The following is a 110,872-nucleotide window of genomic DNA, read 5'->3' as shown; positions in this document are numbered from 1 at the left end:
CAGCAGCAGGGCGCTGTAGATGCCTTGGCCCTGGACCAACACGTTGACCTGGTTGAACAGCGCACCACGATTAACCTTCTGCTGGATGACAAGCAGGCGCGGGTCGTCGATCGTGGCTAACTGGGCCAGCGTGTCGTCCGTTGAGCCGTTGTCGGAGACGATGACCTCAATCTCGTCACTGTGCGATTCCAGCACCCGACGCACTAACGGCAGCGTCGACCCAGCTCGGTTGTAGGTGGGGATGCAGAAGCTCAGCAGCGGCTGTGGAGTACGAATTTCTTCTTTCATCGATGCAGGATCAATTCGCCAGATCCCCCTCCCGATCTTCGGGGCAGGTAGTGTCCTGGAACTCAGTTCTCGCGGGCTCCCATCCGGCCGGCCGGCGATAGTTCCGATAGGCCTGCATCACTTCGCGTGGACGATAGGAACGCTCACCGATGTTGGCGCGCAGTGCCTTGCCGGCTCGCTCGCTGACTCGCGAGATTAGTTCCTTGACACGGATGGGCTTTCCGGAGCCCAGTCCCCGTACCATGACCCCTTGGGAGGGGTCCCAGCCTTGGACCTCACGGATCGCGGAAACAATGCCTGCGCAGGCGTCGTCTACGTGCACCAGGTCGATCTCCTGTTCTCCCGGCGTCGTGCCGATTTCCTCGCCACGCGCGCAGGCGTCCTGCAGAATCTTCAGCAACTTGCGTCGGCTGTCGTCCTCGCCGTAGGTGTCGAACATGATCAGCTGGAGGATCTTCAGGCCGCGCAGCGCGTAGTGGGTAAGCAGGTCCTGGCCGGCCTGCTTCGAGGCAGCGTAGAGGTTGAAGGGGCGGAAGACGTTGGAGTCCGCAAATTGCCAGGACGTGCCAAAGACAACCAGCGTCGAGTTGGGGGAGTGCTCCAGCATCTGCTCCGCAACCAGGCAGGGCAGGACGCAATTTGAGGCTATCAGTGCCTGGATGGCCGTGGCATCGTCGCCCATCGCTTGCGAGGCCCCCGGGATCAGGACGACGTCTGGCGAGAACTGTCGCATGTCTTCGAGTACGGTTGCCTGCCAGTTCGCGGGGTTGGCATCGTCATAGGCCGGCGCCTTCCGCACGACGCCGTCCTTCTCGAGCCACGCCGACACGTGGCGGCCCAGGAACCCATTTCCACCAATCACATAACTCTTCATGGTTTATCGGAGTTGGTTGATGACGTCCTGCAGGGACGGCCAGCTCTGGTCTTTCTCCGTGACGACGGGCTGTGAGAGGCCGAAGTCAACGCCGAGCGTGTCCCAACGCACACCGCGTTCGTCGCCCGGTGAATAGGGCTGCGGGCTCATGCTGATGAACGTCGTCTGGTCTTCTAGGACGATGACACCATGTGCGAACGAACCGGGGATCAGAAGCGCGGCCCTACCTCCACCGACCATTTCCTCCACGTGCACCTTGCCAAGATCGCCGTCCGGCCGCAGGTCGATGCTGATATCTAGCATCCGGCCGGTGATGCAATACACCAGCTTGTCTTGGGCCTTTCCACCCAATTGATAGTGCATGCCGCGGATGACGCCCTTGTCACTGCGGCTCAAGTAGATCTCTTCGATGTTCGGGAGAAGATCCTGGAAGGTTTCACGGCGGTAGATTTTGAGCAGATCTCCTCGGAAATCGACGAACGGCGTGAAGCCAATTTTCTTGATCCCCCCAAGATCGCTCACTGAGCTTTTCACTTTGTCATCCAATTCTTGTCAGAGATCTGTATGAAGCAGCGACGAAAGCCTTTTGCTTGGGTCGCACAGTGAATATCAGAAGCCAATGCCGAAGAATTCCTCAAGCTTCTCCGCGATGTAATCCAGCTGTTCCCGGCCCAGAGCTGGGAACGTACCCAGCCAGAAGGTCTGGTTCATTACGACGTCGGTGTTGGCCAGGTCGCCGCTGATCCGGAAGTTCCGACCGGCCATGTAGGGCTGCTTGGTCAGGTTCCCTGCGAACAGCAGGCGCGTGCCGATCTTGTTTTCTTCCAGAAAATTGATCAGGTCAGCCCGTTTCACGCCGGCGCTGTCCTTCACGATCAGCGGGAAACCGAACCACGACGGTTCGCTCTTCGGCGTGGCTTCCGGCAGGTGCAGGAATTGCTCGACGCTGGCGAGACGGCTCTTCAGATAGGCGAAATTGGCGCGGCGCTTGGCGATGAACTCCTCAAGGCGGTCCATCTGCGCCAGCGCGCAGGCGGCCTGCATGTCGGATATCTTCAGGTTGTAGCCCAGGTGGCTGTAGGTGTACTTGTGGTCGTAGCCATCGGGCAGGTCACCACCCAACTCTTTTTTGCTCCAGCAGAAGCGCTTGTTGCAGGTGTTGTCCTTGCCGGGGGGGCAGTAGCAGTCTCGGCCCCAGTCGCGGAAGGATTCCGCGATCAGCTTCAGCTCGGCGTTGTTGGTGAACACCGCGCCGCCTTCACCCATCGTGATGTGGTGGGCGGGGTAGAAGCTCAGCGTGGCGATGTCACCGAACGTGCCAACGAGCTGGCCGTTGTAGGTGGCTCCCAGGGCATCGCAGCAGTCTTCCACCAGCCACAGCTTGTGCTTCTTGCACAGGGCGGTCACCACGTCCAAGTTGAACGGGTTGCCCAGGCTGTGGGCCAGCATGATGGCTTTGGTCTTGGGGGTGATGGCCGCCTCGATCTTGCTGGCGTCGATGTTGTGCGTGGCCAGGTCGACGTCGACAAACACTGGTACCGCGCCAAACTGCACGATGGGGTTTACGGTTGTCGGGAAACCGGCGGCCACGCCGATCACCTCGTCGCCCGGCTTGATGGCTCGCTCACCCAGTTTCGGACTGGTCAGCGTGGAGAACGCCACCAAGTTTGCCGACGAACCGGAGTTCACCGTGATCAGGTACTTCACGCCGAGAAACTGTGCCAGACGCTGCTCGAACATGGCGTTGAAGCGACCGGTGGTCAGCCAGCCGTCCAGCGAGGCGTCGACCATCATCTTCAATTCGTTCGCACCAATGACCTTGCCGGACACCGGCACGGCGGTCTGGCCGGGCACGAAGGGCTTGGGCGCGTATGCAATGTCGGCATACTGCTGCACCAGCTCGCTGATCTGGCTGCGCAGTTGGTCCAGCTGCGGTTGGAAGTTCACGGGGGTGGCGCTCATACGGTCGCTTGGTATTGGGAGATTTGGTTCAGGCAGAGGGCCCGCATGTCCTGGCCAGCCAGCCAAGCCTGATGCCATTCGGTGATGCGGGTTAGCGCGGTCTCCAGCGACCAACGCGGGGCCCACTGCAGACGCTGGCGCGCCTTGGAGATGTCCAACTTCAGGAAGTTGGCCTCATGGGGATGCTCGCCTGGCTGCAAGGTCCAGGAAGCACCGTTTCCCCAGCTGGCGCACAGGTGCTCGACGATCCATTGGACGGGACGGGCATCCTCATCCCGGGGGCCGAAGTTCCAGCCCTCCGCAGCGGTCTGGCCTTGGGTGTACAGCTGCTCGGCCAACAGCAGATAGCCTGAGAGCGGTTCCAACACGTGTTGCCACGGGCGGATCGCATGAGGATTGCGGATCAGCACGGGCTCTTGCGCCTGCAGGGCGCGCAGGATGTCGGGAACCAGGCGGTCAAGCGCCCAGTCGCCGCCACCGATGACGTTGCCGGCACGGGCCGTGGCCATGGCGATACCCGCATCCTTCAGAAAGGACTTGCGATAGGCTGAGCTGACCAGTTCCGCGCAACCCTTGCTGTTGGAATAGGGATCGTGGCCGCCCATCGGCTCGTCTTCACGATAGCCCCAGACCCACTCGCGATTTTCGTAGCACTTGTCGGTGGTGATGTTGACGATGGCCTTGACGGAGCCTGCGTGGCGCGCGGCTTCCAAGACATGCACCGTGCCCATCACATTGGTGGCATATGTCTCGACAGGCTGTTGATAGGACAGACGCACCAGAGGCTGCGCCGCCATGTGGATGACGATTTCCGGCTGGAATTCGCTGACCAGGGCTTGCACGGCGGCAAGGTCACGGATGTCTGCGATGCAGTGATCCATCCCCGCTGCGACGTGTGCGACCTCAAACAGCGAAGGCTCTGTCGGCGGGGGCAGGGCCACACCTCGCAGGGATGCGCCCATGGATTGAAGCCACAGGCTAAGCCAACTGCCCTTGAAGCCCGTGTGGCCTGTGAGCAGGACGCGTTTGCCTTGCCAGAAGTCAGAGCTGATCTTGGCGGTGCTCATTTCCAGCTCTTCCAGGGGGCTTTGTCGGAAGCCCAGAGCTCTTCCAGATAGATCTTGTCGCGCAATGTGTCCATTGGCTGCCAGAAGCCCTGATGCTCATACGCCATCAACTCGCCGTCCGCGGCCAGGCGCTGCAGCGGCTGCTGTTCCCAGATGGTGGCGTCACCATCCAGATAGCCCAACACCTTGGGCGAGAGCACGAAAAAACCGCCGTTGATCATGGCACCATCGCCTTTGGGCTTTTCCTGGAAGCTCAACACCCGTCCTTGCTGAAGCTCAAGCGCACCAAACCGACCTGGGGGGAACGTGGCGGTTACTGTGGCTGCTTTGCCGTGCCGCTTGTGGAAGGCAATGGTGGCGCCGATGTCGACGTCGCTGACGCCATCGCCATAGGTGAAGCAGAACGCTTCTTCATCCCGGATGTAGTCGGCCACACGGCGCAGTCGGCCACCGGTCATCGAGTTTTCGCCAGTGTCCACCAAGGTGACCGTCCACGGCTCGGCACGCTTTTGATGGACTTCCATTTGGTTGTTTCGCATGTCAAACGTGATGTCCGACATGTGAAGAAAATAGTTGGCAAAATATTCCTTGATGACATAGCCCTTGTAGCCACAGCAGATGACAAAGTCATTGACGCCGTGCTGAGAATACATCTTCAGGATATGCCACAAGATTGGCTTTCCGCCGATTTCGACCATTGGCTTGGGGCGTACAGAAGTTTCCTCGCTAAGTCTGGTGCCCAGGCCACCGGCCAGAATCACTGCTTTCACTGAAATCTCCTAAATAAATTCAAAAATCAAGCTGCGGCCGAAGTCGATGCGACAAACGCATCTGAGTGGAATTGGCCGGGGGCCAATCCGGCCGTAAGCAACTGGGAGCGGGCGGAGGCAATCATGGCTTCGGACCCGCAGGCATAAACATGAAAATTCTCCAAGATTGGACGTTCATTCAATAGTATGTCCTGCACGTGGCCACGTGCACCCGCCCAAGTCGATTCACCTCGTGACAAGACGGGGATAAATCGGACATTTTGAAATTGGTTCGGTGTCCAATACAAATCTCTTTCGTGCCGACCGCCCCAATAGACGCTGACGCTGCGAGGTTGAGCTTCAGTCTGTAGTGTTGACAACCCCTCCAGAATAGCCTTTATGGGCGCGATTCCTGTTCCGGTGGCCAAGAAAACCAAGTCTTTGTCGGCTTGCCCACGCACAAAGAACGTGCCCAGCGGGCCACGAAGCCGTAACAGATCATTGACCTTGGCCGTGTGGAACCAATACTGGCTCATCGCGCCGCCGTTCACTTCCCGGATGTGCAATTCGATCGATCGATCAGCGCGAGGCGCATTGGCAATCGAATAGCTGCGGCGCAGACCTTCCGGTCCAATGATATCGATGTACTGTCCAGGCAGAAAATCAACCGTGGCTGTGGGCGGTAGACGAAGCGTCACCCGCATGACGTCTTGGGCCAACGGGCTCAATGACAGGATTCGGCACGGCAATGTCCTTGCCTCTGGCAGGGAAATATCGCCCAGGTCTGCAATATCCAATTGCACGGGCCCAAGCGCCTGACGAATACAGGTCAGAACGTACCCCTGCTGGTGTTCCGCCTCGGTCAGTCCAGTTTCAGTTTGCTGCGCAACAGTCTCTCCCGTGATGACTCTTCCCTTGCAGGAACTGCAGCGACCTGTGCGGCAACTGTAATTGAAGACGATGCCTTGTCGCTGGGCCGCGTCCAGCAAGGTTTCATCTCCTTGGGCCCAAAAGGTACGCCCATCAGGCAGGGTGACAGGATAAGCTTCAATGTTCACGGGCTTGGCTTGAGATATGTCTTCGGACGGCTGCGATTGGAGCTGAGAGCATCAACCTTTTCTCGGACTGATCCAGGCGGGCGTCTGGAACCGGACAATGCGCCAGTACAGCCACAAATAAACCAGGAAGAAGGCGAACAGAGAAATAACCAACGCTGTCGTATGGTCCCACCACAGGGCTACGGGAAGAACTGCCAGCGAGTTGAGGGCCCACAGGTAGGGCGAGGTCATGGAATTTCTGTGGATTTGGGTGGCCGTGTTTCTTCCCCGCTGGGCCCAGCGCATTTGGCGGCGATAGATCAGGGTGTGCAAATGCACCCCGTCTGGCTGGCTGACGGGACGGCCTTGCAGTACTTTGCGGCGGTACATCGTGAAGACCGTTTCGAACACCGGGTACGCCACCAGGACCAGCGGCGCAAAGGGAGAAACTGATGGATTGCGGGCCACCAGCAGCAAGCCAAATTCCGCCAACAGGAAGCCCAACAGGTAGGCACCACCATCGCCCAGGAAGATCAGGCCCTGCGGGTAGTTCCAGATGAAAAAGCCCAGCGTAGCACCCAAGGTGGCCAGCGCCATGGAGGCAAGCAACACGTCGTTGACTTGCAGGGCTACGTAGCACAGCGCAGCCAGCATCAGGGCCACAGACATTGAGGCCAGGCCGTTCAAGCCGTCGATCAGGTTCACGGCGTTGACGAGGCCAGCCACGTAGAACACCGTGAGGAACACCGCCAACGGAAACCACGCTGTGATGGCCCAGTCCAGAAAGCCCATGCTGGTGCGAACCAGAACAGCGTTCAGCAGCCAGATGGCCAGCAGGCCGGATACCACGGCGCCGAACAGACGCCGACGTGGGGAAACAGCCTTGGTGAAGTCCTCCACCAGTCCCAAGCCAAAGGCGGGTAGCGCACACAGCAGGAGCAGAAGTGCTTGCTGCAGCACGGACGTTTCGGTGCGCAGCAAGGGGAGAACGCCCGCCAACAGTCCGCAGGCAATGCTCAGGCCACCGATGCGCGGCACGATCTTGGCGTGCATCTTTTGGGGGCCGCTGAGGTCAGCATCGGCCGACCACCGCTTGTGCCACCCTGCCGACACCACAATGGCGAATGAAGCCAACGCAGCTGCGGCGAATGACAGCGCAAGTATCCAGATCATGTCTATGTTTGCTCCGTGCTCAGAGGGGCGTTGGGATGTTCCACTGCCCTTGGCCGTCAAGTCGGAGTTTTAGTCTCGGAGCGGCTAAGAAGAAGCAATCGTGATGCCGCGATGATCAGGGCGATCAGTGCCGCCCCCATGATGAACAGCCTGCGGGAAGGTTTTGATTTCTGTTCAGCTGGCTTGGCCACGTCCACGACTTGAATCAGTGCACCTTCGCGGCTTTCGTCCACACGGGCCATTTCGTATTGTTTGGCCATCAGGTCAAACAGAGTCTCTTGATACTTGAATTCACGGTACTTGGAAACGTAATCCGCACCTTTGCTCTCCGGGGCTTCATTGCGCTCAAGCTCGGAGAGCTTGGACCGTAGGGCGCCGACCACGGCGTTTTGCTGTCGCACCTCGGGAGCTCCATCTGCAAGGGAATTGCGCAGAGCCTGGGACTTGACTTCAGCTGCGGACAGTTCTGCGCGCAGGCGGGCGTAATCGTCTGCGGCCGCCCTGGGCTCGGTCTTGAGGGCGCCCATGCTGAACCCGCTGTCCTGCAAGGCTAATTGCGCGGCCACCAGGCGGGACTTGGTGTCCTGCATCTGCTTTTCAAAGAACACACGGCGCTGCTGGGCTTCCGACACCGCGAGATGACCGGTCATGTAGCGCAGTTCTTCGACGTATCGGTTGGCCATGTCGGCGGCACGCTTGGGGTCGTGATCCTCCACCGCAACGCTGATCAGGCCGTCTTTCTTCCCCGCGGTGATCTTCGAACTGGCCGCCAGCTTCTTGCGCGCATCCTGGCGGTATTTCGCCTCGTAGAGTTCCATCAGCTTGAACCGATCGATCATCCGATCCGCCACCGTGACGCTTTGCATCAGGGCGATGTATTGTTCGGCTGGACTCTTCACGGCAGAGCCACCGGCCAGACCGGCCAATGCTCCCAGCGAGGCCAAAGCACTGGCTGCGCTGCTTTGCTGCTGCTGCGGGGGCAGGAAGGTGGTAGTAGACGTGAAGGAAGGCTTCACCAAGTAGCTGCCAGCGTAGCCGATGCCGCCGGCCACCAGTGCCACGGCCAGCAGTTGCTTCCAATGCTGAAAGAGCGGTTGAACCAGCGCCCGCAGGTCCAGCCCGTCGTCTTCATCTTCGGAATAGGGGGGGGCGGAGGTCGTGTTCGTATTCATGCTCACAGCCCCAGCGCAGCGATACCGGCCAGACCCAAGCCCAGCTGATAGATGATCTGAGTCCAGTCCTTCGCGTCCTGCACGCCCGTGGTCTTGTTCAGCTCCTCGGGTACGAACAGGGTGTCGCCCGGCAACGCCGCCAAGCTGCGGAAGTCGGAGGCGCCGTTGCTGAAAGTGCCCGAGAGCTGATGGGCGCTGACCACCGTGCCATTGGCTCGCACCACGAACATGCTGCCCGGGTCGGCCCCCTTGGTGGGGCCGCCAGCTTGCTTCAGGTAGTCGTTGAGGGTGCGGTTGTCATTGAAGATGAAGCTGCCAGTGTTGAAGACGCTGCCGAACACCCCGACCGAGGTGCCGCGGGCCGGGATGGTGATGCGGTCGCTGTCTTCCAGCACCATGTCGGGCAAGGTGTTCGTGTCGGGCGTGAGCGGCAGAACGACGCGGCCGGTGGGACGAACCTGGCGCAGCCGTTCCAGCAGTCGGTTGTTGGCGTTTTCGGACGCTGACAGCGAACTGGCCTCTTCTGCGGAGGAGACACGCCGGCTGGCGGTCGACTTGGCGGTCTCGGTTTCGAGATCGCGCAAGGCGCGGTCGAAGTTCTGCTGCTGAACCTGCCGCACGCTTTCACGGGTGAATTCAGTGCCGAACAGGAAGGCCTTGGGGGTGAGTCCACCGGCGGCATTGAGCGCGTCGGCCAGCGTGGCACCGGGGGCCAGAACGTAGTCGCCGGGGCGAGCCACTTCACCATCGATGTGCACGCGCTTGGCCTGCCGGTCCTTGGGCAACACAGAGGCCAGGGTGCTGGCCACCTGAATCACATCGCCAGCGGCCAAAGGGGTCTTGGTGCCCTGGGCCTGTGCGATGTTCACCTGCTGCACGCGCACGCCGGACTTGTCGGTCAGATGCTCAATCGACACACTGCTGCGGTCGGCCACGGCGTTGAAGCCGCCGCCCATGGCCAGCAGGTCGCCCAGGTTCTCACCGGTCTTGAGTTCGTAGACGGCGGGCTGGTTTACCGCGCCGATCAGGCCCACCTGGGTGCCGACAGGGGCGATGTGGATCACGTCGTCCGGCTGGACGATCTCATCGGCAGCCCGATCGCCGTGCAACAGCAGGTCATACAGATCGAAATGGCTGACCACCTGCTTGCCCCGGCGCAGGGTGATGTCGCGGAAGCTGCCGGCAGCAGAGGGGCCACCGGCCTTCATCAGGACGTGCAGAACGGACGACAGGGCGCTCACGTTCACGCTGCCCGGCCGCAACGCGAAACCGGTCACGAACACGCGGATCGAGCGCAGCCGCCCCACCGAAGCCGACACCTGGAAGTTGCGGAAGGTCTGTCCCACCTGTCGGGTGATGACACTGTTGAGCTCGCTTTGTCGAACGCCGCCCACCTGCACGGCGCCCACGCGGGGGATGGCAATGCGGCCGTTGCGGTCCACGGTGAGATGCAGGTCCGCATCGGCGGAGCCCCAGATGGTCACCGCCACCTCGTCGCCGGGCTTCACGATGTAGTCAGACGGGGCCTGGGGCAAGGGGTCCAGGCCCATGCTGGCTCCCCAGGCGGGATCCGTGATCAGGTCAGCGCCGAAGCGCCGCACAGGCTTGACGGCGACGAGGGGCATTTCTCCCGATTTGGTGACGCTGAGGCGTGCTCCCAGGTCCTGGACATAGCGCTCGAATTCATTGGGAACGTAAGAGGGAGTCTGTTGGTTCTGGAACGCGGAATCCTGCCGGTTCGAGCCCGACGTGTTGGCCTGGTTCTGGTACCCCGCATTGCTCCGCAGCCGCGTACTGCTTTCGGAGGTGTTGGCGTCTGGGATATTCGTGCTGTTGACGCCAGCGCCGGTGTTCAGCGCGTTATCGACGGCCACCGGGGTGGCTGCGGACTGTGCCCAGCCAGTCTGCTGCGCCAACATGCACACGACTGCGCCGATCAGGTGAAGACGAAGGGAAGACCACTGCTTTCGACGAGCGCTGTTGGGCATTGGTGAGGCGTTATGCGAGATAACCAGGTGCGGAAAGATCCCAAGATTCTAGCTGCGGCCTCTGGGGCAATCCGGGGCGCCGAAAGGGGCGGCGCACGTCAATGATGCGGAACGGTGATAATCAGAGGCAATGCAAGAAGAACTCGCCCCTGTCCGTTTCGACACACTCCCCCTCGACCCCAAGCTCCTGCGAGCCGTGGCCGACCAAGGCTACGCCTCCATGACGCCCATCCAGGCCAAGGCCATTCCGGTGGTGCTGAGCGGTCAGGATGTGATGGGGGCGGCGCAGACGGGCACCGGCAAGACGGCTGCCTTTTCGATTCCACTGCTGCAGAAGATGTTGCGGCACGAAAACCCCAGCATGTCCCCGGCACGGCACCCGGTGCGCGCGGTGGTGTTGGCACCCACCCGTGAGCTGGCGGATCAGGTCGCCCAGAACGTCAAGGCCTATGCCAAACACACCAAGCTGCGTGTGGCGGTGGTGTTCGGCGGGGTGGACATGAAGCCCCAGACGGCCGAGTTGAAGGCCGGTGTGGAGGTGCTGATCGCCACCCCGGGCCGCCTGCTGGACCACATCGAGGCCAAGAATTGCGTGCTCAATCAGGTGGAGTACGTGGTGCTGGATGAGGCGGACCGGATGCTGGACATCGGCTTCCTGCCGGATCTGCAGCGCATCCTCAGCCATCTGCCCCAGACCAATCGGCAGACCTTGCTGTTCTCCGCCACCTTCTCGCCCGAGATCAAGCGGCTGGCCGGCAGCTACCTGCACGATCCGGTGCTGGTGGAGGTGGCCCGCCCCAATGCCACCGCTTCGACGGTGGAGCAGCGCTTCTTCAGCGTGTCCGATGACGACAAGCGGCGCACCATCCTCAAGCTGCTGCGCGACCGCGACATCAAGCAGTCGATCGTGTTCGTCAACTCGAAGCTGGGAGCTGCGCGTCTGGCCCGCTCCTTCGAGCGCGATGGTCTGCGCACGGCGGCACTGCACGGCGACAAGTCGCAAGACGAGCGTCTGAAGTCGCTGGCAGCCTTCAAGGCCGGTGAGGTCGACTTGCTGGTGGCAACCGACGTGGCCGCCCGTGGCTTGGACATCGCCGACCTGCCGGCGGTGTTCAATTTCGACGTGCCATTCAATGCGGAGGACTATGTGCACCGCATTGGTCGCACCGGCCGGGCGGGGGCCTCGGGAATCGCGATGACCCTGGTCACACGCGAGGACAGCCGCCTGATCGCCGACATCGAGAAGCTGATCAAGAAGAAGATCGACCTGGAGGCGGTCGAGCTGGACGATGAGCGTCCGCGGCGAGCCCCCCAGCCGCGCGAGGAGTGGGCGGGTGGCGAGCGGGCAGAGGTGGCGCCAGCGCCACGGCGCAGCGAACCGCGGGCGCCCAAGGATCCCTTCTTTGACCGTCCCTACGAAGCCAGTGAGCGTGCCGAGCCGGCGGCCTGGGAGCGGGCGGTGCCCGTCAAGCCGGCGCCCTCGGCCGCTCGCGCGTTGCCCAACATCCGCTCGAAGCGCAAGGTGGCGGCCCTGCTGGGTGGCGGTCCCAAGGCCTGAACAGGCCGGTGTCCGTGCTGGCGGCGGGGCCGGTGCTCGGCGTTCAGCTGGCGAGCCAGAGAAACACGGCGGGCAGGCGGTCCGGCATCGTGGGCAGTGGGTGGCGCCGCCAATCGGCAATGCGTCGGGTCAGGCAGAAGCCGCCTGGGGATGTCAGTCCGCAGGCCACGCTGAGCCGGGTGTCGGGTTGCAGCAGATGAACCAGGGCTTCAAGCAAGGCCTGGTTGCGATAGGCTGTCTCGATCACCAGCTGGGTCTGCCCCTCGCGGCGTGAGCGTTGCTCCAGTTCCCGCACGCGTTGCGCGCGTTCGCTGGCGCTCTGAGGCAGGTAGCCCTCGAAGGCAAAGCGTTGGCCATTCAGACCACTGGCGGCCAGGGCCAGTGTCAGTGAGCTGGCGCCCGCCAGGGGCTCCACGGTGACGCCGGCTTCATGTGCGGCCTGTACCAGGGCAGCCCCCGGGTCGGCCACCGCGGGCAGGCCGGCATCCGACAGCAGGCCCAGATCCTGTCCCGCCAAGGCGGGGGCCAGCAACTCGCGCCACGCCGAGGCGGGGATCTGGCTGCCGGCCTCGCCCTTGCGGGGGCGGGGCAATTCTGTGATCTGAAGTGATTGCAGTGGCTGGGCCAGCGGCACCAGGGCATCGACGCGCTTGAGAAGCGCACGGGCGGTCTTGGCATTCTCGACCACCCAGTGGTTCAGGCGGGCAGCCCGTGCTATGGCGGCGTGGCTCAACACATCGGTCAGCGGGGACGGTTCGGTGCCCAGGTCCAGCGCGTTGGGGACCAGCACCAGCCGTCCGGTCGTTGGGGCATCGCTCATCGGGCCCCCAGCAGTGGATCCAGGCCGGCGGCCCTCAGCAACTCGCAGGTGCGGATCAGGGGCAGGCCGATCAAGGCGGTGGGATCGTCGGACTCAATGGCCGACAGCAGGGCGATGCCCAGGGTCTCGCACTTGGCGCTGCCGGCGCAGTCGTAGGGCTGCTCCAGTTGCAGGTAGTGCTCGATCTCGGCATCCGTCAGTGCCCGGAAGCGCACCTGCACGGGCGCCAGTCGAACTTCGGCGAACCGGGTGGCCGGGCGGACCACGGCCACCGCGGTTTGGAAAACGATGTCGCGGCCGCTCATGCGTCGCAACTGGGCCACGGCGCGCGCATGGTTGCCGGGCTTGCCCACGGGTTCGCCGCCGACATCGGCCACCTGGTCCGAGCCGATCACCACGGCACCGGGGTGCAAGGCGGCCACGGCCTGGGCCTTGGCCAGGGCCAGCCGCTGGGCCAGTGCGGCCGGCGTCTCGCCCGCCAGAGGGGTTTCATCCACCTGGGGGGAAACGCAGCGGAAGGGCAGTCGCAGCCGCTCCAGCAGTTCGCGCCGGTAACGCGACGTGGAGCCCAGGATGAGGTGGGGCGTGTTCTCGGTCAGCATCGCGCCATTGTCCCATCGGCATGGCGGCGCCCCGTTACACTGCCGCCATGACGACGACACAGGATCCGCGCAAGCTCGACATGGCGCGCCTGGCCAGCCAGGGCCAGGTTCTGGAGGGACGGTGGCCGCTGGCGGTCCTGCCTCGGCTGGCAGAGATGCACCTGCCCAGCCAGCCAGCGGCCGAGGTGCACTGGCGGGCCCAGGGCGAACTGCGTCCTGTGCTGGGTGGGGAGGCCGAGATCTGGCTGCACCTGCAGGCCGAGGGGGCGGTTGCGATGAGTTGCCAGCGCTGCCTGGCCCCCGTGACGGTGCCGCTGGAGGTGGACCGTTGGATCCGTTTCGTGCGTGGGGAGCATCAGGCGGCCGAGCTGGATGCCGACAGCGAGGACGATGTGTTGGCCTTGCCCCGCTGGCTGGATCTGGCGGAACTGGTCGAGGATGAGCTGCTGTTGGTGCTGCCCATCGTGCCGCGTCACGAGGTCTGTCCGACGTCCCTGCCGCAGGCGGTGGGGGAGGAAGTGATGGAAGAGGGGCGGGCCAATCCATTCGCAGTGCTGGCGGGCATGAAGCGACCGTCGTCGCGGTGACGGCTCTGTTGGAGCCTCGCTTGGCATCTGCTATACTTTCTGGCTTTCCGCATTCCAGCTGCCACATTGGCGCGTTGCGGGGTGGGTGCTGACTCCTGGTGGAGGGCGCTCTTACCCCGTCGGACAAACGTTCCGGATGCGGGCCAGTTACACCGGGGCCTTTGTGGTCCCATTCGCCGGGACCCCGGCGTCCCAGGAGAATTCCATGGCCGTTCAGCAAAACAAGAAGTCGCCTTCCAAGCGTGGCATGCACCGTTCGCACAATGCCCTGACCCAGCCGGGCACGGCGGTCGAGGCGACCACGGGTGAAGTGCATCTGCGTCACCACATCAGCCCGACCGGTTTCTACCGTGGTCGCAAGGTGCTGAAGACCAAGGCGGAAGCCTGATCTCGCGAAGTGAATGGGCCGGCTTGCGCCGGCCTGCAGCTTCAGTGCGGACGTCACGCTGTGAATCGGGCCGCCTGGCCTGAATACCTTGTCCGAAACCGCATCTTTCCTGACGCCTCTCAGTCGCGTGCGCATCGCCGTGGACTGCATGGGGGGCGATCACGGCCCTTCTGTCATCCTGCCGGCCTGCCAGGCCTTCTTGGCTTCCCACCCGGAGGCCGAGTTGCTGTTGGTCGGCACCGCGGAGGCGTTGGCTGCCACCACGGGCTGGTCGCGCTGTCAGCGCATCACCGCCAGCGAAGTGGTGGCCATGGACGATCCTGTCGACGTGGCGCTGCGCCGCAAGAAGGACTCCTCCATGCGGGTGGCCATTTCGCAGTTGAAGCCTGACGAAGCGGGTGGGGTGCAAGCTGACGCCTGCGTGTCGGCCGGCAACACCGGGGCCTTGATGGCCGTGGCGCGCTACGTGCTCAAGACCCTGGAAGGCATCGACCGCCCGGCCATCGCTTCGGTGCTGCCCAACGAGCGGGGTGAATTCACCACCATGCTCGACCTGGGGGCCAATGTCGACTGCTCGCCGGAGCACCTGCTGCAGTTCGCCATCATGGGCTCGGCCCTGGTGGCGGCGGTGGAAGGACGGGCCAACCCCAGCGTGGGCCTGCTCAACATCGGCTCCGAGGTGATCAAGGGCAGCGATGTGATCAAGCGCGCCGGCGACCTGCTGCGCTCCGCAGCGGCCGACGGCCACCTGAACTACCACGGCAACGTCGAAGGCAACGACATCTTCGAGGGTACGACCCATGTCGTGGTCTGCGATGGGTTCGTGGGCAATGTGGCGCTGAAGACCACCGAAGGCCTGGCGCACGCGCTGTCCCAGTTCATCCGTGAGGAATTCACTCGGACCTGGTGGACCAAGCTGGCGGCCCTGGTGGCCCTGCCGGTTCTCAAGCGCTTCCGGGCCCGGGTCGATCCGCGGGGCTACAACGGCGCCGCGTTGCTTGGTCTGCGCGGTTTGGTCTTCAAGAGCCACGGCGCGGCCGATGCCTATGCCTTTGAGCGTGCGCTCTCGCGCGCCCATGATGCGGCCCGCAACCGGTTGCTCGACCAGGTGCGGGGCCGTATTGTTCACACCCTGCGGTCCATGCCCGCGCAGCCGACGGTGCCCGATGGGGTGCCTTCCGCGGGCTGAACTTCTTCTGCATCCATGACACTGCCGCGTTACACCCGCATCACTGGCACGGGCAGCAAACTGCCCGAGCGTCGCGTCAGCAATGACGAGCTGGCAGCCGAACTGGCCGCCCGTGGCCTGGAGACCTCGGACGCCTGGATCGCCGATCGAACGGGCATTCGCGCGCGCCATTTTGCGGCACCCGAGGTGAGCTCCAGCGATCTGGGAGCCGAGGCGGCCCGTCAGGCCATCGCGGCGGCGGGCGTTCAGCCGGCCGACATCGATCTGATCATCGTGGCCACGTCCACGCCCGACATGGTGTTCCCATCCACGGCCTGCATCGTGCAGCGCAAGCTGGGGATCACCCAGGGCGCGGCCTTCGATCTGCAGGCGGTGTGCGCAGGGTTCATCTACGGCCTGAGTGTGGCCGATGCGATGATCCGCAGCGGTGCCGCCCACCGGGCCCTGGTGATCGGCGCCGAGGTGTTCTCCCGCATCTTGAATTTCAACGACCGGACCACCTGCGTGTTGTTCGGCGATGGCGCCGGTGCCGTGGTGCTGGAGGCCTCGGACGAGCCGGGCATCCTCGCCACGCGCCTGCATGCCGATGGGCGTCACGTCGAGGTGCTGTGCACGCCGGGGACGGTCTCTGGCGGGCAGGTGATTGGTTCGCCCTTGCTGCACATGGATGGCCAGGCGGTGTTCAAGCTGGCCGTGCACGCGCTCGATCATGTGGCGCGTGAGGTGCTGGAGGCCGCCGGCCGACAGGCCGAAGACGTGGACTGGCTGATTCCTCACCAGGCCAACCTGCGCATCATGCAGGGCACCGCGCGCAAACTGAAGCTGCCGATGGACCGCATGATCGTGACCGTGGACGAACACGGCAACACGTCGGCCGCATCGATTCCCCTGGCGTTGGACGTGGCCGTGCGCAGCGGCAAGGTCCAGCGGGGCGACACCCTCATGTTAGAAGGGGTGGGGGGCGGGTTCACCTGGGGGGCGGCGCTGATCGACTACTGAGTCGCATCGGCCCGGCTTCACAACAGAGCTGTAACAAGCCATGACCAAATTCGCAGTCGTTTTTCCGGGACAGGGCTCCCAGTCGGTGGGCATGTTGGATGCCTGGGGTGATCACCCCGAGGTGGCGCGTACCCTGGATGAGTCCAGCAACGTGCTGGACCGGGACCTGCGCTCCCTGATCCACGAAGGGCCGAAGGAGCAGCTGGACCTGACCACGAACACCCAGGTGGTGATGCTGGTGGCGGGACTGGCCTGCTACCGCGTCTGGTTGGCCGAGACCGGCCTCACGCCGGTCGCGATGGCCGGCCATTCGCTGGGCGAATACACCGCGCTGGTGGCGGCTGGTGGCCTGACCCTGGCCGACGCGCTGCCGCTGGTGCAGTTGCGCGCCCAGGCCATGCAGGATGCCGTGCCCGTCGGTGCCGGTGCCATGGCGGCCATCCTGGGGCTGGAGTCCCAGGTGGTGCGTGCAGGCTGCGCGGAGGCCGCCCAGTCCACGGGTGAGGTGGTCGAGGCCGTGAACTTCAACGATCCCAAGCAGACCGTGATCGCGGGGACCAAGGCGGGCGTCGAGGCAGCCTGCGCCACGCTCAAGGGCATGGGGGCCAAGCGTGCGCTGCCCCTGCCGGTGTCGGCGCCGTTCCACTGCAGCCTGATGAAGCCGGCGGCCGAGGCGCTGAAGACACGTCTGGCCACGACGGCTTTCGCCGAACCGGCGATCCCGGTGATCAACAACATCGATGTCCAGGTCGACAAGACCGCTGACTACATCCGCGACACGCTGTACCGTCAGGCCTTCGGTCCGGTGCGCTGGGTGGAAGTGGTTCGCGCCCTGCGCGCCCGGGGTGTCACCCATGTGCTGGAATGCGGCCCGGGCAAGGCCCTGTCGGGCATGGTGACCCGCATCGATTCGGAGCTGGTGACCGGCAATGTGTCGGATCCGGCCTCCTTGGCCAAAACGAAGGAACTGCTGGCATGAGCGAGACGACCGCCCAGATCGCCCTGGTGACCGGGGCCACCCGCGGCATCGGCCGTGCGATCGCCCTGGCCCTGGCCCAGCGCGGCTACCGTGTGATTGGCACGGCCACCTCCGAGGCGGGGGCGCAAGGCATTCGGGAGGCACTGTCGGCCTTTGCGGGCTGCGATGGCCTGTGCCTGAACGTCAACGACGCCGCCGGTGTGGAGTCGGCCGTGGAGCAGATCGTCAAGACCCATGGCGGGCTGCATGTGCTGGTCAACAACGCCGGCATCACCCGCGACCAGCTGGCCATGCGCATGAAGGACGAGGACTGGGATGCGGTGCTGGACACCAACCTCAAGGCCGTGTTCCGCGTCAGCCGTGCCGCCATCCGGCCGATGATGAAGCAGCGTTTCGGCCGCATCATCAGCATCACGTCGGTGGTCGGCGCTTCGGGCAACCCGGGGCAGGCCAACTATGCGGCCGCCAAGGCCGGGGTGGCGGGCATGTCCCGTGCACTGGCGCGTGAACTGGGTAGCCGCAACATCACGGTCAACTGCGTCGCGCCGGGCTTCATCGCCACCGACATGACCGAGGTGCTGCCGGAAGCGCAGAAGGCGGCGCTGATGCAGCAAATCCCCCTGCAACGTCTTGGAAAACCCGAGGAAATCGCCCATGCTGTGGCCTTCCTCGCGTCCGCCGAGGCGGGTTACATCACTGGAACAGAGCTGCACGTCAACGGCGGCATGTTCATGAACTGAATCCCCACACCGGAGCGCTGGGTCTGCCAGCGTAGAATCCGGCCGTTTTACGCAATCCCTCCTGGAGGAGTCATGAGCGATATCGAAGCACGCGTCAAGAAGATCATTGCCGAGCAACTGGGCGTTCCCGAAGCCGACGTCACCAACGAGAAGGCCTTTGTGGCCGACCTGGGTGCCGACTCCCTGGACACGGTGGAGCTGGTGATGGCCCTCGAAGACGAGTTCGGCATCGAGATCCCTGACGAGGAAGCCGAGAAGATCACGACCGTGCAGCTGGCGATCGACTACGCCAAGGCCCACGCCAAGGCCTGATCGGCCTTGGGTTGTTTCCTGATCCGATCTCACGCATGACCCGTCGACGCGTTGTCATCACCGGCCTGGGGCTCATCAGCCCGGTCGGCAATACGGTGTCCGAGGGCTGGGCCAACCTCATCGCAGGGAAGTCCGGCATCGCACCGATCACGAAGTTTGATGCCTCTGGCATCGCCTGCCAGTTCGCCGGTGAAGTCAAGGGCTTCCATGTCGAGGATTACATCCCCGGCAAGGAAGCCAAGCACATGGACACCTTCATCCACTTTGGGGTGGCGGCGGCCATTCAGGCGGTGAAGGATGCCGGGCTGCCGATGGGCTCCACGCTCAGCGAGGAGCAGGCCGAGCGCATCGGCTGCATGATCGGCTCAGGCATCGGGGGCTTGCCGGAAATCGAGGCCACCGCCCGCACGGTGGTCGAGCGGGGTCCGCGCCGGATCTCGCCGTTCTTCGTGCCCGCCTCGATCATCAACATGATCTCGGGTCACGTGTCGATCCATTTCGGCTACACGGGACCCAACCTCGCTGTGGTGACGGCCTGCACGACCGGTCTGCATTGCATCGGCCAGTCGGCCCGCATCATCGAGTACGGCGATGCCGACGTGATGATCGCCGGTGGTTCCGAATCGACGGTCGACATGCTGGGGGTTGGTGGTTTCGCGTCGGCCCGTGCACTGTCCACCCGCAACGATGATCCAGCCACGGCCTCCCGTCCCTGGGACAGGGACCGCGACGGCTTCGTGCTGGGCGAGGGCGCAGGTGTGATGGTGCTTGAAGAGTACGAACACGCCAAGAAGCGCGGTGCCAAGATCTATGCTGAAGTGATCGGCTTTGGCATGGGCAGCGATGCCTACCACATGACGGCGCCGAACGTGGACGGCCCCAAGCGGTCCATGAAGGCGGCGTTGCGCAACGCCCAGATCAACCCTGAGGATGTTCAGTACCTGAACGCCCACGGCACCTCAACGCCGATCGGGGATCTCAACGAGACCAATGCCATCAAGCTGGCCTTTGGCGACCATGCCAAGAAGCTGGTGGTGAACTCGACCAAGTCCATGACCGGCCACTTGCTGGGCGGTGCGGGCGGCATCGAGTCGGTGTTCTCGGTGCTGGCGCTGCATCATCAGATCTCGCCGCCGACCATCAACATCTTCAACCAGGATCCGGCATGCGACCTGGACTACTGTGCCAATGTCGCGCGGGAGATGAAGATCGACGTGGCGGTGAAGAACAACTTCGGATTTGGTGGCACCAACGGCACGTTGGTGTTCCGGCGCCTCTGAGCGCGCTCCGAAGCTGAGGCGGGCCCGATGCACACGGCGCCGCCTGCCACCTGTCCGCTCGCTCGCCGTGGGTTCTGGCCCGCGGCCTGTTCGCTTGTCTGTGCCGCGGGCATGAGCGGTCTGGCTCTCTCGCTGGGTGCGGAGTCTGCCTGGGCGGTTGGCGTGGCCACTGTGTTGGGGGGGCTGCTGGCCTCTGCCGCGTGGCGTCGGCGGGTTCCCGGGGAACTGGCGTGGACCGGTGCCTGTTGGACTCTGGCCGGGCGGTCGCTGACCGGCATGACGGTCGTGTGGGATGGCGGCCGTTGGCTGCTGGTCCATGCGGTTGACGCGCAAGGACAGGGCCGCCGCACCCGTTGGTTGCCGCTGGACGCGGCGGATGCCCGCTCGCCTGCGCAGTGGCATGCGGTGCGTGTTGCGTTGCAGCAGGGCCGGCAGGGGGCGCAGGCATGACGACGCCGCAAGCCGACGCCGACGCCGCGCTGGTCGAGCGTGTCAAACAGGGGGATGTGCGGGCCTTCGAGATGCTGGTGGTCAAATACCAGCGCCGGATCGAACGCCTGATCGGACGCATGGTGCGCGACAGCGACCTGGTGTTCGACATTGCCCAGGAAACCTTCATTCGGGCCTATCGCGCCCTGCCGCAGTTTCGCGGCGACTCGGCCTTCTACACCTGGCTCTACCGCATTGCGGTGAACACCGCGAAGAAGGCGCTCGCGGACCTCAAGCGCGATCCGGTGATCACCGAGGCGGCGTTTGCGGTGTCCAGCGACGAGGATGAAACTTCCTCTCCCCAAACGGAACAAACCGACATGGCCACACCCGATGCGGTATTGGCCAGCAAGGAGATTGCCGCGACGGTGAACGCCGCGATCGATGCCTTGTCGGAGGATCTGCGGCAGGCGATCACCCTGCGGGAGATCGAAGGCTTGAGCTATGAAGAGATTGCGGAAGTGATGAATTGCCCGATCGGCACGGTCCGATCGCGCATTTTTCGCGCCCGCGAGGCGATTGCCCAGCGACTTCGGCCTTTGCTGGACACACGCGATGGAGAACGTTGGTGAGGCCAGTATGGCTGCTGGAGTGTCAGAGATGATGTCGGAGCCCCTGAGCGAGCGTGAGCTGGTCCGTGCCTGCCTGTCGGCCATGGCCGATGGTGAAGCCTCGGATGCCGAGATGCGCGACGCCCTGCGCGCGTGGCGCGAGGATGAGGACTGTCGTGCGGAATGGCATGGTTATGCGCTGATCGGCGACGTGATGCGGTCTGACGACCTCGGCAGCGTGGCGGCGCATGACGCCCGCTTCCTCGGCAGTCTGCGCGAACGTCTGGCCCAGGAGCCGGTGGTGCTGGCACCCTTGCCGGCGGCGGCATCGGTTGACAGCGCCGCCGCATCGAATGTGGTGTCGCTGGACACGCGCCGCCGATGGCATCAGATGATCGTCTCGCACCGCACCTGGACCACAACGGCGGCTGTCACGGCTGGTTGCATGATGGCGGTGGGGGCGGCCATGGTCTGGCGCTCACCGGCCTCCGGTGTCCTTCCCGTGGGTGTTGAACTGGCGCAGGCGCAGGCCTCTGCCGCACCTGCGTCCATGGTCGAGCTGACGTCGCTGCCGATGCAGCGCAATCCGCAGCTCGACCGCTATCTGATGGCTCATCGGCAGTTTGCCCAAGGGGCCGCTCTGGCTGCACCGGGGGGCGTGCGCGAGGTGGCACTGAGCCCGGACAGCCAGTGAAGTCCTGAGGCGGAACGTCCACATGCAGTGTTTTGATGGGCGAGGCCAGCGACGAGGGTGGCTGGCCGCCACGTTGGGAAGCTGGTTGCTTTGCGTTGGACCGGCATGGGCCGCCGGTGGGTTGCCTGTACCCGCCGCTGACGCCGCGAGTGCGTCCGGGCTGTCTGCCCGGGCCTGGTTGATGCGCAGTCAGTCCGCCGCATCGACGCGCAACTACCAGGGCACCCTGGTGGTGAGCGGGGGCGGGGCTGTCAGCAGCACCCGGGTGGCGCATTACTGCGAGGGCAACCAGCAATACGAGCGCATCGAGGCGCTGGACGGCGAGCCGCGCAGCATGTGGCGCCACAACGATCTGGTGCAGACGGTCTGGCCGCGGGCCCATGTGGCGGTCATCGAGCAGCGCGATCCGCGTGCGATGTTCCCGGCGCTGCTCTCGGGCACTGGCGGCAAGCGGGTGCTGGAATGGTATGAGCTGCGCTCCTTGGGGCGTGACCGTGTGGCGGGCTACGACGCCGATGTGGTCTTGCTGAAGGCGCGCGACATGGTGCGCTTCAGCCAGCGCCTCTGGGCCGAGCGGCAGACGGGCCTGCTGCTGCGCTCCGAGGTGCTGGGGCTCAATGGTCAGCCCTTGGAGTCGGCCGCCTTCTCGGAGTTGTCCATCGGCGTGAAGCCGCAACCTGAACTGGTGCAGGCCGCCATGCGCAAGCTGGACGGCTACCGCGTCTTGCGGCCCGTCGTCCAGCCTGCCACGCTGGAAGGGGAAGGCTGGACACTGACGTCCTTGCCTCCGGGATTTCGCGAGGTGCATTGCGCCAAGCGCAGCCTGGACCCGATGGGGGCGTCGGCGGCCCCCACCGTGCTGCAGGCCATCTATTCGGATGGGCTGACGCACGTGTCCCTGTTCATTGAACCTTTCCAGCCGGGGCGCCACCAAGGCGAGGTCAGCGTCACCATCGGGGCCACTCACACACTGATGGGACGGCGGGATGACTTCTGGGTCACCATCATGGGCGATGTGCCCTTGGACACCCTGAGACGTTTCGCCACCGCGCTGGAACGCAAGCGCTGAGCCCACCGGGCACAGCCCATCACCATATCCGGGGCCGGTCGGCCCCATCGTGCATAGAGGAGAGTGCATGTCGAGCCTTGGATTCCAGGCCCAGGGGTTGGGCTGGCGGCGGACCGTGGTCGCAGGCTGGCTGGGGGTGAGCATTGCCCTGTCGGCCGGCGCTGCTCACGCGGCGGACCCGGCCACACGGGGGCTGCCGGACTTCACCGAGCTCGTCGAGCAGGTCGGCCCGGCCGTGGTGAACATCCGCACCGAAGAGAAGGTGCATGCCGATCCCCGCAGCGCCCAGGTCGATCCGGGGTTGGCGGAGCTCTTCCGTCGCTTCGGTATTCCGCTGCCGCCCGCCACGCCGCCGGCCGATGGCGGTGAGGACAACGGCGAGTCCGACGACGAGCCCCTGCGGCGGGGGGTGGGTTCAGGGTTCATCCTGAGTGCCGACGGCCTGATCATGACCAACGCGCATGTGGTGTCGGGAGCGGACGACCTGACCGTCACCCTGCCGGACAAGCGCGAGTTCAAGGCCAAGTTGGTGGGGGCCGACAAGCGCTCCGACGTGGCGCTGGTGAAGATCGAGGCCAAGAACCTGCCGACCGTGAAGATCGGCGACGTGGGCAAGCTCAAGGTGGGCGAGTGGGTGATCGCCATCGGCTCACCGTTCAATTTCCAGAACACCGTGACCGCGGGCATCGTCAGCGCCAAGCAGCGCGACACCGGGGAACTGCTGCCCTTCATCCAGACGGATGTGGCGATCAACCCGGGCAATTCGGGGGGGCCGCTGATCAACATGCGCGGTGAGGTCGTGGGCATCAACTCCCAGATCTACAGCCCCTCGGGTGGTTATGCGGGCATCTCGTTCTCGATTCCCATCGACGAGGCGATGCGTGTGGCGGACCAGTTGCGCACCAGCGGACGGGTGGTGCGCGGGCGCATTGGCGTGATGATTGCCGAGGTTACCCGTGAGGTGGCCGAGTCGATCGGTCTGGGCAAACCCCAGGGCGCGATGGTGCGGGGGGTGGAGCCTGGCTCGCCGGCAGAGAAGGCCGGGCTGGAGGCGGGCGACATCATCGTCAAGCTCGATGGCAAGCCGCTGGACAAGGCGTCCGACCTGCAGCGTGGCGTCAGTGCCCTCAAGCCGGGCAGCAAGGCCATGCTGCAGGTGTACCGCCGGGGCGGCTACAAGGACGTGGCCATCACGGTGGGTGAGTTCGAGCCGGACAAGCCGGCCGCCAAGGAAGGCGACAGCGCCGCGCCTGCTGCGCGCAATGTGCTGGGGCTGACGGTGGCCGATCTGAGCGAGGCTCAGAAGCGGGATTTGCGGCTCAAGAGTGGCGTGCAGGTCACCAAGGCCGAGGGGCCGGCCGCCAAGTCCGGCTTGCGCGAAGGCGATGTGGTGCTGACGCTGGAGAACACCGAGATCCGCGACGCCAAGCAGTTCGCCAGCCTGGTGGCCAAGCTGGACAAGAAGGCGCGCGTGACCTTGCTGGTGCGCCGCGGTGAATGGGTGAACTACGTGATCATCCAGCCAACCGCCGGCCGGTGAGTTCACCGAGCCCCCTCTTGGTTGACTGCAGTTCAAGGTCTTTCTGCCTGGCGAAATGCCCCCCGGGGGCGGTGGCGATGCTGCCCCCCGGTTTTCCTTGGTGATGTGGATAAGTTGTTGACAACTTTTGTCGATCCCGCCTTGGAACGGTTCATTCCCACCACAGCAGGGCATTGCGTCAGGGGGCTTTTCGCTACAATGAAGGCCCAACAAGCAGTTGCCATACGTTTTGTTGGAAGGCGCGTCTCCTCTTGGACGTGCCTTTTTTTTAGCCGCGGCGTTCGCGGTGCGTTTTCCCGGTTCTGAGCCGGGCCAGCACCCCCCCTCGTTCGCGGGCCTCCGCCTTCCACAGTCGTCCCGGTCACCCGAACCCAGGCAGATCCGACGGCCCATCGCCGACTTTTGAACCGCATGGACCACATCCGCAATTTCTCCATCATCGCCCACATCGACCATGGCAAGAGCACGCTGGCAGACCGTCTGATCCAGCGCTGCGGCGGCCTGAGCGACCGGGAGATGGAGGCCCAGGTGCTCGACTCGATGGACATCGAGCGCGAGCGCGGCATCACGATCAAGGCCCAGACCGCTTCGCTGCAGTACAAGGCCCAGGACGGCCAGATCTACAACCTGAACCTGATCGACACCCCGGGACACGTGGACTTCTCCTATGAGGTCAGTCGCTCCCTGTCAGCCTGCGAAGGGGCTTTGCTGGTGGTGGACGCCAGCCAGGGCGTCGAGGCCCAGACGGTCGCCAATTGCTACACCGCGCTGGACCTGGGCGTGGAGGTCATCCCCGTCCTGAACAAGATGGACCTGCCCCAGGCCGATCCGGACCGGGCCAAGGAAGAGATCGAGGACGTCATCGGCATCGACGCCTCCGAGGCCATCCCCTGCTCGGCCAAGACGGGGCTGGGCATCGACGACATCCTGGAGGCGGTGGTCGCCCGCATGCCGCCGCCCAAGGGCGACCCGGAAGGCCCGCCGCGGGCGATGGTGATCGACGCCTGGTTCGACAACTACGTCGGCGTGGTGATGCTGGTGCGCATGGTCGATGGCCATCTCTGCAAGGGGGAGCGCATCCGCATGATGGCCACCAGCGCGGTCTACCCGATCGAACACCTGGGCGTGTTCACGCCCAAGAGCGAGAGCCGCGATGCCCTGCGGGCGGGTGAGGTGGGGTTCATCATCTGCGGCATCAAGGAACTGGCGGCCGCCAAGGTGGGCGACACCGTCACGCTGGAAAAGAAACTGCCCAACAACGCCGGCCCGGCCACCGAGGCCCTGCCGGGCTTCAAGGAGATCCAGCCGCAGGTGTTTGCCGGGCTGTACCCGACCGAGGCCAGCGAATACGACCAACTGCGCGATGCGCTGGAGAAGCTCAAGCTCAACGACAGTTCGCTGCGCTTCGAGCCGGAAGTCTCGCAGGCGCTGGGCTTTGGCTTCCGCTGTGGCTTCCTGGGCCTGCTGCACATGGAAATCGTGCAGGAACGGCTGGAGCGCGAGTTCGACCAGGATCTGGTGACCACCGCCCCCAGCGTGGTCTACCAGGTGGAACTGGGCGATGGCACGGTGATCGACGTGGAGAACCCCTCCAAGATGCCGGACCAGGGCCGCATCAAGGAGATCCGCGAGCCCATCGTCACGGTGCACCTGTACATGCCGCAGGACTACGTGGGCGTGGTGATGACACTGTGCAACCAGAAGCGCGGTGTGCAGCTCAACATGGCTTACCACGGCAAGCAGGTGATGCTCACCTACGAGTTGCCACTGGCCGAGATCGTGCTGGACTTCTTCGACAAGCTGAAGTCCGTCTCGCGTGGCTATGCCTCGATGGACTACGAGTTCAAGGAGTACCGCGCCGCCGATGTGGTGAAGGTGGACATCCTGATCAACGGCGACCGTGTCGACCCGTTGGCGATGATCGTGCACCGCAGCCAGAGTGCCTACCGCGGCCGGGCGGTGGCCGCCAAGATGCGCGAGCAGATCCCGCGCCAGATGTACGACGTGGCGATCCAGGCGGCCATCGGGGCCAACATCATCGCGCGCGAAAACATCAAGGCGCTGCGCAAGAACGTGCTGGCAAAATGCTACGGCGGTGACATCACCCGCAAGCGCAAGCTGCTCGAAAAACAAAAGGCCGGGAAGAAGCGCATGAAGCAGATCGGGACCGTCGAGGTGCCGCAGGAAGCCTTCCTGGCCATTCTCCAAGTGGATGAGTAACTCCCCCATGAGTGCATTGACCGCCGTCCTGTACGGCGCCCTGATCGTCTATCTGGGCGGTTGGTATCTGGATCTCTGGTTCGGCAACTTTGCGCTGCTGCTGTTGATCCTTTCCGTGGTGACCGGCATCTACTGGGTGGCCGAGAAGTGGCGCTTCCAGCCTCGGCGCGAGGCTGCGGCCCGCACGCTGGAGGCCCAGGATGCCGCCCGCCGGGCCGAGCTGTCCAAGCTGGGCATCGACAAGGTGGATGGCGACATCGCCGCCGCGCGTGAACAGTTGCTGCGCCAGCCCTGGTGGCTGGACTGGACCGCGGGTCTGTTCCCGGTGATCATCGTTGTCTTCGTGATGCGCTCATTCCTGTTCGAGCCGTTCAAGATCCCGTCGGGGTCGATGATCCCGACGCTGCAGATCGGCGACCTGATCCTCGTGAACAAGTTTCACTACGGCATCCGCCTGCCGGTGATCGACAAGAAGATCATCCCCAACCAGGACCTGGCCCGTGGCGACGTGGTGGTGTTCCGCTATCCGGTCGATCCGCGGCTGGACTACATCAAGCGGGTGGTTGGCCTGCCCGGCGACGAGGTGTCCTACCTGAACGCCCAGCTCAAGATCAACGGTCAGCCGGTGCCGACGCAGGCGTTGGGCGATGCCTACGACGACGAGAGCATGCGCTACATGGCCCAGTTCAGCGAGAAGCTCGGCCCGGTGGAGCATGCCATCCAGCGCCGCCCGCAGGTGCTGCCGTTCAATGTGGACGCGCCGCGCCAGTTCCCGTTCCGGGAGAACTGCCGCTACAGCATCGAGGGTTTTGTCTGCAAGGTGCCGGCCGGTCATTACTTCATGATGGGCGACAACCGCGACAATTCGGAAGATTCGCGATACTGGGGCTTCGTGCCGGATGAGAACATCGTGGGCAAGGCGGTGTTCGTCTGGATGAATTTCCGCAACCCCAGCCGCATTGGCAGTTTCCACTGAGGCCCACCATCATGGCGATGTCCGTCCGATCCCCGCACCGTTCCAGCTATCTGCGTCAGCGTGGCCTGTCGCTGCTCGGCCTGCTGTTCTGGGCGGTGCTGGTCGGGATGCTGGCCGTGCTCGCGATGAAGGTGCTGCCGACGATGAACGAGTACTTCACGATCCAGCGGGCGGTGCAGAAGATCGCGGATTCCGGCACCAACACGGCGCCCGAGATCCGCAAGGCCTTCCAGGCCCAGCAGGATGTCGAGTACTCGATCAGCACGATCGGCGCCGATGACCTGCAGATCGACACCAGCGGCGACCACGTCAAGATCAGCTTTGCCTACGACAAGCAGATCGAGCTGTTCGATCCGGTCTACCTGCTGATCAAGTACCACGGCGGCAACCGCTGAAAGACCCTCTGTCCATGCCTGCACGTCACGAACTCCTGCAACAGCGTCTGGGCCACCGCTTCCAGCGGCCCGAGCTGCTGCAGCGGGCCTTGACCCACCGCAGCTACGGCGCCGAGCACAACGAGCGCCTCGAATTCCTCGGCGATGCGGTCTTGAGCCTGGCGGTCTCGCGTCTGCTGTTCGACCGCTTCGGCGATTCGGACGAAGGCGATCTGACCCGTGTGCGGGCCCATCTGGTGCGCGAGGACAGCCTGCACAAGGTGGCCTTGCAACTGCACCTGTCCGACGAATTGCGCATGTCCGAGGGCGAGGCCCGTGGCGGTGGTGCCCAGCGCGCCTCCATCCTGGCCGATGCCATGGAGGCCGTGATCGGGGCCGTCTACCTGGACGGCGGGCTGGAGGCGGCGCAGGCTCTGGTCAAGCAGCTGTTCGGCGAGGTGATCGACTCCACCACCGCGGACAGCTGGCGCAAGGACCCCAAGACCGAGCTGCAGGAGTTGCTGCAGGGGCGCCGCCTGCCGGTGCCCAGCTACCGCATCGTCGCCACACGTGGCCAGGCTCACGCCCAGACCTTCGAGGTGGAGTGCGCGGTGCCCAGTCTGCAGCTGACGCAGTTGGGCGAGGGGCGTTCCCGCCGTGCCGCCGAGCAGGAGGCCGCGCAGAGGATGCTGGCACTGCTGCAGAGCGATGCCGGTGCCGGCCCGCACGACTGAGTCCCGTTTTTCCCCAGCCGAAGGTCCCTCGTGGCATCTGAACCGTCGTCCGTCCCTCTGCCGCCGTCCGAGGTGAATGGCGTGCCCACCCGCTGCGGCCTGATCGCCATTGTCGGTCGCCCCAACGTGGGCAAGTCCACGCTGATGAACGCCCTGGTGGGGCAGAAGATCAGCATCACCTCCAAGAAGGCGCAGACGACGCGGCACCGCATCACCGGGGTGCGCACGGTGGACGAGGCCCAATTCGTCTTCGTGGACACCCCGGGCTTCCAGGTCAAGCACGCCAACCCGCTCAACCGCACCCTCAACCGCACGGTGCAGTCCACCCTGTCGGATGTGGACATCGTGCTGTTCCTGGTCGAGGCCGGCCGCTTTGGCCTGGATGACGCCAAGGTGCTGGCGCTGATCCCCGAGGGCAAGCCCTGCGTGCTGATCGCCAACAAGCTCGACGCGGTACAGCGCCGAGCTGATCTGCTGCCTTGGCTCAAGAGCATGCAGGAACGCCATCCCTTCGCCGAGTTCGTGCCCATGTCGGCCCAGAAGCAGGCCGATGTGGACCGCTTGTTCGCCATCCTCAAGCCCTACCTGCCCGAGCAGGAGTGGTTCTATGACGAGGACGCGCTGACCGATCGCAGCGAGAAGTTCCTGGCCAGCGAGATCATCCGCGAGAAGCTGTTCCGCCTGACTGGCGACGAGCTGCCCTACACCTCCACCGTCGTGATCGACAAGTGGGAAGAGGAGGGCGCGCTGCGCCGCATCGCCGCCACCATCGTGGTCGAGCGTGACGCCCACAAGGGCATGATCATTGGCGAGAAGGGCGAGCGCCTGAAGCGCATCGGCACCGAAGCGCGCCAGGAGCTGGAGCGCCTGATGGAGGCCAAGGTGTTCCTGGAGCTTTACGTCAAGGTGCGCTCCGGCTGGGCGGCCACCGAGGAACATCTGCGCAGCTACGGCTACGAGTGAGCCGGGCGGCTCCTGCCATGTCCTCCCGCCGTGCCACGGCGCCCGCGCCGGCCTATGTGCTGCACCGCTACGACTGGAGCGAGACCAGCCTGATCCTGGACCTGTTCACCCGGGACCATGGCCGCGTGACCGTGGCTGCCAAGGGCGCCAAGCGCCCGTATTCCCAGCTGCGCCCGGTGCTGTTGCCCTTCCAGCGCCTGCTGGTGGCAGCCAGCCGGCCCGCCAAGGACGACAGCGCCGACATCCTGACCCTGCGCAGCGCCGAGTGGGCCGGGGGGCAGCCCATGCTGGCCGGCGCGGCCCTGTTCAGCGGCTTCTACCTCAACGAGCTGCTGATGAAGCTGCTGGCACGGCACGATCCGCATGTGCTGCTGTTCGATGCCTATGCCGCCACGCTGCCGGCGCTGGGGGCGGCCGACGACACCCTGACCCAGGCGGCGCTGCGGGCCTTTGAGATCGTGCTGCTGCGTGAGATCGGGCTGCTGCCGCCCTTGGACCAGGTCTCCGCGTCCGGTGCAGCGCTGGCGGCGGGCCTGCCCTACCAGCTGCGACCCGAGCTGGGGCTGGTGGCCGGGCAGGCGGACGAAGCGGCCCTGTCGGGCCGGCAGTGGGCCGCCTTTCAGCAGGCACTGGACCATGGCGCGCTGTCGGAGTTGCAGACGCTCTGCGCGCAGGCCTTGCCCGTGCTCAAGAGCACACTGCGGGGCCTGCTTCACTATCATCTGGGCTCGCCCCGGCTGCGCACGCGCGATGTGATGATCGATGCCCAGCAGCTGATGGACGTGCCGGTGCCTCCATCGTCCCCGTCATCCCCCACACCATGAATCCGCTCGTCGCTCCTGAAGCCGGTGCCCACGCTGGCGCCGGCACCGCCCTGTCCGTCAACCTGAACAAGGTCGCTTTGCTGCGCAACACCCGTCACCTGGGCATTCCCAGCGTGACCCGGGCGGCCGACATCGTGCTGACGGCGGGGGCCCGGGGCATCACCGTGCACCCGCGGCCCGACGAGCGCCACATCCGCGGCAGCGACGTGCACGAACTGGCCGAACTGCTCCAGGCCTGGCCGGCGGTCGAGTTCAACATCGAAGGCAACCCGCTGCACAACCTGATGGACTTCGTCCGGACCGTGCGCCCGCACCAGGCCACCTTCGTGCCCGACACGGTGGGGCAGTTCACCTCCGACCATGGCTGGAATCTGCCGGCCGATGCACCTGTCCTGAAGCCCCTGATCGACGAATGCCATGCACTGGGGGTGCGGGTGAGCCTGTTCATGGACCCGTTGCCCGAGGCCATGGCCCATGCGGCGGCGCTGGGCGCCGATCGGGTCGAGCTTTACACCGAAAGCTGGGCCGCGGCCTGGGGCACACCGCAGGCCGAGGCCGTCGGCGCGCAGTTCGCTGCGGCGGGGCGGGCGGCGCTGGCGGTCGGCCTGGGCTTGAATGCCGGCCACGACCTCAACCGCGACAATCTGGCCGACTTTCTGCGGCTCGTGCCCGGCGTGCAGGAGGTGTCGATCGGCCATGCGCTGATCGCCGATGCGCTGGAGCTGGGCTACGACGCCACGGTGCGGGCCTATCTGGCCTGCATCCGTCAGGTGCAGCCCCGGGCCTGACGCCATGGTCGTGGGCATCGGCACCGACATCTGCGACCTGCGTCGCATCGGCGAGGTGCTGGCCCGCAAGGGCGATCGTTTCGCCGAGAGGGTGCTGGGGCCGACCGAGTGGCAGGTCTTCCAGGCCCGGCGGGCCCGGGCGGCCAGCCGCGGCCTGGCTTACCTGGCCACCCGCTTCTCGGCCAAGGAATCCTTCTCGAAAGCGATCGGCCTGGGCATGCACATGCCGATGACCTGGCGCGCCTGCGAAATCCTCAACCACCCCAGCGGCCAGCCCTTTGTGCACCTGTCGGGCGCTCTGGCCGACTGGTTCGCGGCGCGCGGTTGGCGCGCCCATGTCACCCTCAGCGACGAGACCGACTACGTGGTCAGCTTCGTCGTCGTCGAAACCGCTGCCGACGCTGCCGCGTCCTTGTCCGCATGAACCACCACCACAGCCCCGTCATCCTCGACATCGCCGGCACCACGCTGAGCGACGACGACCGTCGCCGTCTGGCCCATCCGCTGACCGGCGGTCTGATCCTGTTCACCCGCAACTGGCAGCACCGGGCCCAGCTGACCGCGCTGATCGCCGAGGTCAAGGCGCTCCGCGAGGACCTGCTGGTCTGCATCGACCACGAGGGCGGAAGGGTGCAGCGCCTGCGCACCGATGGCTTCACCCACCTGCCGCCGATGCGCCACTACGGCGAGCTGTGGATGCAGGATGCAATGCGCGCCACCGAGGCGGCCACCGCGGCCGGCTTCGTGCTGGCCAGCGAGCTGCGGGCCTGCGGCGTGGACCTGAGCTTCACCCCGGTGTTGGACCTGGACCACGGAGAGAGCAGCGTGATCGGCGACCGTGCCTTCCACCGCGATGCCCGGGTGGTGACGCTGCTGGCCAAGAGCGTGATGCATGGCCTGTTGCTGGCCGGCATGGCCAACTGCGGCAAGCACTTCCCCGGGCACGGCTTCGTGAAGGCCGACAGCCATGTGGCAGTGCCGGTGGACAAGCGCTCGCGCAAGGCCATCCTGGCCGAGGATGCCCAGCCCTATGGCTGGCTGGGTGGGGCCCTGGCCAGCGTGATGCCGGCCCATGTGATCTACCCCAAGGTCGATGCGCGGCCGGCCGGCTTCTCGCCGGTCTGGCTGCAGGACATCCTGCGCCGCCAGATGGGCTTCGAGGGGGCGGTGTTCAGCGACGACCTGAGCATGGAAGGCGCCCGCTTCATCGAGGGCCGTGCGGTCAGCGCGACCGAGGCGGGCATGGCCGCGCTGCAGGCGGGGTGCGACCTGGTGCTGCTGTGCAACCAGTCGCTGGTGGCCGGGGGCCAACCGGTGGATGAACTGCTCGACGGGCTGATGGCGGCCCAAAGCCGGGGAGAATGGGTGCCCGAGGGCATCTCGGAACAGCGCCGGCTGGCCTTGCTGCCGCAGACCGAGCCGCTGCCCTGGGATGAGCTGATGATGGCACCGGCCTACCAGCGCGCGCTGGAACGGCTGATGGGCTGAGAGGCCCCCACGGCCGAACGACGACAAGGACATGAACACGATGACGCAAGAATCTTCCTGGCGCCGCCGGGGCACCTGGCTGGCGGTCGCCGCGCTGGCGGCGCTGGCCAGCGGCTGTGCGATCGAATGGCAGAACCGCGAACCGGCCCGGCAGCTGGCCAAGGCGGCCCAGCCGCAGGGCTCGGTCTATGGCGGTTGGCGGGTGTTCGAGGCCCGCTGCGCCGCCTGCCACGGTGCCGATGCGGCCGGTGTGGTGGGGGGCGGGCCGAACCTGCTCAACCGCGTGTCCGAACTGGGCGAGCGTCGTTTCGTCGGCTTGGTGCTCAACCGCTATGACTGGGGGCTGCCGCCCCAGCAGGCCGACCGCAATGCGCTGGTGGACGAGGTGATTGCCGGCCGGCAAGGGGTGGTGACGATGCCGGCCTGGTCGGGCGAGCCGGTGGTGACCGCGCACATCGCCGACCTCTATGCCTACCTGTCGGCCCGTGCGGCTGGCACGGTCGGTCCGGGGCGTCCCAGCCAGCCCTGAGCCGGCCCGCCGGCAGCGCTTTGCGCCAAAAAGAAAACGGCCCCCGCGGGGGCCGTTTTTCATGGGGCGTGACGCCCGATCAGGTGCGCGGAGCGTCGAAGGGCAGGGTGATCTGGCTGAGGTCCTTGCGGGTCTCCACCAGCACCAGCGGACCTTCGTCCGCCACCACCACCGGCGGCCGTTCACGCGGCACATGGACCGGCTTGGGCTCGGCCGCGATGGCTTCCTGCACCACGCGCACCTTCTCGGCGTCCGAGTTCACCCAGGTCAGGCCCGCCGCATCGGCAATGCCTTGCAGCTCGGTGATGGCCAGCGTGTAGGTCGGCACGACGACGGGCGCAGGCGTCGGTGCGGACACCGGCGCCTGGGGCGCCACGACCGGCTCGGACGGGGTCTCGACCACGACCGTCGCCACGGGTTCGGCCGTCTCGGTCGGCTCGGCGTTGTCCGTCACCGGGGCGACCGGGGCTTCACCCTCACCCTCGACGCGCTCGCGGCGCGGACGGCGGTTGCGACGGCCACGGCCCTCGCGTTCACCGTCCGGCGCTTCCGCGGTTTCGGTCGTCACCGGAGCAGCTTCTGCTCCGGCGGCAGGCGTCTCCTCGGCTGTGGTGGAGGCGGTCACCGGTGTCGTTTCGACGGCTTCACCGCCCTCGACCAGGGTCTCGCCGTTCAGGCCTTCGCCTTCACGACCGCGGCCACCGCGACGACGGCGACGGCGGCCACCGCTGCGTTCACCATCGGCCAGGACCTGCTCCGGCGTGCCGCCTTCCGGCAGGTCCACCAAGGCATTGGCTGGCACTTCCTGCTCGGCGCGCGGCTTGCGTTCGCTGGTGGTGGTGTCCAGGGCTTCGGTCCGCTCGCTGGCACCGCGGCGGTTCTCGTTGCGGTTGCCGCGGTTGTCCTCGCGGCGCGGCTTGTTGCCCTCGCCACGGCCGCCTTCGGCGCGCGCACCGCCGTTGCGGCTGCCATTGCCCTCGCCACGGCCGCCGCGTTCACCGCGTTCGCCCCGGTCACGCCGGTTGCCGCCATTGCGGTTGCGCTCACGCTCGCCTTCTGGCTTGGTGGCCGGCGTCGCTGCCGGCTCCGCCTTGGCGGCCGGTGCCGGGGCGACTTCGGTGCCAAAGAGCTTCTTGATCCAGCCGAAGAAGCCACCGGTGGCCGGTGCCGGGGCGGGCGCGGCGGCCGCCGGGGCAGCGGCCGCAGGCGCGGGCGCCTGCACCGGCGCGGGCGGTGGCACCTGCGGGGCGGGTTGGTCGGGCAGCACGCCCTTGATCACCGGTTCCTGCTTGGGCTTGGCCTTCTCGCGGCGCGAGATCGACACCTCGTCGTCGGGCTCCTGGACCATCGTGTAGCTGGCCTGCAGGTTCTCCAGGCGCGGGTCGTCGTGGCGCAGGCGCTCCAGCTTGTAGTTGGGCGTCTCCAGGTGCTTGTTGGGCACCAGCAGCACGGTGATGCGCTGCTGCATCTCGATCTTGGTGATCTCGGTGCGCTTCTCGTTGAGCAGGAAGCTGGTGACCTCGACCGGCACCTGCACATGCACGGCGGCGGTGTTTTCCTTCAGCGCCTCTTCCTGGATGATGCGCAGGATCTGCAGCGCGGAGGATTCGGTGTCGCGGATGTGGCCGGTGCCGTTGCAGCGCGGGCAGGTGATGTGGCTGCCCTCGGACAGGGCCGGGCGCAGGCGCTGGCGGCTCAGTTCCAGCAGGCCGAACTTCGAGATCGAGCTGAACTGCACGCGGGCGCGGTCGAAGCGCAGGGCGTCCTTCAGCCGCTGCTCGACATCGCGGCGGTTCTTGCTCTCCTCCATGTCGATGAAGTCGACCACGATCAGGCCACCCAGGTCGCGCAGGCGGCACTGGCGGGCGATTTCATCGGCCGCTTCCAGGTTGGTGCGGGTGGCGGTTTCCTCGATGTCGCCGCCACGGGTGGCGCGCGCCGAGTTCACGTCCACCGCGACCAGGGCCTCGGTGTGGTCGATCACGATGGCGCCACCGGAAGGCAGGTTCACCGTGCGGCTGAAGGCCGTCTCGATCTGGTGCTCGATCTGGAAGCGCGAGAACAGCGGAGCGTCATCGCGGTAGCGCTTCACGCGATGCGCCGACTCGGGCATCACGTGGTTCATGAACTGCTGGGCCTGATCGTAGATGTCGTCGGTGTCGATCAGGATCTCGCCGATGTCGGCGGTGAAGTAGTCGCGGATCGCGCGGATCACCAGCGACGATTCCTGGTAGATCAGGAAGGCACCCTTGCCCACCTTGGACGCGCTGTCGATGGCGTCCCAGAGCTTGAGCATGTAGTTCAGGTCCCACTGCAGCTCGGCCGCGGTGCGGCCGATGCCGGCGGTGCGGGCGATCAGGCTCATGCCCTTGGGGTACTCGAGCTGGTCGAGGTTCTCCTTGAGTTCCTCGCGCTGCTCGCCCTCGATGCGACGGCTGACGCCACCGCCGCGCGGGTTGTTGGGCATCAGCACCAGGTAGCGGCCGGCCAGCGAGACGAAGGTGGTGAGCGCCGCACCCTTGTTGCCTCGTTCTTCCTTCTCGACCTGGACCAGCAGCTCCTGGCCGTTGGAGATGACGTCCTGGATCTTGGCGTCCTTGACCGAGGCGCCTTCCTTGAAATACTGCTTGGAGATTTCCTTGAAGGGCAGGAAGCCGTGGCGGTCCTCGCCGTAGTCGACGAAGCAGGCCTCCAGCGACGGCTCGACGCGGGTCACGACGGCCTTGTAGATGTTGCCCTTGCGCTGTTCGCGACCTTCGATCTCGGTCTCGAAGTCGATCAGTTTCTGGCCGTCGACGATCGCGAGGCGCCGCTCTTCGGGCTGCGTCGCGTTGATCAGCATGCGTTTCATGTGCACTCCTGTCCACGTGCGGCCGGCAAGCCGGACGCACGAACCGGAGGCGACGGCGGGCTGTCATGGGAAGGGACAGTCCGGCCGGCACCTCGAACGATGCACGAGAAACACCGATGAAGCCGGAAGAAGGAATCGCCCTGGACTGTCCGAAGCGCCGCTCGTGGCGGGCTCAGGAGGACAGCGTTGGCGCGTGCGCCCGATTGGCGGAACCCCGGGGGCCGGCAGGTGCATCACCTGGGCGCACGGCCAGGGCCGTGGGCACGCGCGTCCGCACAAGCCACTCCGGTGCAACACCGGGGCCTGTCAACGGAACGCCATCAGGAAACGACAACATGCGGAACAACGGATTCGTTCGATCGGAACGCCGGGCTCGATCCCTGGACCGGAAGTCGGTCTGGGCGTCGGGCCCGCTGGAAACCTTTTTGACGGACCCCTGCACGAGGCAGGGCGGCACATTCGATATCTCTCTGCCACCTCGGTCCGGAGGGCCGCCGATCACGTCGGGATCGGCCATTCCCAGGGGACCCAGGTGTTGCATCACCTTGTGGCGCGCCTGAATTCTGCGCGCCTGACCACGATACTACCCGGAGTGCTCGAGGTAAACTCTGAAAAATCAAGCACTTAGGGCTCAATCGTGGCTCAGACCATTATAAAGGCGAAAAAACGGCCCGCCACGGCCCGTCGTTCATCATCCGCGCACAGCGGTGTGGAATCGCGTCCGGCCACCCGTGCACCGGCCCAAAAGTCAGTGATCACTCCAGCAGAAGACCCGACGCCAACAGCGCTGTCGGTGCGTCTGGTCACCATTGATGAGCGCTCCGCCGGGCAGCGGCTGGACAACTTCCTGCTGCGCGAACTCAAGGGCGTGCCCAAGACCCACGTCTACCGCATCATCCGCTCCGGCGAGGTGCGGGTGGACAAGGCCCGCGCCGGCGCCGACACCCGGCTGGAGGAGGGCAACGTGGTGCGGGTGCCGCCGGTGCGCGTGGCCGAACCCTCGGTGGCCGCCGCCGCGCCGGTGCCGGCGCGCGAGTTTCCGGTGCTCTACGAGGACGATCAGCTGTTGGTCATCGACAAGCCCGCCGGGGTGGCGGTGCATGGCGGCAGCGGCGTGAGCTTTGGCGTCATCGAACAGCTGCGGCAGGCCAGGCCGCTGGCCAAGTTCCTGGAACTGGTGCACCGGCTGGACAAGGAAACCTCGGGCCTGCTGATGCTGGCCAAGAAGCGCAGCGCGCTGACCACCCTGCAGGACCAGTTCCGCCAGCGCGAGACCGGCAAGACCTACGCGGCGCTGGTGAGCGGCAGCTGGCCGGCGCGCACCAAGGTGATCGACGTGGCGCTGCACAAGTACCTGACCGCCGACGGCGAGCGCCGGGTCAAGGCGGTCGCGGCCGATGACGCGGACGGCCGGCGCTCGATTTCGCTGGTGCGGGTGGCGGGCCGCTACGCGGGCTTCAGCCTGCTGGATGTGACCATCAAGACCGGCCGCACGCACCAGATCCGGGTCCATCTGGCCCATGAGGGACACCCCATCGTCGGCGACGAGAAATACGGTGACTTCGCCCTCAACAAGGCGCTGGCGGCTGGTCGCGCGGTGGCCGGCCTGCGCTTCGAGCGGATGTTCCTGCATGCCCGGCGGCTGGCCTTCAACCATCCCGTCACCGGGGAGCGCATCGAGCTCGAAGCCCCCTTGCCGCCGGAATGCGAGACACTGCTGGCCCATCTGCCGCCCGCCACCACGCCTGCTGCGCCGGCCTGAGGCCCCATCACCATGACCCGTTCCCGCCGCTTTGACCTCATTGCCTTCGATTGGGATGGCACGCTGTTCGATTCCACCGCGCTGATCGTGCGGTGCATCCAGCGCGCTTGCCGTGACCTGAACCTGCCCGTGCCCAGCGACGAGCAGGCGGCCTACGTGATCGGGCTGGGCCTGCACGATGCGCTGCAGAAGGCTGTGCCGGGCCTGTCGCCCGAGCGCTACCCCGAGCTGGGCCAACGCTATCGGCAGCACTATTTTGCGGCCCAGCACGAGATCAGCCTGTTCCAGGGCACGCTGGAGATGCTGCAGGCCCTGAAGGACCGGCACCATTGGCTGGCGGTGGCCACTGGCAAGAGCCGGCGTGGCCTGGACGAAGCCCTGTCCAGCACCGAGCTGAAGGGCGTGTTCGACGCCAGCCGCACCGCCGACGAGACGGTTTCCAAGCCGCATCCGCGCATGCTGGAGGAGCTGATGGCCGAGTTCGGCATCGCGCCCGAACGCACGCTGATGATCGGCGACACCACCCACGACCTGGAAATGGCCCGCAATGCGCGCACGGCCGCCGTGGGGGTCAGCTTCGGCGCCCATGACGCCGCGGCCTTCGCACCGTTGCACCCCCTGTTCGTGGCCCACAGCACGCCGGAGCTGCACGCCTGGCTGCTGGACAATGCCTGACACCATGACCGAGTCCGTCGCGTCCCCGTCCCGCATCGCGCTGTGTGACAGCGCCGCGCTGGCCGAACGTGGCGACGCCTGGGTGTTCGATGTGCTGCTCTGGGGGCGGCCGGCCCGGGCCTTCGCGCTGCGCTTCGATGGCCGCGTGGTCGGCTACCTGAACCGCTGCGTGCACGTCACGGCCGAGATGGACTGGCAGCCCGGCCGGTTCCTGGACACCCAGCGGCGCTGGATCATCTGCGCCCTGCACGGCGCCACCTACGAGCCTTCCGACGGATACTGCGTGGCCGGCCCCGGTCGGGGGCAACGGCTGCATGCGCTGGACCTGATCGAAGAGGCTGGCCAGGTCTGGTGGCAGCCCGATCGGGATGTCCAGCCTGCTGAAGCCACCCACTGAATCTGTCCCGGATGCGATGGCCATCCGGTTTTCCCGCCTGACTTTCACACCACCATGTCGTCGAACGATCCGTCCACGCCGGACCCGCTGGGTCCCTATGATTCTCCGCTGACGCCTTCGCCGGCCGAGCCGCAGCCGTCGGCACCGAAGCCGGCCGCCGAGGCCGCGTCGCCGGCCGAAGGGGAACGCCTGCAGGGCCTTGAAACCCTGCTGCAGCAGTTCGGCTCCGAGATGCTGCGCCAGCGCCGCAGCGAACGGCGCTGGAGCCTGGGGCTGCGCTTGGCCTGGTTCGGGCTGGTGCTGGCCGTGGCCTGGGCCGTGTTCACCCAGCACGGCGTTCACTCGCCCACGCCCTCGGGCCCGCACACCGCGCTGATCGAGGTGCGCGGCGAGATCGGCGACCAGACCGAGGCCAGTGCCGAGAACCTCGTGGCCTCGCTGAAGTCCGCCTACGAGGACGACGGCGCCAAGGGCATCGTGATGCGCTTCAATTCGCCCGGCGGCAGCCCGGTGCAGGCCGGCATCGTCAGTGACGAGATCCAGCGCCTGCGCAAGCTGCATCCCAACAAGAAGCTCTACGCCGTGTGCGAGGAGATGTGCGCCTCGGCCGCCTACTACATGGCTGCCAATGCCGACGAGATCTACGTCGACAAGGCCAGCATCGTCGGCTCGATCGGCGTGCTGATGGATGGCTTCGGCTTCACCGGCCTGATGGACAAGGTGGGCGTGGAGCGCCGTCTGCTGACGGCCGGCGCCAACAAGGGCATGCTGGACCCGTTCTCACCGGTCAACGAAAAGCAGAAGGCCTATGCCGAAGCCATGCTGGAACAGATCCACCAGCAGTTCATCACCGTGGTCAAGCGCGGCCGCGGTGACCGGCTCAAGGTGGATGACGACACCTTCTCCGGGCTGTTCTGGAACGGCGAGCAGGCCTTGAAAAGCGGCCTGGCCGATCACTACGGCAACCTCGACTATGTGGCCCGCGAGGTGATCAAGGCCGAGGACGTGATCGACTACACGCCGCAGGAGAACGTGGCCGAACGCCTGGCCAAGCGCTTTGGCGCCGCCGTCGGCGCCGGGGCGGTGCAGGCCCTGCACGCCGTCGGCCCGCTGCACTGACACCGGCGCCGGACAGGGGATGCGGCCGAGCGTGCACCCAGCCGGGTGCACAATGCCGGTCCCTGTCTTCCTGGCCCAAGGAGTGAGGCTGCAATGAGCGTCCATCCGGTTGAATCCCCTGCGGCGGCACCGCGTCCTGCGATGAACCTGCCGCGTCTGCGCGACATGGCGGCGCGTGGCGAGAGGCTCGCCATGGTGACCTGCTACGACGCCACCTTCGCCCATCTGCTCGATCAGGCCGAGGTCGACATCCAGCTGGTGGGGGATTCGCTGGGCAACGTGGTGCAGGGGCAGACCAGCACCCTGCCGGTGACGCTGGAGCACATGGCCTACCACACGGCCTGTGTGGCCCGGGCCAAGCGCCAGGGCTGGCTGGTCACCGACATGCCGTTCGGCACCTACGAAGCCAGCCCGCAGCAGGCCTTCGAGTCGGCCGCGGCCCTGATGCGGGCTGGCGCGCAGATGGTGAAGATCGAGGGCGGTGGCGACATCGCCCACACCATCCGTTTTCTGGTGGACCGGGGCATCCCGGTCTGTGGCCACCTGGGCCTGACGCCGCAGCGCGTGCATGCGCTGGGGGGCTTTCGCATCCAGGGCCGCGACGAGGCCGCGGCTGCGCAGCTCAAGGCCGATGCCGCCGCCCTGGCCCAGGCCGGTGCGGCGATGCTGGTGCTGGAGCTGGTGCCCTCCGCCCTGGCGCGTGAGATCACCCGGGCCCATCCGGAGATGATGACCATCGGCATCGGCGCTGGGGCCGGCACCACCGGCCAGGTGCTGGTGCTGCACGATCTGCTGGGCCTCACCTCGGGCAAACGGCCGCGCTTCGTGCGCGACTTCACCCGCGAGCCCGGCAGTGCGCCGGACGCCCCGGGGCTGTCGGTGGCGCAGGCGCTGCGCCGCTACGTGGCTGACGTGAAGGCCGGCCGCTTCCCCGACGAGGCGGTGCACGGCTATTGAACCGGGGCCGCGCCCGCTGCGTTGGCGCAGTCGGGGGGCGGCTCCTCGCAAGAGAAGGATTTCCGCGCATGCGCGTCATTCACACCCTCGCCGAGCTGCGCGAAGCGCTGGCCGGCCAGACCCGGACGGTGTTCGTCCCGACCATGGGCAACCTGCACGAAGGCCATCTGAGCCTGGTGCGCGAGGCCGCCCGGCGTGGTGGCCCGGTGGTGGTCAGCATCTTCGTCAACCGGCTGCAGTTCCTGCCGCACGAGGACTTCGACCAGTACCCGCGCACCCTGGCGCGGGATGCCGAGCTGCTGGCCCCGGCCGGCTGCGACATCGTCTTTGCCCCCTCCGAGGCCGAGCTCTATCCCGAGCCCCAGGGCTACACCGTGCAGCCACCGGCGGCGCTGGCGGACATCCTGGAAGGTGAGTTCCGCCCCGGCTTCTTCACCGGCGTCTGCACCGTGGTGATGAAGCTGTTCCAGATCGTGCGGCCGGCGGTCGCCGTGTTTGGCCAGAAGGACTACCAGCAACTGGCGGTCCTCCGCGGCATGGTGCGCCAGTTCGCCCTGCCGATCGAGATCGTCGGCCACCGCACGGTGCGGGCCGACGACGGGCTGGCGCTGTCCTCGCGCAATGGCTACCTCCAGCCGGCCGAAAGGGTCGAAGCCATCGCTTTGTCGCAATCCCTGCGACAATTGGCCACTGGCGCCCGTGATGGTGCCGTGTCGCTGGCCTCGCTCGAGGCCGCGGCTGCGGACAGCCTGCGGGCCCGCGGCTGGGTGCCGGACTACCTCACCCTGCGCCGCCGGTCCGACCTGCTGCCACCGACCGACGCCGAGCGTTTGGCCGGCGAGCCGCTGGTGGCGCTGGGCGCGGCCCGTCTGGGCCAGACCCGCCTGATTGACAACCTCGAGCTCTGAGCGCCTGGCGCTCCTGAGGCCCGAGACTTTTCCAGCGAGAAGGAACGCGATGTCCACTGCCACCTCCTGCACCAGCGAAGCCAGCACCCCGGCGCAGCCGATCCAGATCCACCGCCCCCGCGCGGCGGAACCGGCCGGCCCCCAGCGCTGGGCGGTGGCCGACATCGAGGCCCTGTTCAACCTGCCGCTGACCGAGCTGATCTTCCGTGCCCAGACGGTGCACCGCGAGCATTTCGACCCGGCCGAGATCGAGCTGGCCACGCTGCTGTCGATCAAGACCGGTGGCTGCCCGGAAGACTGCGGCTACTGCCCGCAGTCGGTGCACTACGACACCGGCGTTGACGCCACCAAGCTGATGGAAGTCGATGCGGTGCGCGAGGCCGCCCTGGCCGCCAAGAGCGCCGGCGCCACCCGCTTCTGCATGGGCGCCGCCTGGCGTGCCCCCAAGGACCGGGATGTGGAGAAGGTGGCCGAGCTGGTGCGCGAGGTGAAGTCACTGGGCCTGGAAGCCTGCTGCACCCTGGGCATGCTGACCGAAGGCCAGGCCCAGGAGCTGAAGAAGGCCGGCCTGGACTACTACAACCACAACCTGGACACCGCGCCCGAGACCTACGGCAAGATCATCTCCACCCGTGACTACCAGGACCGCCTGGAGACGCTGGAGCATGTGCGCAACGCGGGCGTGTCCGTCTGCTGCGGCGGCATCGTCGGCATGGGCGAAAGCCGCACCGAGCGCGCCGGCCTGATCGCCCAGCTGGCCAACATGGACCCGTACCCGGATTCGGTGCCCATCAACGAACTGGTTCAGGTCGAAGGCACGCCGCTGCACGGCACCGAGAAGCTGGACCCCTTCGAGTTCGTGCGCACCATCGCGGTGGCCCGCATCACCATGCCGACCGCGCGCGTGCGTCTGTCGGCCGGCCGTCGTGGCCTGGGCGAGGGCGTGCAGGCGATGTGCTTCCTGGCCGGCGCCAACTCCATCTTCTATGGCGACAAGCTGCTGACCACCGGCAACCCCGAGGCCGATGACGACCGGGCGCTGATCTCGCGCCTGGGCCTGAAGGTCAAGCATGTGATGGGCTGAACGCCTTTCACCGCTGATCTGGCCGCCTGCGGGCGGCCTTTTACATGGCAGGTACCCACCCCATGAGCCGCAACACCGAATGGCATGACCGCAGCCTGGCCGCGGTCTGGCACCCCTGCACCCAGATGAAGGCCCACGCGGCCGAGGGCGCACCGCTGCCGCTGATCCCGATCGCCCGGGCCGAGGGCCTCTGGCTCTACGACCATGACGGCGGCCGCCTGCTCGACGGCATCAGCTCCTGGTGGGTCAACCTGTTCGGCCACGGCCACCCGGCCATCCGCGAAGCGCTGATCGACCAGTTGCACCGGCTGGACCATGTGATGTTGGCCGGCTTCACCCATGCGCCGGTGGTGGAGCTCTCCGAGCGCCTGTCGGCCCTGACCGGCCTGGGCCACGCCTTCTATGGCAGCGACGGGGCTTCGGCCACCGAGATCGCGCTGAAGATGAGCGCGCACTTCTGGCGCAACCAGGGCCGCCCGGGCAAGAACCGCTTCATCGGCCTGGCCGGCGGCTATCACGGCGAGACCGTGGGCGCGCTGGCGGTGACCGACATCGCGCTGTTCCGCGAATCCTATGCGCCGCTGGTGCGCCTGGCCGCCACCGTGCCCAGCCCCGACGCGCGCCTGGCCCAGCCCGGCGAGACGGCCGAAGACGTGGCCAACCGCGCCGCCGATGCGCTGGCCGACTGGCTGGCCGAACATGCCGACGAGACGGCCGCGCTGATCCTGGAGCCGCTGGTGCAGTGCGCCACCGGCATGGCCATGCACCACCCGCGCTACCTGCAGCGGGTGCGCGCGCTGTGCGACCAGCACGAGGTGCACCTGGTGGCCGACGAGATCGCGGTGGGCTTCGGCCGCACCGGCAGCTGGTTCGCCCACCAGCAGGCCGGCATCCGGCCCGATTTCATCTGCCTGTCCAAGGGCCTGACCGGTGGCACGCTGCCGCTGTCGGCGGTGCTGACCACCGGCGCCGTTTATGCCGCCTTCTACGACGACCAGGTGGCCCGCGGCTTCCTGCATTCGCACAGCTACACCGGCAACCCGCTGGCCTGCCGCGCCGCGCTGGCCGCCACCGAGCTGCTGGCCCAGCTGGACCCGGTGAAGATCAGCGAGGTCAGCGGGGCGCGTCTGTGGCAGCAGTTCGCCGGCCTGAGCCAGCACCCGCGGGTGCGCTTCGCCCGCCGGCAGGGGATGATCTTCGCCTGGGACGTCGAGACCAGCCTGCCGGACTTTGCCCGCCGCTTTGCCCGCCATGCGCTGGCCCAGGGCGTGCTGCTGCGCCCGATCGGCAACACCGTCTATGCGATGCCGCCGCTGGTCATCAGCGAATCGGAAGGCGAGTTTCTGGCGCGCGCCGCCCTGGCCGCGCTCAACACCACGCTGGCCGAGGAAACTGGGGGGGCCACCAGCACCCACGGCGTGGTCGATGGAGTCTGAAGGAACCATGTTCAAAGGCTGTTTCATCACCGGTATTGACACCGGCATCGGCAAGACCCTGGGCAGCTGTGTGCTACTGACGGCGCTGGCGCGTCACCATGCCAAGGTGGTCGGCATGAAGCCCATCGCTTCTGGCCTGATCCCGCATGAGGGCGGTTGGGCCAGCGAGGATGCGCTGGCGCTGCGCGCGGCCTCCACGCTGAAGGTGCCACCCGAGCTGGACAATCCGATCTCGCTGCCCGACCCGCTCTCGCCCCACCTGGCGGCGGCCCGGGCGGGGCGCCGCATCGAGCTGCCCCTGCTGGTCGAGCGCTACCACATGCTGGCGGCCCAGGCCGACGTGGTGGTCGTGGAGGGAGCGGGCGGCTGGTACGTGCCGCTCAACGAGCGCGACATGATGTCCGACCTGGCGGCGGCGCTGGGCCTGCCGGTGGTGCTGGTGGTGGGCCTGCGTCTGGGCTGCCTGAACCACGCGATGCTGACCGCCGAGGCCATCCGCGCCAAGGGCCTGACCCTGGCCGGCTGGGTGGCCAATCATGTGGACCCCGAGATGGCCTGCGTGGACGAGAATCTGGACTGGCTCAAGGCCCATCTGGGGGCGCCGCTGCTGGCCGACATCCCGTGGCAGGCGCAACCCGATCCTGCCTGCGCCAACGTGCATCTGCCGGCCGATTGGGTGTGATCCACCCGTCCCGCCGACGCTTGGAGTGAAACGATGAGTTGGCTGGACGAGTTTTCTCCCCGTTTGAATGAACTGGAGCTGCAGCACCTGCTGCGCCACCGCCGTGTGGTCGAGCCGCTGGGCGGGGCCCGGATGCGGGTCGATGGTGAGCCGATGCTGGCCTTCTGCAGCAACGACTACCTGGGCCTGGCCGGGGACCCTGCCCTGGTGCAGGCGGTGCAGGATGGAGCGAAGCGCTACGGCGTGGGCTCCGGCGCCTCGCCGATGGTCAGCGGCCATTCCAGTGCCAATGCCGCCCTGGAAGATGAGCTGGCGGCCTTCGTGCAGTTGCCACGGGCGCTGTACTTCTACGCAGGCTTCGCCACCAATGTCGGGGTCATCCCGGCCCTGGTGGGGCTGGGCGATGAGATCTTCGCCGACCGGCTCAACCATGCCAGCCTGATCGATGGCTCGCTGCTGTCACGGGCCCACATGCAGCGCTACCGGCATGCCGACCTGGAACACCTCGCGCAGATGCTGGCCGCCAGCGAGGCCAAGCGCAAGCTGATCGTGAGCGACGCGGTGTTCAGCATGGACGGCGATGTGGCCGACATCCCCGGCCTGCTGGCGCTGGCCGAGGCGCACGATGCCCTGGTGCTGCTGGACGACGCCCACGGCCTGGGGGTGATGGGGCCGCAGGGCCGCGGTGCGCTGGCAGCCGCCGGCCTGACCGGCGCCAACGCCTCGCGCCGCATCCTTTACATGAGCACGCTGAGCAAGGCCGTGGGCGTGGCCGGCGGCTTCGTGGCCGGGGACGCCACGGTGGTTGAGTGGGTGTTGCAGAAGGCCCGCAGCTACACCTTCGCCACCGCGGCGCCGGCCCTGCTGGCCGAGGCGATCCGGGCCGCGCTACGGCGCATTGCGGAGGGCGAGGCCCTGCGCGAACAGCTGCATGCCCGCATTTTGCAGCTGCGCCGGGGCCTGGACCCGGAATCCCACCTGGGCCTGGGCACGATGGGCTGGCATCTCCTGCCGTCCGACACGGCGATCCAGCCGCTGGTGGTGGGCGAGAACGCGATTGCGCTCAGCCTGATGGAGGCGCTGCGCCAGCGCGGCCTGTGGGTGCCAGCCATCCGGCCGCCCACGGTGCCGGCCGGCACGGCCCGGCTGCGCATCGCGCTGTCGGCCGCCCACACCGAGGCCGAGGTGGCCAGCCTGGTGGGCGCGCTGCGCGAACTGGCCGACCAGCAGGTGCGGGCGGTGCTGCAGGCCGACTGACGCCCGGATCAGGCGGGGCTGTGGGCCGGCTTGGCCAGCACGCAGCGGTTGCGGCCGCCGTGCTTGGCCTGGTAGAGCGCCCGGTCGGCGCGCTCCAGCAGGAACTGGTAGTCCGGGTGGCCGTCGTAAGTGGCCACACCGATGCTGACCGTGATCGGCAGGTGTTGTCCGTCGGCCAGCCGCAGCGGCTCCGCGGTCACGGCCTGGCGCACCTTCTCGGCCACCTGCAGGGCCTGCTGGTCGTTGAGCTCGACCATCACGATCAGGAATTCCTCGCCGCCGTAGCGGAACACCGAATCGCCGCTGCGCACATTGGCCATCAGCACATGGGCCAGGTGCTGCAGCACCAAGTCTCCCGCGGCATGCCCGTGGCCGTCGTTGATGGCCTTGAAGTGGTCCACATCCAGCAGCAGCAGCGCATAGCCGTGGCCGCTGTGCCGGCACAACTCGGTTTCGCGGCTGAGCACGGCCGGCAGGAAGCGGCGGTTGAGCAACTGGGTCAGGGCATCGCGCCCGGTCTCAAGGTCGATGATGCGGTCGAACAGCGCGTCGATCAACGCGCGCAGATGGGCCGTCTCGGCGATCAGGGCACGCAGGTGGCGCTGCAAGCTGCTGTCCTCGGTCTCCAGGGCCTGCTGGCACGGGGGCAGCAGCAGTTCGTCCACCCGTTCGATGGTGTCCAGCAATTCCTTCAGGCCTTCGCTCTGGCGGAAGATGGCCGAGGCCTTGTGCCGGACCCACAGACCGAAGGTCGAGGTGGACAGCTGTGACAGCAGTTGCTCGGGCTGGCCGGACATGACGCGATGCAGGAGGTTGTTCTCCCAGTCCAGCAGGGCGGTGCGCTGGCGCTCGCGCTCCAGCGACATGTTCATCGTGGAGGCAAAGGTGCGGTAGGCCTCATCGGTGCGGGCCGCCATCTCATGCGCGTTCACGTACTGGGCGGACATGACCTCGATGGCGATGTCGACCAGCGCATGGGCGGACAGGGCCGCCGCCACGCGCACCGACATCGGCACCTCGCCTTCGTCGCTCAACATGGCCTCGCTGCTGCGCAGCTTCAGCAGCCGGGCGCCGCGCATCACCAGATCGGCCCGGATGTCGATGCGGGCATGGACGCTGCCGATGGCGCGCTGGGCGGCCACCTGGCGGGGCACCTGGGCTGGCTCCCAGTTGCCGAACAGATCGAGGATCCAGCGTTGCATGGAGGCATGCAGGCGCTGGTCCACTTCCTCGTGGCTGAGAAAGTTCCGGGCTTCGGGATCCTTCAACATGCCGGTGTAGAAGGCATTGGCGAGGTCGGCTGCATGGCGTTGCGCCACTTCGGTCATCCAGGCCCTTGCAGGCGCCGACACCGCGGCGATGCAGTCCCGCCACTGTGCCTCGTGCACCGTGCCGACCGTGTCGACTTCCGCGGACATCCCCATCACCCCTTGGCTTCCAGCTGAACTTCACACGATAGCACGCAGGGTGGGCCGGGCCGGGGCCGGATGTCAGTCGACCGGCCGCAGGCGGAAGAGGGCGCGGCGCAGGCTGGCTGCGCTGGGGTTGTCCACGAACACGCAGGGCTTGCCGGTGCGCTTGCAGTGGTCCTTCACCCGCCAGTAGGCGTCGTGGCTGATGCAGCCGGTCTGGCAGATCACCAGATCGGCGGCGGCGAGCGTGCGGTCCAGCCGGGTGATCTGGTCCTCTTCGCCGCCGTCGTGGTGCAGGAAGCGCCCGCCCACATGCTCCACCAGCTCCCGGTAGACCGGCACGCTGGCCTGCCGGCCCCCCACGCACAGCACGGCGCGGGCCTTCAGCGCAGGCCCTGCGGCCACGGGGGGCGCCTCATCACCCTCGACCTGGCCCTCGTTGGCGGGTGCGTCATGCGGCGTCCTACCGGGCAGGCGTTCCAGTGCGAGTTGCTGCTGGGCACGCAGCAGGGCGCGTTCCAGATGCTGGAGACGTTCGGTCTGCCGGGTGAGTTGTTCGCTCAATTCGGCGCGGCTGCGCAGCCCCGGAACCGTGGCCTCCAGGGTGCTCAGGTCCTCCTTCAGGGCGGCCACCAGGGTGTCGCGGCTGATCAGGGCGGCCCGGGCCAGCACCAGTTCCGCCTGCAGGCGTTCGAGCCGCGCGGCCTGTTCACGGGCTTGCCGGGTGCAACGCTGCTGCACCCGGGCCAGTTCGCCCGCCAGCACGCGGTTCTCCTCCATCACGGCTTCCTGTCGTGCCAGGTCGGCCCGGTTGGCGGCCCCGGCTTGGTGTTGCAGCAGGTGGATGTCCTGCAGCACCAGCTCTTCCAGGGCCGCGTCGCAACGGGGGTGGGTGAGCGTGGCCCACAGGGCGCCGGCCACCTGGTCACCCTGCCGCTGCACCTGCCACCACTGGGCCAGGGCTTCGGTGGACTTGAGGGCCTGGCTGTGGCGCACGGCCAGCAGGTAGCGGCGCTCCAGTTCCTTCTGGACGGCTTCGGCCATCGGGCTGCGTTGGCGGCAGTCGCTGTTGACGCCGCAGTGCAACGCATAGTCGGAGGCCTGGACCTGGCCGCCCAGCACCTTGTTGGCCAGGCGGCGCACCACAGGCAGAGGCAGGCAGACCCCGATCACCGGGCAGTGGGCATGGGGGCCCAGCTCCCACAGGCGACGGCGGCGCGATCCCGGCCGCTCTGGAATGGACGGCGTGGGGGCACCATGGGAAGACACGGCGGCTTCAGACGGCATGGCGGCTCCTCTGGGGACAAGAAGCGCACGGGCTGGCAGTGGGCTGGCGGTGTGCAAACGGGAGGAGGGCCCGGTGGGGCCGCATCCACCCGGACGGCAGACAACAGGACACCGGGACAGGCGCCCGGTCAGAGACTCACTTGGTCAGGATCAGCTTGCCCAGCGCGGTCAGCCGCAGCCGGTAGACCTGGTCGCCGTGCCGGATCTCGGCCTGGGCGGCCTGACCCAGCAGGGTCCGGCTGTCCCAGCGCGGGCAATCGCCGGCAGCAAGCGGCGCGGGGAGCGCCGGGGCCGCCGTCAGATCGGAGACATCGGGCGAGGCATTCAGCGAGAGCGGCAGATCGGAGGGCATGGGGCCATCGTAATGCGAATGATTCGCATTGAATGAATGACCCTGTCGAGAAAGGGGATGAGGGTGGCGCCGGGGGCTGGGGTGATGCCCTGCCACCCCTGCGGCGCCGCTCGCCAGCGGCGCTCGACTTGCGCAGAATGCGGGGTCTTATTCAGCCGGAGAGATGCCATGAAAGGCGACGTCAAGGTCATGGAGTTCCTGAACGCTCAACTGAAGAACGAGCTCACGGCAATCAACCAGTACTTCCTGCATGCCCGCATGCTGAAGAACTGGGGCCTGATGCGGCTGGCCAAGCACGAGTACGAAGAGTCGATCGAGGAGATGAAGCACGCTGACAAGCTCATCGAGCGCATCCTGATGATCGAAGGTCTGCCCAACCTGCAGGACCTGGGCAAGCTCTTCATCGGCGAGAGCGCGGTCGAGGTGCTGCACTGCGACCTGAGGATCGAGATGCAGTCCCACCCGGTGCTCAAGGACGGCATCGCCCACTGCGAGAGCGTGCGCGACTATGTCTCGCGCGACATCCTGCTGGAGATCCTCGACGACACCGAGGACCACATCGACCACCTGGAGACCGAGATCGACCTGGTGGCCCAGGTGGGTGAGTCCAACTGGCTGCAGACCCAGATTGGTGGGGCGGAAGGCTCCTGAGCGGCTGTGCCCGGCCCCGTGCTCAGACGGGGCGCATGTCCTGGCGTGGCGTGTGGCTATTGAGAAGCATTCGCATTTGCGATAGGCTGTGCGCATCGAATGACTTCTTCCGTGGTGCCCCATGATCGTCTGCGTCTGCAACCGTGTCAGCGACCGTGACATCCGCCAGGCCGTGCAGGTGGAGGGTGTGCGCGATTTTGAACAGCTCAAGGACTGGACCGGTGCGGCCTCCTGCTGCGGGTGCTGCCACGACTGTGCCCGGGAGGTGTTCGACCGGGCCTGCAGCGGGGCGGGGGCGCCGGTGGCCGAATCGGCGTCGGCGCCGGTCGTTCTGATGGCCCGCGCCTGAGGGCGCGGGCCTCCAGCGCTCTGGTCAGGCCGGCTGCACCAGCAGGCCTTTTTCTTCGATGAACTTGACCACCTGATCCAGCCCTTCCCGGGTCTTCAGGTTGGTCATCACGAAGGGGCGGTTGGGGCGCATGCGCCGCGTGTCCGCCTCCATCACCGACAGGTCGGCGCCCACATGCGGCGCCAGGTCGGTCTTGTTGATCACGAACAGGTCGCTCTTGGTGATGCCGGGACCGCCCTTGCGCGGGATCTTCTCGCCCGCCGCCACGTCGATCACATAGATCGTCAGGTCCGACAGTTCGGGGCTGAAGGTGGCGGCCAGGTTGTCGCCGCCGGACTCGATGAACACGATGTCCGCATCCGGGTACCTGTCCAGCATGCGGTCCACCGCCTCCAGGTTGATCGAGGCGTCCTCACGGATGGCCGTGTGTGGGCAGCCGCCGGTTTCCACGCCCATGATGCGTTCGGGCTCCAGCGCGCCGGCCACCGTCAGCAGACGCTGGTCTTCCTTGGTGTAGATGTCGTTGGTCACGACCACCAGGTCCCAGCGTTCACGCATCGTCTTGCACAGCATCTCCACCAGGGTGGTCTTGCCCGACCCCACCGGGCCGCCCACGCCAACGCGCAGCGGGGGCAGGGGTTTGGTACGGCGGGCATTGGAATCAGTCATGGTCATGGCATTCGGTGAACGAAACAACGCGACATGATGGCATGCACGCGCCGTGCCACAGCTGCTGCTGCCAATGCGCTTCCTTTGCTCGAATTGTGTCGAGTGAATTTACGAATCTTCGCATATCGATGGCTTGTGTGTTCAATTTATTAAGAAACATATATTGAAGAAGCCTGTTTTGACATGCTGATCGGCTTTTTGATTTATTTCATGAATTTTGCTGAGTGTGTTTGAAAGGTGATTCACGAGGCAGGATAAGTGGGCGGGGTGGGGGGCTTTTTGTGAGAAACCAAAACCGGTCCCGTTCCTACGATGACGTCACCTTCAATTGAACCCACGGAGCCTCTCATGGACAGCATCAGCTCGACGTCTTACTGGAACCGCCCCGGCACCTATGAATTGAATGCCAAGGAATTTGGGCCGGTCGTGGCCACGGCCATTGGGGCGGCGCAGTCCCTGGGGGCTGCCGCGAGTTCCACGGTTTCCTTCAGTGAAAAAGCGCTCAGCAGCCTGGGCAGCGAGATTTCCTCCGCGGTGGACGGCGTGGAAAGCTTTGTCGACGACATTGGCGGTTATGTGGAGGGGGCCGGCCAAAGCGTTGTGAATGTGGCGGAACAGGCCGCGAACGCGGTCGAGAGCACCTACAGCGGTATCAAGAATACCGTCACGGGCGCGGCCGACACGCTGGTGAATGCGGTGGACGACGTGACCACCGAGGTGGGCGACGCCTTGGGCTCGGTGAGTGACGGCATCGCCTCGGCCGTGAATTCGGTGGGCAGCTATGTGGGCCTGGGGGTGGCGGCCACCACCAACGCGCTCAAGTCCGTGGCCTGACGGCGCGCCGAGGCCTTGCAGGAGACCGCAATGCACATTCCCCGTTGGTGTGCCCTGGGGTGGTTGCTGCCCCTGAGCCTGCTGCAATCCGGCTGCGCCGTGTTCAGCGCCGAGCCCATCTGGGAGTTGGCCAAGGCCGGTGGCGCGCTGGTGCAGGGCTCGCTGACCGAGGTGGGCCCCAGCCAGGCCAGCAACACCGTGGTGTACCCGCATGCGTCGTTCAGTCAGCTGTGCGTTGAATACAACCGCACCAGCCAGGCAGCCGACCTGCTGCCCGCGCTGATCGCCGAACTGCAGGCCCAGCACGTTGAGGGCCGCGTCTACGAGGCCGGCACCCGCAATGACCAGTGTCCCGTCTGGCTGCGCTACACCGCGACCATCCAGTGGGCCGTGCCGCCCACGGGAAGCGACTACCGGCCCTACCTGGATCGCGCCACCCTGGTGCTGAACGCGGCCGATGGCAGCGTGCTGGCCACCAGCAGCTTCGTGCTGGACGACGGACTGCTGTCCATGGGCCGCTGGGCCAGCACCCGCGACAAGCTCGCCCCCGCTGTCAAGGCGCTGCTGGGCCCGCGGGCTGGCTGAGCGGCCCCTTTCCCCTCCACAGGACAACCTGCCATGAACCCGACCCTCTTTCCCCACGGTGCGCGCAGCGTGCCGGGCCTGTGCCTGCTGGCGCTGGCCGCGCTGACCGGTTGTGCCAGCAAGCCCGTGGTGCAGGCACCGCTGTACGTGCCGCCCAACCCGCAGCCCATGCTGGTGGAGCGCACCAACAACGGCGCGATTTACCAGGCGTCGTTCAGCTCGGGGTCCCTGTTCTCCAGCGCACGCCGGCCGGCCAACATCGGCGACGTCATCAAGGTGAACATCACCGAGAACGTCAAGGCCAGCCGCAAGCTGAGCACCGACACCAGCCGTGAGAACGCCGTGGCCAGCAAGGGGCCGGGCAACTCCAAGTCCGGCAGCAAGCTGGTGGACTTCTTCGGCAACATCGACGCCTCGGCCTCCGGCAGCGACTCCTACAAGGGCTCCGGGACGACCGACGACAGCAGCAGCTTCAGCGGCCAGATCGCGGCCACCGTCATCAACGTGCTGCCCAACGGCCATTTGCTGGTGGCGGGCGAGCGCCGCATGGCGCTCAACGGCGGCCTGAGCGCGCTGCGTTTCTCCGGCCTGGTGGATCCACAGGACATCAAGTCCGGCAACACGATTGCGTCGTCGGACGTGGTGAATGCCCGCTTTGAACTGGCGGGCGAGGGCGATGTCTCCGACGCCGCCAGCCGCAACTGGCTGCAACGCCTGCTGACCAACCAGATGAGCGTCTGGTGAACCGGCCGCAGCCGTGCAGCCTGCTTCACGAAAGGAGTGCGTCATGTCGTCACGACGGTGTCTCGTCCGCCTGGGTTCTGTGCTGGGCCTGTGCGGTTCCTTGATGGCCATCCCCTCGGTGCGTGCCGCCACGCTGGACGGGGTGGCGGTGGACGATGCCGTCCAGGTGGCCGGCCGTCGGCTGCAATTGCATGGCGCCGGCATCAGCCGTTCCTGGCTGGTGCGGGTCTATGCCATTGCACTCTACCTGCCAGACCGAAGTGCCTCGTTGACCGAGGCCTTGCACACCCCGGGGCCACGCCGCATCGCGATTGCGTTGTTGCGTGATGTGAGCGCCCAGGACTTCCGCTCGGCCATCACCGACCGGCTCAGCCGTGACGATGGCGTGCCCGACCACACGGCCCTGGAAGGACCGGCTCAGCGGCTGGTGCAGGCCGTGGGGCAGCAGCCGCGCGGACTGCGCAAGGGCGATGTGCTGACGCTGGACTGGGTGCCGGGTACTGGCACGGTGGTCGAGCTCAACCAACGCCCCTTGATCGAGCCGGTGCGCGGCCATGCCTTCTATGGCGCGTTGCTGGCCGTCTGGCTGGGTGAACAGGCGGCCGATGCGACGCTGCGGGCCCAGTTGCTGGGGGTGCCGTCGGCCTCCCAGCGCGTGGTGGCCCGCAACTGAGGCTCCTGCTCTTTTCTTCTTTCTATCCAAGGCCTGCATCCCATGTCCCTGCGACCTTTTCGTTTCCGACGCGCCGTTCTCTCCTTCTCCTGTGGCGCCGCGCTGTCGGCTTCGCTGATGCTGACCGCCTGCGGCGGTGGTGGGGACAGCAGCGTAGGCAGCAATCTGCTGGGCGGTACCCTCAGCGGGCTGACGGCAAACGGCCTGGTGCTCGCCAATGGCAACGACACGCTCAGCGTGGCCGCCGGGGCCACCAGCTTCACCTTCGACGAGGGCATTGGCAGCAGCTACGCCGTCACAGTGCAGACCCAGCCCGATGGGCAGACCTGCCAGGTGAGCCATGGCAGCGGCTCGGCCAGCAGCGGCGATGTCACCAGCGTCTCGGTCAGTTGCCGCGGCTACCGGGTCTATGTGGCCAACACCTTGAGCAACTCGCTGGCGCAGTTCGCGGTGGGCAGTGATGGCAGTCTGTCGGCCCTGAGCCCCGCCACGGTCAGCGTGCCCTATCTGCCATCGGCCCTGGTGGTCAACAGCGATGGCAGCCGGGCCTGGCTGGACTACCGTGATGACGAGACGGTGTCGGTGCTCGACATCGACAGCGGCGGCGCGCTGAGCGTGTCCAGCCTCAGCAGCCAGGCGGCCACCTTCGGCTATGCACTGGCGCTCTCACCGGATGCCTCGCACCTCTACGCGGTCAACTATGGCGGGGCCAGCGTGTCCCAGTTCAGCCTGGCCAGCAGCGGCCAGCCCACCGCGCTGTCACCCAGCAGTGTCAGCACCGGCCTGGCCCCGTATGCGATGGCCATCACCGCCGATGGGGCCTATGCCTATGTGGCCAACGCCAGCGACGACACGGTGTCGCTCTATGCCGTGGGCAGCACCGGCAAGCTGTCCGCCTTGTCCAAGGCGACGGTCAGCGTGGCCAGCTACGGCAGCAAGCCGCAGGGGCTGGCGGTGGCCCCTGGCGGCGGCTGGCTGTATGTCACGCTGGCCGGCAGCGCCAAGGTGCTGAGCTACCGCATCGACAGCAGCACCGGCCTGCTGACCTACAGCAGCAGCCAGACCACCGGCACCACGCCGCGGGCCATCGCGCTCTCCAGCGATGGCACCCGTGCCTACGTCGCCAACGCGGGTTCGGCCACCGTGTCGCAGTTCCTGGTGTCGGGTGGCACGCTGACCCCCATGGCCACGCGCACCGTGGCCACGGGCACCACGCCCTCGGGGGTGGCGCTCAGCCCGGACGGGCGCTATGCCTACGTCAGCAATGCGGGCGACGGCACGGTGTCGCAGTTTGCGGTCGGCTCGGGCGGCATGCTCAGCGCCTTGTCCACCGCCACGGTCAGCTCCGGCGGTCAGTCGCCCACCAGCCTGGTGGTGCGATGAGAACCACCCAGGGTCGGGCGGGGTGCGCAGGCGGACGGCGGAGGCCCCAGGCCAGGGAGGGGGCGCCTGGGGTCGCCACCGCTGTCTGCGCAGGACGGGATGCTGACGGCCGAAGGTTGCTGGCGCGTTGCCGCTGCGTTCACGCGGGTTGCCGTCCCGCTCAGGAGCGGAACAGGCGCGAATACTGAGCTTCGTGCTGGGCCGACAGAATGGCCAGGCCCGGGGTGAACGCCTGCCATTGGCTCTCCGCGCGGCCCAGGGCCTCGTCCACCACGGCCGGCAGCCGCTCGCTCAGTCGGGCCAGGATGCGTTGGCCGGCACTCTGGCCCAGCGGCACGGCCTTGATGGCCGCCTGGGCCATGTTCTCGGCCCAGCCGAAGCCATGGGCCAGCAGCGCCTCGCGCAAGGGGGCGCCGATCACCGTGACCGCCAGTGCAAAGGCCACCGGCCAGCAGGGCGCAGGCTGCAAGGCTCTCAGCGCGGCGACCCGCCCGTCCTGCCCGGCGCGCTGGCGCAGCCAGTCGTGCAGGGAGCGGCCCATCTGTTCGGTCTGCAGGCGCAGCTCGCTGCTTTCGCGGGTCATGCGCACCCAGTCGTTCAGCTCGGCCACTCGGGGCAGGTCATGCCGTTGCCAGGCCTGTGCAGCCCGGGCCACCACGGGCAGATCGGCCCGGCCCAGGGCCAGGGTCAACTGGTCGTCCAGCCAGTCGGCGGCCTGGGTCTCGTTGCTCACCCGGCCCGCCTCCACCGCCGCCTCCAGCCCTTCCGAATAGCTGAACCCCCCCACCGGCAGGGCCGGTGAGGCCAGCCACATCAGCTGCAGCAGCGTGGCCGCCGGCAGCGGGGCCACGGGGGGGCGCACACGCGGCATGGCTCAGTGCTTGTGGCCGGCGTGGTCGTGATGCGGGTGGTCATGGTCATGACCACAGCCGGGCCCATGCACATGCGCGGCTGGCGCGGCCGAGACCGCGACGGGGACCGGCTTGCCCCGGGTTGCGGCCGGTGCGGGGGCATGGTCGTGCTGGCAGTCCGGGCCATGCACATGGCCGTGCGCGTGGTCAGGGGCCGCATGCGCCTCGTGGGCGTGGGAGTGCCCATGGCCATGGCTGTGGCCCTGGCCATAGGCGCCGCCTTCCGGTTCGAAGCCGGCCTGGGTCTCGGTGACGATCAGGTGCATCTGGCGCAGCATGTCGGCCAGCACATGGTCGGGCTCCAGCTTCAGGTGGTCGGGCTGCAGTTCCAGCGGCACATGGCGGTTGCCCAGGTGGTAGGCCGCGCGCAGCAGATCAAAGGGGCTGCCGTGCTGGCTGCAGGCGCGCACTTCCAGCACCGGCTGCGGGGCGGCCTGCACCCGGATCAACGAGCCATCCTCGGCCACCAACACGTCACCGCCGCGCACCGTGGTGCCGCGGGGCAGGAACACGCCCAGCACACGGCCGGTCGAATCGGTGGCGTCGAAGCGGCTTTTCTGCCGCACGTCCCAATCCAGCGCCACGGTGGCGGCCCGCTTGAGCAGCACGGCGGCCAGGCCCTGGCCACGGGGAATGAGTTTGCGGATGGTCAGCATGGGCAGCGTGCCTTCACCAGGGTGCCGCGAGCGGCGGGACTGCGAAAACGACGATGGTAACGCCCGGCCTCACAGCCAGCGCCGCACCTGCTCGGTGTAGGCCAGGTACTCGGCACCGAAGCGAGCGTGCAGACAGCGCTCTTCCGGCAGGATCTGGAAGCGGGTGGTGTACGCCACGAACAGCGCCGGCCCGGCAAAGGGCCACAGTGCGCCCAGGTGCACCGCCCAGGCGGTGAGCAGCAGCGCCAGGCCCAGGTACATCGGGTTGCGGGTCAGGCGGTAGATGCCATCCGTGACCAGGGCCGAGGTCTTCTGCGGTGTCAACGGGTTGACGGTGGTGCGGGCCCGCAGGAAGCGCTGCAGTCCGCTCAGGTCACAGGCCAAGCCCGCCAGCGTCAGGCCTCCCGCCAGCGGCCCGGCGAAGGGCGGCAACCAGGGCAGGGCGGGGGGCCAGCCCGCCGCCCAGTACATGGCACTCCCCAGCAGCAAGGCCACCACCGGCGGGGGCACCTTGTGTTCCAGCCAGCGCATGGAGGATCAGGCTTGGGGTTGCAGGGCCTGGCCCAGGGCCTGGTCGATCGCACGGGCCGCCTTGTAGGCCGGCCGGCTCTTCAGGCGCGCGGCGTAGGCTTCGAATTCGGGCCGCTTGGGGATGGTGTCGAACTGCATGCCCCAGATCAGGTGCGAACCCACATAGACATCCGCCGCAGAGAAGTCGGGCCCGGCCACATAAGGGCCGGCCGACACCGCGCCAGCGACCACGTCCAGCGCACGCTCGTAGCTGCCGTAGCCGACCATGACCTCTTCCTTGGGGGTGATCTCCACCCGCATGGCGCGGTCGATCACGGCCGCCTCCAGCGGGCCGGCGGCGAAGAACAACCAGCGGTAGTAGGCCGCCCGCTCTGCCGGCGCCGGTGCCAGGCCGGCCGCCGGAAAGGCGTCAGCCAGATAGGCGCAGATGGCCGCGCATTCCGTCACCACCCGCCCGCGGTGCACCAGCGTTGGCACTTTGCCCATCGGGTTCAGGGCCAGGTAATCCGGGGCCTTCATCGTGGTGCCGAATTCCAGCAGCACCTGCCGATAAGGCACACCCACCTCTTCGAGCATCCAGCGGGCGATCTGTCCGCGGGACCAGGGGTGGGTGTAGAGAACCAGTTCACAGTCGGCAGCTTCGGTCAGGGGCATGGGATCTCCTTGGCGGCATCAGTCAGCACCGGACCATTGTCACGTAGAGAACCCCGACCCGGCGTGACAGATGTTTCCGGGGGGCGGCGGTCGCACCCGCCAGCGCGATGTGAAAAATCACCACAGCGGCCAAGTGAAATGTTCGGACATAAACTGGGCGCTGTGCACCAAGTGGGTGCACTTGTTTTTGGAATGAACTGACAATGAAGAAATTTGCTGTGATGGCCGCCGCCGTGCTGGCCATGGGAGCCGCTCACGCTGAAACCGTCTCGCCCCTGTATGGCGAACTGGGCTACACCTTCGTGAAGGTGCACGGTGACGGCGCCACCTTCCACCCGGGCGTGCTGCGCGGTCTGGTGGGCTATGACTTCCACCCCTACTTCGCCGTGGAAGGCATGTTCGGTGCCGGTGTCAACGACGACAGCATCGACGTGAGCGGCGTGTCGGTGAAGGGTGAGGTCGAGCACACCTATGGCTTCTACCTGAAGCCCAAGTACCAGGTGTCGGGCGCCATGACCGTGTTTGCCCGCCTGGGCTTTGCCGACAGCAAGATCAAGGTGAAGGTGCCCGGCGCGTCCGCTTCGGACAGCGACAGCGACTTCTCTTACGGCGCCGGCCTGAGCTACGCCATCTCGCCCAAGGCCTATCTGTCGGCCGACTACATGTCCTACTACAACAAGGACGGCATCAAGGGCGACGGCTTCACGCTGGGCGTGGGCTACAAGTTCTGATCCTCGCCAGCCTTGAGTGGCCGCAAGGCCCGCTGCCGGCAAGGGCCGGGGCGGGCCTTTTTCATGGGGGCGGCTCCATGCGTCAGAAACATGTGTTCGCGTCAGTCGCGGTCGAGGAAGCGCAGGTAGGCCACCTCCTGCACCGGCTGGCTGCCCAGCTCAAAGGTCTGCACGCTGCCGGGCACCTCGGCAAAGCCGGCGGCTTCATAGAAGCGGATGCCGCGTTGGTTGCCCTGCAGCGCCCACAGCGACACGCTGCGGCAGCCTTGGGCCTGCAGGGCCTCCAGGGCGCAGTCCATCAGCGCCCGGCCCACGCCGCGGCCCCAGACCGTGGGGTGCACATACAGCGCCCAGATCTCACCCCGGTCGGGTGGCGCGTCCTTGTCCCGGCAGGGGCCGTGGCTCAGGAAGGCCTGGACCTGGCCGGCGTCATCCCGCATCACCCAGGTGGTGCTTTCCTGTGCGGCCAGGATGAGCCGCCAGATCGCGGCCCGTTCGTCCACCGACAGCTGACGCAGGAAGTCCTCGTCCAGCAGACCCGCGTAGCCGGTCTGCCAGGCCTGCACATGCACGCGGGCCAGGTCGGGAATGTCGTCCTCGGTGGGGGTGTCGATGCGCATGGGTATCTCCTCAGCGGGCGGGAATCAGAGTTTGGCGGCAATTTTCCTGGCGGTGGCGACATTGCGGGTGGTGACCCGGTCGCCCAATCGGCGGTCCAGGGCCTGCAGCAGCGGGCTGGCCAGCACGCCGTTCGGGCACCAGACATAGGCAGTTTGCGCGCCCAGCACGAGGGCGTCCGCCTGGGGCGTGGTGGCGGGCGTGGCCAGGTCGGTCAGCGTGTGCAGGGTGGCAGCGTCCTGGCTGAAGGCCAGCAGCAGCCGCGCATCGTCCTGGGCCACTGTCTGCAGCGGGTTGTCCGCCAAGGCCGCCTGAACAGCGGCGCCAGGCAGCACCAGCACGGGGGCGGCCACCCCCAGTTGCTGCGCGAGGGCCGTCTGGATGCCCCGAGCCAAGGCCATCGGGTCGGCGCTGGCCGCCGCAGTGAACACCACATTGCCGCTGTTCAGCAGCGTGACCACCTCACCGTACCCCAGCCCTTCGAGCACCATCTTCAGATCCGCCATGGCGACACGGCGCGCCTTGCCGACGTTGATGCCGCGCAGCAGGGCAACGAAACGGGCGTTCATGGGGCGGTGGAAGGAATGGGACGGTTGACCGGTTTCGCGCCGGCGGACGATTCTCGCCCGGGGTCGGGCAGCTGCTGGGCCGGCGTCCGCGCCCTCAGGCAATAGCCCTCGGTCAGCACCGAAACCGCTCCGACGGTCTGCTTCACGGACAACTCGGCCACCGGTCGCGTGCGACCCACGGGCCTGGGATGAAAGAAGGTGCCAAACATGCCGGGTTCCTCAAGGTTGGTCCTGCCGGGACAGGCGGATTTCGGTCAGCTTCCAGTCGGCGAAGCCGCTGCGCTCGAACACCAGGGCCAGGCGGTCGTCGGGGGCATCCTCCCGGCGGTGGCCATACACCACCAGCTTGTTCAGTCCGACGCGGTCGGTGGTCCAGTCCACGGTGGGTTCCTCCGCCGGCACTGACGCCGGGTGGGAGGGGCTGGGCAGCTGTGGACGGACCTGGGCTTGCGTCAAGGCGCGCATGACCATCTCGGGCTGCACCAGGGCGTCGATCAGCCTGTCGCCCAGGGCCATGCCCAGCGCGGCGCCCAAGGCCGCGCCGGCCTGTCCCACGGCATCCTGGCTGCCAGGCTCACCGCCCAGGTTGCGCGCCAGCATGGCCGAGAACTGCCCCTTCAGGCTGTCGCGCACGCGGGGGTAGTCCACATGGGCATTCAGCCGGTCGGCATCCCGGGCCTGCGCGGCGGATCGCATGGCCCGCAGGGTCAGGTAGGGCGAGGCGTACCAATAACCCACCAGCACCAGGGCCAGGACGGCAAGAACAGAGGCCAGAAGTCGGTTGCGCATGGGGGGATTCTGTCTTGGGGGCGAGGTCCTTCAAGGGGCTCGGTCTCGCTGGGCATCCGGCAGCCCGTCATGGGGGCCTTGTGCATGGTGTGGCACATCGTGCCACCACAGCGCATCGGGCAGGTCCTGACGGCGGCTGGGATGCAGTGGGTAATAGATCCGGTTGCTCGCTCGGGTGGTTTCCCCACCCACCAGCAAGAGCGCGTCGCGATCACTGTTGTTGAGAAAGCAGTGTGAGATGCCCGTGCCCGCCGGGAAGGCGGCCAAGTCGCCGGCCTTCATCGGGTGCAGGTGCCCGTCGATCCAGGCCTGCACCTCCCCTTCGATCACATAGACGAACTCCTCCTCATCCGACTCGGCGTGCGGCCAGGAGGAGCGGGTGCCCGGCAACAGACGCTGCAGGTTGACGCCGATGCGCTGCAGGCCGGCGGCCGCGCCCAGGCTGCGCAGGGGCCCCAGGGCCTCGGTGCTCTGGGGGTAGACGTGGGTGTCTTCGGGGAGGCTGTCGGCAGAGACGATGAACGGGGGGCGGTGTTCGGTCATGTGGGCTCCTCAGCCAAGCGCGGCTTGAACAGCGTGGCGACAGGGGTCATGCATGAGGCGTTGACGCGGGAGTGGTTGGAACGGCGGGCGCATCTTGCGCCGAGGCGCTCAGGAGCCCCCTCGGGGAACTCGTGAGGTGGCCACCCCACGACCAGGGGAGCGGCAGTCTGCATCGCGAGCGATGCGCTGAATGGTGCTCAGACCAGCGCATTCGCCCAGTCCATGGGCGAATGCAACTGTTTGGCACGCAGGGCGCCATGCCTGGGCTGGTCGGTGAGGAGAGCGGCAAACAGCATGGGGGACTCCTGGCCGTGGGGTCACGTCGCAGCTTGGATGGTGCAGGCGCGCACAAAGGCATTCACCAGTGGCGCGGTCCGGCCTTGGAGGGCCGCGCGTTCCGGTTGAAACAGCGTGGCGACGAAGAAGGGGTGATTGTCCAGTTCGATGGCCCGGACTTCGCCGGTGCTGTCGTGGGCCGTGGCGCGCAGCGGCCCGGCCAGCAGCTGCGCCTGGAATTCCGGGTTCAGCCCATAACGGCAGCGGTAGCCCTCGGTGGCGGTGTCGCCGCCATAGGCGACTGCCAAGCGGCTGTTGGGCGCCAGTTGCACCGGGTGGGTGATTTCGACCAGAGCGCAGGTGAGTGGCGCAATCACCCAGCGGGCCGCTTCCGAGGCGGTCTCGCCGTGATCGGCATCGGCCCAGCCCAGCACGTGCCGGGCGTACTCGACGACCGCATGTTGAAAGCCGCCACAGGTGCCCAGGAAGGGCGTTGCACTTTCGCGGGCATGGCGAATGCCCCGCAGAGCGCCCGCCATGCTGCGGTAGGGGCTGGCCGGCACGCACCACAGGCCATCAAAGCCAAGCAGACGCTCGGGCGAGGTGATCTCTTCGGTCGGAACCCACTCGAATTCAACGGAGACCTGGTTCGTCTGGGCCGCGTGTTGCAGTGCCATCGGGATGGCGCGGTGGGCCACCACCGAGGGGGTGTGATCGCCGATCAGGCCGATCTGAACTGATGTGGCTGTCATGCTGGGGTCGCGCTTCATGGACGATTTCTCAAAGGGCTGGTGAGCGGTCTGCTCACCAGGGGATCGTTCGCTGAACGGTAGCAGTTGCCGCGGGGGGAACGCAGGGCCCGCCAGTTCGTGCGGCGAACGTATCCATTCCTTTGGGGGTGGCACTGGCGTCAAGGGGGGCGTGTGCGCCCAAAGCAAAACGGCCTCCCGCAGGGGAGGCCGTTGCTGGTTCAAGCCGGTGGGGCCTGAAGGGGGGCGTCAGAACAGGAAATACCGCTGCGCCATCGGCAGCACGGTGGCCGGTTCGCAGGTCAGCAGCTGGCCGTCGGCGCGCACCGCATAGGTCTGCGCGTCGATCTCCATCACCGGGGCGTAGTGGTTGTGCACCATCGCGGCCTTGTTCACGGTGCGGCAGCCCTTCACGGCGGCCAGGTGCTTGTGCAGGCCGTAGCCCTCGGCGGCCCCATTCTTCAGCGCAGCCTGGCTGACAAAGGTCAGCGAGGTCTGGGCGAGGGCGCCGCCGAAGGCGCCGAACTGCGGGCGGTAATGCACCGGCTGCGGGGTGGGGATGCTGGCGTTGGGGTCACCCATGGCGGCCATGGCGATGAAGCCGCCCTTGAGCACCAGGCTGGGCTTGACGCCGAAGAAGGCCGGGCGCCAGAACACCAGGTCGGCCCACTTGCCCACCTCCACGCTGCCCACCTCGTGGCTGATGCCGTGGGCCAGCGCGGGGTTGATGGTCAGCTTGGCGATGTAGCGCTTGATGCGGGCGTTGTCGTTGCGGGCGCCGTCGTCGGGCAGCTTGCCGCGCTGCACCTTCATCTTGTGGGCCGTCTGCCAGCAGCGGATGATCACCTCGCCCACCCGGCCCATGGCCTGGCTGTCGGAGCTGAACATGCTGATCGCGCCCAGGTCATGCAGGATGTCCTCGGCGGCGATGGTCTCGCGTCGGATGCGGCTTTCGGCGAAGGCCAGGTCCTCGGCGATCGACGCATCGAGGTGGTGGCACACCATCAGCATGTCCAGGTGCTCGTCCAGCGTGTTGACGGTGAACGGGCGCGTGGGGTTGGTGGAGCTGGGCAGCACATTGGCCTCGCCCACCACCTTCATGATGTCCGGCGCATGGCCGCCGCCCGCGCCTTCGGTGTGGAAGCTGTGGATGGTGCGGCCCTTGAAGGCGGCGATGGTGTTCTCCACGAAGCCGCTCTCGTTGAGCGTGTCGGTGTGGATGGCCACCTGCACGTCCGTCTCTTCGGCCACGGAGAGGCAGCAGTCGATGGCCGCCGGGGTGGTGCCCCAGTCCTCGTGCAGCTTCAGGCCGATGGCGCCGGCCTCGACCTGCTGATGCAGGGCCTCGGGCCGGCTGGCGTTGCCCTTGCCCAGAAAGCCCAGGTTCATCGGGAAGGCATCGGCCGCTTCCAGCATGCGGCGCAGGTTCTCCGGCCCCGGGGTGCAGGTGGTGGCAAAGGTGCCGGTGGCCGGACCGGTGCCGCCGCCGATCATCGTGGTGACGCCGCTGGCCAGGGCCTCCTCGATCTGCTGTGGGCAGATGAAGTGGATGTGGGTGTCGATGCCGCCGGCGGTGACGATCATGCCTTCGCCGGCGATGATCTCGGTGCCCGGGCCGATGACGATGTCCACGCCCGGCTGCACGTCGGGGTTGCCGGCCTTGCCGATGGCGACGATGCGTTGGCCCTTGATGCCGATGTCGGCCTTGACGATGCCCCAGTGGTCCAGGATGACGGCGTTGGTGACGACGCAGTCGCAGGCTTCGTGTGGATGGGGGCCGTTGACGACCTGGCTCTGGCCCATGCCGTCGCGGATGGTCTTGCCGCCACCAAACTTCACTTCCTCGCCGTAGCCGCCGGCCTTCAGGGTGTAGTCCTGCTCGACTTCGAGGATGAGCTCGGTGTCGGCCAGGCGCAGGCGGTCGCCCACAGTGGGGCCGAACATCTCGGCGTAGGCGCGTTTTCCAATCGTGGTCATGTCAGTTCAGAGCTTTCCTTGCACCAGGCCGCGGAAGCCATAGACCGTGCGGCTGCCGGCGTAGTCCACCAGCTCCACGGTGCGTTGCTGGCCGGGCTCGAAGCGCACGGCGGTGCCGCTGGCGATGTGCAGCCGCATGCCGCGGGCGGCCTCGCGGTCAAAGCGCAGGCCGGCGTTGGTCTCGGCGAAGTGGTAGTGCGATCCGACCTGGATCGGGCGGTCGCTGGCGTTTTCCACCACCAGGGTGAGGGTGCGGCGGCCGGGGTTCAGGTCCAGCTCGCCGTCGTCGGTGATGAGTTCTCCGGGAATCATCGTCACGCTCCCGCTCAGCCCAGCAGCAGCGAGGCGCCGAAGGCCGCCATGCCGGCGCCACCGGCGAGGGCCGTCACCCGCGGCAGCAGGCCGCCACGGGCCTTCAGCCAGCGGCCCAGGCCCAGGCCGGCCAGGTGCAGTGCGGCGGTGGCCAGCACCATGCCGGCCAGGGCCGGGCCGGCGCTCAGCTCGCTGCCGTGGGCGGCGCCGTGGAAGAGGGCGAAGCCGCCCACCAGCACGGCCGCCACCGGGGCCGGCAGCTGGCGCTGGCTGGCCAGCAGCAGGCCGATCACCAGCAGCGAGGCGGCGATCATCGGCTCCACCGCCGGGAAGGCCAGGCCGGCCGTGGCCAGCAGCGCGCCCACCAGCAGCAGGCTGGCAAAGCTCAGCGGCGCCACCCAGGCGCGGCGGGCGTTCAGGCCGCTCCACAGGCCCACGGCCAGCATGGCGCTCAGGTGGTCCAGGCCGGTGAAGGGGTGGACCAGGCCGTCGACAAAGCTGTGGTGGCCGCCGGCATCGGCGCCCATGTGGGCCGAGGCCATCAGCGGCAGGGCGGTGAGGGCGGCGGCCAGGGCGGGGCGCAGGAAGCCGCCGCGTGGCAGCAAAGTTTGGTCAGCGTGGGCGTTCATCGGGCGTTCTCCAGGTTCGGTTCGCAATCAGGGCTGAATGCACTTCGGGTGTGCGTCAGGCAATGGGCTGGTGCACGGTGACCAGCTTGGTGCCATCGGGGAAGGTGGCCTCCACCTGGATCTCGGGGATCAGTTCGGCCACGCCGTCCATCACCTGGTCGCGCTTGAGCACGGTCTTGCCTTCGCTCATCAGCGCGGCCACGCTCTTGCCGTCGCGGGCACCTTCCATGATGGCGGCCGTGATCAGGGCCACGGCCTCGGGGTAATTGAGCTTCAGGCCTCGGGCCAGGCGGCGCTCGGCCAGCAGAGCGGCGGTGAAGATCAGCAGCTTGTCTTTTTCGCGGGGGGTCAGTTCCATCCGGTTCTCCAGCGGCCAGGCGCATCGGGCGCCGAGGCCATCGGGCCAGTATCCTGCAATCGCGGTGCCACCGGCCAGCCAGCCCCATTGCGGTGCAACTTGGCCACGAATGGGCTTGGTGCTGTCACGGGCCTGAGGCAAGATCGGTCTGTCCGGGCCATCTGGACGATTCCTGAGGAAAGGACCGCGCATGTCTGCCCCATTTGCCGCCACTTCCCCGGCCTGTGACAGCGACCGGGCCGGGCAGGACTGGTGGCGCGGTGCGGTCATCTACCAGATCTACCCCCGCAGCTTTGCCGACAGCAACAACGACGGGGTGGGGGACTTGCGCGGCATCACCGAGCACCTGGACTATGTCGCCCACCTGGGGGTGGACGCGATCTGGGTGTCGCCCTTCTTCAAGTCGCCGATGGCCGACTTCGGCTACGACGTGGCCGATTACCGGCAGGTGGATCCGCTGTTCGGCACGCTGGACGATTTCGACGCACTGATCACCCGTGCCCACGCCCTGGGCCTGAAGGTGATGATCGACCAGGTGCTCTCGCACACCTCGGTCGAGCACGCCTGGTTCCGCGCCAGCCGCGAGAGCCGCGACAACCCCCGGGCCGACTGGTATGTCTGGGCCGACCCGCAGCCCGATGGCACACCGCCCAACAACTGGTTGAGCGTGTTCGGCGGCTCGGCCTGGCAGTGGGACAGCCAGCGCCGCCAGTACTACCAGCACAGCTTCCTGAGCAGCCAGGCCGACCTGAACTTTCACCATCCGGACGTGCAGGACGCGCTGTTGGGCGAGGTGCGCTTCTGGTGCGAGCGCGGGGTGGATGGCTTTCGCTTCGATGCCTGCAACCACCAGTTCCATGATGCGCAGCTGCGCAGCAACCCGCCGGCCACAGCCGACGAGCAGGCGGGCGTCAGCACCGTGCGGCCGGACAACCCGTACGCGATGCAGCGCCACCTCTACGACAAGACCCAGCCGGAGAACCTGGCCTTCCTGGAGCGGCTGCGCGCGGTGCTGGATGAATTCGGCGCCGCCAGCATCGGTGAGGTGGGCGACGAGCACCCGCTGCCGGTGATGGCCGACTACACCGAGGCGGGCAAGCGCCTGCACATGGCCTACAGCTTTGCGCTGCTGACCCCCGAGGCCTCCGGCCCGCACATCCGCGAGCAGGTCGAGGGGCTGGAGGCCGAGCTGGCCCGCACCGGCGGCTGGGGCTGCTGGGCCTTGTCCAACCACGACGTGCCGCGGGTGGCCACGCGCTGGGCGCCGCACGGCCAGCCCCACGATCACCTGTCCATCACACTGCTGGCGCTGCTGCTCAGCCTGAAGGGCAGCGTCTGCCTCTACCAGGGCGAGGAACTGGGCCTGCCCGAGGCTGACATCCCCTTCGAGCGGCTGCAGGACCCCTACGGCAAGGCCTTCTGGCCACGCTTCAAGGGGCGCGACGGTTGCCGCACGCCCATGCCTTGGTGGAAGGACGCGCCGCAGGCTGGCTTCAACGCCGGGGCGGAGCCCTGGCTGCCGCTGGGGCTGGACCACGCCGACCGGGCGGTGGACGTGCAGGAGCTGGAGCCGGCCAGCGTGCTGTCGCAGACCCGGGGGCTGCTGGCCTGGCGCCGTGGCCAGCCGGCGCTGCGCTGGGGGAAGATCGTCTTCCACCACGCCCAGGGGCCGCACACGCTGCTGTTCGAGCGCCGCTGGCCGGGCCAGCCCGCGCTGGTGCTGGGTTTCAACCTGGGGAGTCGGGCCGTGAACCTCTTGTTACCTGATACCCTGGGGGGATTGGCGCCAGCCCAGGGTGCGCCGCTGGCGTCCGCCGTCTTGTCGGCCGATGGCCGGGAGTGGCACCTGCCGCCTTACAGCGCGGCCCTCGCAACACGCTGAAAGCTCGCATGTCCCCAGCCGTACCCGGGCCGATGGCCGACCGTCCCGCCGCGCTGCCGCCCGGCGCTCCCGATGCGGCCACCATCGCCGCCCTGCAGACCGCCCAGCATGGCGATCCGTTCTCGGTGCTGGGGCCGCACACCGACCGCGAGGGCACGACCCTGCGGGCCCTGCTGCCCGGGGCCCACCAGGTGGCCGTGACCGATGCCGAGGGCCAGTGGCTGGCGGACCTGGCGCAGGTGCCCCACACCGACCTGTGGTGCGTGCAGCGGCCCCAGCTGCCGGGCACCTACAAGCTGCGCATCGACTGGGGCCAGGGCCCCGTGCTGCTGGAAGACGCCTACCGCTTCGGCAGCCAGTTGCGCGAGGCGGAACTGTGGTGGCTGGCCGAGGGCACCCACCTGCGCCCCTACGAGGCGCTGGGCGGCCACCCGCTGGTGGTGGAAGGGGTGGCCGGCGTGCGCTTTGCCGTCTGGGCGCCCGCGGCCCAGCGGGTCTCGGTGGTGGGCAGCTTCAACCAGTGGGATGGCCGCCGCCATGCCATGCGCCGGCACCCCGGCGCCGGCGTGTGGGAGATCTTCGTGCCCCATGCGGCCGAGGGCGATTACTACCGTTTCGAGGTGCTGGGCCGCGACGGCGTGCTGCGCCAGAAGGCCGACCCCTATGCCAATCGGGCCGAGCTGCGGCCGGGCACCGCCTGCATCGTGCAGCGCCTGCCCGCTGGCGTGGCGCGCGACGCCGCCCGTGGCCGGGCCAATGCGCTGGACGCGCCCATCAGCATCTACGAGGTGCACCTGGGCTCCTGGCGGCGCGGCCACGATGGCCGCTGGCTCAGCTACACCGAGCTGGCCGAACAGCTGATCCCCTACGTGGCCGAGATGGGTTTCACCCACCTGGAGCTGATGCCGGTGCAGGAGCACCCCTTCGACGGTTCCTGGGGCTACCAGCCGGTGGGCCTGTTCGCGCCCACCGCGCGTTTTGGCCAGCCGGAGGAATTCAAGGCCTTCGTCGAGGCGGCCCATGCCGCCGGCCTGGGGGTGATCCTGGACTGGGTGCCGGCCCATTTTCCGACCGATGAACATGGCCTGGCCTGGTTCGACGGCACCTGCTTGTATGAGCACCAGGACAAGCGCGAGGGCTACCACCCCGACTGGAACACGCTGATCTACAACTACGGCCGGGTGGAGGTGCGCAACTTCCTGATCGGCAACGCGCTGTACTGGATTGAGCGCTTCGGCATCGACGGGCTGCGGGTGGACGCGGTGGCCTCGATGCTCTACCGCGACTACAGCCGCCGCGAGGGCGAGTGGATCCCCAACCGCTGGGGCGGGCGCGAGAACCTGGAGGCGATCGAGTTCCTGCGCCGGCTCAACCGCACCATCGGCATCGAGCGGCCCGAGGCCATCATGATCGCCGAGGAGTCCACCGCCTTCCCCGGCGTGACCCGGCCGCCCTCGGACGATGCGCAGTCCGGCGGCCTGGGCTTCCACTACAAGTGGAACATGGGCTGGATGAACGACACGCTGCGCTACCTGGCGCGCGAACCCATCCACCGCCGCTGGCACCAGGACGAGATGCGCTTCTCGCTGATGTACGCCTTCAGCGAGAACTTCGTGCTGCCCATCTCGCACGACGAGGTGGTGCACGGCAAGGGCTCGATGGTGGCCAAGATGCCCGGCGACACCTGGCAGCGCTTTGCCACGCTGCGCGCCGCCTATGGCTGGATGTGGGGTCACCCGGGCAAGAAGCTGCTCTTCATGGGCAACGAGATCGGCCCCTGGGAAGAATGGAACGCCGACACCAGCCTGCCCTGGCATCTGCTGGCCCATGCGCCGCACGCCGGGCTGCAGCGCCTGGTGCGCGATCTGAACCGCGTGCTGCGCCACCACCCGGCGCTCCACCGGCTGGACCACGACTCGGCCGGCTTCCAGTGGCTGCGCCACGACGACGCGGCGCAGTCGGTGCTGGCCTGCGAGCGCCGTGCGGCACCGGGTGCGGCCGATGGGCAGCGGGTGGTCGTCATCGCCCACTTCACACCCGAGGTGCGCCACGGCTACCGGCTGGGCCTGCCGCAGGGCGGCGCCTGGCGCCTGCTGCTCAACACCGACGATGTGGTCTACGGTGGCAGCGGCGTGTCGCCCGGGCCGCTGGTCGTCGAGGAGGTGCCCTGTGATGGCTGGCCGCAGTCGGTGCGCCTGACGCTGCCGCCGCTGGCCACGGTGATGTTGGTGCCGCAGGGGCAGGTGGGGTGATTCCAATGGGGAGCGAAGCGATGCAGCCGCTGGCGCCGGGGGATCCGCACCACCTGGGCGCGCATCTGGTGGCCGGCGGGGCGCAGTTCGCCGTCTGGGCGCCCGAGGCCGAGGCCGTCTGGCTCTGCCTGTTCGACGACAGCGGTCGGCATGAGCGGCAGCGCCTGCCGGTGCCGCACAGCCACCTGGGCATCTGGCACGCCACCGTGCCGGGGGTCGAGGCGGGGCAGGTCTATGGCTGGCGCGCGGCGGGCCGCTGGGCGCCGGCCCAGGGCCTGCGGTTCAACCCGCAGCGGCTGCTGCTGGACCCCTACGCCCACGAGGTGGTGGGGCGCTATGCCGGCGATCTGGACCGCTACCTGGATTTCGATCCCGCTGATCCGAACCGCCCGCACCCGCTCGACAACGGCGATGTCGCCCTGAAGGCCCGGGTGCTGGCGCCCGCGCGGGCGCCGGTGGTCAACGTGCCCTCGGTGCCACTGGGGCACCGCGTGGTGGCCGAGGTGCATGTGCGCAGCGCCAGCGCGCTGCACCCGGACGTGCCCGAGGCCTTGCGCGGCACCTATGCCGGCCTGGCCCATCCGGCCCTGATCGCCCACTGGAAGCACCTGGGGGTGACCACGCTGGAGCTGATGCCGGTGCAGGCGCGGGCTGACGAGGCCCGGCTGCAGCGTCTGGGCCTGTCCAACCACTGGGGCTACACGCCGATTGGTTTCATGGCGCCCGAGCCCCGCTATGCCAGTGGGCAGGACGGCCTGAGCCCGGCCGAGGAACTGCGCCAGGCCATCGCCACGCTGCGCCGGGCCGGTTTCGAGGTGGTGCTGGACATGGTCTTCAACCACAGCGCCGAGACCGACCTGCAAGGCCCCTGCCTCAGCCTGAAGGGCCTGGCCAACCGCCACTGGTACCGCCACGAGGGGGCCCAACCTGGCCGCTACCAGGACTGGAGCGGCTGCGGCAACACCCTGAACCTGGCCGAGCCGATGGTGCTGCGCATGGTCATCGATGCGCTGCGGCACTGGGTGCAGTCCTACGGGGTGGACGGCTTCCGGTTCGACCTGGCGCCCACGCTGGGCCGCGACGATCTGGGCCGTTACAGCGCCGGGGCCGCCTTCTTCGGCGCCTGGCAGGCCGACCCGCTGCTGCGCCGCTGCCTGGTGATCGCCGAGCCCTGGGACCTGGGGCCGGACGGCTACCAGCTGGGCCACTTCCCGGTGGGCTGGTTCGAGTGGAACGATCAGGCCCGTGATGCCTGGCGGGCCTACTGGCTGCACCCGGAGGACCGGCGGGCCGACCGGGCTGAGTTGGCCAACCGGCTGGCCGGCTCCAGCGACCGCTTCCAGCACGACCCCAAGCGGCCGCGCCGCCCGGCCGCCAGCCTGAACTTCGTCACCGCGCACGACGGCTTCACGCTGCGCGACCTGGTGAGCTTCAACGAACGGCACAACCTGGCCAACGGCGAGGGCAACCGCGATGGCCACGGCGACAACCTGAGCTGGAACGGTGGCATCGAGGGCCCGACGCACGACCCGGCCGTGCTGGCCCGGCGCGGCCGGCTGCAGCGCGCCTTGTTGAGCACGCTGCTGCTGGCGCGCGGCACGCCCATGCTGCTGATGGGCGATGAGCTGGGTCACTCCCAGCAGGGCAACAACAACGCCTATTGCCAGGATGGCGCGCTGACCTGGCTGGACTGGACGGCACCGGAAAGCCGCAGCCTGGGGGCCTGCATCGCCCGTCTGACGATGCTGCGCCGCTGCGACCCTGCGCTGCGGGGCGACCGCTGGCTGCAGGGCCGCCCGGGCCCGGACGGCCTGCCCGACGTGCGCTGGCTGCGGCCCGACGGCGCGGTGCTCGCGGCGGGCGACTGGCACGACCACCGGGATCGGGCGCTGATGGTGCAGCTGGCCCCGCCGGACGCCGGCCACGAGACGCTGCTGCTGTTCAACCCTGCCGCGGAGGACCGCGTGTTCACGCTGCCGCCGCTCAGCCGCGGGCCGGTCTGGATCGGCCGCTTTGACAGCAGCCACGCGCTGGGCCAGCCGCCCAACGGTGCCCATTCCCCCGGCCCGCTGACCGTGCCCGCGCGCAGCGTGCAGGTGCTGTGCAGCCACGAACTGGTCGACCCCGCCCTGGTGCACGGCCTGGCATGATTTCCCTGGAGACTGAAGAGATGGACCTCAACCGCAGCGCCGAGACACGCTGGCTGGCCCGGCGGACCATGGCGCTGGTGCTGGCCGGCGGGCGCGGTTCCCGCCTGATGAACCTGACCGACAACCGGGCCAAGCCGGCGGTGCACTTCGGCGGCAAGTTCCGCATCATTGATTTCGCGCTGTCCAACTGCGTGAACTCGGGTCTGCGCCGCATCGGCGTGGTCACGCAGTACAAATCGCATTCGCTGCTGCGCCACATCCAGCGCGGCTGGAGCTTCATGCGCAGCGAGATGGGGGACTTCATCGATCTGCTGCCGGCCCAGCAGCGCGTCAACGAGGTGGACTGGTACCGCGGTACCGCCGATGCCGTCTGGCAGAACCTGGACATCGTGCGCGACATGTCGCCGCAGTACGTGGTGGTGCTGGCCGGCGACCATGTCTACAAGATGGACTACTCCATCATGCTGGCCGACCACGTCGGCAGCGGCCGGGGCGTGACGGTGGGCTGCATCGAGGTGCCCCGCCTGGAGGCCACCGGCTTTGGCGTGATGGCGGTCGACGACACCCGCAGCATCACCAGCTTCGTCGAGAAACCGGCCGACCCGCCCCCCATGCCGGGCAACCCGGCCGTGTCGCTGGCCAGCATGGGCATCTACATCTTCACGGCCGATTACCTCTATCGGCTGCTGGACGAGGATGCGCGCGACGCCACATCCGACCACGACTTCGGCCGCAACCTGATTCCCAAGGCGGTGTCCGAGGGGCAGGCGCTGGCGCATCCGTTCTCGATGTCGGCTGTCGCCAACCCGCCATACTCGCGGGCCTACTGGCGCGACGTGGGCACGGTGGACGCCTACTGGGCGGCCAACCTGGACCTGGCCTCGACCACGCCCGAGCTGAACATGTACGACAAGGAATGGCCGATCTGGACCTACCAGGAACAGCTGCCGCCGGCCAAGTTCGTGCACAACCAGGAAGGCCGGCGCGGCGAGGCGATCGACTCGCTGGTCTCGGGGGGCTGCATCGTCTCGGGCGCCACGGTGCAGAACTCGGTGCTGTTCTCGAACGTGCTGGTGCGTTCCTACAGCCGGCTGGACGGGACCGTGGTGTTGCCGGACGTGCAGGTCAACCGCCACTGCCGCATCCGCAACGCGGTGATCGACCGCCGCTGCAAGCTGCCCGAGGGGCTGGTGATCGGCGAGGATGCCGAGCTGGATGCCAAGCGCTTCTACCGCAGCCCGGGCGGCGTGGTGCTGGTCACCCGTGCCATGCTGGAGAAGCTCTGAGGAGGAGGGCGCATGCGCGTCTTGCAGGTCTGTGCCGAAATTTTTCCGCTGTTGAAGACAGGCGGGCTGGCCGATGTGGCCGGTGCGCTGCCTGCCGCCTTGCAGGCCGCCGGGGCCGAGGTGCGGGTGCTGCTGCCCGGCTTCGAGGCGGTGCTGGCCGGGTTGAAGAACCCGGTCACCGTCAACCCGCTGGCGCCGCATGCCGCGGTGCCCGGCGCCCGCTTGCTGTATGGCGAGCTGCCTGCCGTGGGCACCTGGGCCTATGTGGTCGACGCCCCCTCGCTGTACCAGCGGCCGGGCGGGCCGTACGCCGATGAGCGCCACCATCCCTATGCCGACAACCACCTGCGCTTTGCCCGCCTGGGCTGGGCTGCGGCCGAGCTGGCCGGTGGGGCCGACAGCTACTGGCGGCCCGAACTGGTGCACGCCCACGACTGGCATGCCGCGCTGGCGCCGGCCTGCATGAAGGCCATGGGGGTGCCGGTGGCCTCGGTCTTCACCATCCACAACCTGGCCTACCAGGGCAGCTTTGACGGCCGGCACTTCGGCGAGCTGGGTCTGCCGCTGCACTTCTTCAACCCCGAGGGGCTGGAGTTCCACGGCGCGCTGAACTTCATGAAGGCCGGGCTGTACTACGCCGACCGCATCAGCACGGTGAGCCCGACCTATGCGCATGAGATCCAGTCGCCCGAGCAGGGCATGGGGCTGGATGGCCTGCTGCGCCGCCGCGCCGGGGTGCTGCACGGCATTCTGAACGGCGTGGACGAGGCGGTCTGGAACCCGGCGAAGGACCCGCTGATCACCGCGGCCTACGATGGCCTGAAGCTGACCGGCAAGGGCCGCAACAAGGCGGCGCTGCAGAAGCTGCTGGGCCTGGCGCCGGTGCCGGATGTGCCGCTGTTCGTGGTGGTGAGCCGGCTGACCGAACAGAAAGGCCTGCACCTGGTGCTGGAGGCGCTGCCCAAGCTGGCGGCCCGGGGCGGGCAGTTCGCGTTGCTGGGCAACGGCGATGCCGGCATGGAAGCTGCATTCCGGGATCTGGCCAGCCGCTGGCCCGATTCGGTGGGGGTGCACATCGGCTACGACGAATCCCTGGCCCATCAGATGGTGGCCGGGGGCGACGTGATCATGGTGCCTTCCCGCTTCGAGCCCTGCGGGCTGACCCAGCTCTATGGCCTGCGCTATGGTGCGCTGCCCCTGGTGCGCCGCGTGGGCGGGCTGGCCGACACCGTGACCGACTGTTCCCTGGAGGCCCTGGATGAGGGACGCGCCACCGGCTTCGTGTTCGACGACTTCAGCGAGGAAGGGCTGGACGCCGCGGTGCGTCGGGCCTTCGCGCTGTACCGCCGTCGGCGCGACTGGGTCTCGGTTCAGCGCACCGCGATGGCGCAGCACCACGATTGGGCGGTGGCCGCCCAGGGCTATCTGGCCATGTACCGGGCGGCCCTGGGCCGCTGACCTGCCTTCTTCCCGTACCTGAGGACCGACCGCGATGGACGTCACCCAGTTCGAGCATGAATACGACCACGTCGGGCGCACCAGCGTCCAGGCACTCAAGCGCCACATCGCCAACAAGCTGATCTACCAGGTCGGCAAGGACCCGGTCTCGGCCCGGCCCGAGGACTGGATGCATGCGGCGGCCTACGCCATCCGAGACCACTTGGTCGAGCGCTGGATGCAGACCACCCGTGCCCAGTACGCGCAGGATGTGAAGCGGGTCTATTACCTCTCGATGGAGTTCCTGATCGGCCGCACCTTCAGCAACGCGGTGCTGGCGCTGGACCTGATGCCGGCGCTGAAGCAGGCCCTCAAGGAACTGGAGGTGGACCTGGACGAGCTGTTCGACCTGGAGCCCGATGCGGCGCTGGGCAACGGCGGCCTGGGCCGGCTGGCGGCCTGTTTCCTCGATTCGATGGCCACGCTGGGCGTGCCGGGTCTGGGCTACGGCATCCGCTACGACTACGGCATGTTCCGTCAGCTGATCCAGGACGGCCGCCAGGTGGAGACGCCCGACTACTGGCTCACCCACGGCAACCCCTGGGAGTTCCCGCGGCCGGAAGTGGTGTACCGCGTGCGTTTCGGTGGCCGGCTGGAGGATGGGCACGGCGGCGTGCGCTGGGTCGACACCGACGACGTGCTGGCCATGGCCTATGACACCATCATCCCCGGCTACGGGACGATGGCCACCAACACCCTGCGCCTGTGGAGCGCCCGCGCCACCGAGGAGATGGACCTCAAGGCCTTCAACCAGGGCAACTACTTCGGTGCCGTGGAGACCAAGAACCACAGCGAGAACGTCTCGCGCGTGCTCTACCCGGACGACTCCACGCCGTCCGGCCGCGAGCTGCGCCTGCGTCAGGAGTACTTCTTCGTCTCGGCCAGCGTGCAGGACCTGATCCGCCGCTACCTGCGCGGCCACACCAGCTTCGACCTGCTGTCCGAGAAGGTCAGCATCCACCTGAACGACACCCACCCGGTGCTGGCCATCCCCGAGCTGATGCGGGTGCTGGTCGATGAGCACCGCCTGCCCTGGGACGTGGCCTGGGGCCATTGCCAGAAGATCTTCAGCTACACCAACCACACGCTGATGCACGAGGCGCTGGAGACCTGGCCGGTGGAGGTGCTGGGCCGGGTGCTGCCGCGCCACCTGCGCATCATCTTCGACATCAACGCCCGCTTCCTGGGCCAGCTGACCAGCCAGTACGGCGGCGGCACCGAGATGCAGCGCAAGCTGTCGCTGGTCGACGAGACCGGCGAGCGCCGGGTGCGCATGGCCTACCTGGCGGTGCTGGCCAGCCACTCCGTCAACGGCGTCTCGGCGCTGCACTCCGAGCTGATGAAGCAGTCCATCTTCGCGGACTTCGCCAAGCTCTGGCCCGAGCGCTTCAACAACAAGACCAACGGCATCACGCCGCGTCGCTGGCTGGCCCAGGCCAACCCGGGCCTGGCGCAGCTGCTGGACCAGCGCATCGGCCGCGGCTGGCGCCGCCAGCTCGACCAGCTCGATGGGCTGAAGGCCGCGATCGAGCTGCCCGGTTTCCTGGGCGCCTTCCGCCGGGTCAAGCGGCAGAACAAGGAACGCCTGGCCGCGCTGGTGCAGAAGCGCCTGGGCGTGGACCTGAACGTCGACGCGCTGTTCGATGTGCAGGTCAAGCGCATCCACGAGTACAAGCGGCAGTTGCTCAACGTGCTGCACGTCATCACCCGCTACCGCCGCATCCTGGACCAGCCCGACGCCCAGTGGGTGCCGCGGGTGGTGGTGTTCGCCGGCAAGGCGGCCTCGGCCTACTACATGGCCAAGCTGGTGATCCGGCTCATCAACGACGTGGCCCAGGTCATCAACAACGACCCGCGCGTGGGCGACCGCCTCAAGGTGGTGTTCATCCCCAACTACAGCGTCAGCCTGGCCGAGATCATCATCCCGGCGGCCGACCTGTCCGAGCAGATCTCCACCGCCGGCACCGAGGCCTCGGGCACCGGCAACATGAAGTTCGGCCTGAACGGCGCGCTGACCATCGGCACGCTGGATGGCGCGAACGTGGAGATGCGCGAGCACGTGGGGGCTGACAACATCTTCATCTTCGGCCACACCGCCGAGGAGGTGGCCGGCCTGCGCGCCCGGGGCTACCAGCCGCGCGAATGGCTGGAAGAGGACGACGAGCTGGCCGGCGTGCTGGACATGCTCGCCAGCGGCCGGTTCAGCCCGGCCGAGCCGGCCCGCTACCAGCCCATCGTCGACACGCTGGTGAACTGGGGCGACCACTACCTGCTGCTGGCCGACTACCGCAGTTATGTGGACACCCAGGATCAGGTGGACGCGCTCTACCGGGCCGAGGAGGAATGGACGCGCAAGGCCGTGCTCAACGTGGCCGGCATGGGCTTCTTCTCGTCCGACCGCACCATCGCCGAGTACGCGCACGACATCTGGCACAGCAGCCCGGTGCAGCTGCCGACCACCGTGACGGAATGAAGCAAAGACCCGAACAAGCCCGTTTCCAGACGTTTCACGCGGTTTAAGGCGCACGCCCTCGCGTCGATATCGAGTTCGCCATGCGATGGGCATGGCGGATTCGGAGATCAAGCGATGCGTGTGTCAGGCGGGCTGTTTCTGGGGGCCGTGGCTGGCCTGGTGGCAGGGTGTGGCGGTGGCAGCGGGGACAGCGCAAGCAGCAGCACGCCGACCGCCCAGGCCCAGGCCGTCACGGTCACCACCACAACCACCACGTCACCTACGGTGACCGAACGTCAGACGGCTGCCGCCAAGGTGGCCAGCAGCGATCCCAGCTGCACCAGCCTGACCCCGTTCTACTGGGAGATCGGCGACAAGACGGGCAAGCAGGGCAGTGGCACCGGAGGGGCTGGCAAGACCAAGACCAGTGCCTCCACGCTGATGCCGGTGGCCTCCGCCTCCAAATGGGTCTACGCCAGCAGCGTGATCGAAGCCCAGAAGGGCGTGCTGAGCGCCGACGATGTGGCCGCACTCACCATGCGGGCGGGCTACACCAACTTCAGCGACTGCAGTTCGAATGCCGGCACCACGGTGTCGTCCTGTCTGGCAGCGGCAGGGCGGCAGGGGGGGACCAATGGCGATTACGTGAGCAGCGCGGCGGGCCAGTTCTATTACGGCGGGGGTCACATGCAGGTGCATGCGCTCAACCGCGGCTGGGGCAGCGACACGACCGATGTGTTGACCACGGCCTTGCATACCGTCACGGGCATGCCGGCGCGGTCCTTCAGCTACACCAACGTGCAGCTGGCCGGGGGGCTGGGCACCAACGCCACCACCTATGCGCTGTTCCTGCGCCATGTGCTGGATGGCACGCTGGCCCAGACAGCCGCGGCGCTGGGTCAGCATGCGGCGTGCGCCCACGCCAACGGCAGCGACTGCAGCGGCGTGCTGTTCAGCCCGATCAACCAGTCGCGCCCGGGGGGGCCGAACGACATCAGCGATGACCGCTGGCATTACGCACTGGGTCACTGGGTCGAGGACGATCCGACCACCGGCGACGGCGCCTTCAGCAGCCCCGGCAAGTTCGGCTTCTACCCCTGGATCGACCAGAGCAAGACCTGGTATGGCGTGCTGGCCCGCTACGACCTGGCCAATTCGATGAGCCTGGACGCGACCAAGATGCCCTACAACACCTCGCGCCTGTGTGGGCGAAAAATCCGTCAGGCTTGGCTGCACCCCTAAAAAATAGATCGTCATTAAGTGACTTAATGCCATACTCCGGCGGAATTATTCACAGACCGACCGGATCGCCACATTCATTTCGTGGTAACCAATCCGGCGGCCAGAACTTCGTTGGGGAAGCACATGGCACCGTATCAGTGGGGGGCGCTGGCCGCCGCCGGCGTGATGTCTTGCGTGGTGGGGAACGCTGGCGCGGTCACGGTCGCTGACCGCATCGCCGCCGCCACTGCGGTGGCCACCGCCGATGCCAGTTGCACGGGGCTCACCCCGTTCTACTGGGAGATCGGGGATGTCAGCGGACCCTTGGGCAGCGGGCAGGGCGGCACGCCCATTCCGGGGGCGTCCAAGACCTTCACCTCGTCCAGCGCCTTGCCGATTGCCTCGGGCTCCAAATGGGTCGCGGCCACGCTGATGGTCGAACAGGCCCAGGGGCAGGTGACGGACGACATGCAGATGCTGATGACGATGAGTGGGGGCTACGTCAACTTCGACCATTGTTCTTCGACCACCACGGTGGGGGGCTGCCTGGCCGAGCCGGGGCGCAATGGCGGCAGCAACGGTGACCGCACCGACACCTACATCGGCGCGTTCTACTACGACAGCGGGCACATGCAGGTGCTGGGCGACCGGCTGGGCTATGGCGGCTATGACGCCAGCGCGTTGAGCGATGCCGTCAGGCAACTGCCCAACACCAAACGCTTGATCTACTCCACCCCGGAGTTGGCCGGTGGCATGGGGGTGGTGGTCAACGGCTACACCCAGTTCCTGCGCAATCTCATCAGTGGCACCTACAGCCACATGAAGCCGCTGCTGGGGAGCTATGCGGTCTGCACCACGCCCAACCTGCCCACCTGCCCGAGTGCGGTGTTCAGCCCCATCAACAACACCCGGGCCGGCGGGCCCAACACCGTCAGCGACGAGCGCTGGCACTACTCGCTCGGGCACTGGGTCGAGGACGATCCGACGGTGGGGGACGGCGCCTTCAGCAGCCCCGGCAAGTTCGGCTTCTATCCCTGGGTGGATGCCAGCAAGACCTGGTACGGCGTGATCGCGCGCAACGACCTGGTGAACATCTACAACACCGATCCCAAGCAGCAGCCCTATGTCACCTCCGTGGCTTGTGGGCGCAAGATCCGGGCGGCCTGGATGAACCCGCAGGCCTTGCGGCGCTGAGGTCTGCGCTGGGCGCGCATGGGGCCGAAGGCGCCTACAATGCGCCCCCTTTCCAGAACCTTGCGAGCCTGCCTTGGACCTGCAACTGCCCATCAAGATCGTTGACGAACTGAGCGAGACCGTCGTCGAGTCCACCGGCATCCTGGATCTCGCCAGCGGCGAGATCCACGCCGTGGTGCTGAGCGAGGAGAACGACCCGCCGTACAAGGGCTTCCCGGCGGAAGACCCCGAGTACGAATTCACCTGCGGCATGCTGTCCAACGGCAGCAAGGAAGTGGAGTTCCGCATCGAGGTGGATGTGGTCGGCCGCAAGTACTCGATCACGCCGTCCGAACTGCTGGAGCTGAAAGGGCGTGCCGCCCGGCTGTTCGCCGCTGCGCCGGAAGCGCCCGCGGCCGCACCCGTCAAGAAGGGCCGCAAGCCGCGCGCTTGAGGCGGGCGGCGACACGCCGCTGACGTCTACCGGCTTCTACAATGCCGGTACCCCATTCCAGGGCGCCCGCGGCGTGAAGCACGGGCGCCCTGGTCGCATTCCGACCCCTGTCCGACCGTCCTCCGACCGAACGCCATGTCCGTCAATCTGCAAGCCCCTGTTCCCGAGCAACTCCATCCCGTCGCCGGCGTGCGACTGGGCATTGCCGAGGCCGGCGTGCGAAAGGCGAACCGCAAGGACCTGGTGGTGCTCGAGCTCGCCGAGGGCTCGGCGGTGGCCGGTGTGTTCACCCAGAACCGCTACTGCGCCGCGCCGGTGCAGGTCTGCCGCGAACAGCTGGCCGCCGGCAGCGCCATCCGCGCGCTGGTGATCAACACCGGCAATGCCAACGCCGGCACCGGCGCCGACGGCCTGGCCCGCGCCCGCCGCACCGCCGCCGCGCTGGCCGGCCTGCTGGGCGTGCAGCCGCAGCAGGTGCTGCCGTTCTCCACCGGCGTCATCATGGAAACGCTGCCGGTCGAACGCATCGAAGCCGGTCTGCCGGCTGCGCTGGCCGACCTGGCGCCGGCCCACTGGGCCGAGGCTGCCGCCGGCATCATGACCACCGACACCCTGCCCAAGGCCGCTTCGCGCCAGGTGCAGATTGGCGGCAAGACCGTCACCGTCACCGGCATCTCCAAGGGCGCCGGCATGATCCGCCCCAACATGGCGACGATGCTGGGCTTCATTGCCACCGACGCGGTGATCGCGCCGGCCCTGCTGCAGCCGCTGGTCAAGGCCGCGGCCGATGCCTCGTTCAACCGCATCACCATCGACGGCGACACCTCCACCAACGACAGCTTTGTGCTGATCGCCACCCGCCAGGCCGGCCACGCCGAGATCACCGCGCTGGACAGCGCCGAGGGCCAGGCCCTGCAGGCGGCCCTCTTCGCGGTGGCGCAGCAGCTGGCCCAGGCCATCGTGCGCGACGGCGAAGGCGCCAGCAAGTTCATCACCGTGCAGATCGAGGGCGGCCGCGACGAGGCCGAGTGCAAGCTGGCGGCCTATGCCATCGCCCACTCGCCGTTGGTCAAGACGGCCTTCTTCGCCAGCGATCCCAACCTGGGCCGCATTCTCTGCGCCGTGGGCTATGCCGGCATCGCCGACCTGGACCAGACCCGCATCGAGATGTTCCTTGATGACGTGCATGTGGTCACCGAGGGTGGCCGCAACCCGGCCTACCGCGAGGAGGACGGCCAGCGCGTGATGAAGCAGGCCGAGATCACCGTGCGGGTGAACCTGGGCCGCGGCGCCGCCAGCGCCACCGTCTGGACCTGCGACCTCTCGCACGATTACGTCAGCATCAACGCCGACTACCGTTCCTGAGGGGGCGAACATGGCGCGATGCGGATCGACCGCCGGGGTGGTTCGCATCGTGCCCAGCCGCCTGCCGCAGGTGGAAGCCGTGGAGGCCGACACGGCCCGCGCCTTCGGCCGGCATGTGCACGAGCAGTTCGGCGTGGGTTGCATCCTGCGCGGCAGCCAGCGCTCGGCCAGCGGTCGCGGCCAAGTGCAGGCCCAGGCGGGGGACCTCATCACCGTCAACCCCGGGGAGGTGCACGATGGCCAGCCGGTGGGCGATGCCGGCCGGTCCTGGCGCATGCTGTATCTGGACCCCGCCTGGCTGAACACGCAGGCCGAGGACCTGAGCGAAGGCCGGCATGGTCACTGGGAGTTCAGCCTGCCGGTGCTGCGGGAGCCGGGCCTGGCCGTCTGGTTCGCCCGTCTGTACCGGGCCTTCACCGACCCCGGGGCTGGCACTGGCGCCCTGGCGGGGGAGGAGGCTCTGTGCACCCTGCTGGCCCGGTTGGGTCACCACCGGCTGGCGCCTCAACGCCTGGCGCGGCCGGCTGGGCTGCAGCGGGCCCGGCAGCTGCTGGATGACGCCTCCGCCGAGTCGCTGAGCCTGGCGACGCTGGCCCGGGAAGCCGGGCTCAGCCGCTTCCATTTCCTGAGGGCCTTCGCCCAGGCCACCGGCCTGACACCGCATGCCTACCAGATGCAGCGCCGCCTGGGGCGGGCGCGCCGGATGATCGCTGCCGGCCACCGTCTGGCCGACACGGCGGCGGCCTGCGGTTTCGTGGACCAGAGCCACCTGAACCGTCTGTTCATGCGCTGCTACGGCCTGACGCCCGGCCGCTATCGGCAGGCCGTCCTGTCGGTCGGGCTCACGGGCTGAGCACCGTCCCCACCGCAATTGCGTCCAAGCCATCGCCGCGAGGCGGGATCAGCATCCACCGGGTGTTTCCTGCCTCTGAACGGAGTGGCTTCATGGTTCCGGTATCTCCCATCTTCGCCGCGCTGGCGTCCCCATCCTTTCTGCTCACCTCGCTGTTGATCGTGGCCTCGCCCGGCACCGGCGCCGTGCTGACCATTGCCGCCGGCCTGCAACAGGGCCGGCGGGCGGCGCTGGTCACCGCCTGGGGGTGCACCCTGGGCATCGTGCCGCATCTGGCGCTGAGCCTGACCGGCGTGGCCGGTGTGCTGCAGATGCATCCCTGGGCCTTCGAGTTGCTGCGCGGACTGGGTGTGCTCTACCTGCTGTTCCTGGCCTGGCAGAGTCTGGCTGCCCGCGGCGCGCTGGCGCTGGAGGCGGGCCGTGCGCCGCCCCGGACCGGCCTGGTGCGGCAGGCCGTGCTGGCCAATCTGCTCAACCCCAAGCTGTCGCTGTTCTTCCTGGCCTTTCTGCCGCAGTTCGTCCAACCGGCCCCGGGCCAGGCGGTGCAGCAGATGCTGGGCATGTCCCTGGTCTTCATGGCCATGACCTGGGGGGTGTTCGCGCTCTACGGGGTGTTTGCCGCCGCGGTGCGGGCCCACCTGCTGGCCAGCGCGCGGGCGTTGGCGTGGCTGCGTCGTGGCTTTGCCGCGGCATTTGCCCTGCTGGCCGTCCGGCTCATGCTGTCGGGCCGCTGAGCGCTGGCTTGCGGGCCAGCAGCACCGGCTGGTAGAGCACGTCGTCACGGCGGGTCACGGCCTCGAAACCGGCCTTGGCCATCAGCTGGGCCAGCCGTTCCAGCGTGACCGCGTGGTAGCGGCTGCACAGCACGTCGGTGTCGCAGCGGCCGTCCGGGTGCTCCACCGTGCGGTAGAGGCGCAGGTCGTAGCAGTCGCCATCCCACTCCCAGACCTGGACGGCCAGGAAGCGCCGGCCCTGGGCATCGCGCCGGGCCCCGTAGGGGCGCACATCGGGGCTGACACGCGGGAGGGCGGCATAGTCCCGCACCGAGATCAACAGCAGGCCACCGGGTTGCAGGCAGCGCCAAGCGCTGCGAAAGGCCTGCCCGATCTCCTCGTCGCTCAGCAGGTGCGGGATGCTGTTGTCGCAGGCCAGCACCGCGGCCTGGCTGCCGGTGGCGGTGCCCGCCAGGGTGCGCAGGTCATCGACCCGGACCTGGGCTTGCAGGCCGCGGGTGCGAAGTTCGTTCTGCAGCCGTGCCACCGCGCCGGGCGACGGGTCGGAGGCGGCGAGCGCAAAGCCTTGCGAGATCAGGCCCAGGGTCTGCGTGCCGATGCCGCAGGCGGCGTCCAGCACGGCATCGCCGGGTTGCAGACCCTGGCTGCGCAGCAGGTCGCCCAGGGCGGCACCCTGGCGCCCGATGCTGCCCTCCCAATCGGCAAACAACAGGTGGTAGTCCGGGGCCAGCCGATCGTAGAAGGCCGTGTCGCCCATGGCCGGTCTGGCGCTCAGGACGGGGTGGTGGTGTCCAGCTCGCCGCGGTACTCGACCTTGCCCTTGAGCCGGGCGCGCGGGTGCACGTCCAGCTGGGCGTCGTAGAAGGCGTCGCCGATCAGCGTGCCGCTGCCGGTGATCTCCAGCGTCTGCCGCGCGATCACCGTGCCCTGCACCCGGCCTTCGATCAGCACATGGTCGGCCTCGATCACCGTGTCCTCGACCCGGCCGCCGGGGCCGACATGCACGGTGCCACCCTGCAGCACCTTGACGCCCCCCTTGAGCACGCCATCGATGCGCAGGCCCAGGTCCTGCTGGGCGCTGAACGAGCCTTCGAACACGGCGCCTTCGGCCACCAGGCTGGAGATGGCGTTCAAGGCCTCGACCGGGACCAGGCGGGGGGCGAAGTTCGAAGCGGCTTGTGACATGGTGTGACCGTGCGGAAGACCCAGGGGAATCGATTGTGCCGCAGCCCTGTCCGGGCTCAGCCGGCGCCGTGGCGCTGCAGCCAGGCCCAGGCGGCCAGGGCCAGCAGGGCCGGGCCGCTGCCCCAGCGCAGCAGGCGGCCGATCGCCCAGCGCCACTGGCGCCAGCGCAGACGGCGTTGGGCCATGGGCCGGCCGCGGGCCGCCGCGCGGGCCAGGGCCTGGCGGCGCAAGCTGTCCCGGTCCAGCAGCGCCGGGCGGGCGCCGTCAGGGGCTGTCATGCGGGCGCACGCACTCGACCTGGGCGTTCAGCTCCGCGCCGTTGACCTGCAGCTGGCCATAGCGCAGCCGGCCGCTGACCACGGCGCTGGCATGCAGCGCGGCGCGCCCGCCCGAGACGTCCAGATCGCCTTCGGCGCGGCCCAACACCGAGAGGCTGCGCACCTGCAGCGCGCCTTGCACCCGGCCGGTTTCGGTGATCGTCAGATGACCTTCGCGGCCCGGCGCGCTGACGTGTCCCTGCAGTTCACCGGCCACCGTCAGCGTGCCGTCGATGCGGGCCTCGCCCTCGAAGCGCCAGCCGGCCCCCAGCTGGGAGTGGCGGGGCGCTGGCGTCACGGCGGCCGGTGGGTCGGTCAGGTCCAGCGTGGGCAGGTGGCTCAGGTCGGGCAGGGCGGCGCCCAGCGGGATGCGCGGGGCGTCGTTCAAAGGGGTGTCGTCGGTGTCCATCGGGCGGATCTCAGGCCATGGTGTCGAGCACGGGCAGCTGGCGCTCGTGCCGGAGGGTGCGGAACGGGCCTTGCAGCACGCCGCCGTCGTACAGGCGCAGCCGGGCCGCGCTGAGGCTGCCGGTGCACACGCCGGTGCTGGCCACCTGCACCGTGCCCTGGCATTCGACGACGGTGCCGGGGTCGGTGTCGTCGGTGACACCGCCCAGGTGGCCCAGCACGATCAGGTCGCCCAGGATGCGAAAGCGCCCCTGCAGCTGGCCGGTGTGCCAGATCACCAGGCGGCCGGCGATCTCGCCCTCGCCGCGCAGCGTGCCCTGCAGCAGCAGGCCGCCCTTGAAGTTCAGCGTGCCCTCCAGCACCGTGCCTTCGGCGATGCGGTTGACGATGTTCAGCGCCACCGGGTCCAGCAGCAGGGTGTCCTGTGCCGGCGGGGTGGGGGTGGCGGGGGCGTTCATCCCAGGCTCCAGCGGGTCAGGGCCCAGACGGCGGCCCCCAGCAGTCCGCTCCAGCCCAGCCACAGGGCCAGCCACAGGCGCCGGCGCAGGCGGGGCAGGGCGGCCAGCGACAGGGGCTGGCCGGCCAGCGGGGCGGCGGCGTCACGGCCCACCAGGCCCTGGGCCAGGCCGCGCAACAGGCGGCCGCGGTCGTCCAGCCAGTCCAGGCGCAGCGCCCGATCGGACGCTTCGCGCACGCCCTGGCTGGGGCCCAACACCAGGAGGGTGGCCGGGCCCACCACCTGTTCGGTCAGGTAGCGGTCGATCGGGTCGGTTGCGGGCATCTCGTGATTATTGCGGAGCTTGGCCTCGCTGCTGCGCCAGTCGGTGAGGGGCGACTGCTAGCATCGTCGACCGCCTGCGCCCTACCCGGGTCTGCGGGCTCTGACCTGCACAGAAAGTGAATGTGACCCATGAGGTCCTGGTGGATGGCTTTGCGCGTGCGCCTGTCGCCCGCGCCCGACGACCTGCTGCGTGATCCGACCTACCGGCGGCTCTGGTCCTCGATCCTGATCAGTTCCCTGGGTACCCAGGTGACCCTGCTGGCGGTGCCGCTGACGGCGGCCGTGCTGCTGCACGCCACCCCCACCCAGATGGGCTGGCTGACCACCATGGAGCTGCTGCCCTTCCTGCTGTTCTCGCTGCCCACCGGGGTGTGGCTGGACCGGGTGCGCAAGCTGCCGGTCTACATTGCCGGCGAGCTGTGCCTGGCCGCGGTGGTGGCCACCGTGCCGCTGGCCTGGTGGCTGGGCTGGCTGCAGATGGGCTGGCTGTATGCCGTGGCCTTCGTGATCGGCCTGGTCAACACCACGGCCGGCTCGGCCTCGCAGATCGTGCTGACCCAGGTGGTGGCGCGCGACCGCCTGGTGGAGGCCCATGCCAAGAATGCGCTGGCCAACTCCGGCGCGGAAGTGGCCGGACCGGCCGTGGCCGGGGCGTTGATCCGCGCCCTGGGGGCTCCGCTGGCGTTGCTGGTCAACGCCGTGCTGTTGATCGGCTCGGCCGGCATCCTGCGGCTGATCCGGGTGCAGGAGACCCTGCGGGCGGCTGAGGCCGGCAGCTTCTGGCGCGACCTGCGGGCCGGCCTGTCCTTCGTGCGCCAGCAGCGCCTGCTGGTGACGCTGGCCGCCTGCGTGGGCGCCTGGCAGCTGTGCCACCAGTGCGCCAATGTGGTCCAGATCCTCTTTGCCACCCGGCGCCTGGGCCTGAGCGAGCAGGCGGTGGGCTTGAGCTATGTGGCGCTGGGCGCGGGCACCGTGACGGCCAGCCTGCTGGGCGACCGCCTCAGCCGCCGTCTGGGGCCCGGGCCCGCCCTGGTGACGGGCTTTGCCTGCACCGCCCTGGGCTGGCTGCTGCTGGCGGTGGCGCCGGTGGGGCCGCTGGGCGTGGCCGCCTTCGTCGCCTGCCTGAGCCTGTTCGGCGCCGGGGCCATCTTCATCTTCATCAACTTCATCGCGTTGCGCCAGGCGGTCACCCCCGAGCCGCTGCTGGGCCGCATGACCAGCGTGATGCGCTGGCTGATCCTGTTGCCCTCGGTGCCCGGGGCGATGCTGGGCGGCTGGCTGGGCGAGCATGTCAGCCTGCGGGCGGCGCTGGGCTTTGCCGGGGCGAGCTGTGCGCTGCTGGCGCTGGTGGCCTGGCGCCTGCCGCGCATCCAGGCGGTGCGCGAGTTGCCTTCGGTGGACAGCCCCGCGCGGCGGCTGGAGGCGGTGGACGCGGGCGTGGCTTGAGTGCCGGAGTCGGGTCAGGGCTGCACGCGGAACACGGTGCCGGGCAGGCCATCGGGGCCATGCCAGGTGGTTCCGTAGAGGCTGCCGTCCGGCGCGGGGGTCAGCCGGTCGGTGGGGTAGTACCCGGCCGCGCTGGTGGTGTCAAAACTGTGCAGCAGCGTGTACTGACCCGCCAGGGTCAGGCGATAGACGGTCCCTACCAGACCGCTGCCAGCGCTGCCGCCACTGGCTGTCACGCCATAGAGGGCGCCATCGGCGCCCTGGACGAGTCCCCCCGAGGGGTTGGCCCCTTCGCCGGGGCCCCCGGCAAACTCATGGACCAGGGCAAAACTGCCGTCGCTGGGGTTCCAGCGAAACACGGTGCCCTGGCCATGCTGGCCTCCTTGGTAAGTCACCCCATAGAGCCAGCCGTCAGAGGCCAGCAGCAACTCGCCCATCGGACCATAGCCTTGGCTCGGTGTCTGGAAGGACACCATGCGCTGGAAGCCGGTGCCATCCGGCCGAATGCGGTAGAGCGAGCCCGCGCTGCCCGTGGTGCGGGTGCTGTAGCCACTGCTGCCCAAGCCGTACAGAAAGCCATCGGGTCCCCAGGTCAGACCGCCTGCCGGCCAGGTGACATCCAGGGCCGCGCGCACGCCCAGCAGTCGGGTGAAGTCGCCTGACGGGCTGACGGAGAACACGGTGCCCTTGATGCGCCGACCGCCGCCCTGGTTGGTGGTGCCGTACACCTTCCCCTGCGCATCCTGGATCAATGCGCTGGGAAAGGTGCCGTCCTCCGCAGAGAAGACCTTCACCAGGGTGAAGCCGCTGCCATCGGTGCCGATTCGGTAGACGGTGCCGTGGTTGTCGGAGCCGCCCCCTCCCTGGGAACTGCCCCAGAGCAGGCCATCCTGCCCCTGCAGGAGGCCGCCAATGGGTTCGGAGGCATCGGTGCTGTCGTTGTAGCTGAACTGATGCAGAACGCTGAACTGTCCTGTGGTGTCGAGCCGGAACAGGATGCCGCCCCGTCCCGTGCCGCTGCCCAGGCAGGTGCCGTAAAGGCTGCCGTCGGCGGTGAGCAGCATGGACGCCATCGGCAGGGAGCAGGTGCTGCTGTCGAAGGCCTTCACCACGGTCAGCGTGGCGGCAGAGGCCAGGGAGGCTGCAGACAGGGTGGCGCAGGCGAGCGCGCGGAGCAGAGAGCGCATGTCGGTCCTCGAGCAAGGGTGTCGGGCACGCCGGAGCGATCCTGGAGCAGGGATGGCCACCCGGCGGAAGGGGCCGCACGCACAGCGGCTCAAGCGCCATCCTGCACGTCGGCCCCTGGGGGCGCAATGCTCAATCCGATGGAGGCGATGGAGGTCGCACCTCTGCCCGGGGGACTCAGGGCCCCAGGGTGTCGGTGATGATGCGGTCCACGCCCAGGGCCCACAGGGCCTCGGCCCGGGCCGCCTCGTTGACCGTGTAGACCCAGCAGGCCAGGCCCTGTGCCTGCAGGCCGTGCAGGACCTCGGTGTCCACCAGCCGGTGGTCCAGCACCACGCCCTGGCAGCCCAGCGCCTGCGCCTGCGCCAGCCAGCCGGGCGCCAGCCTGTCCAGCAGCAGGGCGCGTGGCAGCTCCGGCGCGGCGGCGGCCGCCGCCGCCAGGGCGGGGGGCTGGAAGGAGGACAGCCAGGCCGCCGGGGTGCCGGGGTGCCAGAGCCGCCGTACCGCGCCTGCGACCGTCCGTCCGGTCGGTTCAGCTTGCCCGGGCAGGGGCTTGAGTTCGAGATTGACGTGCAAGCCTTCGGCGTTCGCGAAGGCAGCCAGCGCGGCCAGCCGGGTGGGGGGCTCGCCGGCCCAGCCGGAGCCGCACCAGGCGCCGGCATCCAGGCGGGACAGGGCCGCCCAGTCCAGCGCCGCAGCCGGGCCCTGGCCTGAGGTGGTGCGCTCCAGCGTGTCGTCGTGCAGCAGGTAGGGCTCGCCATCGGCGGAGAGCTTCACGTCGCACTCGAAGGCACGGTAGCCCAGCTGCCAGCCATGACGGAAGGCGGCCAGGGTGTTCTCCGGCGCCCGACGGCCCGCGCCGCGGTGGGCGATCCAGCGGGGCCAGCCGGACAAACGGGGCAGGGGGGGCAGGGGGGGCAGGGGGCTGGGCTCGGGCTGAGGCATCGGATGTGTCGGGGTGCGGCGGGACCGGGCACAGCATGCCATGCCCCACAGGCGGGCTTTCCCCGGACGGTATCATTCATGCCCACGTGCCCCTGACAGGTGCGTGCGGCCGGATTGTCTGGTCGTCCGCTCTCCGCCTGCCCGCCATGAACGCGCCGCTGCCGATTCCCACCGTCCCCCCCGTGAACGGGGACCACCCCGTTGATGACGCCGCCGCACCCCGGCTGCGCGAGATTCCCTATAACTACACCTCGCTGTCCGATCGCGAGATCGTGCTGCGCCTGCTGGGCGAACGCGCCTGGGATTTGCTCAACCTGCTGCGCGATGAGCGCCGCACCGGCCGTTCGGCCCGCATGCTCTACGAGGTGCTGGGCGACATCTGGGTCGTCAAGCGCAACCCGTATCTGGTCGATGACCTGCTGGACAACCCGCGCCGGCGTGCCCAGTTGATCGAGGCCTTGCGCCACCGCCTGACCGAGGTGGAGAAGCGTCGCACCCCCGAGGTGGACGCCCAGCGCGATGCCCATGTGGGCGAGCTGCTGGTGCTGGCCCGTGCCGCGGTGGACCGTTTCGCGACCCGCTTCGTGCAGCTGGAAGAGCTGCGCCACCGCGCCCGCAAGCGGTTCGCCCACCACACCCGCAAGGACAACATCAAGTTCGACGGCCTGTCGCGCGTCTCGCACGTGACCGATGCGACCGACTGGCGGGTGGAGTACCCCTTCGTCGTGCTGACGCCGGACACCGAGGCCGAGATGGCCGGGCTGGTGGCCAGCTGCGTCGAGCTGGGGCTGACCGTGATCCCGCGCGGGGGTGGCACTGGCTACACCGGCGGCGCCGTGCCGCTGACCTGGAAGAGCGCGGTCATCAACACCGAGAAGCTCGAGCAGATGACCGAGGTCGAGATGACCACGCTGCCGGGCATCGACCATCCGGTGCCGACGATCTGGACCGGCGCCGGCGTGGTCACCCAGCGGGTGGCCGATGCGGCCGAGCGCGCGGGCTTCGTGTTCGCGGTCGACCCGACCTCGGCCGAGGCCTCCTGCATCGGCGGCAACATCGCGATGAACGCGGGCGGCAAGAAGGCCGTGCTGTGGGGCACCGCGCTGGACAACCTGGCCTCCTGGCGCATGGTCACCCCCAACGCCGAATGGCTGGAGGTGGTGCGCGTGGGTCACAACCTGGGCAAGATCCACGACGCCGAGATGGCCAGCTTCGAGCTGCGCTACTTCGCCGCCGACGGCAAGACGCCGCTGCGCACCGAACGCCTGGACATCCCGGGGCACACCTTCCGCAAGGTGGGCCTGGGCAAGGACGTGACCGACAAGTTCCTGGCCGGCCTGCCGGGCGTGCAGAAGGAAGGCTGCGACGGCCTGATCACCAGCGCGCGCTGGGTGGTGCACCGCATGCCCAAGCACACCCGCACCGTCTGCCTGGAGTTTTTCGGCAATCCCCGGGACTGCGTGCCCTCGATCGTCGAGATCAAGGACTTCATGTTCCAGGAGATGAAGCAGCCGGGCGGGGCCATCCTGGCCGGCCTGGAGCACCTGGACGACCGCTACCTGAAGGCGGTGGGCTACGCCACCAAGAGCAAGCGCGGCGGCATGCCCAAGATGGCGCTGTTCGGTGACATCGTGGGTGACGACGAGGACCGGGTGGCCAAGGCCGCCAGCGAGGTCATCCGCCTGGCCAATGGCCGTTCGGGCGAGGGCTTCATCGCCGTCAGCCCGGAGGCCCGCAAGAAGTTCTGGGCCGACCGCAAGCGCACCGCGGCCATCAGCCGCCACACCAACGCCTTCAAGGTCAACGAGGACGTGGTGATCCCGCTGGAGCGCATGGGCGAATACACCCTGGGCATCGAGCGGATCAACATCGAGCTGTCGCTGCGCAACAAGCTGGCGCTGACCGAGCGGCTGGAGGCCTTCTTCACCGAGGGCGAGCTGCCGCTGGCCAAGACCGACGAGGCCGGCGAGCACACCCGCGACGAACTGCTGGACGAGCGCGTGCCCGAGGCGCTGGCGCTGATCCGCAGCGTGCGCAGCCTGTGGCAGCACTGGTACAACCACCTCGACGAGGTGCTGCCCAACGAGCGCCGCAGCTTCTTCGACCAGCTGCAGGACCACTCGCTGCGCGCCTCGTGGAAGAAGGACCTGCTCAAGCCGCTGCAGTTGCTGTTCGCCGGCTCCACCTTCGCGCCCATCATCGAAGGCGTCAAGAAGCTGCACAAGGACGTGCTGCGCGGCCGCGTGTGGGTGGCGTTGCACATGCACGCCGGTGACGGCAATGTGCACACCAACATCCCGGTCAACAGCGACAACTACGAGATGCTGCAGACCGCGCACGAGGCGGTGGCACGCATCATGGTGCTGGCGCGCAGCCTCAACGGCGTGATTTCTGGCGAGCACGGCATCGGCATCACCAAGCTGGAATTCCTCACGGACGAGGAACTGGCCAACTTCACCGCCTACAAGGCCAGGATCGACCCGGAAGGCCGCTTCAACCGCGGCAAGCTGCTGCGCGGTGAGGCCCTGAGCCGCCTGGGCGACGATGTGCACGCGGCCGACCTGAGCCATGCCTACACGCCCAGCTTCGGCCTGATGACGCACGAGTCGCTGATCATGCAGCAGAGCGACATTGGTGACATCGCGGCTTCGGTCAAGGACTGCCTGCGCTGCGGCAAGTGCAAGCCGGTGTGCTCCACCCACGTGCCGCGCGCCAACCTGCTCTACAGCCCGCGCAACAAGATCCTGGCCACCTCGCTGCTGGTCGAGGCCTTCCTCTACGAGGAGCAGACCCGGCGCGGCGTGTCGATCAAGCACTGGGAGGAGTTTGAGGACGTGGGCGACCACTGCACGGTCTGCCACAAGTGCCTGAGCCCCTGCCCGGTGAAGATCGACTTCGGCGACGTGACCATGGCCATGCGCAACCTGCTGCGCAAGATGGGCCGCAAGAGCTTCCGTCCCGGCCAGGCCGCGGCGATGTTCATGCTCAATGCGACCAATCCGGAGACGATCAAGCTCGCGCGCTCGGCCATCGTCGGCGTGGGCATGAAGGCCCAGCGTCTGGCGCACGACGTGCTGGCGATTGCCGCCAAGCATCAGACCAGCGCACCGCCGGCCACGGTGGGCACGGCTCCGCTCAAGGAGCAGGTGATCCACTTCGTCAACAAGAAGATGCCGGGCAACCTGCCCAAGAAGACGGCGCGGGCCCTGCTGGACATCGAGGACCGGGACTACGTGCCCATCATCCGCAACCCGGCCGTCACCACGGCCGAGACGGAGGCGGTGTTCTACTTCCCGGGCTGTGGTTCCGAGCGCCTGTTCAGCCAGGTGGGTCTGGCCACCCAGGCCATGCTGTGGCATGCCGGCGTGCAGACGGTGCTGCCGCCGGGCTACCTGTGCTGTGGCTACCCGCAGCGCGGCGCCGGCCAGGCCGACAAGGCCGAGAAGATCATCACCGACAACCGGGTGCTGTTCCACCGCGTGGCCAACACACTGAACTACCTGGACATCAAGACGGTGGTGGTGAGCTGCGGCACCTGCTACGACCAGCTGCAGGGCTACCACTTCGACAAGATCTTCCCGGGCTGCCGCATCATCGACATCCACGAATATCTGCTGGAGAAGGGCATCAAGCTCGATGGCAGCGGCGGCTACCTGTTCCACGACCCCTGCCACACGCCGATGAAGTTGCAGGACCCGATGAAGACGGTCAAGGCGCTGGTGGGCGAGGCGGTGATCAAGAGCGAACGCTGCTGCGGCGAATCCGGCACGCTGGCCGTGACCCGGCCGGACATCTCGACCCAGGTGCGCTTCCGCAAAGAGGAAGAGATCCGCAACGCCGAGGCCGCACTGCGCGCCACCGGTGCGGTGGACGGTCAGCAGGACCTGAAGATCCTGACCTCCTGCCCCAGCTGCCTGCAGGGCCTGTCGCGCTACGGCGGCGACCTGCAGAACGGCCTGCTGGAGGCCGACTACATCGTCGTCGAGATGGCGCGCAAGATCCTGGGTGCCAGCTGGATGGAAGACTACGTCGCCCGCGCCAATGCGGGGGGCATCGAACGGGTGCTGGTGTGATGAAGCAAGCCGGCTGCGAACTGTGTGAGCACCAGGCCACCGCGGCCTGGTCGCTGGTGCATGCGGGCGAGCGCCTGCGCGTGGTGCGGGTGCTGGACACGCCCGATTTCCCGGCCTTCTACCGGGTGATCTGGAACGAGCACGTGGCCGAGATGAGCGATCTCTCGCATGTGGACCGCGCCCACCTGATGGACGCGGTGCTGGCGGTGGAGCATGTGCTGCGCACCAGCCTCAAGCCCACCAAGATCAACCTGGCCACGCTGGGCAATGTGGTGCCGCATCTGCACTGGCATGTGATCGCCCGCTTCGACTGGGACAGCCACTTCCCGCAGCCCATCTGGGGCAACCGCCAACGCACGCCCGAGCCGCCGGCCGCGCAGCGCCTGGCCGTGCCGCTGACCGAACTGGACGACCGGGTGCGCCGCGCCCTGAACGCCTGAGAGCCATTTTCCGTTTCCGCATGAGCCAAGCCGCCCCCCAGCCGACCGCGCTGACCCTGCACCAGACCTCCCGCGTGCTGGAAATCGGCTTCGACGACGGTCAGACCTTCCGCATCCCCTTCGAGTTGCTGCGCGTCTACTCGCCCTCGGCCGAGGTGCAGGGCCATGGCCCCGGGCAGGAGGTGCTGCAGACCGGCAAGCGCGAGGTGCTGATCACCGAGGTGGCCATGGTCGGCCACTACGCGCTGCAGCCGCGCTTTGACGACGGGCACGAGTCCGGCCTCTACACTTGGGCCTATCTCTACGATCTGGGCGCCCGCCAAGCCGAGCACTGGGCGGCCTACGAGGCCCGGCTGAAGCTGGCTGGCGTCGATCGGGATGCCCCGATGCCGCCCAAGGACGGCCCGTCCTGCCACTCGCATTGACCCGGGAAGCCGATCGCTTCTCCTCCCATTCCAAGAAAGAGTTCCATGTCGCAGACCCACTTCGGTTTTGAAACCGTGGACGAGGCCGAGAAGGCCGGCAAGGTCAAGGGCGTGTTCGATTCGGTCGCCTCCAAGTACGACCTGATGAACGACTTCATGTCCATGGGCCTGCACCGGGTCTGGAAGGCCTACACCGTGGCGGTGGCCAACCTCAAGGAAGGCGACGCGGTGCTGGACATCGCCGGCGGCACGGGTGACCTCTCGCGCGCCTTTGCCCGCAAGGTCGGCCCGACCGGCACCGTGGTGCACACCGACATCAACGAGGCCATGCTGCGCACTGGCCGCGACCGTCTGCTCGACGAAGGCCTGTCGCTGCCGACCACGATCTGCGACGCCGAGAAGCTGCCGTTCAAGCCGGGCACCTTCGACCTGGTCAGCGTGGCCTTCGGCCTGCGCAACATGACCCACAAGGAGCAGGCCCTGGCCGAGATGTGCCGGGTGCTCAAGCCGGGCGGCCGCCTGCTGGTGCTGGAATTCTCCAAGGTGGCCAAGCCGCTGCAGAAGCCCTACGACTGGTACTCCTTCAACATCCTGCCCAAGCTGGGCCAGTGGGTGGCGGGCGATGCCGACAGCTACCGCTACCTGGCCGAGTCGATCCGCATGCACCCGGACCAGGCCACCCTCAAGGCGATGATGAAGACGGTCGGCTTCGGCCATGTCGACGTGCACAACCTGACCGGCGGCGTGGTGGCCCTGCACGTGGGCATCAAGTGCTGAGCTGAATCCCCAGGGCAGGGGGCTGCTGCGCCCGGGAATGCCCTGAGGCCGCGGCATACTGAAGGTCTGTCTTGAACGGACCCGAGATGCCCCAGATCCTGCTGACCGGCGCCGCCGGCTACATCGCCTCCCACACCTGGCTCGCCCTGCAGGCGGCGGGCTTCGACGTGGTGGGGGTGGACGACTTCTCCAATTCCTCGCCCGAGGTGCTGCGCCGCATCGAGGCCCTGGGCGGTCGCCCGGTGGTGTTCGAGCGGGCCAATGTCTGCGACGCCGCGGCCATGGACGCCATCTTCCAGAAGCACCGCATCGACGCGGTGGTGCACTTCGCGGCTTTCAAGGCGGTGGGCGAGTCGGCCGAGCAGCCGCTGGCCTACTACGCCAACAACCTCGGCGGCCTGGTCAACACCCTGCAGGTGATGCAGCGCCACGGCGTGAAGACCTTCGTCTTCAGCTCCAGCGCCACCGTGTACGGCACGCCGGTCTTCCTGCCCTACACCGAGGCCCATCCGCTGGCCGCGATGAACGTCTACGGCCGCACCAAGCTGATGGGCGAGCAGATCCTGCGCGACCTGGAGACGGCCGATCCGTCCTGGGCCATCGCCTGGCTGCGCTACTTCAACCCGGTGGGCGCCCACGAGAGCGGCCAGATGGGCGAGGACCCGCGCGGCGTGCCCAACAACCTGATGCCCTATGTGCAGCAGGTGGCGGTGGGCCGGCGCGAGTTCCTGTCCATCTTCGGTGGCGATTACGACACCCCGGACGGCACCGGCGTGCGCGACTACCTGCACGTGATGGACCTGGCCGAGGGTCATGTGGCGGCCCTGCGCTACCTGCTGGACGCCCAGCAGGGTTGCACCGTCAACCTGGGCACCGGTGTGGGCTACAGCGTGCTGGACCTGGTGAAGGCCTTTGAGCGGGCCGCCGGCAAGCCCATCCCCTACCAGATCGTGGAGCGCCGTGCGGGCGACCTGCCCAGTTACTACGCCGATGCCACGCTGGCCCGCACCCTGCTGGGCTGGCAGGCACAGCGCAGCCTGGACCAGATGTGCGCCGACAGCTGGCGCTGGCAGCGCCAGAACCCGCAGGGCTACGGGCCCGGCACCTGAGTCCGCTGGAGGGACCGGCCGCAGGGGCGGGCGGAGGGCCACTCCTACAATCAGCGCATGCCCGATCCGATTGCTGCCCTGACCGACCTGGTCCTGCCCGCGCTGACGGCGCGTTTCGTCCTGCTGGCCAACCATGTGCTGGCCTCGGCGCCGGTGGCGCCGGCACGGCTCAAGCCCCATGCGGGTCGCCTGCTGCAGGTCGAGGTGTCGGGTTGGCGCGGCCCGCTGCCGCCGCCCCCGCCGTTGGCGCTGCGCATCACGCCTGCCGGGCTGCTGGAGGCCGCCGATGAGGCCGGCGAGGCCGCCGCGGCGGATCTGCGCCTGTGCGTCGATGCCGGCCACCCGCTGGATGCCGCCCGCCGGCTGGCCGGGGGCGAGCTGCCGCCGGTGCAGATCGAGGGTGATGCCGTCTTTGCCTCCGATGTGAACTGGGTGGTCTCCAACGTGCGCTGGGACATCGCGGCGGACCTGGAACGGGTGATGGGCCCTGGCCTGGCCGAAGGCCTCAGCCAGGCGGGCAGCCAGGCCCTGGGGGTGCTGCGGCAGCTGGTGCAGAGCGTCACTGGCGCGACCCAGCGTCCCTGAGGGAAGCGATTTCCGATGCGGTACTTCACCCGTCTGGTCTTCATCGTCCTCACCCTGCTGCGGCACGGGGTGGATGAGCTGGTGCTCTCCCGGTTCGACCAGCACCGCTGGCTGCGCGCGCTGTCCTGGGTGCTGACCCGCGGCCGGCGCCTGGGCGCGCCGCGCGGCGAGCGCCTGCGCCTGGCGCTGGAAGCCCTGGGCCCGATCTTCATCAAGTTCGGCCAGGTGCTGTCCACCCGGCGCGACTTGGTGCCGCCGGACATTGCCGACGAACTGGCCCGCCTGCAGGACCGGGTGCCGCCGATCCCGGCCGCGCAGGCCCGCCGCCTGATCGAGCAGGGCCTGGGCCAGCCCGTCGAGGCGGTGTTCACCCACTTCGAGAGCGAGGCCGTGGCCAGCGCCTCGATCGCCCAGGTGCACTTCGCGGTGCTGAAGGACGGCCGCGAGGTGGCCGTCAAGGTGCTGCGCCCGGGCATGCTGGACGTCATCGAGGACGACCTGGCCCTGCTGCACACCCTGGCCCGCTGGGTCGAGCGCCTGTCGGCCGATGGCAAGCGCCTGCGCCCGCGCGAGGTGGTGGCCGAGTTCGACGGCTACCTGCACGACGAGCTGGACCTGGTGCGCGAGGCGGCCAACGCCGCCCAGCTGCGGCGCAACATGGCCGACCTGCCGCTGATCCTGGTGCCCGAGATGCACTGGCAGTGGTGCAGCGCCACGGTCATCGTGATGGAGCGGATGAAGGGCATCCCCATCAGCCAGATGGAGCGCCTGCGCGAGGCCGGTGTGGACATCCCGAAGCTGGCGCGCGATGGGGTGACCATCTTCTTTACCCAGGTCTTCCGTGACGGCTTTTTCCACGCCGACATGCACCCGGGCAACATCCAGGTCAGCGTCGATCCGGCCACTTTCGGCCGCTACATCGCGCTGGATTTCGGCATCGTCGGCACCCTGACCCAGGTCGACAAGGAATACCTGGCGCAGAACTTCCTGGCCTTCTTCCGGCGCGACTACCAGCGCGTGGCCGAACTGCATGTGGAAAGCGGCTGGGTGCCGCCCAACACCCGGGTGGATGCGCTGGAGGCGGCGATCCGCGCCGTCTGTGAGCCGCACTTCGACCGGCCGTTGAAGGACATCTCGCTGGGGCAGGTGCTGATGCGCCTGTTCCAGACCTCGCGCCGCTTCAATGTCGAGATCCAGCCGCAGCTGGTGCTGCTGCAGAAGACGCTGCTGAACGTCGAAGGGTTGGGCCGCGAACTGGACCCGGATCTGGACCTCTGGTCCACCGCCAAGCCCTTCCTGGAACGCTGGATGAACGAGCAGATCGGCTGGCGGGCGCTGGTGCGCCAGCTCAAGGCCGAAGCGCCGCGTTACGCCCAGCTGCTGCCGGAGCTGCCGCGCCTGGTGCACCAGAAGCTGCAGGAGAAGCCGGCCGACCTGACGCCGGCGCTGCGGGCCCTGCTGCGTGAGCAGCGCCGCACCAACCGTCTGCTGTCGGCCCTGCTGTGGAGCGGGGTGGGCTTCCTGATGGGCGTGATGGTGGCCCGGCTGGTGATCCAGCTGCACGGTGGTGGCTGAGCCACCGGCCCGGGCCGCGTCTCAGCCGCGCGCCAGCGAGCTCAGCAGCCGGGTCAGCCGGGCCCGGTTGTCCACACCCGTCTTGGCGTAGACGGCCTTCAGCTGCGATTTGACGGTGTTCTCGCTCACCCCCAGCGCGGCGGCCATGTCCTGCACGCTGCCGCCCTGCAGGGCCAGCAGGGCGGCCCGCACCTCGGCCGGCGTGAGCTGGTAGAGCTCGCGCAGCAGGTCGGCATGGGGGGCCGGGGCGTGGTCCTCCTCGTTCAGGAAGATGACGATGCGGGGCGCGGCGCGGTGGGTGGTGAACTCGTTGCCGGCCGGCAGCGTGGCCAGCATCAGCGTGTAGTGGCCGGCTCCGTTGTGGCGGGCGATGCGCAGAGCACTCATGAAGTGTCGGCTGCGCAGCAGGTCGGGCTCGCGGGCCTCGCGGATGGCGGCTTCGAGCTGCGCCTGCGCGGTGGGGGAGTGCGTCGCCTGCAGCGTGGCGCGGCCGACCGGGCTGGCCGCGGTCTGCAGCCGCAGACCATCCTCGCGGGCCAGCAGCCCCTGGGCGGCGGGGTTGACGTGGCTGACCCCGCCCTCGCGGTCCAGCAGCAGCAGGGCCTGGGGCAGCCGGTCCAGTGCGGCCAGGCTGGTGGCGACCCGGAACTCGGCATCCCGCAGCCGCAGCATCATGCCCAGCGCCCGGGACAGGTGGGGCAGCAGCAGGCCCAGCTTCTCGGCGTCGTGGGCGTCGAAGGGGCGGTGCAGGGGCCGGTTCAGGCTGCAGTTGATGGGCAGTTGCAGGGGCTGGCCCTGGGGGCCGTGCCACAGGGGCGGGCTGTCGAGGCCGAACACCAGGCCGGTCAGCAGGCGGCCGATGTCCAGCGGCGCGAGGAATTCGCGGTAGATCCGCGAGGCGACGAACTCTTCCTCGCTGACCAGCGCCTGGTCGCGCACGATGTCCCCGGTGCGCAGGTAGCCGCGCTCCACCGCCCGGGTGCCCCACAGGTCCAGCGGCAGGTAGCGCGACAGCCACAGGGCCGCCGACTGCGGGCTGAGGTTGTGAGACAGCAGAAACCCGCCCTGCTCGGGCCGGTGCATCGGGGTGAACAGGTAGCACTGCGGTGCGTCGATCCAGGCGCCGATGTGTTCGGGCAGGGCCGCCCAGGCCTGCAGGTCCAGGGCGCCGTCGTAGATCGTGCCGATCAGCGTGCTCAGCTCGGCAAGTTCCTGCATCGAAACCGAAGACATCGGATGGGCCCTCGCGACCGGCGTGTTACATCGTGTTTCTAACCTGTCCGTGGGAGGAAAGGCAACGGGCTTCTCCCCCCCCCAAAAAAAGAAACGCCGCACGGGGCGGCGTTGTCCAGCTCAGCCGGTGGGGCTCACTTCAAGGCCTTGAAGTGGGTGAAGATGCGGGTTTGCACCCGCTTGATGTCCTGCGGCACGCTGTCCGGAGCGGTCATCTTGGCCATGTCGGTGGCGCTCAGGAAAATGCTCGGGTTGCTGGCCACGTCCTTCTTCACGAACTTCAGCGAGGCCTTGTTCGGGTTGGCGTAGAACACCTTGTTCGTCAGGCTGGCGTGCACCTCGGGGCGCAGGATGTAGTTGATGAACTTCAGCGCGTTCTTCGGGTGCGGCGCATCGGCCGGGATGGCCATCGAGTCGAAGAACAGGGTGGCGCCTTTGGTCGGGATCAGGGCCTCCAGCTTGACGCCGTTCTTGGCCTCGATCGCGCGGGCCCGGGCGATGTTGATGTCACCCGAGTAGCCCATCACCGCGCACAGCGAGCCCTGGGCCATCTCGTCGATATAGCCCGAGGACGAGAAGCGCGTCACAGAGGGGCGGACCTGCTTGAGCATGTCCTCGGCCGCCTTGTAGTCGGCCGCGTTGCGGCTGTAGGCCGGCTTGCCCACATAGCCCATGGCCACCGGCAGCACCTCGGAGGGCGAATCCAGGAAGCTCACGCCGCAGCTCTTGAGCTTGGCGGCGTACTTCGGGTCGAAGATCAGCGACCAGGCGTTGTCCGGCATCGGCAGGCCGCCCAGCGCCTTCTTGACCTTGTCCACGTTGATGCCGACGGTCACATAGCCCCACAGCCAGTCCACCAGGTACTGGTTGCCCGGGTCCACGTTCTCCATCTGCTTGAGCAGGGCCGGGTCCAGGTTGCTCCAGTGGCTCAGCTGGCTGCGGTCGAGCTTCTGGAACAGGCCGGCCGTGATCTGCTGCTTGGCGAAGTGGGCGCCCGGCACGACGATGTCGTAGCCCGTCTTGCCGGCCACCAGCTTGGCATGCAGGATCTCGTTGTTGTCGTAGTTGTCGTAGCGGACCTTGATGCCGGTTTCCTTCTCGAAGTTGGCCAGCGTGTCCGGGGCGATGTAGTCGGACCAGTTGTAGATGTTGAGCACCTTGGGCTCGTCGGCCGCCAGGGCGGTGCCGGCGGCCACGCCGCCAAACAGCACGGCCAGGGTGGTGGGCAGCCAGCGGCGCCATGCAGAGGTTTTCACATCCATCTCCTTTCAGCGGTTGGGGAGCCCGGCCGGGGCGGCAGTGGGCGCGCGCATTCTAGGGCCGTGCTCCGGCATGGTCGGCTGACCAGCAGCCGTCATGGGGCCTCCGTATAATTCCCTGTTCATCTGTTTGTTCCTTTTCATCTAGCCATGCCGATCTACGTCTATCGTTGCGCCGCATGCGGCCATACGCGGGATGTGCTGCAGAAGATGTCCGATCCGCCCCTGCACACCTGCCCTGCCTGCGGCGCCGAACAATTCCAGAAACAAGTGACCGCCGCCGGTTTCCAGCTCAAGGGCTCGGGCTGGTACGCGACCGACTTCCGCGGTGGCTCGGGCGGCACGTCCGTGCCTGCGCCGCACGGGTCCGAGAGCAGCTCTGACAGCAGCGCCGGTGGCACCAGCGCGGGCGGTGACGCCAGTGCCGGTCCTTCCACGCCCTGCGGCGGCTCCTGCGCCTGCCACTGAACGGCAAACCTCACGTGAAAAAATACCTCCTCGCCGGCCTGCTCACCTGGCTGCCCCTGGCCATCACGGTCTGGGTGCTGTTGTGGGTCCAGGGTCTGCTCGATGGCGTCTTCCATGCGCTGCTGAGGGTGGCCGGCGCCGTGCTGCCGGCGGGGGCGGCCGAAAGCCTCAGCCAGTTCGGCAGCTGGCCCGGCATGGGCGTGCTGGTGATGGTGGTGCTGCTGCTGCTGACCGGCGTGTTCGTCACGAACATCTTCGGCCAGTGGTGGCTGCGCCAATGGGATGCGCTGATGAATCGCATCCCGATCGTCAAGTCCATCTACAGCTCGGTCAAGCAGGTTTCGGACACGCTGTTCTCCAGCAACGGCAACGCTTTTCGTGAAGCTGTGCTGGTGCCATACCCGCACGCTGCATCCTGGACCATCGCCTTCGTCACCGGCAAGCCCAGCGGCGAGGTGGCCGAGCAGCTGCACGAGGAGTTCGTCAGCCTGTACGTGCCGACGACCCCGAACCCGACCTCCGGTTTCTTCCTGATGATGCCGCGCAGCGCCGTCCGGCCGCTGCACATGAGTGTCGATGAGGCCTTGAAGTACATCATCTCGATGGGCGTGGTCACGCCCCCGGCCAGCCATGCGCATGGGCCGGAGGAGGCCGACCCCAATCCGGCGGGCTGAACGCGCCGGGCCTCCCAGCGTTCAGTCCTGAGGGTCCTCAGACCCCACCCCGGGCCGATCCCCCGTTTGCCGGGGCGTTGCCTGTGGCAACGCTCCTCCCGATTCCGAAGCACGGAGTGCATTCCATGAGAACCACGTATTGCGGCCTGGTCAGCGAAACGCTGATGGGCGAAACCGTCACCCTGATGGGCTGGGCCCACCGTCGCCGCGACCACGGCGGCGTCATCTTCATCGACCTGCGCGACCGCGAAGGCCTGGTGCAGATCGTCTGCGACCCGGACCGTCCGGAGATGTTCAAGACCGCCGAGGGCGTGCGCAACGAGTTCTGCCTGAAGGTGGTCGGCAAGGTGCGTCCCCGCCCGGCGGGCACCGAGAACGCCAACCTCGTGTCCGGCAAGATCGAGGTGCTGTGCCATGAGCTGGAGGTGCTGAACCCCTCCGTCACGCCGCCGTTCCAGCTCGATGACGAGAACCTGTCCGAGACGGTGCGCCTGACCCACCGCGTGCTGGACCTGCGCCGCCCGCAGATGCAGCAAAACCTGAAGCTGCGCTACCGCGTGGCGATGGAGGTGCGCAAGTTCCTGGACGCCAACGGCTTCATCGACATCGAAACGCCGATGCTGACCAAGTCCACGCCGGAAGGCGCGCGCGACTACCTGGTGCCCAGCCGCGTGCACGATGGCTACTTCTTCGCGCTGCCGCAGTCGCCCCAGCTGTTCAAGCAGCTGCTGATGGTCGCGGGTTTCGACCGCTACTACCAGATCACCAAGTGCTTCCGCGACGAGGACCTGCGCGCCGACCGTCAGCCTGAGTTCACCCAGATCGATATCGAGACCTCCTTCCTGAGCGAGGAAGAGATCCGCGCGATGTTCGAGGGCATGATCCGCTCGGTGTTCAAGAACGCCATCGGCGTCGAGCTGCCGGTCTACCCGGTGATGACCTATGCCGACGCGATGTACAAGTACGGCTCGGACAAGCCGGACCTGCGCGTCAAGCTGGAGTTCACCGACGTCACCGATGTGATGAAGGACGTGGACTTCAAGGTCTTCTCGACCCCGGCCACGACCAAGGGCGGCCGCGTGGTGGCCCTGCGCGTGCCGGGCGGCGCGGAGATGTCGCGTGGCGAGATTGACGGCTACACCGAGTTCGTGAAGATCTACGGCGCCAAGGGCCTGGCCTGGGTCAAGGTCAATGACGTGGCCAAGGGCCGTGACGGTCTGCAGTCGCCGATCGTCAAGAACCTGCACGACGCCGCCATCGCCCAGACGCTGGCCCGCACCGGTGCCTGCAACGGCGACCTGATCTTCTTCGGCGCCGACAAGGCCAAGGTGGTCAACGACGCGATCGGTGCGCTGCGCGTCAAGGTCGGCCACAGCGAGTTCGGTCGCAGCCATGGCCTGTTCGAGGACAAGTGGGCGCCGCTGTGGGTGGTCGACTTCCCGATGTTCGAGTACGACGAGGAAGAGGACCGCTGGAACGCCTGCCACCACCCGTTCACCAGCCCCAAGGACGGCCACGAGGAGCTGATGTCGACCGACCCGGCCGCCTGCGTGGCCAAGGCCTACGACATGGTGCTCAATGGCTGGGAGCTGGGCGGCGGCTCGATCCGGATCCACCGCGCCGAGGTGCAGGCCAAGGTCTTCGAGGCCCTGAAGATCAGCCCGGAAGAGCAGCGCATCAAGTTCGGCTTCCTGCTGGACGCGCTGCAGTACGGCGCGCCGCCGCACGGTGGCCTGGCCTTCGGTCTGGACCGCCTGATCACGCTGATGACCAAGGCCGAGTCGATCCGCGACGTGATCGCCTTCCCGAAGACCCAGCGTGCCCAGTGCCTGCTGACCGGCGCCCCGTCGATGGTCGACGAGAAGCAGCTGCGCGAACTGCACATCCGCCTGCGCAACGTGCAGCCGGCGGCCTGAGCGCGCTCGTTCACCGCCAAGCCAGGGGCCCTGCGGGGCCCCTTTTTCTTGGGCGCGCCCGTTGCCGCTGGTCTGTCCCGGGCTGGCTTGACCGATCTCAAGCCAGCCCGGCCGCATGGCCGCGATGCTGAGCGGCATGCAGGAAGACGGTGGAACCCGGGTGTCGCTGAGAGTCTGGCTGGTGGCCTGCCGGCCGGGCTTCATGACGGTCACGCTGGTGGCGGCAGCGCTGGGCATCGCCCAGGCCCAGGCCTGCGGCTGTGGCTGGGATGCCCCGGCGGCCGCGGCCACGCTGGTGCTGGCCGCGCTGGCCCATGCCGCGGCCAACCTCTACAACGACTATGGCGATGCGGTGGGGGGCTCGGATGCCGTCAACACCGGTCGCCTGTTCCCGTTCAGCGGGGGCTCGCAGGTGATCCAGGACGGTCGGGTGAGCGCGCTGCAGATGCGCGAGGCGGCCCGCATGCTGGGCATCGTGGTGGTGGGCGGTGGCATCGCGCTGGCGGCCCGCACGGGGCCGGGGCTGCTGCTGGTCGGCTTGGCCGGGCTGGCGCTGGGCTGGGCCTACTCCAGCCCGCGGGTGGCCCTGATGTCGCGCGGGCTGGGCGAACTGGCGGTCGGCCTGGCCTGGTGGCTGGTGGTGGTCGGCGCAGACCATGTGCAGCGCCACGGCTTCAGTGCGATCGCGGCCATCTCCGGTGTCAGCCTGGCCGGGCTGGTGATGGCCATTCTCTGGGCGGCCGAGTTCCCGGACGCCGCGGCCGACGCCCAGGTGGGCAAGCGCACTCTGGTCGTGCGCTGGGGGCCGCGCGCGGCGGCGCTGGGCTACGCGGGGCTAGTGCTGGCCAGCCATGTCTGGGTGGCAGCCTGGTGGGCGGCCCAGTGGCTGCCCTCCACCGCGTGGTGGGGGCTGGCCTCGGCACCGCTGTCGGCCGCCGCCGCGATCACGCTGTGGCGCCACGCGGACGAGCCGGCCCGGCTGCGGCCGGTGATGGCTGGCTCCATCGCCGCGGCCCTGCTGCATGGTGTGATGTTGACCACGGCCTTCGTGGCGATTGCGCGTCTGCGCTGAATGGGTGGCCCGCGCCGCGCTACGATCCCATCCATGAGCGAGTCCGTGTCCAAGCCGCCGAAGATCCCCGAATCGGTGTTGGTCGTCATCCACACGCCCGAGGGGCAGGTGCTGCTGATGGAGCGGGCCGACGCCCCGGGCTACTGGCAGAGCGTCACCGGTTCCAAGGACCGTGCGGACGAGCCGCTGCGCCTTACCTGCTGTCGGGAGGTGGCCGAGGAGACCGGCATCCAGATCGGTGCCGGCGCGGTGCCCGAGGCGGCGCTGCGCGACTGGGCGCTCTCCAATGTCTACGAGATCTACCCCCGCTGGCGGCACCGCTACGCCCCCGGCGTGACCCACAACACCGAGCATGTGTTCGGGCTGCAGGTGCCCGCGGGCACGCCGGTCACCCTGGCGCCGCGCGAACACCTGCGCTACCGCTGGCTGCCTTGGCAGGCCGCGGCCGATGCCTGCTTCTCGCCCTCGAATGCCGAGGCGATTCTTCTGCTGCCGCGTTTCGCGGCCCTTGCGTGATGCCTTCTGTCGCTGCTGTCCATCCTGGCCAACTGAATGCCCTGGCGCCTGTCGAGCGCACCGAGGTGCCCCGCCTGCGGGTGGCCACCTACAACATCCACAAAGGGGTGCGTGGCCTCGGGCCGACCAAGCGGCTGGAGATCCACAACCTCGGCATGGGGGTGCAGGCGCTGAATGCCGATCTGGTCTTCCTGCAGGAGGTGCGCTTGTTCAACGAACGCGAGGCGCGCCACTTCGAGCAGACCTGGTTCGGCTGGCCCGACGAAGGGCAGGCCGACTTCCTGGCGCCGGAGGGCTATGAGTCGGCCTACCGCACCAACGCGGTGACGCGCGACGGCGAGCACGGCAATGCGCTGCTGTCGCGCTGGCCGATGGGCGATGTCGAGCACCAGGATGTGTCCGACCACCGGTTCGAGCAGCGTGGCCTGTTGCACGTGCCGGTCACCTGGCAGGGCGAGGTGGTGCACACAGTGGTGGCCCACCTGGGCCTGATCCATGCCAGCCGGGTGCGGCAGGTGCGCCGCCTGGCGGCCTTCATCCAGGCCCATGTGCCGGCTGGCGCACCGCTGCTGGTGGCGGGCGATTTCAACGACTGGGGCGAGCGGCTGGACACGCCGATGGCCCAGCTGGGTCTGTTGCGCGCGCGCGCGCCGGACGGCCGCCTGGCCAGCCGGCTCACCTTCCCGTCGCGGGTGCCCATCTTCGCGCTGGACCGGGTCTACACCCGGGGCTTTCGCTGCGTGCGCAGCAGCGTGCCGCGCGGGCAGGCCTGGGCCCGCATGTCCGACCACCTGCCGCTGCTGGTGGAACTTGAGCGCACCTGACGATGCCGCCCACCGACGCGTCAGGCCCTGACACGCCGGTCCATCCCGGCGCCTGGTACATCTTCTCCCGGCCGGTCTTTTTCGGCCACAACGAGGTGGGCCTGCTGCGGGGCGGCGATGAACTGTTTCCGCGCCTGATCGACGCCATCGGCCACGCGCTGCACGAGGTCTGGCTGGCCACCTACATCTTCTATCACGACGACGCGGGCCAGGCCGTGGCCCAGGCCCTGGCCGCGGCGGCCCGCCGGGGCGTGCGGGTGCGGGTGGTGGTGGATGGCTTCGGCTCGCACCACAGCCTGCGCCAACTGCGGCAGTGGCTGGAGCCGGCGGGGGTGCATCTGGTGGTGTTTCGTCCGCTGGAACGTTGGTGGAACTGGTTCCAGCCCGGCCAGATGCGGCGTCTGCACCAGAAGCTGTGCGTGATCGACGGCGTGCGGGGGTTTGTGGGCGGCATCAACATCATCGACGACCGCTTCGACATCCACCACGGCCGCAGCGAGCATCCCCGGCTGGACTATGCCGCCGAGCTGCACGGGCCGGTGGTGGCCCCGGTGGAGCAGACGCTGCGGGCCATCTGGACCCGTGCCTCCTTCGGCGAGGACTGGCGCCAGGAGCTGCTGAACCTGGTGCGCAGCGCGCGGCCGGTGCGCTCGGCCCACCGCTACCTGCGGCAGCTGCGCATCCTGCCGCCGCGCCACGGGCCGGGCGAGGTCGATCCCGCACCGGTACAGGCCGCTTTCGTCGTGCGGGACAACATGCGGCAGCGGCGCACGATCGAGCGGGCCTTGATCGACGCGATCCGGCAGGCCGAGCGGCGGGTGGACCTGGTCACGCCGTACTTCTACCCGGGCCATTCCTTCCGCCGGGCGCTGGTCAAGGCCGCCCGGCGGGGGGTGCAGGTGCGCCTGCTGCTGCAGGGCAAGGTCGATTACCGCATCGCCGGGCTGGCGGCGCGGGTGCTCTACGACGAACTGCTGTCCGAGGGCGTGCTGATCTATGAATACATGCCGGCCTATCTGCACGCCAAGATGGCCCTGGCCGATGATGAGTGGGTCACCGTGGGCAGCTCCAACATCGACCCGTTGTCGCTGGTGTTGAACCTGGAGGCCAATGTGGTGGTGCGCGACGAAACCCTGAGCAACGCCGCCTCACGGGAGTTCGAGCGAGCCTTGACGGTGTCGCACCACATCACGGTGGCGCCGCTGCGCCGCGGCTGGCATGCGGTGCTGGGACGCGGCCTGGTGGCCTGGCTGGCGCACTGGTATCTGCGCCTGGCGGGCTGGAACGAGCGCTACTGAACGCGCGCCCCGGGGCCGCCGCTCACACGCGGGGCGCCGGGCCGTAATCGTTCGGCCCCGGCGTGCCGCGCAGCGCGCCGTTCTCGATCAGCACCCACAGCCAGCCGATCAGCGGGATCAGGTTGACCAGCACCCACCAGCCCGAGCGGTTGCGGTCATGCCAACGCTTGATCGACACCGCCAGCGCGGGCCACAGCAGCAGCACGTTGGCCACGCCATCGGCCTCCTCGGCCGTCATGCCGGCGATGGTGAGCAGCGCGTTGAGCAGCAGCGTCATCAGCAGCAGCCAGAGCACGCCATGTCGCCAGAAGGTGCGGCGGGAGATGCGTCCCCGGAAACTCAGGTACAGCCAGAGCGGCGGCACCGGATCCGCGAACGGATGGGCCAGCGGCTCGGATGGCGGGGGCGTCAGGGGCGCGAGCGGGGACATGCCGGCAGTATTCCATGCGGTGCGGGCCGGACCTCAATGCCACAGCGTCGACATCAGCCGGGTGTAGGCCGAAGCGGTGTCAGCGGCCCCGGGGCAGTGGCCCTGGCGCAACAGTCCGTCCTGCACTGCCCAGTGTCCCGCCACCATCACCCCGGCCCAGGGCGTGCCCGGGCCGGTCATCACCAGGGCGTCCAGCCAGCGGTCCATGGGCAGGCCGGCGCATTCGGGCGCGGCCGGGTCGGCCACCAGCAGGTCGGCGCGGGCGCCGGGCTGCAGGCCCCAGGCCGACTGGCCGGCCGCGGCCTGCCCGCCGCGCAGCGCGCTGCGCCACAGCCGGGTGCTGCCGGAGGGCTCGCCGCCGGCCGGATCGGCCGCCACATTGCGCTGCCGGCGCTGCAGGCGCTGGCCGTACTCCAGCCAGCGCAGTTCCTCGCGCCAGTCGCGGGTGACCTGGCTGTCCGAGCCGATGGCCAGCGGTACGCCCGCGGCCAGCCAGCCGGGCAGGTCGGCCAGGCCGTCGCCCAGGTTGGCCTCGGTGCCGGGGCAGATCACCACGCCCGCGCCGCTGGCCGCCACCGCGGCAATCTCCTCGGGCGTGCTGTGGGTGGCGTGCACCAGCTGCCAGCGGGCATCCAGCAGGCCTTGCGCGGCCAGCCATTGCATCGGCCGCTGGCCGGTGGCGGCCAGGCAGTCGCGCACCTCGGCGGGCTGCTCGGCCACGTGGATGTGCAGTGGCACGGCCTGGCCGGCGGCCAGCGTGGCCAGGCGCTGCAGGCTCTCGGGCCGGGCCGCGCGCAGCGAATGCACCGCCACGCCGGCGTTCAGCCGCGCATGGCCCTGCGTGTTGACCGCCTGGCAGATCGCCCAGGCGCCGTCGGCATCCAGCCGGAAGCGGGCCTGGTCAGGCCGCAGCTCGGGCTGGCTGAAGCCGGCGCGCTCGTAGATCACCGGCAGCAGGGTCAGGCCGATGCCGGCGTCGGCTGCCGCGTCAATCAATGCCCGCGACAGGGCCAGCGGGTCGTCGTAGGGCGTGCCGTCGGGTTGGTGCTGCAGGTAGTGGAATTCGCAGACCTGGGTGTAGCCGCCGCGCAGCAGCTCGCCGTAGAGCTGGCGGGCGATGGTGCGCAGCTCGGCCGGGCCCACCCGGCCGGCCACCCGGTACATGCGGTCGCGCCAGCTCCAGAAGTCGTCCTCGGCGCGGGTGCGTTGCTCGGCCAGGCCGGCAAAGGCGCGCTGGAAGGCGTGGCTGTGCGCGTCCACCAGGCCGGGCAGCACCGGGGCGGCCAGCCGCTGGGCACCGGGCGGGCAGGGCTGGCCGGCCTGCACGGTGGCCCAGCGGCCCAGGTCATCCACCGCCAGCTGCACATCGGCCTGCCAGCCCTCGGGCAGCCAGGCCCAGGGGGCCCACAGCGTCTGCGTCTGGGGCGTGGCGAGGTTCATGCCGTGGCCCCCGGCCGCCAGGCCAGCATCGTGTCCACCAGCCGGCCCAGCAGCGGCTGCACCTGCGCGGCGTGGGCGGCGTCCCAGGTCCAGGGTGGGGTCTCGGTCATGTAGCAGGACCAGCACATCTCCAGTTGGATGGCATGCCGGCCGTGGGCGGGTTGACCGTAATGGCGGGTGATGTGGCCGCCCTTGAAGCGGCCGTCCACCACCTGGGTGTAGGCGTCCTGGCCGGCCAGCACGGCGGCCAGGCGCTGGCGCAGCAGCGGGTCGCAGCTGGCGCCGCCGACCGTGCCCAGGTTCAGGTCGGGCAGCTTGCCCTCGAACAGCCAGGGCAGTTCGGAGCGGATGCTGTGGCCGTCGAACAGCACCGCGTGGCCGTGGGCGGCCTGCAGGCGGGCCAGCTCCGCGCCCAGGGCGTCGTGGTAGGGCTGCCAGTAGCGGGCGCGGCGGCGCTGCACCTCGGTCGCATCCGGGGCCTGGCCCTCGCGGTACAGCGGCTCGCTGCTGAAGAAGCGGGTGGGGCAGAGCTCGGTGTTGTTGGCGCCGGGGTACATCGGCGCGTTGTCGGGCGGCCGGTTCAGATCGATGACGTAGCGTGCGAAACGGGGCACGATCAGGCTGGCGCCGCGCGCGCGCACGAAGGCGTAGAGCTTCTCCAGGTGCCAGTCGGCGTCCTCGGTGGCCAGGGCGCGCGGCACGAAGGCCGGGCGCAGGTCTTCGGGGATGGCGGTGCCGGCGTGCGGCACGCTCACCAGCAGCGGGCCGGTGCCGCGCCAGAGGGAGAAGGTGTCCGTCTCAAAATCGGGGGCGCGGGCGAGGTCGGTGGCGTTCATGCAGGAACCTCCTGGACAGGCTGGCCGGCCCGCACGACGCGGCAGACCGGGCGGTGGCCGAAACGGTAGGCCAGTTCGTTCGGGTGGTCCACCGCCCAGTGGGCCCAGTCGGCCTGGCGGCCGGGGGTGAGCTGGCCCAGACGCTCGTGCAGGCCCAGGGCCCGCGCCGCATGGCGGGTGAAGCCGGCCAGGGCTTCTTCCGGCGTCAGGCGGAACAGGGTGCAGGCCATGTTCATCATCAAGAGCGGCGACAGGGTGGGCGAGGTGCCGGGGTTGTGGTCGGTGGCCAGGGCGATGGGCACGCCCGCGGCGCGCAGCGCGGCCACCGGCGGCAGGTGCGTGTCGCGCAGAAAGTAGTAGGCGCCCGGCAGCAGCACCGCCACCGTGCCTGCCGCGGCCAGGGCCTGCACGCCGGCGTCGTCCAGGTGCTCCAGATGGTCGCAGCTCAGGGCCTGGTGGCGGCAGGCCAGGGCGGTGCCGCCGCTGTTGCTCAGCTGCTCGGCATGTAGCTTGACCGGCAGACCCAGGGCGCGGGCGCGGCTGAACAGGCGGTCGATCTGCGCGGGGCTGAAGGCGATGTGCTCGCAGAAGCCGTCCACCGCATCGACCAGGCCCTCGGCCTGCCAACCGGGCAGCCAGTCGCACAGGGCCTCGATGTAATCGTCGGCCCGGCCGGCGAACTCGGGCGGCAGGGCGTGGGCGCCCAGCGCGGTGGTGCGCACCGTCATCGGCAGGTGCTCGCCCACGGCGCGTGCCACGCGCAGGCAGCGGGCCTCGTCGGCCTGGCTCAGGCCGTAGCCGGACTTGATCTCCACCGTGGTCACGCCTTCGCGCAGCAGCACCCGGGCACGGGCCAGCGTGGCCGCCAGCAGGGCTGTGTCGCTGGCGTCGCGGGTGGCCTGCACCGTGGAGCGGATGCCGCCGCCGGCGCGGGCAATCTCCTCGTAGCTGGCGCCCTGCAGG

At 68.0% G+C, this 110,872-nt stretch carries 113 protein-coding genes (2 of these 113 only partly in view); 69 read left to right on the top strand and 44 right to left on the bottom strand.

Annotated elements, in window-relative coordinates; genetic code table 11:
* The 10 genes from KGA65_RS09930 to KGA65_RS09885 all read right to left on the bottom strand — a co-directional run.
* Positions 1-288: the start of a glycosyltransferase family 2 protein gene (locus KGA65_RS09930; protein WP_225862986.1), read on the bottom strand. It extends 780 nt beyond the left edge of the window; the window shows 288 of its 1,068 coding nt (coding positions 1-288); it begins with the start codon at positions 286-288; the stop codon falls past the left edge of the window.
* A gap of 10 nt (positions 289-298) precedes the next feature.
* Positions 299-1,162, bottom strand: coding sequence for an NAD-dependent epimerase/dehydratase family protein (locus tag KGA65_RS09925; RefSeq protein WP_225862985.1), 864 nt, complete (start codon positions 1,160-1,162; stop codon positions 299-301).
* A gap of 3 nt (positions 1,163-1,165) precedes the next feature.
* The gene (locus tag KGA65_RS09920; RefSeq protein ID WP_225862984.1) at positions 1,166-1,708 is read right to left on the bottom strand and encodes a dTDP-4-dehydrorhamnose 3,5-epimerase family protein; all 543 of its coding nucleotides are present in this window, start codon (positions 1,706-1,708) and stop codon (positions 1,166-1,168) included.
* Between the two features lie 63 nt (positions 1,709-1,771).
* The gene (gene rfbH, locus KGA65_RS09915) at positions 1,772-3,124 is read right to left on the bottom strand and encodes a lipopolysaccharide biosynthesis protein RfbH (RefSeq protein WP_225863451.1); all 1,353 of its coding nucleotides are present in this window, start codon (positions 3,122-3,124) and stop codon (positions 1,772-1,774) included.
* Positions 3,121-4,191 carry a CDP-glucose 4,6-dehydratase gene (rfbG, locus tag KGA65_RS09910; protein WP_225862983.1) on the bottom strand — a complete coding sequence of 357 codons (1,071 nt, stop codon included), beginning with the start codon at positions 4,189-4,191 and terminating at the stop codon, positions 3,121-3,123. The genes rfbH and rfbG overlap by 4 nt, the downstream gene beginning before the upstream one ends.
* Positions 4,188-4,961 (bottom strand): glucose-1-phosphate cytidylyltransferase, encoded by a 774-nt coding sequence (rfbF, locus tag KGA65_RS09905; RefSeq protein WP_225862982.1) that lies wholly within the window; start codon positions 4,959-4,961, stop codon positions 4,188-4,190. Before rfbF ends, rfbG begins: the two co-directional genes overlap by 4 nt.
* Positions 4,962-4,987: 26 nt before the next feature.
* Complete coding sequence (locus tag KGA65_RS09900; protein WP_225862981.1) at positions 4,988-5,998, bottom strand: FAD-binding oxidoreductase; 1,011 nt, start codon at positions 5,996-5,998, stop codon at positions 4,988-4,990.
* A gap of 51 nt (positions 5,999-6,049) precedes the next feature.
* On the bottom strand, positions 6,050-7,150 hold the full coding sequence (locus KGA65_RS09895) for an MraY family glycosyltransferase (RefSeq protein WP_225862980.1): 1,101 nt from the start codon (positions 7,148-7,150) through the stop codon (positions 6,050-6,052).
* Positions 7,151-7,206: 56 nt separating this feature from the next.
* Entirely contained in the window at positions 7,207-8,322 is a 1,116-nt protein-coding gene (locus KGA65_RS09890) for a Wzz/FepE/Etk N-terminal domain-containing protein (protein ID WP_225862979.1), read from the bottom strand.
* A 2-nt stretch (positions 8,323-8,324) separates the two neighbouring features.
* Positions 8,325-9,947, bottom strand: coding sequence for an SLBB domain-containing protein (locus KGA65_RS09885; protein ID WP_225862978.1), 1,623 nt, complete (start codon positions 9,945-9,947; stop codon positions 8,325-8,327).
* Between the two features lie 493 nt (positions 9,948-10,440).
* Here KGA65_RS09885 and KGA65_RS09880 point away from each other — a divergent pair, with 493 nt between their 5' ends.
* Positions 10,441-11,868 (top strand): DEAD/DEAH box helicase, encoded by a 1,428-nt coding sequence (locus KGA65_RS09880; protein WP_225862977.1) that lies wholly within the window; start codon positions 10,441-10,443, stop codon positions 11,866-11,868.
* Between the two features lie 43 nt (positions 11,869-11,911).
* On the opposite strand, the gene KGA65_RS09875 is transcribed toward KGA65_RS09880, so the two are convergent.
* Positions 11,912-12,688: an SAM-dependent methyltransferase gene (locus KGA65_RS09875; protein ID WP_225862976.1), complete on the bottom strand. Its 777-nt coding sequence runs from the start codon at positions 12,686-12,688 to the stop codon at positions 11,912-11,914.
* Positions 12,685-13,290: a Maf family nucleotide pyrophosphatase gene (locus tag KGA65_RS09870; protein WP_225862975.1), complete on the bottom strand. Its 606-nt coding sequence runs from the start codon at positions 13,288-13,290 to the stop codon at positions 12,685-12,687. Before KGA65_RS09870 ends, KGA65_RS09875 begins: the two co-directional genes overlap by 4 nt.
* A 47-nt stretch (positions 13,291-13,337) precedes the next feature.
* On the opposite strand from KGA65_RS09870, the gene KGA65_RS09865 reads away from it, so the two are divergent.
* The 23 genes from KGA65_RS09865 (at position 13,338) to KGA65_RS09755 (ending at position 33,003) form a co-directional block, all read left to right on the top strand.
* Positions 13,338-13,877, top strand: a complete 540-nt coding sequence (locus KGA65_RS09865; RefSeq protein ID WP_225862974.1) for a YceD family protein — start codon at positions 13,338-13,340, stop codon at positions 13,875-13,877.
* A 205-nt stretch (positions 13,878-14,082) separates the two neighbouring features.
* Positions 14,083-14,265 (top strand): 50S ribosomal protein L32, encoded by a 183-nt coding sequence (rpmF, locus tag KGA65_RS09860; RefSeq protein WP_225862973.1) that lies wholly within the window; start codon positions 14,083-14,085, stop codon positions 14,263-14,265.
* 127 nt (positions 14,266-14,392) lie between these two features.
* Complete coding sequence (plsX, locus tag KGA65_RS09855) at positions 14,393-15,454, top strand: phosphate acyltransferase PlsX (RefSeq protein ID WP_225862972.1); 1,062 nt, start codon at positions 14,393-14,395, stop codon at positions 15,452-15,454.
* 21 nt (positions 15,455-15,475) lie between these two features.
* Positions 15,476-16,453 carry a beta-ketoacyl-ACP synthase III gene (locus tag KGA65_RS09850; protein ID WP_225863450.1) on the top strand — a complete coding sequence of 326 codons (978 nt, stop codon included), beginning with the start codon at positions 15,476-15,478 and terminating at the stop codon, positions 16,451-16,453.
* 40 nt (positions 16,454-16,493) lie between these two features.
* Positions 16,494-17,432, top strand: a complete 939-nt coding sequence (gene fabD / locus KGA65_RS09845) for an ACP S-malonyltransferase (RefSeq protein WP_225862971.1) — start codon at positions 16,494-16,496, stop codon at positions 17,430-17,432.
* A complete protein-coding gene (gene fabG, locus KGA65_RS09840) occupies positions 17,429-18,172 on the top strand; it encodes a 3-oxoacyl-ACP reductase FabG (protein WP_225862970.1) in 744 nt (247 codons plus the stop codon). Before fabD ends, fabG begins: the two co-directional genes overlap by 4 nt.
* 72 nt (positions 18,173-18,244) lie before the next feature.
* Positions 18,245-18,484 (top strand): acyl carrier protein, encoded by a 240-nt coding sequence (gene acpP / locus KGA65_RS09835; protein ID WP_022983099.1) that lies wholly within the window; start codon positions 18,245-18,247, stop codon positions 18,482-18,484.
* 35 nt (positions 18,485-18,519) lie between these two features.
* Complete coding sequence (fabF, locus tag KGA65_RS09830; protein ID WP_225862969.1) at positions 18,520-19,764, top strand: beta-ketoacyl-ACP synthase II; 1,245 nt, start codon at positions 18,520-18,522, stop codon at positions 19,762-19,764.
* Between the two features lie 276 nt (positions 19,765-20,040).
* Complete coding sequence (locus tag KGA65_RS09825; protein ID WP_225862968.1) at positions 20,041-20,214, top strand: hypothetical protein; 174 nt, start codon at positions 20,041-20,043, stop codon at positions 20,212-20,214.
* Entirely contained in the window at positions 20,211-20,825 is a 615-nt protein-coding gene (rpoE, locus tag KGA65_RS09820) for an RNA polymerase sigma factor RpoE (protein WP_225862967.1), read from the top strand. Before KGA65_RS09825 ends, rpoE begins: the two co-directional genes overlap by 4 nt.
* Positions 20,809-21,498 (top strand): sigma-E factor negative regulatory protein, encoded by a 690-nt coding sequence (locus KGA65_RS09815; RefSeq protein WP_225862966.1) that lies wholly within the window; start codon positions 20,809-20,811, stop codon positions 21,496-21,498. The genes rpoE and KGA65_RS09815 overlap by 17 nt, the downstream gene beginning before the upstream one ends.
* Positions 21,499-21,571: 73 nt before the next feature.
* Positions 21,572-22,567, top strand: a complete 996-nt coding sequence (locus tag KGA65_RS09810; protein ID WP_375142634.1) for a MucB/RseB family sigma factor regulatory protein — start codon at positions 21,572-21,574, stop codon at positions 22,565-22,567.
* A 67-nt stretch (positions 22,568-22,634) separates the two neighbouring features.
* Complete coding sequence (locus KGA65_RS09805; RefSeq protein ID WP_225862964.1) at positions 22,635-24,107, top strand: DegQ family serine endoprotease; 1,473 nt, start codon at positions 22,635-22,637, stop codon at positions 24,105-24,107.
* Between the two features lie 411 nt (positions 24,108-24,518).
* Positions 24,519-26,327 (top strand): translation elongation factor 4, encoded by a 1,809-nt coding sequence (lepA, locus tag KGA65_RS09800; protein ID WP_225862963.1) that lies wholly within the window; start codon positions 24,519-24,521, stop codon positions 26,325-26,327.
* A gap of 7 nt (positions 26,328-26,334) precedes the next feature.
* A complete protein-coding gene (gene lepB, locus KGA65_RS09795) occupies positions 26,335-27,303 on the top strand; it encodes a signal peptidase I (protein WP_225862962.1) in 969 nt (322 codons plus the stop codon).
* 17 nt (positions 27,304-27,320) lie between these two features.
* Positions 27,321-27,698 carry a DUF4845 domain-containing protein gene (locus tag KGA65_RS09790; protein WP_225862961.1) on the top strand — a complete coding sequence of 126 codons (378 nt, stop codon included), beginning with the start codon at positions 27,321-27,323 and terminating at the stop codon, positions 27,696-27,698.
* A 14-nt stretch (positions 27,699-27,712) separates the two neighbouring features.
* Positions 27,713-28,411, top strand: coding sequence for a ribonuclease III (gene rnc / locus KGA65_RS09785; protein ID WP_225862960.1), 699 nt, complete (start codon positions 27,713-27,715; stop codon positions 28,409-28,411).
* A 30-nt stretch (positions 28,412-28,441) separates the two neighbouring features.
* Complete coding sequence (gene era / locus KGA65_RS09780; protein WP_225862959.1) at positions 28,442-29,374, top strand: GTPase Era; 933 nt, start codon at positions 28,442-28,444, stop codon at positions 29,372-29,374.
* Positions 29,375-29,391: 17 nt separating this feature from the next.
* A complete protein-coding gene (recO, locus tag KGA65_RS09775; protein WP_225862958.1) occupies positions 29,392-30,198 on the top strand; it encodes a DNA repair protein RecO in 807 nt (268 codons plus the stop codon).
* Entirely contained in the window at positions 30,195-30,986 is a 792-nt protein-coding gene (locus tag KGA65_RS09770) for a pyridoxine 5'-phosphate synthase (protein WP_225862957.1), read from the top strand. The genes recO and KGA65_RS09770 overlap by 4 nt, the downstream gene beginning before the upstream one ends.
* Before the next feature lie 4 nt (positions 30,987-30,990).
* Complete coding sequence (gene acpS, locus KGA65_RS09765; protein ID WP_225862956.1) at positions 30,991-31,410, top strand: holo-ACP synthase; 420 nt, start codon at positions 30,991-30,993, stop codon at positions 31,408-31,410.
* Positions 31,407-32,474, top strand: coding sequence for a beta-N-acetylhexosaminidase (gene nagZ, locus KGA65_RS09760; protein WP_225862955.1), 1,068 nt, complete (start codon positions 31,407-31,409; stop codon positions 32,472-32,474). Before acpS ends, nagZ begins: the two co-directional genes overlap by 4 nt.
* Before the next feature lie 40 nt (positions 32,475-32,514).
* A complete protein-coding gene (locus KGA65_RS09755; RefSeq protein WP_225862954.1) occupies positions 32,515-33,003 on the top strand; it encodes a c-type cytochrome in 489 nt (162 codons plus the stop codon).
* Positions 33,004-33,082: 79 nt separating this feature from the next.
* Here KGA65_RS09755 and KGA65_RS09750 read toward each other — a convergent pair whose 3' ends face one another.
* A complete protein-coding gene (locus KGA65_RS09750) occupies positions 33,083-35,854 on the bottom strand; it encodes an Rne/Rng family ribonuclease (protein ID WP_225862953.1) in 2,772 nt (923 codons plus the stop codon).
* Positions 35,855-36,647: 793 nt separating this feature from the next.
* Between KGA65_RS09750 and KGA65_RS09745 the strand changes: the two genes are divergently transcribed.
* The 10 genes from KGA65_RS09745 (at position 36,648) to bioF (ending at position 46,131) form a co-directional block, all read left to right on the top strand.
* Positions 36,648-37,616: an RluA family pseudouridine synthase gene (locus tag KGA65_RS09745; protein ID WP_375142626.1), complete on the top strand. Its 969-nt coding sequence runs from the start codon at positions 36,648-36,650 to the stop codon at positions 37,614-37,616.
* 12 nt (positions 37,617-37,628) lie between these two features.
* Positions 37,629-38,291, top strand: a complete 663-nt coding sequence (locus tag KGA65_RS09740) for an HAD family hydrolase (protein WP_225862951.1) — start codon at positions 37,629-37,631, stop codon at positions 38,289-38,291.
* Between the two features lie 4 nt (positions 38,292-38,295).
* Positions 38,296-38,688, top strand: a complete 393-nt coding sequence (locus KGA65_RS09735; RefSeq protein WP_225862950.1) for a Rieske (2Fe-2S) protein — start codon at positions 38,296-38,298, stop codon at positions 38,686-38,688.
* Between the two features lie 54 nt (positions 38,689-38,742).
* A complete protein-coding gene (locus tag KGA65_RS09730; protein WP_225862949.1) occupies positions 38,743-39,807 on the top strand; it encodes a S49 family peptidase in 1,065 nt (354 codons plus the stop codon).
* Between the two features lie 93 nt (positions 39,808-39,900).
* On the top strand, positions 39,901-40,764 hold the full coding sequence (gene panB / locus KGA65_RS09725; RefSeq protein WP_225862948.1) for a 3-methyl-2-oxobutanoate hydroxymethyltransferase: 864 nt from the start codon (positions 39,901-39,903) through the stop codon (positions 40,762-40,764).
* 68 nt (positions 40,765-40,832) lie between these two features.
* Positions 40,833-41,672 carry a pantoate--beta-alanine ligase gene (panC, locus tag KGA65_RS09720; protein ID WP_225862947.1) on the top strand — a complete coding sequence of 280 codons (840 nt, stop codon included), beginning with the start codon at positions 40,833-40,835 and terminating at the stop codon, positions 41,670-41,672.
* A gap of 49 nt (positions 41,673-41,721) precedes the next feature.
* Entirely contained in the window at positions 41,722-42,756 is a 1,035-nt protein-coding gene (bioB, locus tag KGA65_RS09715; protein ID WP_225862946.1) for a biotin synthase BioB, read from the top strand.
* A 62-nt stretch (positions 42,757-42,818) separates the two neighbouring features.
* A complete protein-coding gene (gene bioA, locus KGA65_RS09710; RefSeq protein ID WP_225862945.1) occupies positions 42,819-44,192 on the top strand; it encodes an adenosylmethionine--8-amino-7-oxononanoate transaminase in 1,374 nt (457 codons plus the stop codon).
* Positions 44,193-44,199: 7 nt separating this feature from the next.
* On the top strand, positions 44,200-44,874 hold the full coding sequence (gene bioD, locus KGA65_RS09705; RefSeq protein ID WP_375142625.1) for a dethiobiotin synthase: 675 nt from the start codon (positions 44,200-44,202) through the stop codon (positions 44,872-44,874).
* A 33-nt stretch (positions 44,875-44,907) separates the two neighbouring features.
* Positions 44,908-46,131 (top strand): 8-amino-7-oxononanoate synthase, encoded by a 1,224-nt coding sequence (gene bioF / locus KGA65_RS09700; RefSeq protein ID WP_225862943.1) that lies wholly within the window; start codon positions 44,908-44,910, stop codon positions 46,129-46,131.
* 8 nt (positions 46,132-46,139) lie between these two features.
* On the opposite strand, the gene KGA65_RS09695 is transcribed toward bioF, so the two are convergent.
* The 3 genes from KGA65_RS09695 to hemP all read right to left on the bottom strand — a co-directional run bounded on the left by KGA65_RS09695 (position 46,140) and on the right by hemP (position 49,182).
* A complete protein-coding gene (locus KGA65_RS09695) occupies positions 46,140-47,549 on the bottom strand; it encodes a GGDEF domain-containing protein (protein ID WP_225862942.1) in 1,410 nt (469 codons plus the stop codon).
* A gap of 72 nt (positions 47,550-47,621) precedes the next feature.
* Positions 47,622-48,830, bottom strand: a complete 1,209-nt coding sequence (locus tag KGA65_RS09690) for a DUF2325 domain-containing protein (RefSeq protein WP_225862941.1) — start codon at positions 48,828-48,830, stop codon at positions 47,622-47,624.
* 136 nt (positions 48,831-48,966) lie between these two features.
* Complete coding sequence (gene hemP / locus KGA65_RS09685; RefSeq protein ID WP_225862940.1) at positions 48,967-49,182, bottom strand: hemin uptake protein HemP; 216 nt, start codon at positions 49,180-49,182, stop codon at positions 48,967-48,969.
* A gap of 168 nt (positions 49,183-49,350) precedes the next feature.
* Between hemP and bfr the strand changes: the two genes are divergently transcribed.
* On the top strand, positions 49,351-49,833 hold the full coding sequence (bfr, locus tag KGA65_RS09680) for a bacterioferritin (protein WP_225862939.1): 483 nt from the start codon (positions 49,351-49,353) through the stop codon (positions 49,831-49,833).
* A 121-nt stretch (positions 49,834-49,954) separates the two neighbouring features.
* The gene (locus tag KGA65_RS09675) at positions 49,955-50,182 is read left to right on the top strand and encodes a (2Fe-2S)-binding protein (RefSeq protein WP_225862938.1); all 228 of its coding nucleotides are present in this window, start codon (positions 49,955-49,957) and stop codon (positions 50,180-50,182) included.
* Between the two features lie 24 nt (positions 50,183-50,206).
* Here KGA65_RS09675 and ureG read toward each other — a convergent pair whose 3' ends face one another.
* The gene (gene ureG / locus KGA65_RS09670; protein ID WP_225862937.1) at positions 50,207-50,851 is read right to left on the bottom strand and encodes an urease accessory protein UreG; all 645 of its coding nucleotides are present in this window, start codon (positions 50,849-50,851) and stop codon (positions 50,207-50,209) included.
* A 348-nt stretch (positions 50,852-51,199) separates the two neighbouring features.
* Here ureG and KGA65_RS09665 point away from each other — a divergent pair, with 348 nt between their 5' ends.
* Genes KGA65_RS09665 through KGA65_RS09645 form a run of 5 tightly spaced genes read left to right on the top strand, consistent with a single transcriptional unit; the run spans position 51,200 to position 55,070 of the window.
* Entirely contained in the window at positions 51,200-51,685 is a 486-nt protein-coding gene (locus tag KGA65_RS09665) for a hypothetical protein (RefSeq protein WP_225862936.1), read from the top strand.
* A gap of 30 nt (positions 51,686-51,715) precedes the next feature.
* Positions 51,716-52,270, top strand: coding sequence for a cell division protein FtsI (locus KGA65_RS09660; protein WP_225862935.1), 555 nt, complete (start codon positions 51,716-51,718; stop codon positions 52,268-52,270).
* A gap of 33 nt (positions 52,271-52,303) precedes the next feature.
* Positions 52,304-53,014 (top strand): flagellar basal body L-ring protein FlgH, encoded by a 711-nt coding sequence (locus KGA65_RS09655; RefSeq protein WP_225862934.1) that lies wholly within the window; start codon positions 52,304-52,306, stop codon positions 53,012-53,014.
* Between the two features lie 43 nt (positions 53,015-53,057).
* Positions 53,058-53,687, top strand: coding sequence for a chalcone isomerase family protein (locus tag KGA65_RS09650; protein WP_225862933.1), 630 nt, complete (start codon positions 53,058-53,060; stop codon positions 53,685-53,687).
* 42 nt (positions 53,688-53,729) lie between these two features.
* Positions 53,730-55,070 carry a beta-propeller fold lactonase family protein gene (locus KGA65_RS09645; protein ID WP_225862932.1) on the top strand — a complete coding sequence of 447 codons (1,341 nt, stop codon included), beginning with the start codon at positions 53,730-53,732 and terminating at the stop codon, positions 55,068-55,070.
* 160 nt (positions 55,071-55,230) lie between these two features.
* Here KGA65_RS09645 and KGA65_RS09640 read toward each other — a convergent pair whose 3' ends face one another.
* The 4 genes from KGA65_RS09640 to KGA65_RS09625 all read right to left on the bottom strand — a co-directional run bounded on the left by KGA65_RS09640 (position 55,231) and on the right by KGA65_RS09625 (position 57,822).
* On the bottom strand, positions 55,231-55,941 hold the full coding sequence (locus tag KGA65_RS09640; RefSeq protein ID WP_225862931.1) for an urease accessory protein UreF: 711 nt from the start codon (positions 55,939-55,941) through the stop codon (positions 55,231-55,233).
* A 3-nt stretch (positions 55,942-55,944) separates the two neighbouring features.
* Positions 55,945-56,637: an urease accessory protein UreE gene (gene ureE / locus KGA65_RS09635; protein WP_225862930.1), complete on the bottom strand. Its 693-nt coding sequence runs from the start codon at positions 56,635-56,637 to the stop codon at positions 55,945-55,947.
* Between the two features lie 69 nt (positions 56,638-56,706).
* Positions 56,707-57,168 (bottom strand): methyltransferase family protein, encoded by a 462-nt coding sequence (locus KGA65_RS09630; RefSeq protein ID WP_225862929.1) that lies wholly within the window; start codon positions 57,166-57,168, stop codon positions 56,707-56,709.
* Between the two features lie 6 nt (positions 57,169-57,174).
* Positions 57,175-57,822, bottom strand: coding sequence for a glutathione S-transferase family protein (locus KGA65_RS09625; protein ID WP_225862928.1), 648 nt, complete (start codon positions 57,820-57,822; stop codon positions 57,175-57,177).
* Between the two features lie 203 nt (positions 57,823-58,025).
* Between KGA65_RS09625 and KGA65_RS09620 the strand changes: the two genes are divergently transcribed.
* Positions 58,026-58,553 (top strand): porin family protein, encoded by a 528-nt coding sequence (locus KGA65_RS09620; RefSeq protein ID WP_225862927.1) that lies wholly within the window; start codon positions 58,026-58,028, stop codon positions 58,551-58,553.
* A gap of 101 nt (positions 58,554-58,654) precedes the next feature.
* Here the strand turns inward: KGA65_RS09620 and KGA65_RS09615 are convergent, their stop codons facing one another.
* The 9 genes from KGA65_RS09615 to KGA65_RS09575 all read right to left on the bottom strand — a co-directional run bounded on the left by KGA65_RS09615 (position 58,655) and on the right by KGA65_RS09575 (position 65,373).
* On the bottom strand, positions 58,655-59,173 hold the full coding sequence (locus KGA65_RS09615; protein ID WP_225862926.1) for a GNAT family N-acetyltransferase: 519 nt from the start codon (positions 59,171-59,173) through the stop codon (positions 58,655-58,657).
* Positions 59,174-59,197: 24 nt separating this feature from the next.
* Positions 59,198-59,740 carry a DUF1697 domain-containing protein gene (locus tag KGA65_RS09610; RefSeq protein ID WP_225862925.1) on the bottom strand — a complete coding sequence of 181 codons (543 nt, stop codon included), beginning with the start codon at positions 59,738-59,740 and terminating at the stop codon, positions 59,198-59,200.
* 219 nt (positions 59,741-59,959) lie between these two features.
* Positions 59,960-60,529: a DUF2939 domain-containing protein gene (locus KGA65_RS09605; RefSeq protein WP_225862924.1), complete on the bottom strand. Its 570-nt coding sequence runs from the start codon at positions 60,527-60,529 to the stop codon at positions 59,960-59,962.
* A 30-nt stretch (positions 60,530-60,559) separates the two neighbouring features.
* Positions 60,560-61,072 (bottom strand): cupin domain-containing protein, encoded by a 513-nt coding sequence (locus KGA65_RS09600; protein WP_225862923.1) that lies wholly within the window; start codon positions 61,070-61,072, stop codon positions 60,560-60,562.
* Between the two features lie 317 nt (positions 61,073-61,389).
* Complete coding sequence (locus KGA65_RS09595; protein ID WP_225862922.1) at positions 61,390-62,118, bottom strand: CTP synthase C-terminal region-related (seleno)protein; 729 nt, start codon at positions 62,116-62,118, stop codon at positions 61,390-61,392.
* Positions 62,119-62,346: 228 nt separating this feature from the next.
* On the bottom strand, positions 62,347-64,074 hold the full coding sequence (gene ureC, locus KGA65_RS09590) for an urease subunit alpha (protein WP_225862921.1): 1,728 nt from the start codon (positions 64,072-64,074) through the stop codon (positions 62,347-62,349).
* A 6-nt stretch (positions 64,075-64,080) separates the two neighbouring features.
* Entirely contained in the window at positions 64,081-64,386 is a 306-nt protein-coding gene (locus tag KGA65_RS09585; RefSeq protein WP_225863449.1) for an urease subunit beta, read from the bottom strand.
* 14 nt (positions 64,387-64,400) lie between these two features.
* Entirely contained in the window at positions 64,401-65,015 is a 615-nt protein-coding gene (locus tag KGA65_RS09580; protein WP_225862920.1) for a HupE/UreJ family protein, read from the bottom strand.
* A 55-nt stretch (positions 65,016-65,070) separates the two neighbouring features.
* Positions 65,071-65,373, bottom strand: a complete 303-nt coding sequence (locus KGA65_RS09575; RefSeq protein ID WP_225862919.1) for an urease subunit gamma — start codon at positions 65,371-65,373, stop codon at positions 65,071-65,073.
* Positions 65,374-65,563: 190 nt separating this feature from the next.
* Between KGA65_RS09575 and KGA65_RS09570 the strand changes: the two genes are divergently transcribed.
* The 12 genes from KGA65_RS09570 to KGA65_RS09515 all read left to right on the top strand — a co-directional run bounded on the left by KGA65_RS09570 (position 65,564) and on the right by KGA65_RS09515 (position 82,692).
* Positions 65,564-67,255, top strand: coding sequence for an alpha-amylase family glycosyl hydrolase (locus KGA65_RS09570; RefSeq protein WP_225862918.1), 1,692 nt, complete (start codon positions 65,564-65,566; stop codon positions 67,253-67,255).
* A gap of 8 nt (positions 67,256-67,263) precedes the next feature.
* Entirely contained in the window at positions 67,264-69,507 is a 2,244-nt protein-coding gene (gene glgB, locus KGA65_RS09565) for a 1,4-alpha-glucan branching protein GlgB (RefSeq protein WP_375142624.1), read from the top strand.
* Between the two features lie 20 nt (positions 69,508-69,527).
* Positions 69,528-71,657: a glycogen debranching protein GlgX gene (glgX, locus tag KGA65_RS09560; protein ID WP_225862917.1), complete on the top strand. Its 2,130-nt coding sequence runs from the start codon at positions 69,528-69,530 to the stop codon at positions 71,655-71,657.
* Positions 71,654-72,943: a glucose-1-phosphate adenylyltransferase gene (glgC, locus tag KGA65_RS09555; RefSeq protein ID WP_375142623.1), complete on the top strand. Its 1,290-nt coding sequence runs from the start codon at positions 71,654-71,656 to the stop codon at positions 72,941-72,943. The genes glgX and glgC overlap by 4 nt, the downstream gene beginning before the upstream one ends.
* Before the next feature lie 12 nt (positions 72,944-72,955).
* A complete protein-coding gene (gene glgA, locus KGA65_RS09550) occupies positions 72,956-74,401 on the top strand; it encodes a glycogen synthase GlgA (protein WP_225862916.1) in 1,446 nt (481 codons plus the stop codon).
* A 34-nt stretch (positions 74,402-74,435) separates the two neighbouring features.
* Complete coding sequence (locus KGA65_RS09545) at positions 74,436-76,913, top strand: glycogen/starch/alpha-glucan phosphorylase (RefSeq protein ID WP_225862915.1); 2,478 nt, start codon at positions 74,436-74,438, stop codon at positions 76,911-76,913.
* Positions 76,914-77,177: 264 nt separating this feature from the next.
* Positions 77,178-78,134, top strand: coding sequence for a hypothetical protein (locus KGA65_RS09540; protein ID WP_225862914.1), 957 nt, complete (start codon positions 77,178-77,180; stop codon positions 78,132-78,134).
* A gap of 123 nt (positions 78,135-78,257) precedes the next feature.
* Positions 78,258-79,307 carry a hypothetical protein gene (locus KGA65_RS09535; RefSeq protein ID WP_225862913.1) on the top strand — a complete coding sequence of 350 codons (1,050 nt, stop codon included), beginning with the start codon at positions 78,258-78,260 and terminating at the stop codon, positions 79,305-79,307.
* Positions 79,308-79,380: 73 nt separating this feature from the next.
* Positions 79,381-79,740, top strand: coding sequence for a hypothetical protein (locus KGA65_RS09530; RefSeq protein WP_225862912.1), 360 nt, complete (start codon positions 79,381-79,383; stop codon positions 79,738-79,740).
* A 135-nt stretch (positions 79,741-79,875) separates the two neighbouring features.
* Positions 79,876-81,105: a bifunctional glutamate N-acetyltransferase/amino-acid acetyltransferase ArgJ gene (argJ, locus tag KGA65_RS09525; protein ID WP_225862911.1), complete on the top strand. Its 1,230-nt coding sequence runs from the start codon at positions 79,876-79,878 to the stop codon at positions 81,103-81,105.
* A 10-nt stretch (positions 81,106-81,115) separates the two neighbouring features.
* Complete coding sequence (locus KGA65_RS09520) at positions 81,116-81,958, top strand: AraC family transcriptional regulator (protein ID WP_225862910.1); 843 nt, start codon at positions 81,116-81,118, stop codon at positions 81,956-81,958.
* Positions 81,959-82,050: 92 nt separating this feature from the next.
* A complete protein-coding gene (locus KGA65_RS09515; RefSeq protein ID WP_225862909.1) occupies positions 82,051-82,692 on the top strand; it encodes a LysE family translocator in 642 nt (213 codons plus the stop codon).
* Here KGA65_RS09515 and KGA65_RS09510 read toward each other — a convergent pair.
* The 6 genes from KGA65_RS09510 to KGA65_RS09485 are packed head-to-tail and all read right to left on the bottom strand — an operon-like array spanning position 82,673 to position 85,383.
* Positions 82,673-83,449, bottom strand: a complete 777-nt coding sequence (locus KGA65_RS09510) for a methyltransferase domain-containing protein (protein WP_225862908.1) — start codon at positions 83,447-83,449, stop codon at positions 82,673-82,675. The genes KGA65_RS09515 and KGA65_RS09510 overlap by 20 nt on opposite strands.
* Before the next feature lie 14 nt (positions 83,450-83,463).
* A complete protein-coding gene (locus KGA65_RS09505; RefSeq protein WP_225862907.1) occupies positions 83,464-83,877 on the bottom strand; it encodes a bactofilin family protein in 414 nt (137 codons plus the stop codon).
* Positions 83,878-83,933: 56 nt separating this feature from the next.
* Positions 83,934-84,155 (bottom strand): hypothetical protein, encoded by a 222-nt coding sequence (locus KGA65_RS09500; RefSeq protein WP_225862906.1) that lies wholly within the window; start codon positions 84,153-84,155, stop codon positions 83,934-83,936.
* Positions 84,142-84,603 (bottom strand): bactofilin family protein, encoded by a 462-nt coding sequence (locus KGA65_RS09495; protein ID WP_225862905.1) that lies wholly within the window; start codon positions 84,601-84,603, stop codon positions 84,142-84,144. The genes KGA65_RS09500 and KGA65_RS09495 overlap by 14 nt, the downstream gene beginning before the upstream one ends.
* A gap of 10 nt (positions 84,604-84,613) precedes the next feature.
* A complete protein-coding gene (locus KGA65_RS09490; RefSeq protein ID WP_225862904.1) occupies positions 84,614-85,060 on the bottom strand; it encodes a bactofilin family protein in 447 nt (148 codons plus the stop codon).
* Complete coding sequence (locus tag KGA65_RS09485) at positions 85,057-85,383, bottom strand: hypothetical protein (protein ID WP_225862903.1); 327 nt, start codon at positions 85,381-85,383, stop codon at positions 85,057-85,059. Before KGA65_RS09485 ends, KGA65_RS09490 begins: the two co-directional genes overlap by 4 nt.
* Positions 85,384-85,512: 129 nt before the next feature.
* On the opposite strand from KGA65_RS09485, the gene KGA65_RS09480 reads away from it, so the two are divergent.
* Complete coding sequence (locus tag KGA65_RS09480; protein WP_225862902.1) at positions 85,513-86,829, top strand: MFS transporter; 1,317 nt, start codon at positions 85,513-85,515, stop codon at positions 86,827-86,829.
* 14 nt (positions 86,830-86,843) lie between these two features.
* Here the strand turns inward: KGA65_RS09480 and KGA65_RS09475 are convergent, their stop codons facing one another.
* Both KGA65_RS09475 and ugpQ read right to left on the bottom strand, forming a co-directional pair.
* Positions 86,844-88,016, bottom strand: a complete 1,173-nt coding sequence (locus tag KGA65_RS09475) for a choice-of-anchor tandem repeat GloVer-containing protein (protein WP_225862901.1) — start codon at positions 88,014-88,016, stop codon at positions 86,844-86,846.
* A 175-nt stretch (positions 88,017-88,191) separates the two neighbouring features.
* On the bottom strand, positions 88,192-88,959 hold the full coding sequence (gene ugpQ / locus KGA65_RS09470) for a glycerophosphodiester phosphodiesterase (RefSeq protein ID WP_225862900.1): 768 nt from the start codon (positions 88,957-88,959) through the stop codon (positions 88,192-88,194).
* A 146-nt stretch (positions 88,960-89,105) separates the two neighbouring features.
* Between ugpQ and KGA65_RS09465 the strand changes: the two genes are divergently transcribed.
* The 7 genes from KGA65_RS09465 (at position 89,106) to ubiB (ending at position 97,943) form a co-directional block, all read left to right on the top strand.
* On the top strand, positions 89,106-93,032 hold the full coding sequence (locus KGA65_RS09465; protein WP_225862899.1) for a DUF3683 domain-containing protein: 3,927 nt from the start codon (positions 89,106-89,108) through the stop codon (positions 93,030-93,032).
* Positions 93,032-93,472: an HIT family protein gene (locus KGA65_RS09460; protein WP_225862898.1), complete on the top strand. Its 441-nt coding sequence runs from the start codon at positions 93,032-93,034 to the stop codon at positions 93,470-93,472. The genes KGA65_RS09465 and KGA65_RS09460 overlap by 1 nt, the downstream gene beginning before the upstream one ends.
* A gap of 20 nt (positions 93,473-93,492) precedes the next feature.
* Positions 93,493-93,897: a gamma-butyrobetaine hydroxylase family protein gene (locus KGA65_RS09455; RefSeq protein ID WP_225862897.1), complete on the top strand. Its 405-nt coding sequence runs from the start codon at positions 93,493-93,495 to the stop codon at positions 93,895-93,897.
* A gap of 45 nt (positions 93,898-93,942) precedes the next feature.
* Positions 93,943-94,674, top strand: a complete 732-nt coding sequence (ubiE, locus tag KGA65_RS09450; RefSeq protein WP_225862896.1) for a bifunctional demethylmenaquinone methyltransferase/2-methoxy-6-polyprenyl-1,4-benzoquinol methylase UbiE — start codon at positions 93,943-93,945, stop codon at positions 94,672-94,674.
* Positions 94,675-94,760: 86 nt separating this feature from the next.
* Positions 94,761-95,783, top strand: coding sequence for a UDP-glucose 4-epimerase GalE (galE, locus tag KGA65_RS09445; protein ID WP_225862895.1), 1,023 nt, complete (start codon positions 94,761-94,763; stop codon positions 95,781-95,783).
* Positions 95,784-95,840: 57 nt separating this feature from the next.
* A complete protein-coding gene (locus KGA65_RS09440; RefSeq protein WP_225862894.1) occupies positions 95,841-96,368 on the top strand; it encodes a hypothetical protein in 528 nt (175 codons plus the stop codon).
* A gap of 15 nt (positions 96,369-96,383) precedes the next feature.
* Positions 96,384-97,943: a ubiquinone biosynthesis regulatory protein kinase UbiB gene (ubiB, locus tag KGA65_RS09435; protein ID WP_225862893.1), complete on the top strand. Its 1,560-nt coding sequence runs from the start codon at positions 96,384-96,386 to the stop codon at positions 97,941-97,943.
* 21 nt (positions 97,944-97,964) lie between these two features.
* Here ubiB and KGA65_RS09430 read toward each other — a convergent pair whose 3' ends face one another.
* A complete protein-coding gene (locus tag KGA65_RS09430; protein ID WP_225862892.1) occupies positions 97,965-99,176 on the bottom strand; it encodes a helix-turn-helix transcriptional regulator in 1,212 nt (403 codons plus the stop codon).
* A 134-nt stretch (positions 99,177-99,310) separates the two neighbouring features.
* Complete coding sequence (locus KGA65_RS09425; protein WP_225862891.1) at positions 99,311-100,438, bottom strand: polyamine ABC transporter substrate-binding protein; 1,128 nt, start codon at positions 100,436-100,438, stop codon at positions 99,311-99,313.
* A 147-nt stretch (positions 100,439-100,585) separates the two neighbouring features.
* Here KGA65_RS09425 and KGA65_RS09420 point away from each other — a divergent pair, with 147 nt between their 5' ends.
* The 7 genes from KGA65_RS09420 (at position 100,586) to clsB (ending at position 107,203) form a co-directional block, all read left to right on the top strand.
* Complete coding sequence (locus KGA65_RS09420) at positions 100,586-100,903, top strand: FmdB family zinc ribbon protein (RefSeq protein WP_225862890.1); 318 nt, start codon at positions 100,586-100,588, stop codon at positions 100,901-100,903.
* A 14-nt stretch (positions 100,904-100,917) separates the two neighbouring features.
* Positions 100,918-101,577 (top strand): DUF502 domain-containing protein, encoded by a 660-nt coding sequence (locus tag KGA65_RS09415; RefSeq protein ID WP_225862889.1) that lies wholly within the window; start codon positions 100,918-100,920, stop codon positions 101,575-101,577.
* A 125-nt stretch (positions 101,578-101,702) separates the two neighbouring features.
* Positions 101,703-103,493 carry an aspartate--tRNA ligase gene (gene aspS / locus KGA65_RS09410; protein WP_225862888.1) on the top strand — a complete coding sequence of 597 codons (1,791 nt, stop codon included), beginning with the start codon at positions 101,703-101,705 and terminating at the stop codon, positions 103,491-103,493.
* A 115-nt stretch (positions 103,494-103,608) separates the two neighbouring features.
* Positions 103,609-104,565 carry a prenyltransferase gene (locus tag KGA65_RS09405; protein ID WP_225862887.1) on the top strand — a complete coding sequence of 319 codons (957 nt, stop codon included), beginning with the start codon at positions 103,609-103,611 and terminating at the stop codon, positions 104,563-104,565.
* Between the two features lie 33 nt (positions 104,566-104,598).
* On the top strand, positions 104,599-105,081 hold the full coding sequence (gene nudB / locus KGA65_RS09400) for a dihydroneopterin triphosphate diphosphatase (RefSeq protein WP_225862886.1): 483 nt from the start codon (positions 104,599-104,601) through the stop codon (positions 105,079-105,081).
* Positions 105,081-105,905, top strand: coding sequence for an endonuclease/exonuclease/phosphatase family protein (locus KGA65_RS09395; RefSeq protein WP_225862885.1), 825 nt, complete (start codon positions 105,081-105,083; stop codon positions 105,903-105,905). Before nudB ends, KGA65_RS09395 begins: the two co-directional genes overlap by 1 nt.
* 2 nt (positions 105,906-105,907) lie before the next feature.
* Positions 105,908-107,203: a cardiolipin synthase ClsB gene (gene clsB / locus KGA65_RS09390; RefSeq protein WP_225862884.1), complete on the top strand. Its 1,296-nt coding sequence runs from the start codon at positions 105,908-105,910 to the stop codon at positions 107,201-107,203.
* 22 nt (positions 107,204-107,225) lie between these two features.
* Here the strand turns inward: clsB and KGA65_RS09385 are convergent, their stop codons facing one another.
* The 4 genes in view from KGA65_RS09385 to hutI are tightly spaced (at most 33 nt apart) and all read right to left on the bottom strand, a layout consistent with a single transcriptional unit that may run on beyond the window.
* Positions 107,226-107,633, bottom strand: a complete 408-nt coding sequence (locus KGA65_RS09385; protein ID WP_225862883.1) for a DUF805 domain-containing protein — start codon at positions 107,631-107,633, stop codon at positions 107,226-107,228.
* Positions 107,634-107,666: 33 nt separating this feature from the next.
* Entirely contained in the window at positions 107,667-109,073 is a 1,407-nt protein-coding gene (gene hutF / locus KGA65_RS09380; protein WP_225862882.1) for a formimidoylglutamate deiminase, read from the bottom strand.
* A complete protein-coding gene (gene hutG, locus KGA65_RS09375) occupies positions 109,070-109,909 on the bottom strand; it encodes an N-formylglutamate deformylase (protein ID WP_225862881.1) in 840 nt (279 codons plus the stop codon). Before hutG ends, hutF begins: the two co-directional genes overlap by 4 nt.
* Positions 109,906-110,872, bottom strand: the 3' portion of a protein-coding gene (hutI, locus tag KGA65_RS09370) for an imidazolonepropionase (protein WP_225862880.1). Its footprint extends 263 nt past the window's final position; the window shows 967 of its 1,230 coding nt (coding positions 264-1,230); its start codon lies off the right edge, out of view — the gene reads right to left on this strand; its stop codon occupies positions 109,906-109,908. The genes hutG and hutI overlap by 4 nt, the downstream gene beginning before the upstream one ends.

Origin of the sequence: Ideonella benzenivorans (genome assembly GCF_020387415.1) — a bacterium.
GTDB classification, from domain to species: Bacteria; Pseudomonadota; Gammaproteobacteria; order Burkholderiales; family Burkholderiaceae_C; genus Ideonella; species Ideonella benzenivorans.
The sequence above is the reverse complement of the archived record's forward strand: the minus strand, read 5'-3'. Positions and strand labels throughout refer to the sequence as shown.

Bases quoted from the DNA above. Each gene is read 5' to 3' on its own strand.
- glgC (WP_375142623.1), top strand. From the start codon at position 71,654: ATGATTTCCCTGGAGACTGAAGAGATGGACCTCAACCGCAGCGCCGAG.
- KGA65_RS09730 (WP_225862949.1), top strand. From the start codon at position 38,743: ATGTCGTCGAACGATCCGTCCACGCCGGACCCGCTGGGTCCCTATGAT.
- KGA65_RS09695 (WP_225862942.1), bottom strand. From the start codon at position 47,549: ATGTCCGCGGAAGTCGACACGGTCGGCACGGTGCACGAGGCACAGTGG.
- bioD (WP_375142625.1), top strand. From the start codon at position 44,200: ATGTTCAAAGGCTGTTTCATCACCGGTATTGACACCGGCATCGGCAAG.
- KGA65_RS09495 (WP_225862905.1), bottom strand. From the start codon at position 84,603: ATGGACACCGACGACACCCCTTTGAACGACGCCCCGCGCATCCCGCTG.
- clsB (WP_225862884.1), top strand. From the start codon at position 105,908: ATGCCGCCCACCGACGCGTCAGGCCCTGACACGCCGGTCCATCCCGGC.
- KGA65_RS09430 (WP_225862892.1), bottom strand. From the start codon at position 99,176: ATGTCTTCGGTTTCGATGCAGGAACTTGCCGAGCTGAGCACGCTGATC.
- recO (WP_225862958.1), top strand. From the start codon at position 29,392: ATGTCCTCCCGCCGTGCCACGGCGCCCGCGCCGGCCTATGTGCTGCAC.
- bfr (WP_225862939.1), top strand. From the start codon at position 49,351: ATGAAAGGCGACGTCAAGGTCATGGAGTTCCTGAACGCTCAACTGAAG.
- KGA65_RS09545 (WP_225862915.1), top strand. From the start codon at position 74,436: ATGGACGTCACCCAGTTCGAGCATGAATACGACCACGTCGGGCGCACC.
- KGA65_RS09805 (WP_225862964.1), top strand. From the start codon at position 22,635: ATGTCGAGCCTTGGATTCCAGGCCCAGGGGTTGGGCTGGCGGCGGACC.
- KGA65_RS09605 (WP_225862924.1), bottom strand. From the start codon at position 60,529: ATGCGCAACCGACTTCTGGCCTCTGTTCTTGCCGTCCTGGCCCTGGTG.
- acpP (WP_022983099.1), top strand. From the start codon at position 18,245: ATGAGCGATATCGAAGCACGCGTCAAGAAGATCATTGCCGAGCAACTG.
- KGA65_RS09405 (WP_225862887.1), top strand. From the start codon at position 103,609: ATGGCCGCGATGCTGAGCGGCATGCAGGAAGACGGTGGAACCCGGGTG.
- KGA65_RS09655 (WP_225862934.1), top strand. From the start codon at position 52,304: ATGAACCCGACCCTCTTTCCCCACGGTGCGCGCAGCGTGCCGGGCCTG.
- KGA65_RS09535 (WP_225862913.1), top strand. From the start codon at position 78,258: ATGGCACCGTATCAGTGGGGGGCGCTGGCCGCCGCCGGCGTGATGTCT.
- fabD (WP_225862971.1), top strand. From the start codon at position 16,494: ATGACCAAATTCGCAGTCGTTTTTCCGGGACAGGGCTCCCAGTCGGTG.
- KGA65_RS09420 (WP_225862890.1), top strand. From the start codon at position 100,586: ATGCCGATCTACGTCTATCGTTGCGCCGCATGCGGCCATACGCGGGAT.
- glgB (WP_375142624.1), top strand. From the start codon at position 67,264: ATGTCCCCAGCCGTACCCGGGCCGATGGCCGACCGTCCCGCCGCGCTG.
- rpmF (WP_225862973.1), top strand. From the start codon at position 14,083: ATGGCCGTTCAGCAAAACAAGAAGTCGCCTTCCAAGCGTGGCATGCAC.
- KGA65_RS09825 (WP_225862968.1), top strand. From the start codon at position 20,041: ATGACGGTCGTGTGGGATGGCGGCCGTTGGCTGCTGGTCCATGCGGTT.
- KGA65_RS09740 (WP_225862951.1), top strand. From the start codon at position 37,629: ATGACCCGTTCCCGCCGCTTTGACCTCATTGCCTTCGATTGGGATGGC.
- KGA65_RS09640 (WP_225862931.1), bottom strand. From the start codon at position 55,941: ATGCCGCGTGTGCGCCCCCCCGTGGCCCCGCTGCCGGCGGCCACGCTG.
- ubiE (WP_225862896.1), top strand. From the start codon at position 93,943: ATGTCGCAGACCCACTTCGGTTTTGAAACCGTGGACGAGGCCGAGAAG.
- KGA65_RS09610 (WP_225862925.1), bottom strand. From the start codon at position 59,740: ATGAACGCCCGTTTCGTTGCCCTGCTGCGCGGCATCAACGTCGGCAAG.
- lepA (WP_225862963.1), top strand. From the start codon at position 24,519: ATGGACCACATCCGCAATTTCTCCATCATCGCCCACATCGACCATGGC.
- KGA65_RS09575 (WP_225862919.1), bottom strand. From the start codon at position 65,373: ATGGAACTGACCCCCCGCGAAAAAGACAAGCTGCTGATCTTCACCGCC.
- KGA65_RS09755 (WP_225862954.1), top strand. From the start codon at position 32,515: ATGACGCAAGAATCTTCCTGGCGCCGCCGGGGCACCTGGCTGGCGGTC.
- aspS (WP_225862888.1), top strand. From the start codon at position 101,703: ATGAGAACCACGTATTGCGGCCTGGTCAGCGAAACGCTGATGGGCGAA.
- bioA (WP_225862945.1), top strand. From the start codon at position 42,819: ATGAGCCGCAACACCGAATGGCATGACCGCAGCCTGGCCGCGGTCTGG.
- ureE (WP_225862930.1), bottom strand. From the start codon at position 56,637: ATGCTGACCATCCGCAAACTCATTCCCCGTGGCCAGGGCCTGGCCGCC.
- KGA65_RS09485 (WP_225862903.1), bottom strand. From the start codon at position 85,383: ATGCCCGCAACCGACCCGATCGACCGCTACCTGACCGAACAGGTGGTG.
- nudB (WP_225862886.1), top strand. From the start codon at position 104,599: ATGAGCGAGTCCGTGTCCAAGCCGCCGAAGATCCCCGAATCGGTGTTG.
- KGA65_RS09395 (WP_225862885.1), top strand. From the start codon at position 105,081: ATGCCTTCTGTCGCTGCTGTCCATCCTGGCCAACTGAATGCCCTGGCG.
- KGA65_RS09870 (WP_225862975.1), bottom strand. From the start codon at position 13,290: ATGCTGACCGAGAACACGCCCCACCTCATCCTGGGCTCCACGTCGCGT.
- KGA65_RS09440 (WP_225862894.1), top strand. From the start codon at position 95,841: ATGCCCGATCCGATTGCTGCCCTGACCGACCTGGTCCTGCCCGCGCTG.
- KGA65_RS09385 (WP_225862883.1), bottom strand. From the start codon at position 107,633: ATGTCCCCGCTCGCGCCCCTGACGCCCCCGCCATCCGAGCCGCTGGCC.
- ubiB (WP_225862893.1), top strand. From the start codon at position 96,384: ATGCGGTACTTCACCCGTCTGGTCTTCATCGTCCTCACCCTGCTGCGG.
- KGA65_RS09515 (WP_225862909.1), top strand. From the start codon at position 82,051: ATGGTTCCGGTATCTCCCATCTTCGCCGCGCTGGCGTCCCCATCCTTT.
- KGA65_RS09510 (WP_225862908.1), bottom strand. From the start codon at position 83,449: ATGGGCGACACGGCCTTCTACGATCGGCTGGCCCCGGACTACCACCTG.
- KGA65_RS09455 (WP_225862897.1), top strand. From the start codon at position 93,493: ATGAGCCAAGCCGCCCCCCAGCCGACCGCGCTGACCCTGCACCAGACC.
- KGA65_RS09600 (WP_225862923.1), bottom strand. From the start codon at position 61,072: ATGACCGAACACCGCCCCCCGTTCATCGTCTCTGCCGACAGCCTCCCC.
- KGA65_RS09770 (WP_225862957.1), top strand. From the start codon at position 30,195: ATGAATCCGCTCGTCGCTCCTGAAGCCGGTGCCCACGCTGGCGCCGGC.
- KGA65_RS09650 (WP_225862933.1), top strand. From the start codon at position 53,058: ATGTCGTCACGACGGTGTCTCGTCCGCCTGGGTTCTGTGCTGGGCCTG.
- ureC (WP_225862921.1), bottom strand. From the start codon at position 64,074: ATGACCACGATTGGAAAACGCGCCTACGCCGAGATGTTCGGCCCCACT.
- fabF (WP_225862969.1), top strand. From the start codon at position 18,520: ATGACCCGTCGACGCGTTGTCATCACCGGCCTGGGGCTCATCAGCCCG.
- KGA65_RS09890 (WP_225862979.1), bottom strand. From the start codon at position 8,322: ATGAATACGAACACGACCTCCGCCCCCCCCTATTCCGAAGATGAAGAC.
- KGA65_RS09790 (WP_225862961.1), top strand. From the start codon at position 27,321: ATGTCCGTCCGATCCCCGCACCGTTCCAGCTATCTGCGTCAGCGTGGC.
- KGA65_RS09620 (WP_225862927.1), top strand. From the start codon at position 58,026: ATGAAGAAATTTGCTGTGATGGCCGCCGCCGTGCTGGCCATGGGAGCC.
- rnc (WP_225862960.1), top strand. From the start codon at position 27,713: ATGCCTGCACGTCACGAACTCCTGCAACAGCGTCTGGGCCACCGCTTC.
- KGA65_RS09480 (WP_225862902.1), top strand. From the start codon at position 85,513: ATGAGGTCCTGGTGGATGGCTTTGCGCGTGCGCCTGTCGCCCGCGCCC.
- KGA65_RS09815 (WP_225862966.1), top strand. From the start codon at position 20,809: ATGGAGAACGTTGGTGAGGCCAGTATGGCTGCTGGAGTGTCAGAGATG.
- KGA65_RS09865 (WP_225862974.1), top strand. From the start codon at position 13,338: ATGACGACGACACAGGATCCGCGCAAGCTCGACATGGCGCGCCTGGCC.
- KGA65_RS09690 (WP_225862941.1), bottom strand. From the start codon at position 48,830: ATGCCGTCTGAAGCCGCCGTGTCTTCCCATGGTGCCCCCACGCCGTCC.
- KGA65_RS09625 (WP_225862928.1), bottom strand. From the start codon at position 57,822: ATGCCCCTGACCGAAGCTGCCGACTGTGAACTGGTTCTCTACACCCAC.
- ugpQ (WP_225862900.1), bottom strand. From the start codon at position 88,959: ATGCCTCAGCCCGAGCCCAGCCCCCTGCCCCCCCTGCCCCCCCTGCCC.
- KGA65_RS09735 (WP_225862950.1), top strand. From the start codon at position 38,296: ATGACCGAGTCCGTCGCGTCCCCGTCCCGCATCGCGCTGTGTGACAGC.
- KGA65_RS09660 (WP_225862935.1), top strand. From the start codon at position 51,716: ATGCACATTCCCCGTTGGTGTGCCCTGGGGTGGTTGCTGCCCCTGAGC.
- KGA65_RS09895 (WP_225862980.1), bottom strand. From the start codon at position 7,150: ATGATCTGGATACTTGCGCTGTCATTCGCCGCAGCTGCGTTGGCTTCA.
- KGA65_RS09885 (WP_225862978.1), bottom strand. From the start codon at position 9,947: ATGCCCCTCGTCGCCGTCAAGCCTGTGCGGCGCTTCGGCGCTGACCTG.
- KGA65_RS09580 (WP_225862920.1), bottom strand. From the start codon at position 65,015: ATGAACGCCCACGCTGACCAAACTTTGCTGCCACGCGGCGGCTTCCTG.
- rfbH (WP_225863451.1), bottom strand. From the start codon at position 3,124: ATGAGCGCCACCCCCGTGAACTTCCAACCGCAGCTGGACCAACTGCGC.
- KGA65_RS09595 (WP_225862922.1), bottom strand. From the start codon at position 62,118: ATGAAGCGCGACCCCAGCATGACAGCCACATCAGTTCAGATCGGCCTG.
- glgA (WP_225862916.1), top strand. From the start codon at position 72,956: ATGCGCGTCTTGCAGGTCTGTGCCGAAATTTTTCCGCTGTTGAAGACA.
- panC (WP_225862947.1), top strand. From the start codon at position 40,833: ATGCGCGTCATTCACACCCTCGCCGAGCTGCGCGAAGCGCTGGCCGGC.
- KGA65_RS09465 (WP_225862899.1), top strand. From the start codon at position 89,106: ATGAACGCGCCGCTGCCGATTCCCACCGTCCCCCCCGTGAACGGGGAC.
- KGA65_RS09570 (WP_225862918.1), top strand. From the start codon at position 65,564: ATGTCTGCCCCATTTGCCGCCACTTCCCCGGCCTGTGACAGCGACCGG.
- hutF (WP_225862882.1), bottom strand. From the start codon at position 109,073: ATGAACCTCGCCACGCCCCAGACGCAGACGCTGTGGGCCCCCTGGGCC.
- fabG (WP_225862970.1), top strand. From the start codon at position 17,429: ATGAGCGAGACGACCGCCCAGATCGCCCTGGTGACCGGGGCCACCCGC.
- KGA65_RS09675 (WP_225862938.1), top strand. From the start codon at position 49,955: ATGATCGTCTGCGTCTGCAACCGTGTCAGCGACCGTGACATCCGCCAG.
- ureG (WP_225862937.1), bottom strand. From the start codon at position 50,851: ATGACTGATTCCAATGCCCGCCGTACCAAACCCCTGCCCCCGCTGCGC.
- rfbG (WP_225862983.1), bottom strand. From the start codon at position 4,191: ATGAGCACCGCCAAGATCAGCTCTGACTTCTGGCAAGGCAAACGCGTC.
- KGA65_RS09630 (WP_225862929.1), bottom strand. From the start codon at position 57,168: ATGCGCTGGCTGGAACACAAGGTGCCCCCGCCGGTGGTGGCCTTGCTG.
- KGA65_RS09520 (WP_225862910.1), top strand. From the start codon at position 81,116: ATGGCGCGATGCGGATCGACCGCCGGGGTGGTTCGCATCGTGCCCAGC.
- lepB (WP_225862962.1), top strand. From the start codon at position 26,335: ATGAGTGCATTGACCGCCGTCCTGTACGGCGCCCTGATCGTCTATCTG.
- KGA65_RS09750 (WP_225862953.1), bottom strand. From the start codon at position 35,854: ATGAAACGCATGCTGATCAACGCGACGCAGCCCGAAGAGCGGCGCCTC.
- KGA65_RS09925 (WP_225862985.1), bottom strand. From the start codon at position 1,162: ATGAAGAGTTATGTGATTGGTGGAAATGGGTTCCTGGGCCGCCACGTG.
- hemP (WP_225862940.1), bottom strand. From the start codon at position 49,182: ATGCCCTCCGATCTGCCGCTCTCGCTGAATGCCTCGCCCGATGTCTCC.
- KGA65_RS09875 (WP_225862976.1), bottom strand. From the start codon at position 12,688: ATGAGCGATGCCCCAACGACCGGACGGCTGGTGCTGGTCCCCAACGCG.
- KGA65_RS09425 (WP_225862891.1), bottom strand. From the start codon at position 100,438: ATGGATGTGAAAACCTCTGCATGGCGCCGCTGGCTGCCCACCACCCTG.
- KGA65_RS09460 (WP_225862898.1), top strand. From the start codon at position 93,032: ATGAAGCAAGCCGGCTGCGAACTGTGTGAGCACCAGGCCACCGCGGCC.
- KGA65_RS09500 (WP_225862906.1), bottom strand. From the start codon at position 84,155: ATGACAGCCCCTGACGGCGCCCGCCCGGCGCTGCTGGACCGGGACAGC.
- bioF (WP_225862943.1), top strand. From the start codon at position 44,908: ATGAGTTGGCTGGACGAGTTTTCTCCCCGTTTGAATGAACTGGAGCTG.
- KGA65_RS09490 (WP_225862904.1), bottom strand. From the start codon at position 85,060: ATGAACGCCCCCGCCACCCCCACCCCGCCGGCACAGGACACCCTGCTG.
- KGA65_RS09880 (WP_225862977.1), top strand. From the start codon at position 10,441: ATGCAAGAAGAACTCGCCCCTGTCCGTTTCGACACACTCCCCCTCGAC.
- KGA65_RS09665 (WP_225862936.1), top strand. From the start codon at position 51,200: ATGGACAGCATCAGCTCGACGTCTTACTGGAACCGCCCCGGCACCTAT.
- bioB (WP_225862946.1), top strand. From the start codon at position 41,722: ATGTCCACTGCCACCTCCTGCACCAGCGAAGCCAGCACCCCGGCGCAG.
- KGA65_RS09645 (WP_225862932.1), top strand. From the start codon at position 53,730: ATGTCCCTGCGACCTTTTCGTTTCCGACGCGCCGTTCTCTCCTTCTCC.
- argJ (WP_225862911.1), top strand. From the start codon at position 79,876: ATGTCCGTCAATCTGCAAGCCCCTGTTCCCGAGCAACTCCATCCCGTC.
- KGA65_RS09585 (WP_225863449.1), bottom strand. From the start codon at position 64,386: ATGATTCCCGGAGAACTCATCACCGACGACGGCGAGCTGGACCTGAAC.
- KGA65_RS09615 (WP_225862926.1), bottom strand. From the start codon at position 59,173: ATGCGCATCGACACCCCCACCGAGGACGACATTCCCGACCTGGCCCGC.
- glgX (WP_225862917.1), top strand. From the start codon at position 69,528: ATGCAGCCGCTGGCGCCGGGGGATCCGCACCACCTGGGCGCGCATCTG.
- rpoE (WP_225862967.1), top strand. From the start codon at position 20,211: ATGACGACGCCGCAAGCCGACGCCGACGCCGCGCTGGTCGAGCGTGTC.
- galE (WP_225862895.1), top strand. From the start codon at position 94,761: ATGCCCCAGATCCTGCTGACCGGCGCCGCCGGCTACATCGCCTCCCAC.
- KGA65_RS09505 (WP_225862907.1), bottom strand. From the start codon at position 83,877: ATGTCACAAGCCGCTTCGAACTTCGCCCCCCGCCTGGTCCCGGTCGAG.
- hutG (WP_225862881.1), bottom strand. From the start codon at position 109,909: ATGAACGCCACCGACCTCGCCCGCGCCCCCGATTTTGAGACGGACACC.
- KGA65_RS09475 (WP_225862901.1), bottom strand. From the start codon at position 88,016: ATGCGCTCTCTGCTCCGCGCGCTCGCCTGCGCCACCCTGTCTGCAGCC.
- acpS (WP_225862956.1), top strand. From the start codon at position 30,991: ATGGTCGTGGGCATCGGCACCGACATCTGCGACCTGCGTCGCATCGGC.
- nagZ (WP_225862955.1), top strand. From the start codon at position 31,407: ATGAACCACCACCACAGCCCCGTCATCCTCGACATCGCCGGCACCACG.
- panB (WP_225862948.1), top strand. From the start codon at position 39,901: ATGAGCGTCCATCCGGTTGAATCCCCTGCGGCGGCACCGCGTCCTGCG.